The organism is Paenibacillus intestini, from assembly GCF_030803945.1.
In the GTDB taxonomy this organism is placed as follows: Bacteria; Bacillota; Bacilli; order Paenibacillales; family Paenibacillaceae; genus Paenibacillus; species Paenibacillus polysaccharolyticus.
In genome coordinates this window covers 1-115343 of the sequence record NZ_JAURUN010000002.1, presented here as the reverse complement: position 1 = coordinate 115343, position 115343 = coordinate 1, and the positions used below count along the sequence as shown (strand labels likewise).

Annotated in this window: 91 protein-coding genes and 1 pseudogene (1 of these 92 running past the window's edge); 72 read left to right on the top strand and 20 right to left on the bottom strand. The window is 45.1% G+C overall.

Annotation, left to right across the window (positions count from 1 at the left end):
- Positions 1–2114, top strand: the 3' portion of a protein-coding gene (locus J2T16_RS05580) for a bifunctional cytochrome P450/NADPH--P450 reductase (RefSeq protein ID WP_499017933.1). It extends 1060 nt beyond the left edge of the window; only the last 2114 of its 3174 coding nucleotides appear in the window; its start codon lies off the left edge, out of view; its stop codon occupies positions 2112–2114.
- Between the two features lie 171 nt (positions 2115–2285).
- Here J2T16_RS05580 and J2T16_RS05575 read toward each other — a convergent pair whose 3' ends face one another.
- Positions 2286–2711 (bottom strand): hypothetical protein, encoded by a 426-nt coding sequence (locus J2T16_RS05575; protein WP_221791238.1) that lies wholly within the window; start codon positions 2709–2711, stop codon positions 2286–2288.
- Positions 2712–2920: 209 nt separating this feature from the next.
- Positions 2921–4210, bottom strand: a complete 1290-nt coding sequence (locus J2T16_RS05570) for a Gfo/Idh/MocA family oxidoreductase (protein ID WP_090920758.1) — start codon at positions 4208–4210, stop codon at positions 2921–2923.
- Between the two features lie 125 nt (positions 4211–4335).
- Between J2T16_RS05570 and J2T16_RS05565 the strand changes: the two genes are divergently transcribed.
- The 19 genes and pseudogenes from J2T16_RS05565 to infC all read left to right on the top strand — a co-directional run bounded on the left by J2T16_RS05565 (position 4336) and on the right by infC (position 24848).
- Positions 4336–5232 carry an AraC family transcriptional regulator gene (locus J2T16_RS05565; RefSeq protein WP_221791236.1) on the top strand — a complete coding sequence of 299 codons (897 nt, stop codon included), beginning with the start codon at positions 4336–4338 and terminating at the stop codon, positions 5230–5232.
- 67 nt (positions 5233–5299) lie between these two features.
- Positions 5300–5758: a RidA family protein gene (locus J2T16_RS05560; RefSeq protein ID WP_221791233.1), complete on the top strand. Its 459-nt coding sequence runs from the start codon at positions 5300–5302 to the stop codon at positions 5756–5758.
- Positions 5759–6259: pseudogene (locus J2T16_RS05555) on the top strand (GNAT family N-acetyltransferase); the annotation flags it as partial. It lies immediately after the preceding gene.
- 33 nt (positions 6260–6292) lie between these two features.
- A complete protein-coding gene (locus J2T16_RS05550) occupies positions 6293–7126 on the top strand; it encodes a phosphotransferase family protein (protein ID WP_221791231.1) in 834 nt (277 codons plus the stop codon).
- A gap of 22 nt (positions 7127–7148) precedes the next feature.
- Complete coding sequence (locus J2T16_RS05545; protein ID WP_221791247.1) at positions 7149–9308, top strand: class I SAM-dependent methyltransferase; 2160 nt, start codon at positions 7149–7151, stop codon at positions 9306–9308.
- A complete protein-coding gene (locus J2T16_RS05540) occupies positions 9305–9883 on the top strand; it encodes a histidine phosphatase family protein (protein ID WP_221791229.1) in 579 nt (192 codons plus the stop codon). The genes J2T16_RS05545 and J2T16_RS05540 overlap by 4 nt, the downstream gene beginning before the upstream one ends.
- A gap of 5 nt (positions 9884–9888) precedes the next feature.
- A complete protein-coding gene (locus J2T16_RS05535) occupies positions 9889–10578 on the top strand; it encodes a 3'-5' exonuclease (protein WP_221791227.1) in 690 nt (229 codons plus the stop codon).
- Positions 10575–10934, top strand: coding sequence for an immunity protein PIM1 family protein (locus J2T16_RS05530; RefSeq protein WP_499017932.1), 360 nt, complete (start codon positions 10575–10577; stop codon positions 10932–10934). Before J2T16_RS05535 ends, J2T16_RS05530 begins: the two co-directional genes overlap by 4 nt.
- A gap of 30 nt (positions 10935–10964) precedes the next feature.
- Entirely contained in the window at positions 10965–11402 is a 438-nt protein-coding gene (locus J2T16_RS05525; RefSeq protein WP_221791223.1) for an Imm8 family immunity protein, read from the top strand.
- 222 nt (positions 11403–11624) lie between these two features.
- Positions 11625–12611: an ABC transporter substrate-binding protein gene (locus tag J2T16_RS05520; RefSeq protein WP_499017931.1), complete on the top strand. Its 987-nt coding sequence runs from the start codon at positions 11625–11627 to the stop codon at positions 12609–12611.
- 110 nt (positions 12612–12721) lie between these two features.
- Entirely contained in the window at positions 12722–14389 is a 1668-nt protein-coding gene (locus tag J2T16_RS05515; protein ID WP_499017930.1) for a helix-turn-helix domain-containing protein, read from the top strand.
- 293 nt (positions 14390–14682) lie between these two features.
- Complete coding sequence (locus J2T16_RS05510; protein ID WP_308721924.1) at positions 14683–15759, top strand: fibronectin type III domain-containing protein; 1077 nt, start codon at positions 14683–14685, stop codon at positions 15757–15759.
- A gap of 210 nt (positions 15760–15969) precedes the next feature.
- On the top strand, positions 15970–18129 hold the full coding sequence (locus J2T16_RS05505; RefSeq protein WP_499017929.1) for a putative PEP-binding protein: 2160 nt from the start codon (positions 15970–15972) through the stop codon (positions 18127–18129).
- Between the two features lie 336 nt (positions 18130–18465).
- The gene (locus J2T16_RS05500) at positions 18466–20409 is read left to right on the top strand and encodes an LTA synthase family protein (protein WP_154886202.1); all 1944 of its coding nucleotides are present in this window, start codon (positions 18466–18468) and stop codon (positions 20407–20409) included.
- A gap of 279 nt (positions 20410–20688) precedes the next feature.
- A complete protein-coding gene (locus tag J2T16_RS05495; protein ID WP_221791217.1) occupies positions 20689–21696 on the top strand; it encodes an LLM class flavin-dependent oxidoreductase in 1008 nt (335 codons plus the stop codon).
- A gap of 141 nt (positions 21697–21837) precedes the next feature.
- The gene (locus J2T16_RS05490) at positions 21838–22584 is read left to right on the top strand and encodes a metallophosphoesterase family protein (protein ID WP_221791215.1); all 747 of its coding nucleotides are present in this window, start codon (positions 21838–21840) and stop codon (positions 22582–22584) included.
- A 117-nt stretch (positions 22585–22701) separates the two neighbouring features.
- The gene (locus tag J2T16_RS05485) at positions 22702–23025 is read left to right on the top strand and encodes a (2Fe-2S) ferredoxin domain-containing protein (RefSeq protein WP_154886199.1); all 324 of its coding nucleotides are present in this window, start codon (positions 22702–22704) and stop codon (positions 23023–23025) included.
- Positions 23026–23234: 209 nt separating this feature from the next.
- Positions 23235–24167: a manganese-dependent inorganic pyrophosphatase gene (locus tag J2T16_RS05480; protein WP_154886198.1), complete on the top strand. Its 933-nt coding sequence runs from the start codon at positions 23235–23237 to the stop codon at positions 24165–24167.
- 189 nt (positions 24168–24356) lie between these two features.
- Complete coding sequence (gene infC, locus J2T16_RS05475) at positions 24357–24848, top strand: translation initiation factor IF-3 (RefSeq protein WP_154887349.1); 492 nt, start codon at positions 24357–24359, stop codon at positions 24846–24848.
- 116 nt (positions 24849–24964) lie between these two features.
- Here infC and tgl read toward each other — a convergent pair whose 3' ends face one another.
- Complete coding sequence (tgl, locus tag J2T16_RS05470) at positions 24965–25789, bottom strand: spore coat transglutaminase TGL (protein WP_090920700.1); 825 nt, start codon at positions 25787–25789, stop codon at positions 24965–24967.
- A 202-nt stretch (positions 25790–25991) separates the two neighbouring features.
- Between tgl and J2T16_RS05465 the strand changes: the two genes are divergently transcribed.
- Positions 25992–28751, top strand: a complete 2760-nt coding sequence (locus J2T16_RS05465) for a PAS domain-containing hybrid sensor histidine kinase/response regulator (RefSeq protein ID WP_336122530.1) — start codon at positions 25992–25994, stop codon at positions 28749–28751.
- Between the two features lie 108 nt (positions 28752–28859).
- Here the strand turns inward: J2T16_RS05465 and J2T16_RS05460 are convergent, their stop codons facing one another.
- Both J2T16_RS05460 and J2T16_RS05455 read right to left on the bottom strand, forming a co-directional pair.
- Complete coding sequence (locus J2T16_RS05460) at positions 28860–29072, bottom strand: cation:proton antiporter regulatory subunit (RefSeq protein ID WP_090920691.1); 213 nt, start codon at positions 29070–29072, stop codon at positions 28860–28862.
- Positions 29073–29192: 120 nt separating this feature from the next.
- A complete protein-coding gene (locus J2T16_RS05455) occupies positions 29193–29948 on the bottom strand; it encodes a hypothetical protein (protein ID WP_499017927.1) in 756 nt (251 codons plus the stop codon).
- Between the two features lie 593 nt (positions 29949–30541).
- Here J2T16_RS05455 and J2T16_RS05450 point away from each other — a divergent pair.
- The 5 genes from J2T16_RS05450 to J2T16_RS05430 all read left to right on the top strand — a co-directional run bounded on the left by J2T16_RS05450 (position 30542) and on the right by J2T16_RS05430 (position 37285).
- Positions 30542–32236, top strand: coding sequence for a M3 family oligoendopeptidase (locus tag J2T16_RS05450; protein ID WP_221791207.1), 1695 nt, complete (start codon positions 30542–30544; stop codon positions 32234–32236).
- Between the two features lie 205 nt (positions 32237–32441).
- Positions 32442–33593 carry an iron-containing alcohol dehydrogenase gene (locus J2T16_RS05445; RefSeq protein WP_336122532.1) on the top strand — a complete coding sequence of 384 codons (1152 nt, stop codon included), beginning with the start codon at positions 32442–32444 and terminating at the stop codon, positions 33591–33593.
- Positions 33594–33726: 133 nt separating this feature from the next.
- Positions 33727–35178 (top strand): glycoside hydrolase family 32 protein, encoded by a 1452-nt coding sequence (locus J2T16_RS05440; protein WP_336122533.1) that lies wholly within the window; start codon positions 33727–33729, stop codon positions 35176–35178.
- Positions 35179–35322: 144 nt separating this feature from the next.
- Positions 35323–36261, top strand: a complete 939-nt coding sequence (locus tag J2T16_RS05435; RefSeq protein WP_090920680.1) for a tyrosine-type recombinase/integrase — start codon at positions 35323–35325, stop codon at positions 36259–36261.
- 43 nt (positions 36262–36304) lie between these two features.
- Positions 36305–37285 (top strand): D-alanine--D-alanine ligase family protein, encoded by a 981-nt coding sequence (locus J2T16_RS05430; protein ID WP_336122535.1) that lies wholly within the window; start codon positions 36305–36307, stop codon positions 37283–37285.
- Here J2T16_RS05430 and J2T16_RS05425 read toward each other — a convergent pair.
- Positions 37263–39566 (bottom strand): tetratricopeptide repeat protein, encoded by a 2304-nt coding sequence (locus J2T16_RS05425; RefSeq protein ID WP_336122536.1) that lies wholly within the window; start codon positions 39564–39566, stop codon positions 37263–37265. The genes J2T16_RS05430 and J2T16_RS05425 overlap by 23 nt on opposite strands.
- Before the next feature lie 754 nt (positions 39567–40320).
- Here J2T16_RS05425 and J2T16_RS05420 point away from each other — a divergent pair.
- The 11 genes from J2T16_RS05420 (at position 40321) to J2T16_RS05370 (ending at position 55047) form a co-directional block, all read left to right on the top strand.
- On the top strand, positions 40321–41484 hold the full coding sequence (locus J2T16_RS05420; RefSeq protein WP_336122822.1) for a glucose-1-phosphate adenylyltransferase: 1164 nt from the start codon (positions 40321–40323) through the stop codon (positions 41482–41484).
- 34 nt (positions 41485–41518) lie between these two features.
- Positions 41519–42622 carry a glucose-1-phosphate adenylyltransferase subunit GlgD gene (glgD, locus tag J2T16_RS05415; protein ID WP_154958800.1) on the top strand — a complete coding sequence of 368 codons (1104 nt, stop codon included), beginning with the start codon at positions 41519–41521 and terminating at the stop codon, positions 42620–42622.
- Positions 42623–42985: 363 nt separating this feature from the next.
- Positions 42986–45418: a glycogen/starch/alpha-glucan phosphorylase gene (locus J2T16_RS05410; protein WP_154886191.1), complete on the top strand. Its 2433-nt coding sequence runs from the start codon at positions 42986–42988 to the stop codon at positions 45416–45418.
- Between the two features lie 283 nt (positions 45419–45701).
- Positions 45702–46571 (top strand): AraC family transcriptional regulator, encoded by an 870-nt coding sequence (locus J2T16_RS05405; RefSeq protein ID WP_499017926.1) that lies wholly within the window; start codon positions 45702–45704, stop codon positions 46569–46571.
- A gap of 182 nt (positions 46572–46753) precedes the next feature.
- On the top strand, positions 46754–48457 hold the full coding sequence (locus J2T16_RS05400; protein WP_499017925.1) for a glycoside hydrolase family 13 protein: 1704 nt from the start codon (positions 46754–46756) through the stop codon (positions 48455–48457).
- 192 nt (positions 48458–48649) lie between these two features.
- Positions 48650–49342, top strand: coding sequence for a metal-dependent hydrolase (locus J2T16_RS05395; protein ID WP_154886188.1), 693 nt, complete (start codon positions 48650–48652; stop codon positions 49340–49342).
- Positions 49343–49622: 280 nt separating this feature from the next.
- On the top strand, positions 49623–51338 hold the full coding sequence (treC, locus tag J2T16_RS05390) for an alpha,alpha-phosphotrehalase (RefSeq protein WP_123063769.1): 1716 nt from the start codon (positions 49623–49625) through the stop codon (positions 51336–51338).
- A 37-nt stretch (positions 51339–51375) separates the two neighbouring features.
- Positions 51376–53370 carry a PTS system trehalose-specific EIIBC component gene (treP, locus tag J2T16_RS05385; protein WP_123063768.1) on the top strand — a complete coding sequence of 665 codons (1995 nt, stop codon included), beginning with the start codon at positions 51376–51378 and terminating at the stop codon, positions 53368–53370.
- Between the two features lie 243 nt (positions 53371–53613).
- A complete protein-coding gene (locus J2T16_RS05380) occupies positions 53614–54468 on the top strand; it encodes a chemotaxis protein (protein WP_123063767.1) in 855 nt (284 codons plus the stop codon).
- A gap of 37 nt (positions 54469–54505) precedes the next feature.
- The gene (locus J2T16_RS05375) at positions 54506–54769 is read left to right on the top strand and encodes a YkgJ family cysteine cluster protein (protein WP_123063766.1); all 264 of its coding nucleotides are present in this window, start codon (positions 54506–54508) and stop codon (positions 54767–54769) included.
- 74 nt (positions 54770–54843) lie between these two features.
- Positions 54844–55047, top strand: a complete 204-nt coding sequence (locus J2T16_RS05370) for a hypothetical protein (RefSeq protein ID WP_123063765.1) — start codon at positions 54844–54846, stop codon at positions 55045–55047.
- A gap of 87 nt (positions 55048–55134) precedes the next feature.
- On the opposite strand, the gene J2T16_RS05365 is transcribed toward J2T16_RS05370, so the two are convergent.
- Together J2T16_RS05365 and J2T16_RS05360 are read right to left on the bottom strand one after the other, a co-directional pair.
- A complete protein-coding gene (locus J2T16_RS05365; RefSeq protein ID WP_499017924.1) occupies positions 55135–56469 on the bottom strand; it encodes an MFS transporter in 1335 nt (444 codons plus the stop codon).
- Between the two features lie 77 nt (positions 56470–56546).
- The gene (locus J2T16_RS05360) at positions 56547–57263 is read right to left on the bottom strand and encodes an O-methyltransferase (protein ID WP_123063763.1); all 717 of its coding nucleotides are present in this window, start codon (positions 57261–57263) and stop codon (positions 56547–56549) included.
- Positions 57264–57437: 174 nt separating this feature from the next.
- Between J2T16_RS05360 and J2T16_RS05355 the strand changes: the two genes are divergently transcribed.
- Positions 57438–58337 carry a LysR family transcriptional regulator gene (locus J2T16_RS05355; RefSeq protein ID WP_499017923.1) on the top strand — a complete coding sequence of 300 codons (900 nt, stop codon included), beginning with the start codon at positions 57438–57440 and terminating at the stop codon, positions 58335–58337.
- Positions 58338–58394: 57 nt separating this feature from the next.
- Here the strand turns inward: J2T16_RS05355 and J2T16_RS05350 are convergent, their stop codons facing one another.
- Positions 58395–59120 carry a YoaK family protein gene (locus J2T16_RS05350; RefSeq protein WP_499017921.1) on the bottom strand — a complete coding sequence of 242 codons (726 nt, stop codon included), beginning with the start codon at positions 59118–59120 and terminating at the stop codon, positions 58395–58397.
- Between the two features lie 232 nt (positions 59121–59352).
- Here J2T16_RS05350 and J2T16_RS05345 point away from each other — a divergent pair, with 232 nt between their 5' ends.
- Both J2T16_RS05345 and J2T16_RS05340 read left to right on the top strand, forming a co-directional pair.
- A complete protein-coding gene (locus J2T16_RS05345; protein ID WP_123063813.1) occupies positions 59353–60099 on the top strand; it encodes a GTP pyrophosphokinase in 747 nt (248 codons plus the stop codon).
- A 45-nt stretch (positions 60100–60144) separates the two neighbouring features.
- Positions 60145–61380: a multidrug effflux MFS transporter gene (locus tag J2T16_RS05340; protein WP_123063761.1), complete on the top strand. Its 1236-nt coding sequence runs from the start codon at positions 60145–60147 to the stop codon at positions 61378–61380.
- Positions 61381–61454: 74 nt separating this feature from the next.
- Here the strand turns inward: J2T16_RS05340 and J2T16_RS05335 are convergent, their stop codons facing one another.
- Positions 61455–62087, bottom strand: coding sequence for a hypothetical protein (locus J2T16_RS05335; protein ID WP_123063760.1), 633 nt, complete (start codon positions 62085–62087; stop codon positions 61455–61457).
- A gap of 254 nt (positions 62088–62341) precedes the next feature.
- On the opposite strand from J2T16_RS05335, the gene J2T16_RS05330 reads away from it, so the two are divergent.
- From J2T16_RS05330 to J2T16_RS05275, 12 genes are all read left to right on the top strand, one after another.
- Positions 62342–62962 carry a flavin reductase family protein gene (locus J2T16_RS05330; protein WP_123063759.1) on the top strand — a complete coding sequence of 207 codons (621 nt, stop codon included), beginning with the start codon at positions 62342–62344 and terminating at the stop codon, positions 62960–62962.
- A 180-nt stretch (positions 62963–63142) separates the two neighbouring features.
- Positions 63143–65296, top strand: a complete 2154-nt coding sequence (locus J2T16_RS05325; protein ID WP_499017920.1) for an MMPL family transporter — start codon at positions 63143–63145, stop codon at positions 65294–65296.
- A gap of 390 nt (positions 65297–65686) precedes the next feature.
- The gene (locus J2T16_RS05320) at positions 65687–65872 is read left to right on the top strand and encodes a hypothetical protein (RefSeq protein WP_123063757.1); all 186 of its coding nucleotides are present in this window, start codon (positions 65687–65689) and stop codon (positions 65870–65872) included.
- 58 nt (positions 65873–65930) lie between these two features.
- The gene (locus J2T16_RS05315; protein WP_123063756.1) at positions 65931–66116 is read left to right on the top strand and encodes a hypothetical protein; all 186 of its coding nucleotides are present in this window, start codon (positions 65931–65933) and stop codon (positions 66114–66116) included.
- A gap of 33 nt (positions 66117–66149) precedes the next feature.
- Positions 66150–67682 (top strand): radical SAM protein, encoded by a 1533-nt coding sequence (locus J2T16_RS05310; RefSeq protein WP_499017918.1) that lies wholly within the window; start codon positions 66150–66152, stop codon positions 67680–67682.
- Between the two features lie 108 nt (positions 67683–67790).
- Positions 67791–68969 (top strand): radical SAM protein, encoded by a 1179-nt coding sequence (locus tag J2T16_RS05305; RefSeq protein WP_499017917.1) that lies wholly within the window; start codon positions 67791–67793, stop codon positions 68967–68969.
- A complete protein-coding gene (locus J2T16_RS05300) occupies positions 68966–69127 on the top strand; it encodes a hypothetical protein (RefSeq protein ID WP_161556888.1) in 162 nt (53 codons plus the stop codon). The genes J2T16_RS05305 and J2T16_RS05300 overlap by 4 nt, the downstream gene beginning before the upstream one ends.
- Positions 69127–70827, top strand: coding sequence for an ABC transporter ATP-binding protein (locus J2T16_RS05295; RefSeq protein ID WP_499017915.1), 1701 nt, complete (start codon positions 69127–69129; stop codon positions 70825–70827). The genes J2T16_RS05300 and J2T16_RS05295 overlap by 1 nt, the downstream gene beginning before the upstream one ends.
- Before the next feature lie 25 nt (positions 70828–70852).
- Entirely contained in the window at positions 70853–71773 is a 921-nt protein-coding gene (locus tag J2T16_RS05290; protein WP_429351074.1) for an ABC transporter ATP-binding protein, read from the top strand.
- A gap of 107 nt (positions 71774–71880) precedes the next feature.
- Positions 71881–72564, top strand: a complete 684-nt coding sequence (locus J2T16_RS05285) for a hypothetical protein (protein ID WP_499017914.1) — start codon at positions 71881–71883, stop codon at positions 72562–72564.
- 188 nt (positions 72565–72752) lie between these two features.
- Positions 72753–73772, top strand: a complete 1020-nt coding sequence (locus J2T16_RS05280; RefSeq protein ID WP_429351075.1) for an alpha/beta hydrolase family protein — start codon at positions 72753–72755, stop codon at positions 73770–73772.
- 85 nt (positions 73773–73857) lie between these two features.
- A complete protein-coding gene (locus J2T16_RS05275) occupies positions 73858–75030 on the top strand; it encodes a rhamnogalacturonan acetylesterase (protein WP_499018188.1) in 1173 nt (390 codons plus the stop codon).
- A gap of 336 nt (positions 75031–75366) precedes the next feature.
- On the opposite strand, the gene mnhG is transcribed toward J2T16_RS05275, so the two are convergent.
- Genes mnhG through J2T16_RS05245 form a run of 6 tightly spaced genes read right to left on the bottom strand, consistent with a single transcriptional unit; the run spans position 75367 to position 81275 of the window.
- Entirely contained in the window at positions 75367–75759 is a 393-nt protein-coding gene (mnhG, locus tag J2T16_RS05270; RefSeq protein ID WP_145330250.1) for a monovalent cation/H(+) antiporter subunit G, read from the bottom strand.
- Positions 75743–76027 (bottom strand): Na(+)/H(+) antiporter subunit F1, encoded by a 285-nt coding sequence (locus J2T16_RS05265; RefSeq protein ID WP_090920611.1) that lies wholly within the window; start codon positions 76025–76027, stop codon positions 75743–75745. Before J2T16_RS05265 ends, mnhG begins: the two co-directional genes overlap by 17 nt.
- A complete protein-coding gene (locus tag J2T16_RS05260; RefSeq protein ID WP_090920607.1) occupies positions 76027–76503 on the bottom strand; it encodes a Na+/H+ antiporter subunit E in 477 nt (158 codons plus the stop codon). Before J2T16_RS05260 ends, J2T16_RS05265 begins: the two co-directional genes overlap by 1 nt.
- A gap of 6 nt (positions 76504–76509) precedes the next feature.
- Complete coding sequence (locus J2T16_RS05255) at positions 76510–77988, bottom strand: Na+/H+ antiporter subunit D (RefSeq protein WP_499017913.1); 1479 nt, start codon at positions 77986–77988, stop codon at positions 76510–76512.
- Complete coding sequence (locus tag J2T16_RS05250) at positions 77981–78319, bottom strand: Na(+)/H(+) antiporter subunit C (RefSeq protein WP_090920602.1); 339 nt, start codon at positions 78317–78319, stop codon at positions 77981–77983. The genes J2T16_RS05255 and J2T16_RS05250 overlap by 8 nt, the downstream gene beginning before the upstream one ends.
- A gap of 1 nt (position 78320) precedes the next feature.
- Entirely contained in the window at positions 78321–81275 is a 2955-nt protein-coding gene (locus tag J2T16_RS05245; protein ID WP_499017911.1) for a Na+/H+ antiporter subunit A, read from the bottom strand.
- Between the two features lie 306 nt (positions 81276–81581).
- Between J2T16_RS05245 and J2T16_RS05240 the strand changes: the two genes are divergently transcribed.
- Both J2T16_RS05240 and J2T16_RS05235 read left to right on the top strand, forming a co-directional pair.
- Positions 81582–83222 carry a diguanylate cyclase domain-containing protein gene (locus J2T16_RS05240; RefSeq protein ID WP_154958774.1) on the top strand — a complete coding sequence of 547 codons (1641 nt, stop codon included), beginning with the start codon at positions 81582–81584 and terminating at the stop codon, positions 83220–83222.
- Positions 83223–83312: 90 nt separating this feature from the next.
- Positions 83313–83837 (top strand): hypothetical protein, encoded by a 525-nt coding sequence (locus J2T16_RS05235; protein ID WP_154958773.1) that lies wholly within the window; start codon positions 83313–83315, stop codon positions 83835–83837.
- Positions 83838–83956: 119 nt separating this feature from the next.
- Here J2T16_RS05235 and J2T16_RS05230 read toward each other — a convergent pair whose 3' ends face one another.
- Positions 83957–84805 carry a GGDEF domain-containing protein gene (locus J2T16_RS05230; RefSeq protein ID WP_336122551.1) on the bottom strand — a complete coding sequence of 283 codons (849 nt, stop codon included), beginning with the start codon at positions 84803–84805 and terminating at the stop codon, positions 83957–83959.
- Between the two features lie 502 nt (positions 84806–85307).
- Between J2T16_RS05230 and J2T16_RS05225 the strand changes: the two genes are divergently transcribed.
- The 7 genes from J2T16_RS05225 (at position 85308) to J2T16_RS05195 (ending at position 97183) form a co-directional block, all read left to right on the top strand.
- Positions 85308–92021 (top strand): CLIPPER-2 domain-containing protein, encoded by a 6714-nt coding sequence (locus J2T16_RS05225; RefSeq protein ID WP_339838496.1) that lies wholly within the window; start codon positions 85308–85310, stop codon positions 92019–92021.
- On the top strand, positions 92018–93730 hold the full coding sequence (locus J2T16_RS05220) for a hypothetical protein (RefSeq protein ID WP_499017910.1): 1713 nt from the start codon (positions 92018–92020) through the stop codon (positions 93728–93730). The genes J2T16_RS05225 and J2T16_RS05220 overlap by 4 nt, the downstream gene beginning before the upstream one ends.
- A gap of 161 nt (positions 93731–93891) precedes the next feature.
- Positions 93892–94149: a YolD-like family protein gene (locus J2T16_RS05215; protein ID WP_090920584.1), complete on the top strand. Its 258-nt coding sequence runs from the start codon at positions 93892–93894 to the stop codon at positions 94147–94149.
- 104 nt (positions 94150–94253) lie between these two features.
- On the top strand, positions 94254–94373 hold the full coding sequence (locus J2T16_RS05210) for a hypothetical protein (protein ID WP_017688846.1): 120 nt from the start codon (positions 94254–94256) through the stop codon (positions 94371–94373).
- 166 nt (positions 94374–94539) lie between these two features.
- The gene (locus tag J2T16_RS05205) at positions 94540–95043 is read left to right on the top strand and encodes a ferritin (RefSeq protein ID WP_090920581.1); all 504 of its coding nucleotides are present in this window, start codon (positions 94540–94542) and stop codon (positions 95041–95043) included.
- 447 nt (positions 95044–95490) lie between these two features.
- The gene (locus tag J2T16_RS05200; protein ID WP_090920578.1) at positions 95491–96234 is read left to right on the top strand and encodes a polysaccharide deacetylase family protein; all 744 of its coding nucleotides are present in this window, start codon (positions 95491–95493) and stop codon (positions 96232–96234) included.
- Between the two features lie 64 nt (positions 96235–96298).
- On the top strand, positions 96299–97183 hold the full coding sequence (locus J2T16_RS05195) for a hypothetical protein (protein WP_221789725.1): 885 nt from the start codon (positions 96299–96301) through the stop codon (positions 97181–97183).
- 174 nt (positions 97184–97357) lie between these two features.
- On the opposite strand, the gene J2T16_RS05190 is transcribed toward J2T16_RS05195, so the two are convergent.
- The 3 genes from J2T16_RS05190 to desA all read right to left on the bottom strand — a co-directional run bounded on the left by J2T16_RS05190 (position 97358) and on the right by desA (position 100253).
- On the bottom strand, positions 97358–97957 hold the full coding sequence (locus J2T16_RS05190; protein WP_154984201.1) for a response regulator transcription factor: 600 nt from the start codon (positions 97955–97957) through the stop codon (positions 97358–97360).
- The gene (locus J2T16_RS05185) at positions 97954–99102 is read right to left on the bottom strand and encodes a sensor histidine kinase (protein ID WP_154887338.1); all 1149 of its coding nucleotides are present in this window, start codon (positions 99100–99102) and stop codon (positions 97954–97956) included. Before J2T16_RS05185 ends, J2T16_RS05190 begins: the two co-directional genes overlap by 4 nt.
- Positions 99103–99194: 92 nt before the next feature.
- On the bottom strand, positions 99195–100253 hold the full coding sequence (gene desA / locus J2T16_RS05180) for a Delta(5) desaturase DesA (RefSeq protein WP_499017908.1): 1059 nt from the start codon (positions 100251–100253) through the stop codon (positions 99195–99197).
- A 387-nt stretch (positions 100254–100640) separates the two neighbouring features.
- Between desA and J2T16_RS05175 the strand changes: the two genes are divergently transcribed.
- From J2T16_RS05175 to J2T16_RS05125, 11 genes are all read left to right on the top strand, one after another.
- A complete protein-coding gene (locus J2T16_RS05175) occupies positions 100641–101480 on the top strand; it encodes a YitT family protein (RefSeq protein ID WP_090920568.1) in 840 nt (279 codons plus the stop codon).
- A gap of 176 nt (positions 101481–101656) precedes the next feature.
- Positions 101657–102910 (top strand): ROK family transcriptional regulator, encoded by a 1254-nt coding sequence (locus J2T16_RS05170; RefSeq protein ID WP_221789723.1) that lies wholly within the window; start codon positions 101657–101659, stop codon positions 102908–102910.
- A gap of 57 nt (positions 102911–102967) precedes the next feature.
- Positions 102968–103984: an ROK family protein gene (locus tag J2T16_RS05165; RefSeq protein WP_221789722.1), complete on the top strand. Its 1017-nt coding sequence runs from the start codon at positions 102968–102970 to the stop codon at positions 103982–103984.
- Between the two features lie 76 nt (positions 103985–104060).
- Positions 104061–105269 carry an MFS transporter gene (locus J2T16_RS05160; protein WP_499017905.1) on the top strand — a complete coding sequence of 403 codons (1209 nt, stop codon included), beginning with the start codon at positions 104061–104063 and terminating at the stop codon, positions 105267–105269.
- A gap of 46 nt (positions 105270–105315) precedes the next feature.
- Positions 105316–107559 (top strand): helix-turn-helix domain-containing protein, encoded by a 2244-nt coding sequence (locus tag J2T16_RS05155; protein WP_499017904.1) that lies wholly within the window; start codon positions 105316–105318, stop codon positions 107557–107559.
- A 167-nt stretch (positions 107560–107726) separates the two neighbouring features.
- Positions 107727–108098, top strand: a complete 372-nt coding sequence (locus tag J2T16_RS05150) for a protein kinase family protein (RefSeq protein WP_154886162.1) — start codon at positions 107727–107729, stop codon at positions 108096–108098.
- A gap of 392 nt (positions 108099–108490) precedes the next feature.
- Positions 108491–110095, top strand: a complete 1605-nt coding sequence (locus J2T16_RS05145; protein ID WP_499017902.1) for an extracellular solute-binding protein — start codon at positions 108491–108493, stop codon at positions 110093–110095.
- Positions 110096–110212: 117 nt separating this feature from the next.
- The gene (locus J2T16_RS05140; RefSeq protein WP_499017901.1) at positions 110213–111115 is read left to right on the top strand and encodes an ABC transporter permease; all 903 of its coding nucleotides are present in this window, start codon (positions 110213–110215) and stop codon (positions 111113–111115) included.
- Between the two features lie 60 nt (positions 111116–111175).
- Complete coding sequence (locus tag J2T16_RS05135) at positions 111176–112048, top strand: carbohydrate ABC transporter permease (protein ID WP_090920547.1); 873 nt, start codon at positions 111176–111178, stop codon at positions 112046–112048.
- 20 nt (positions 112049–112068) lie between these two features.
- Positions 112069–113763, top strand: a complete 1695-nt coding sequence (locus tag J2T16_RS05130; protein WP_336122556.1) for a DUF8769 domain-containing protein — start codon at positions 112069–112071, stop codon at positions 113761–113763.
- A gap of 118 nt (positions 113764–113881) precedes the next feature.
- Positions 113882–114850: a sugar phosphate isomerase/epimerase family protein gene (locus J2T16_RS05125; RefSeq protein ID WP_336122557.1), complete on the top strand. Its 969-nt coding sequence runs from the start codon at positions 113882–113884 to the stop codon at positions 114848–114850.
- Positions 114851–115343 lie beyond the last annotated feature (493 nt).

The following is a 115343-nucleotide window of genomic DNA, read 5'->3' as shown; positions in this document are numbered from 1 at the left end:
GTGTCAGCGTGCTCATTCCCAAGTTGCACCGTGACCGTGAGGCATGGGGGGATGATGTAGAGGAGTTTCGCCCTGAACGTTTCGAAGACCCAAGCAAAGTACCGCATAACGCGTACAAACCGTTTGGCAACGGTCAACGCGCATGTATTGGTCAGCAGTTTGCGCTTCAGGAAGCGACGCTTGTGCTGGGCATGGTCCTGAAACATTTTGACTTCATCGATCATATGAATTATCGGTTAAAAGTCAAAGAGACATTGACACTCAAACCCGATCAATTCATCATTCGTGTACGTGCGCGCGGAGGTCAGCCTGTGATGGCTGTACCTGGTGTGGCTATACAAGAGCCTGCTAACACAGTGAAAAAGGATGAACAAGGTGCTGTAGAAGCACACGATACTCCCTTGCTTGTACTCTACGGTTCGAATCTCGGGACGGCTGAAGGGATCGCTCGCGAAATAGCGGATACCGCGAGACACCAAGGTTTCCGCAGTGAAGTGGCTGCGCTGGATGATCGCGTCGGTAGGCTGCCTAAAGAAGGAGCTGTCATCATTGTCAGCGCATCGTATAATGGTCAGCCGCCAAGCAATGCCAGAACGTTTGTAGAGTGGATTCAGCATGCAGATCAGAAGGAATTCGAGGGCGTAAAATATACGGTTCTTGGATGCGGTGATCACAACTGGGCTAGCACGTATCAGCGAATTCCACGTTTGATTGATGAACAACTCTCCTCACGGGGAGCCAAGCGTTTATCCTCTCTGGGAGAGTCAGATGCCAGCGGGGATTTCGAGAAGCAGGTCGAGGATTGGACGGAACAGTTATGGCCTGATCTTGCACGAACGCTGGAACTGAATCTGAATACGGGATCAAAAAGTGAACACAGCTCCCTGTCGGTACAATTTGTTAGTGGCAGAGCGGTTACTCCGCTGGTTGAAACCTATGAAGCTCATGTTGCAACCGTGCTGGAGAATCGGGAGCTTCATGATGAAGGGAGCGAGCGAAGCACAAGACATCTGGAGATTAAGCTGCCGGAGGGCATCACTTATAAGGAAGGTGACCATCTTGGCGTTCTGCCGCAAAATCCACCAGAGCTTGTGGAGCGTGTGCTGCGTCGTTACGGTTTCACCGGAACAGAGCATCTGGTACTGGATGCATCGGGGAGAAGCGCGGCGCATCTGCCATTGCAACGGCCAGTGAACTTGTACGATCTGCTCAGCCACAGTGTGGAATTGCAAGAGGCCGCAACACGTGCGCAATTAAGGGAACTCGCTGCATATACGGTCTGCCCTCCACACAAGAAGGAACTTGAAGCGCTCTTGGATGAGACATCATATATGAAGGAAGTTCGTGGCAAACGGATAACCATGCTGGACTATCTGGAGAAATATGAAGCATGTGAATTGCCATTTGAACGTTTTCTTGCATTATTGCCTTCGTTGAAGGCCAGATACTATTCCATATCCAGCTCACCACGGGTACAAGCAGCGCAAGCGAGCATAACGGTAAGTGTCGTAAAGGCATCTGCCTGGAGTGGAAAAGGGATATATAAAGGCATTGCTTCCAATTATCTGGCTGATCTGAAGACTGGTGACGAGGTTGTGATGTTTGTCCGTACACCGGAATCCGGCTTCCAATTGCCTGAAAGATCAGACGTGCCGATCGTTATGGTGGGTCCGGGAACAGGGGTAGCTCCATTCCGTGGTTTCTTGCAAGCGAGACATGTGATGAAGGAACGAGGCGAGCCAGTTGGTGAAGCGCATCTGTATTTTGGCTGCCGCAATCCGGAGCATGATTATTTGTACAAAAACGAGCTGGAAATGGCAGAGCAGGAGGGGCTTGTACAGCTTCATACAGCTTTCTCCAGGATTCAAGGGGAAGACAAATGTTATGTGCAACATCGGATGAAAGAGGATGCACATCTGTTAATTCCTTTGCTGGTAAACGGGGCGCATCTATACATCTGCGGAGATGGCAGTAAAATGGCTCCTGATGTGGAAACAACGCTAAAACATGCTTATGCAGACACTCAAGGTAAGACTGTAGAAGAGGCAGAAGCCTGGCTTAATCAGCTTCAAGAACAAGGTCGTTATGCCAAGGATGTCTGGACAGGTATTTGATTCGATGGAGCGAACGTGTTCTAAGATATGAATAAATACAGCAAGCATGCGTAGCAATGTACGCATCTAGCCTCGCGGTGAGAAGCGGAGACAACCGATTCTCACCGTTTTTTTCTCATGGGCTTGTTGTTTAGTCATCTAACTGGGGTAGCTCTTTCAGCTCGTTCTGATCTATCTACGACGAATACAACCACGTTTCCGCTTCAAGGTTCGCTTGCTAGGGCGATAGATGGACTCCACGCTGGAAAGCGGAAACAGAATACGTGAAGGAACTCTGCCTTTGCCTTGTACCTCAATATAATTGAGTCCAACGCCAACCAGTCTAATATTTCGGAATGCATTGCGGGAAGGAAATGTTGTACGAATGCCAACCCGTATCCCTCGCTGTGTACGTGGAATGTTGAACACACGAATGGAATTCAGGCTAAGCGGAATAAATAATTGATGATTGATTTTGACAAAATTACGAGGGAATACCCGACGGATGCGTCCAGGCTCCAGACCGGAACGCGGGGCGTTAAGCTCAGCAAGATGTCCCTGGAATTGGGCCAACCGTTGCTGGAGTGTTTTGCCTGTACGAAGATGCTGCCAGCTCATAATTTATCCTCCGTTCATCATTTATACCTAGTATATGAACGGAGCAAGGAGGAAGGTGAATACTTGACAGCCCATGTTGATGCCGAGGTGAAAGGTACATGAGACATACTATGGGATGTGAAATAGAATGTGCAATGAAATAAAAATCAGAAAAGGCATCAGATTAGAGATACAAGGTCTCTATCTGATGCCTATTTACATGCACTTTATTAGAATTGCACCAGAGTATCCACTTTAACTGGAAGGCCTGTTGCAATCGCACGATTGGCTGCAATGCCTGTCAAAATCGAGCGGGCGCCATCCACATGATTGGCTGCACGATGGAACGGATCTTCTGACGGTGCGCCGAACAGGTCATTGAGCAGTACAGGGTCGCCTCCGCCATGGCCGCCTTCCTTTTCCTCGACTTCAACGTCATAAGGTGAGCCGAACATCGGAAGTACACGCAGTGTTTTGCCAATCAAAGCGCCTTCCTTGCTTTTGTCACCCAGGGAATTGACGTAGGATTGTTCGATAATACTCATTTCGATACGGCCTTTGGTGCCGTTGATCGCAATGCGGTAACCTTCCCACGGCTGATAAGCAACAAGGGAATACGTCAAGATTGCCTTGTTCCGATATTGGACAAGAACACCCATTGTATCTTCAATGTTGATTCCTTCACCAAATACACTCTGATCACGCTGGTATCCATCTTCAGTCTCGGCATCCAGATACATCGATTTCAGGTGATCATCAGAATCCAGATGCAGTGCAAATGGATCATCCTGTGCGAGCGGATTACCTGTAGCACGGTTGTAGAATTGGGTAACCCCGCGATCCTCGGCATTTTCTCTGCCATAGAACATCAAATCTCCAAACGCAAAGACAGTATCTGGCTGTGAGCCAATCCAAAAGTTTACGAGATCGAAGTGATGCGTCGATTTGTGAACCAGCAGACCTCCACTATTGCGCTTATCCCGGTGCCAGCGTCGGAAATAGTCCGCACCGTGACGGGTATTCAGTAGCCATTCGAAATGCACAGAAGTCACTTTGCCGATGGTATCGTTCAGAATAAGCTCGCGTATTTTCGTGTGATGCGGTGCATAACGATAGTTGAATGTCACGCGTACATTCTGTCCGGTACGTTTTACTGCATCCAGAATGTCCTGACATTTCTCTTCATTTATAGTCATCGGTTTCTCCGTAACAACGTCACAGCCGAGTTCCATTGCTCGAATGATGTATTTATGGTGAGTTCGATCCACGCTGGTCACGATAACGTAGTCGGGCTTCTCGTTCTCAATCATCTGGTCAAATTGATCTGCCAGGTATGTAGGCACCTCAGCATAGTTATATTTTTCTCGCAATAGCTTGTTCGCATAGTTCATACGTACTTGATTGATATCACAAAAGCCGACAAGTTCGGAAGTAGCGCTAAAATCCCGGGTCAAAGCACCATAGAAAAATTCAGCACGACCACCGGTTCCGACTAATACATAACGTTTTTTGTTCCCCACATATATCGCCTCCTTGAATGTAGGTTTAGAGTATAACAAAGGAGCACTTCTTTCACCGCATTTTATGCGTAACCGCTTTCAAACGCCGCATATTTTGCTATAATTGTGAAAAAGGAGAGAGTGACATGACCGAAGCCATTCGTGCAGATTATCATGATGCAACGGATTTATTACATATGGAATACGATCGCCGGATCGGATATTACTCTATGCCTAATGATCATTTTCATGACCATTATGAGTTGTATTATTTACTTTCTGGAGAGCGCATTTATTTTATCAAAGATCGTTCGTATCTGGTCAAAGCAGGTGACTTGGTATTTGTAGACCGCAATACGGTGCACAAAACACTGGAAAGTGGAATGCCGGACCACGAACGAATTGTGCTGTATCTGCAACCTGAACTGTTTGCCGCTATGGCGGTCACGAGTGAGCTCACAGAAGGGTTAACGGAGCCCTTTCGCTGGGACATACCGATTGTGAGATTCCCCGCTCAGGTCGCCAAGGTGACAGAGGAGATTGTGGCAGAAATGGTCCGAGAAATGCGTAACCCCGACGAGGGAAGTGGAATGCTGCTACGTCACCGTGCGCTGGAGCTGTTGCTACACACGTACCGTCACCGTCATCTAGCACGTATACAGTCGGATGATCAGGCCCCTGTCCTTCACCCCAAGATTCAGGTCGTTGTCCGTTATCTAAATGAAAATTATCAGAACCCGGTTACGCTGCCGGAGGTAGCAGACAAGTTTAGGATTAGTCCTCATTATCTAAGTAGGTTGTTCAAACAAACGACGGGTTTTACATTTAGCGATTATCTGAATTTACTGCGAGTGAAGGAGGCCCAGCGGTTACTACGTGAGAGTGAAGAGTCGGTGACCGATATTGCTTTGCTGGCGGGATTCGGCAATTTTTCGCATTTTGGCAAGATGTTCAAACGCTCGGTTCAGATGTCGCCAAGGACGTACAGGCAGGAGTACAATGGACGGGATGGAATTAAAAAAACACAAACAACAATAAACTGATGAGTTAACTATAGTGAGGTAGGGAAAGAATTCAACGAATGCATGACTAAAATAGAGAAGGAGCCTGATGATGAACATAATCGAAGCCAGACTACAGGAACTAGGAATCACGCTACCGCAATCCAGTTCTCCTGCGGGGAAATATGCGAATGCTGTCATTGTAAATGGCATGATGTATGTATCAGGAAAAGGACCGGCTACGGATGAGCGCGGCAAGCTTGGCGTGGAATTTACGACAGAACAGGGATATGATTTTGCCCGGAATGCAGGACTTGAGGTGCTCGCGGTTGTTCGTGACGTGCTAGGTTCGCTTGATCGGGTTAAAAGGGTAGTTAAAGTGCAAGGATTCATCAACGCTTCTGCTTCCTACCAGGAGCATCATAAGGTGCTGAATGGGTTCTCGGATCTGATGATCGACGTTTTTGGAGAAGAACAGGGAATGCATGCCCGCTCTGTTCTCGGGGCCTTTTCTGTCAGAGATCAGCTACCGCTAATTATTGATTCGATCTTTCAGGTGGAGGAGTAGGGTGATGGCGCTGATGTTAATGAAGCGATTCGGGAAAGTGTGGAAGAGCTACGGCCGTGGTTACCTTTTGCAGAGAACATTCCTACATTAGAGGACTCAGAAGCTTCTGTACGTAAAGCCAGACTACAATTTTTGGAACGCAGTGACCTCATGTTACACTTACGCGATAAAGCTACAGATGAGTTTGTGGGCAGTAGCGGTCTACACCGGATGGACTGGAATGCACGCTCTTTCGAGATTGGTTACTGGGTGCGGACCTCCCGGTCGGGCGAAGGTTTGGTTACAGAGGCTGTGCGGGGGATCGAACAGTTTGCCATAGTACATCTGCAGGCCAATCGGCTTGAAATTCGTTGTGATGCCCGAAATGTTCGCAGTGCCAGTGTAGCTAAACGGCTCGGTTACACACAAGAAGGAATATTGCGCAGGATAAAACGAGATCGCACAGATGCATGGGTAGATATGATCATTTTTTCCAAAGTCAGAGGCATTGAGTTTGATTAGCAAAAAATCACACGTACTCAGGGGGATAAGCAGATGAAGCTGATTGGACAAGGAAGAACGGCGGAGATTTACCATTATGCAGATGATCTTATTTTAAAATTATACCGGACAGGGTTCTCAGGAGAAGCGGTACAGAATGAATATCGCATGAGTCAGTGGGTATATGAAAAGGGGTTGCCCGTTCCTCGAGCTGTGAAACAGATGCATCATGCTACACGTACGGGTATTGTATTTGAGCGGTTTGAGGGAACAACATTGTTATCGCTGATGATTCAGCAACCGGAATGGCTGGAGCATCTATCCTACATCATGGCGGCAACTCATTATAAAGTGCACATGATACAGGATGAGGGTAACACATTGCCTTCTCAGAAAAAGATTCTGGAGCACGCGATGCTGCGCGTATCGCTCTTCTCCGATCTTGAACACGAACGACTGATTCACTATTTGTCCGGATTGCCTGAACAGCGGGCGATATGCCATGGTGATTATCATCCTGATAATGTAATGCTAAGCAAGGACGGAGAACAACATTGTGTCATAGACTGGATGACTGGCATGGCAGGTGATCCTGCGGGTGATGTGGCCAGGACATGGGTAATATTAAAGAGCGGCAAGCTGCCGGACGATGCGGAACCTGCGATTCTAGAAGGATTCGAGCGAGCTCGGAATTTGATATTGGAGCAGTATATAGCGCATTACGTCGCTCTTTCCGGGATCACGCGTGAGCAGATCGATGCCTGGATGTTACCTGTCGCTGCGGCACGTTTGGACGAAAGCTTGCCTTTCTCGGAAGAGGAGTATCTCCTTCAGTTTGTGCGGGACAGACTGCGCTTACTGGATGAAACGGTTCATACAACATCATGAAAATAAAGAGGGTGGAGAATCCATGCTGCACGCGCTGGAAGTGATTCAACGTTATAAATCAGGAAAGACCCAACAACAACATTTGCAAAAAGAGCAACAAGAGCCGCAATGGTTACAATGGTTAGTCGCGGCGGAGAAGCCGCGAATTAATCTGGAGCGTATTCACTCCATTGCCGAACTTCAGAAGACGAATGCGGTATTGGATTACACCGAACGCACACTTCACATGCTGGATGGAATGCAACTTTCGTTCTGGATTCGGGAACTGCTGGAAGAGGTGCTGGCCTGGTCGGAAACCGCAAAAGGGGGTTCACTAGTACAGCGCAGAACGTGGCAACAGCAAGGAATTAACCTGTTTGTACATAATATTGGCTCGGCTCAGCTATATCATCGATATACTACAGAGCAAGAAAATGGACTGGAATCGGCAGCTTCGCCGAGACAGGAGATCATTCGTATTTTAATATCAACACATGGACTGATTGGGCAATACATACGGGGGGAAATTCCGTACGCTGAGAATACACCGTTGCGTGCTTTGATTTCTGAAGGCTGGGTTACTGGTGGTGAACTTCGTATTCTGTTAATGGCTCTGAACCAATGTATTATTGGAGCGGTTGATTCTGGTCTTTGGGAGCAGGTTCAGGATGAAGTAGAGCAAATTGTGGACTGGATTGTGTCAGGAACGGAACATACAGATTGGAGCGTGAAGGAGCGATTATCTCGCCTAAGAAGTAATTCAATCCGGCAAGGTGAGGCGATGGATGAAACGTATGCCAAGCTGAAACAACAGTTTCCTGTGGAGCAACAACTGTCTGCTCTTGCATCGCGTACATTGTGGTATGTGGAGTCAGCCATGCGGGATTTTTCGCTGAAAGAGATGGTCAAGGTGTTTTTACTTGCACTTCATAGCGAAGAGTGGGAGAAGGAAATAGAGGGGCATTCAAAGGACTCTTCATTGACCTCTATACGTCATATCAGCTTCGAACCGTTAATGAACACGATGTATTACGACTATAAGGGTGTCAAAAAGCTAAATATTTACAAGAAACGTATGATTGAAAAATATCTGGAGCAGTATTCATGGGAACAGATTACCGCTGGCGAGCAGTTGCCTTATCCGCATCTGGGGCATCGGATTGAACGGTATCCCGACCTGCCCGATACGTTATTTGTAACCTTTGAATTCTCGCCTGCGGCTGAAAAATTGATTGCTTTTTGCATTGAAGCAGAGAAATCTCCGTTGTACGAACAGGCGGTACTACTTTTATTTGATCTGTTTGGCCTGCGACGGGATGCGTATGATCGGTTCCACAACGAAGAGACGTACCTTTCGGATATGAATAGCTCGGGAGACTACAAAAAAGTGCTCCTTGACTATATGGTGGGCAAACGTGTACTTGATATCGGCCCGGGTGGCGGTGTGTTGCTGGATTTGATTGAGCAGGAGAAGCCCGAGGTTGAAGCGATCGGCATCGATATTTCGGCCAACGTAATCGAAGCGCTGGAACGCAAGAAGCAACGGGAGTCCCATCGTTGGCATGTGATGAAAGGGGATGCCCTGCAACTGGATCAGTATGTGGAACCGGGAACAGTGGATACGGTGATCTTTTCCTCTATCCTGCATGAGTTGTATTCATATATTGAGCGTGACGGACGCAGATTTAATACTGATACGGTGGCGGCTGCGTTGCAAAGTGCTTTTCAGGTGCTCTCGCCGGGCGGAAGAATCCTTATTCGGGATGGTATTATGAGTGAACCGGAGTCACAAAAACGACGAATTCGATTCATGGAGCCGGATGGGTTAAGCTGGCTGGAACGTTATGCAACTGACTTTAAAGGGCGCGGGATCAGTTACGAGCGTCTATCCGATAATGAGGTGATTATGCCAATTAATGATGCGATGGAGTTTTTGTACACGTATACCTGGGGGGAGGAAGCCTATGTACATGAAGTTCAGGAGCAGTTTGGTATATTCACACCGCAAGCCTATGAGAAATGCATACGCGACACGTTAGGGGAGCAAGTGGATATCATCATGCTACGTCATTTCCTGCAAGAAGGGTATACCGAAGCTTTGGCAGATCGGATTATTTTTATGGATGAGAAGGGTAAACCTGTCTCCTTGCCTGACAGCACCTGTCTGATTGTGATCGAGAAGAAGGGCAGAGTAGATGCATGAGCGTAGAAGCTTATACAAGCTTGTATTTTGTGCGACATGCAGAATCCAGGTTCATCGAAGGTCAAGAGCGCGAACGTGGACTGACTGAGCAAGGGGATTTGGACGCGGAAAAGGTCGCTCAGCTTTTGCATAAAGAGGACGTGGAGGTATTTTACTCCAGTCCTTATCTCAGGGCTGTACACACCATTCAGCGTCTGGCTGACTTGTGCGGAAAGTCTGTATTCATTGAGGAAGATTTACGTGAGCGTACGCTGTCTTGTTCCCACGTAAAACATGATGATTTTCATGAAGCCAAGCGGCAGCTGTATCGTGATGCCACCTTTGCTTTTCCAGGTGGAGAGTCTGGTATTCAGGCTCAGAAGAGGGCTATTAACACCATTGAAAAAATGTTAGGCGAGCACAGGGGGAAAAAGGTCGTAATCGGTACGCATGGTGATATCATGACCCTTATTTTTCAGCATTATAATCTGAGTTATGGTTTCGATTTCTGGAAGGGCACGACGATGCCGGATATCTACAGGATGGATTTGGATCAAACTGACAAGATGCTTCAGATTACACGAATGTGGGAGTGAAAGATGTGAAAATCACGTTTTTGCCGGGTACATATACGGTGGACGAGCTAAATGTGACACCGCTACAGGATAGAACATACTGCATATTTGATCTGGAAGGAACAGGTATTGATGTAGCTGTGGAGAGTGTCACTCAGTTTGGTGCAGTACGTTATAAAAGGAGCGAGGGAGCCAGTGCAACTAGTTTCTCTTCTCTGGTTCGTTCATCCAAACCAATTCCGGCAGCGGTGGAGAAACTCACTGGTATTACGAATCAAGCGATGTCACAGGCTCCACTTTTTAAAGAGGTTTACGAGCGATTCTGCAGCTTTATCGGAAATCAAGTGCTCGTGACTCATGCGGGATACGAATATGATCTGCCCATGCTGGAGCGTCATTGTCAAGAATTCGGGTTAACCATGTTTACTAACCATGTGCTGGATACCAAAGCGATGTTTACATATATTCATCCAGAGGTACCGGACGTTATTTCAACCGATTTTCTTATCGCATATTACGATCTGAACACAGAAGGCATTCACAGACATGATGCGCTGGCGGATTGTGGCATTATTGCTCGTATCTTCGAATGTGTACTTAAAGAATACGAGGAACGGGGATTAGATCATTTTATAGCAGATTCTAGTAAACACATAAAGCGGTTTGTTATACCTGAGATGTATTTGAAGAAAGAGTATAAGGGAGTGACGGAATGAGCAGAAGCGATGTAAGCAAATTATTGCAAGATTTGAAGGATGGACGCTTGCTGAACGAACGCAATTTTGAAGGACTGGATGTTGATGCATATCTGGACCAACGTGATGAAGACCCTTTTGCAGATGAGTGGATGCAGGCCTATGAACACTATGCCGGCGACTCGACCGTTGCCGAAGATGAAGTGTTGCGACAGATCAGGGAGACTGCGTTTAAACGAACACTGGCCTTAACAGGTGAACCGGAGTTAGCGGGATATGTCAGCGATGATTTTGGATTGATCGGTTGTTACTTGTTACAAGGTGGCGAGCAAAATGGGTTTGTGGAACGGTTGTATGAGGGTTACGTTAAGGCGTAGGGAGATTAGGGAAATATGAGGTGCACTAATATGATCCAACCCGTACTAAAAGATATTGTCATTACAGGAAATCCTAACATCCATGGCAAATTAGAGTTCACAGAAACAGAAGATATTGGAGATGACTTTTATTTGTCAGGTACCGCTTGTATTGGAACTGAAGATGACACAGGTGCGTATAATTTTGACTTTGGAATAATAACCCCAAAAGCGCTGGAAAGAGAACTTAAAGAGAGCTCAGATATTATAACGGGTGCGAAGTGTTTTATCGTTAGTCGGCTAGATTTTGAATTGATTACTAATAAAATAAATCAAATACTTCTACAGCACGAAGGAGACACGTGGGAGGATATTGCCGTAAATCTCGCGCCTTATTTCGATTGGGAATATACCGGTTCAGTACGCTTAAATAGTGAGGAAGAGCTTCTTGAGATGATTAGAAGACATCAGGAAGAGAGTCTTAATTAAAACACGTGTAGATAAACTGCCCCTGCATTCGTTTGCAGGGGTTATTTTTTATCAAGAATGCTTCGTTTGTATAAAAAAGAGTCTTCAAATGTGTATTGTGACGACACAGCTACATCATGTACAATTCACCTACAGAGTTATATGAGAATGATTATCATTATAGATTAAAGTATTCTGTTCTCATGATGACATCTACAGATTACACATAGGGGGAAATGCATGATGGCAAGACTGAGCAAAGGAATTCAAAGGTGGTTGATGTTTTTATTGCTCACTGCAATGATGATATCCGGTTGTAGCGCAAAGACGGAAACGTCAGCACAACAGGGAGATACCAAAAAGAGTACCAGTATGGAAACGGAAGCTTCACAAGCCGAGACACGTGTTGTAAAGGATGAATTTGGAGAAGTAACGATCCCTGTTCATCCGCAGCGGATTGCGGGTATCTATGTCGAGGACTATCTCAAGGCGCTGGATATTACACCGGTTGTACAGTGGTATCATCCCACTTGGGGAGTACAGGATTATTTGAAGTTAGATGCGCCAAAGTTTGACACAACAGGCAGCATCGAGGCACTTTTGCAATACAACCCGGATCTGATTATTGTGGACGGTGGAGTAGATGCAACACAATACGAACAATATAGCAAAGTAGCCCCAACCTACCGTCTGCCGGAGAGTGTTCTTCAGGACTCCAATCAGGTATTGACGACAATTGCCGATATTGTAGGGCAGCCAGAAAAAGGGGTAGCATTTGAAAAGCAATTCAAACAAAAAATTGCAGATGCAAAAGCAAAATTACAACAAACCATTGGAAATGAGACGGTTGCGGTTGTGAGGTTAAACGTAGCAGACAAAGGATTGGCGTTATTTGGGGTCAAAAATCGGTATACCGGATTTGTTTACTCTGATCTTGGACTCACTCCACATCCACTTGCACGAGATATGAAAGAGTACCAAGAGATTCTGTCCGAAGAGGCGATTCCGAGTCTGGATGCCGATCACATTATCGTGTTTCCCTCGAACGGAACCTGGGATTCCGCAGAAAATCAGGAGGCCATCCACATGTTGGACGGAAAACTGTGGCAGTCGCTTCCGGCAGTTAAAAATAAACATGTCTACATGATGGAAAGGTCTCAGTGGCAGTCCGGAGCAGTCATTGCAAATTCCATGAAGATTGATGATTTGTTGGAAAAGATGAAGCCATAACTTGTGAATTGAATAGAGAAAGTTCTTCAGCGTGGCTTGAAGAGCTTTCTTTTTTCGTTTACACTAAATCTAATTGATAACAATTCTCATATAAGGAAGATGGATGCACAATGTACGCTTCAATACAGCACATCATGACCAAGCCATGGCTCTGCTCCTTACAACGCATACAATACGTAAATTATACATTGGAAACAAGCTCAACATATTCAGTTCAGCAAACGGAAGCTCATTCTTTTATTATTGTGGTGCAAGGAAGGGGCGTACTAACGTATTCTGAGGGCCAAACAAAGCTGGAACCGGGTTCCATATGTTTGGTGCGTGCAGATGTTTCTTTCTCTGTAACAGCTGATGTTGGAGAAGAAGAGGCGTTGACGTTTTATAAAATGGATATGAATTCCATGTCCGAAGACAGCTGTTCCGACAAAATAATGCCGATCCAAAACAATCTGGAGAAGCAGACTGTTAACCATGAATTATGTTCGATTCCTGACAACACAATATCCGTCATTGAGTATACATATACCCCTTGGAGTGCATGTCTGGAGTGTATAGAGCAGTTATATCGTCAGGAGTATGTTTCAGATGTGCATGACGTATGGGATGTGCAAATTCAGTTCCAACAGTGGTTCCGAAATGTCATTCGTCAAAATGATCCAGAGTTTCAACTGAATCATGATCGGACCCGTCTCCAGCAATCCGTTCAGTACATTGAATCGCATTACAGCCAAATGCTCACAGTGGATGAGTTAGCTTCGCGAGCTGGTCTTTCCAGAACAAGTTATACACGGCATTTCAAGAGATTAACAGGTCAGCTTCCCCTTGATTATGTGAACCGGGTTCGACTCGAACGGTCGAAACAACTATTACAAATAACGGATGATCGTTTGCATGATATTGCGAGTCATGTGGGATATAACAATGAGTATTATTTCAGTCGGCGGTTTAAACAATATGCAGGAGTTTCGCCTGGTGTGTATCGCCGCCATCACCGTCAGGAGGTGAGCGTGTTTGCTCCTTATCTGGAGGATTTTCTGTTGGCGCTCGGAGTAAAGCCAATATTGCAGAGTTCGCATCGAGCTTGGGGCAAACAACATTATTTACAGCTGGATGATGTGCCCGAATTTGACGTCAGCCAGCGGGATGTCGAGTTTCAGGCGGAGCATATACCCGAGTTTATCATGCTGGACATGGGATATAAAAAGTGGAATTTGGATCGATTCGAGCAGGTGGCACCCGTTTATTATGTAAATCATGACGGTGAAGATTGGCGTGCCATCTTGAAATCGGCGGCAGACGTGCTTGGCAGAAACAATAGAGTCCAGGACGTTATTGAGTCATATGAAGATAAAGCCATGGAGGCCAAAAGACATCTGCAAGGACGTATGCGCAAAGAATCGGTTGCTTTTCTCCGTGTTTCGGCTTCGGGAATTACACTTTACGGTGATAAATCTGGTTATGTAGGCCCAGTCATCTATCGGGATCTCGGTCTCAACCCTCATGAATATGTGACACAGTGGACACAACATGAGCGGAGAGTCGACATTGGATTAGAGCAATTAAGTCAGCTTCGGGCTGATCATCTACTGATTACCTTTGATACTCGTGACTCTTTAAGTTTCGGAGAGGAACGGCAACTGCTGGATAGAACGGAATGGAGGCAACTTCCTGCCGTGAAGAGTGGTAATGTTTATGAGGTAGACTTTTTGACGTGGATGAACTACGGTGTGATCTCTCATGGGAAGAAAATCGACGATATCTTGCGGTTTATAGGGTAGTATACTAGAGAGAAACAATCTCGAATCAATGAATATAAAGGGTATATAAAATGAAAAAATAAAAGTGAATTTTACTTAGAAAGATGTTATTTAATAGCTGAAAGGTGATAAAGTAAAGAGAGTTTATTCTCTTTACTTTATTTAGTGTGAGGTAACATTAAACTAGCAAACTTCCAATAAAAAAATAAAATACAAAAATTTTGCTTAAATTTATAGATGTGCAAGTTTATGTTTAGACAGAGAAAATGGCTTGATTTAAAGTGAATCCTATACATAACTTTAGGAGGATTCATGTGAAGACAAAATTGTTAAAAAAGATAAGTTGCATGCTAGGAGCTTTTATTTTTGTAATTGGAATTGCACTTCATTCGAATGCATATGCTGCGGTAGATTACAGTGGTGGATTAATGGATCGAATGGTAATGACGCTTAGTGATACCGAAGAAAAAGGGCCAAAATCTACGAATGCTTTGACGGATAATAATGAATCTACGAGCGCAATTATAGAAAAGTGGAACACACCTTCAACCGCTTTAGACCACGCAGTTGCTATTTTTAATGGAACAGTTAAAGCAAATGCAATCCGTGTAAAAGCAGATTTTGACATTTACGTTGGATTGTTTGATTCCAGTGGAAAGGCAATTTTACCAACTTACTGGTTTACAGTAAAAGCGAATCAGGCTGATGGAAGATTGATTTATCTTCCCAAAACTTATACAGGGATAGCAAAAGTTAACTTGTTCAACTACTCTAATTCACGAACCGTAAATGTTTCAGAATTCCAAATGTATAACATTACTCCTCCAAGCCAACCTTTAAATCTCCTTGCAACTCCAGACGGATCATCAATTGGATTAACTTGGAATGAGGTAGAAAAGGCAACAAGTTACACAATTAAAAGGTCAGTGACAATGAATGGACCTTATACAACTGTTGCTACAGGTGTTAATCAAGCCAGCTATACTGATGCAGATATTACTCCAGGTACCACATATTATTATGTGGTAACAGCTGTTAATCCTGTTGGAGAAAGTGTAAGTTCAAACGAAGCTTCAGCATCTATTGAAAGCACTGGCGAAGTTGAACCTACTCCCGAAGAGCCACCATCAACGGAGCAGCCGGAACCAGAGCAACCTTCAAGTAACCGTGCAATTCTTGTGGTTACGATGACTACAGGTTTGGAAAAAGAATTTGATCTAAGTATGAAAGAAGTAAATGATTACATCAATTGGTATGAAACGAAGCAGTCTGGAAGCGGTCGAGCTTCATATGCCATTGATAAGCATAATAATAATAAAGGCCCATTTATAAGCCGAAAAGACTATATTCTGTTTGATCGAATTCTGACATTTGAAGTAAACGAGTACTAAATAAGCGCTCCTTCAGCTCATGCTGAGGGAGTTTTTGCTTTGTACGGAATCAAATTTAACAAAAAAACAGAATAACGTTCACAAAATGTTGAACCTGTAGTCTTTGAAGACGCTCCTGCAACATAACATTAGAGTGAAGGCAGCGCTGTTTTAAGGCCTAACGACGCTGCTAATTAATCACAGCCATGGACGGCAGATGGGAGAGTTGCAATGACTAAACGGGTAATGCTGTTGGGAGAAAGAGGTGCAGACGTGGAAGGACTGACGCATGGTGTGGGGGTAGCCCTCGCAGAACTGATGCAAGCAGGATGGTCTGTTCCAGCGGGAATGGTCGTTACGACGGATGGCTGTCGCGCATATTGTACCCGTCTTGGTCAACTTTCCGATGAAATCATGGAAGAGCTGGTTAGAGCCATCCGACATCTGGAGCAACAAACGGGTACATCTTTTGGAGGACCGAACCATCCGCTTCTGTTTGATGTGCGATCAGATGAGGCTGGTTCTTCTTCGGTATCAGAAGAATACGCTATATCTTACGTAGGTCTGAATGATGAAACCGCCGAACATCTCGCTCACCAGACAGGCAATCGTTTTTATGCGCTTCAATGTTATCTAGCCGTACTTCAGCGGTACGGGCAGATGATTTATGGTATTCCTTATAAGATGACACTAGCGCAGCCTTCAGATTCAGAGCCTTATTTTTCAGGAGAAGCGGAGCTTGAATCATTGATTGAAGAGAGGAAAGGTTTGATTCAGGCGATCAGCGGAAGCCCTTTTCCACAGGATGTATTTTTTCAACTTCAAGCAGCCGTTCGAGCGGTGTTCTCTTCTGCTAACAAGATGAATCATAGAGCTGGTCTCCTTGAGGATCAAACAAAGGAAGAAGCAATAAAAGGAACAGCAAACGGAGCAACAAGCAGGTCAGCTGTACTTATACAGGCCATGGTAGAGGGTAAAGATGTCGATTATATAGGTTCAGGGAAAGTCTACACCCGTAATCCGGCAACGGGGGAACAAGGCATGATAGGAGACTATCTGCCGTCAAGAAGCGAGTCTGGAATGGTGCATGCGCTCTCTTACTTAAAAAGAAATAATTCAAAGCGCTATACAGATCTAGAGATAATCTGTACGGAGCTAGAGAGACGCACAGGAATAGTACTAGAACTCTCCTACGTGGTGAAGTCGGGCTCGGTATGCATACAACATGTGCAACCTGCGAAATTAAGTTCATTGGCTACAATCAGAAACGCAGTTCATTTCGTGCATGAGGGGCTGGTTTCAAAAGAGGAAGCTCTCCTCCGAATGAGATCAGAAGATGTAACAGCGTGTATGCAACAGGAGCTGCCCGAACTGAAAGTTTTGCTGGAATGGGCTGATGACATAAAAGATTTATCCATTCTCGCCAAGGTGGAACATATATCAGAGGCTGGACATGCGCGAGCATGGGATGCAGAGGGAATCGGGTTATGTGTAACCGAGACCATGCTGTTGTCTCCGTCCAGAAAGCCTTATATGCAGAAGATGCTCTTGGCGGATACGGAAGCAGAGCGCAGGCGTGGGTTGGAACGATTGCTGCCGATGCAGCAGTCAGATATGGAATGTCTTTTTGAAGTGATGGACGGACGACCGGTGAACATTCAATTATTTGATTTTCCGCTGCAAGAGTTGTTCCAGGATGTAAATGTGCTGGAGCAAGATAGTAATGCTTCGGCACTGATTTTATCCCAGATTCATGAAATGCAACTGGAGGCTATTTTCAAGGCAGCGGTCAAGAGTATCCGTAAAGGGTTATGGGTTCGTCCCGAAATCATAATTCCGCATGTGGAGCATGTACAAGAAATTCAAAAAATGAGAGCTTTGGTGGATCATGTAGCGGATCAGGTGCTTGGTGAAGAGCGACGCCACTGTATTTATAAGGTAGGGGCTGCAGTTAATTCACAAAAATCTGCAAGGACAGTAGCACAAATCGCGCGTTATGCAGACTTTATCTCGTTTGATGCAGATACTCTGACACAATCTATATACGGCAACACTCGTGAGGAAACAACGGAGCGAGAGCTAGTGGACGAAGAGACTTTCCAGAGGGAATGTAGTTCTTCTCATACCTTTGATATAGAAGGGGTAGGCCGTTTAGTGGAGATGACAGCTACGCAAGGGCGAATTCGCAAACCACATCTGAAAACATCCATAACCGGTGAACATATACTAGATGCGGCGTCCATTTCGTTTATCCATGATATCAAGTTAGTGGCTGTATGTTGCAGACCCGAGCAGATTCCATGGGCTCGAATTGCAGCAGCGCAGGCAGTCATTCGAGCATCACGCAACCATCAAAGCATGAAGAACGAGGATATATCCACGATTGCCTGAGTCCATCCCCGTCCTTCAATAAAACACATCTGAACCAGTGTGGACGTCTTTATAAGTTGAACGATTCATTTACACAAGAACGGAGAAGACAGAAAAAAACTGTAAAAGCGAAGCGGTCGCATTTATCACAAGATTTTCCCCTTGAAAAGAGGGATCAGAAAAATCTGGGGATAATAGCGATTGAAAGGTTATTCTGTCTTTGGAGTGCCCGTGTAAATCATTTTAGTTCTACTTATATAGCATAACCTCAATGGAACAGTGACACGAAAACTGTTATACTGAAATATGCGTTTTGTAAAATGAACGTAAAATTTCAGATAAGGGTTGAAAACGACCATGTTTACATCGACGAATAAAAGCAAGCAGTCAACATCACGGACCTTATTTGCCGTCTTGTTTATTTTAATGCTGCTGAAGTTATCGCTTCTGCGTTATTTCTTCTTCAATGGGTTGTCGGGCGTGGGGCTGTTCACCGATGCTCTCGCTGCGCTTACCATTGTATGCGTGCTGGATTTAATTGTACCGCTGAGCTGGAAGCGCACGGTATACGGGGCGTTTAATGTTTTGTTCTCCCTGATTTTGTTTGCAGCCACGCTATATAATGCACACTTCAGTTCGGTTCCTACGTACACCGCGTTAAGTGAACTGGGGCAGGTTGCTCAGGTCAGAGGAAGTATCGGGCCGCTGGTTCGGCCGCAACACTTTATGTTTTTTGCCGATATTATTCTGGCTATACCGTTCTGGTTGATCAGACGCAGACGTAGCAGAGGGGCTTATCGTAGCAGTTACCAGGAGAGTAGCCTGACATTTGGCAAAAATCGTAGCCGTTACTGGGGCAAACTGGGTGTTGCACTTACAGCGGCGTTCTGCATCGTTTTGTCTGGCAGCTTTATCGTCAAGGGGGAAACGATTGATAACGAGCTGGTACGGGCTGAAAATCTCGGTTTTCTGAACTATCAGGTGTCCTCGGCAATTCTGACGAGCAAGGAAAATGAAGCCATTGCCAATGGCAATATTAACGAAACGATTGCCAAGATTAATGCATTGGTGAGCAAATATCCCTACCAGAACAAAACGGATAACGGTGCATTAGTGAAGGCCAAATATTTTGGTCAAGCAAAAGGCAGTAACTTGATTGTGCTTCAATTGGAATCCTTTCAAAATTTTCCGATTAACGCTTCGCTAAATGGTCAAGAATTAACGCCAGTCTTAAATAATCTTGCGAAAGAAAGCTATTATTTCTCTCATTTCTTCCAACAGATCGGTCAAGGAAATACATCGGATGCGGAGTTTATGTCGAATACGTCCATTTATCCTACAGGAGTTGTACCGATGTCAGCCGGGTATAGTGACCGTGACCTTCCAAGCCTGCCCAAACTGCTGGCGAAAGAAGGATATGAGTCCGAGACATACCACGTCAATGACGTAACTTTTTGGAACCGCAACAAGATGTACCCCGCCCTGGGTTTCACAAGATACTTCGATAAACCGAGCTTTACGAATGATAAATTCAACGATTTTGGGCCATCGGACGAAGAATTGTATCGGGTGGGTGTGGAAAAAATGACTGCGCATCAGGCTGCCAAACAGCCGTTCTATGCTCAGTTCATCACGGCGTCAAGCCATTCGCCGTTTACTGTTCCAGCCGATCGCGCACGTATTGAAATTCCGGCGACGATTACAAACAAACTGTTACATGATTACCTGCAAGCGATCAATTATACAGACTACGCAGTAGGTCAACTGATTGACGAATTGAAGGCCAACGGTTTATGGGATAATACAACGCTTGTGCTCTACGGGGATCACTTTGGACTACCGGAGGAACCAGAGATTACACAGCAGATTCAGGAAAACTTGAATATCCCATACGATGGAAAAGTAAGCCGATTCAATATTCCGCTGATGATTCATACGCCGAAACAAACGAAAGGGCAAGTGATTGAGCAGCCGGGTGGTCAACTGGATATTCTGCCTACCGTCATGAATCTGATGGGCGTATCGCTGAAGCAGGAGAAGTTCACAGCGTTTGGGCATGACTTGCTCAATATGGATCACAATGCATTCGGTATTCGTTATTACTTGCCGACAGGTTCATTTGTGAATAATGACATCATGTTTATTCCTGGTGCAGGTTTTGACGATGGAACGGCATACTCGCTCAAAACCTATGAGCCAGTCACGAATCTGGAACCGTACCGTTCCGATTACGAACATGTGCTCAGCTTGATGAAGCTGTCTGATGAGTACGTGAAGTTATTGCCTAAACGAGCACCTTAATTTAAATGAGTTGAATAGTGCAGTGTCATATTAGTAAGGTGAATAAACAGGCCAGACAAGTAAGGTAGATAAATAAAGTAGGCCGAGATAATGTCCTATAACGCAGCCAGCTAAAAACTGGCTGTGTTTTTTTATTTTCTTTTCGACATGTCAGGGGGAAAATGAAGAGTAAAGTAATGTAAAGTTTGAAACTGTAATTTTTAATGTTACAATGGACAAGTAAGCAAGAAGGAAAGCACCTTTATTCTATCACTTCACTGACGAGAGGAATGAATATATATGAAATTGAGTGTACTGGAGCATGGACACATTAGTGAGGGTCGCTATGTACATGATGCCTTGCAGGAAGCTGTAACGTTAGCGCAACATGCTGAACAACTAGGTTATTCCCGATTTTGGATGTCCGAGCATCACGGCGGAGGTGCGTTGTCCTTTTCAAGCCCGGAAATCATGATTGGCCATGTGGCTGCCCATACGGAGCGTATTCGAGTAGGATCAGGAGGCGTTATGCTGCCGCATTACAGCGCGTATAAAGTGGCGGAAAACTTCCGTTTGCTTGAAGCTTTGCACCCTGGACGTATCGACCTTGGCATTGGGCGTGCACCAGGAGGTATGCCTATTGCTAGTAGGGCATTGAATGAGGGCAAATCATCGAATGTACAGTTTTTCCCGCAACAGATTTCGGATCTTGGTGGTTACTTCCACGAGCAGTTGCCTGAAGATCATCGTTTTGCTTCCCTTGTAGCCGGACCTTCCGTTCCAACGGTACCCGAAGTATGGCTCTTGGGGTCCAGCTCGGAAGGAGCAAGGATTGCCGCGGCGCAAGGGACTGCCTATGCATTTGCCCAGTTCTTTGGAACACCAGGCGGAGAGGAAGCGATGAAACATTATCGTCGCCACTTCAAACCGTCCATTCTAGGCGACAAACCTCACTCCATGATTGCGGTCTCCGCTTTCTGTGCGGATACAGAAGAAGAAGCCGCTGAACTGGCTCGCAGCAATGAATTATTTTTCCTGCGACTTGGACGCGGACTGGAACAGAAGTCCTTCCCTTCTCTTGAAACAGTGAATAACTACCCATATACAGCGGTGGAGCTCGAACAGATTCGTCAGCGCCGCTCATTCTCCATCATTGGCACGCCGGATCAGGTGAAGGACAAAATTATTGCGATGGCTGAACGTCACGAAGCCGATGAAGTGATTATTGCGTCTGCCATCCATTCGTTCAAAGCACGTCTGCGTTCTTTCCGTCTGATTGCAGAAGCTTTCGGTCTGAATCAGAACTAAAGCAGGATTATACCTATAGGATCGGGAATATAAGTTTGGATAAGACGGGAACCTTGCTGACTTGGCTGCAGTTGTTGATGCAACAGGCAGACAAGGTTCCGGTTTGCATTTTGGGCTCAACCGGAAAGAGAGGAGATTCACTTGCGCAGATGTGTCATCAGTGACATTCACGGTTGTTATGATGAATTCAATGCACTGTTGGAACAGGTTCATTACGACCCGTCGCAGGATGAGTTGATTTTGCTGGGGGATTATGTAGATCGAGGCCCTAATAGCAAACAGATCATTGAGCAGATTATGAAGCTAAGACAAGAGAACCAAATCGTTATTCTCAAGGGAAATCATGATGCCATGATGGTGAAGGCTCTGACCCATGATGTCGAAGAGTACGATTTACACTGGATTCGCAATGGCGGATTACAGACGCTGGCGAGTTATCTACCCGTTTCGTATGATGGTGATCAGATGGACTGGCAGGCGTATGCTCAGGATAAACAATGGATGCGCTCTCATTATGAGCATCATCTGCATTTTCTGGACGAGCTTTCGTTGTCGTATGAAATTCCGGGATACATTTTCGTACACGCGGGCATTAACCCGGATGTAGCCGACTGGAGAAACCAGTCCGAACGGGATTTTCTCTGGATTCGCGAACCTTTTTACAGCAGACCTACAGCACTTAAGGAGATTGTTGTGTTTGGACATACCCCTGTGCAATATTTGCAGGATGAGCCTGGAATCTGGATGGACCCGCGCGGAGACAAGATCGGTATAGACGGTGGATGTGCTTATGGTGCACAATTGAATTTGCTGGAGATTAACGAAGCAGGTCGTTTGCAGACATTCTTTGTGAAAAAAGGATTGAATACGTTCGATCCTGAGCTGTAGAATATCGTTATCGTTGCACAAACCTGGATAGATGTGCTAATTTATAGAGTTGTAATGTTATACTGTGCAATCATAAAAAGATACATATCCTATTGATGTGAGAGGAATGAAGCGAGTTTGGCTATCTATAATCTGGATCAACTGCAACACCATATTTTACTCTGTAACGGCGGAACATGCATGCGTAATGAAGGGGAAGAAGTCACTCAGGCGGTGCGGGACGAAATTGCGAAACAACAGGCCGGAGGATTCATTCATACAACACGTACCAAATGTAATGGCCGCTGTGATGATGGATGTGTAACGATTGTGTATCCTCAAGGGGACTGGTACGGTAAAATGACCCCGGAATCAGGCCGGGAGCTCGTGCAAGCCCTGTGTAAAGGTGACAAGCTGGACGGACATCTGATTACAAATGTAGCGAATACACCTGCAAATTAGAACAGACGTGGATACCTTTTGATGATAATAAGCCAATAGCTTCTTCTTGATTCCCGGCGTTCTCCACTTGCGAAACTGGCCTTTGTGTAATCTCTCATTAATTCGCTGTAAAGGGATTGGAATTAAGACGTATAAGCGCTATAATCAGTAAGGTATGATTCAAATAAGGATAAGATTAACTTAAACTCGAATTGACGGAGGGCTATGATATGGAAAAAGTACTAATTTTCGGCCACAAAAACCCGGATACAGACACGATCTGCTCAGCAATCGCGTATGCAGACCTGAAAAGCAAATTGGGACAGGAAGTTGAAGCCGTGCGCCTGGGCGAAGTGAATGGCGAAACGCAGTTCGCACTGGATCAATTCAAAGTTGAAGCACCGCGTATGATCAAAACAGCGGCTAACGAAGTGAATAAAGTCATTCTGGTGGATCACAATGAGCGTCAGCAAAGTGTAAGCGATATTGAAGATGTAACCGTTGTTGAAGTCATTGACCATCACCGTATTGCCAATTTTGAGACAAGTCAGCCTTTGTATTTCCGTGCGGAGCCTGTAGGCTGTACTGCAACGATTTTGAACAAAATGTACAAAGAGAACGGCATCGAAATCAGCGCGCCGATCGCGGGTCTGATGTTGTCCGCGATTATCTCGGATTCCTTGTTGTTCAAATCTCCAACTTGCACAGAGCAAGACGTAGCTGCAGCACGTGAGCTGGCTGCTATTGCCGGTGTAGATGCAGATAGCTATGGTCTGGACATGCTGAAAGCTGGCGCAGACTTGAGTCAGAAAACAATTGCTGAGCTGATCTCTCTGGATGCGAAAGAATTCGCTATGGGTACAGCGAAAGTGGAAATCGCCCAAGTGAATGCGGTTGACGTTAACGATGTACTGGTAAAACAGCCAGAGCTTGAAGCGGCGATCGAAGCGATTATCTCCAGCAAAGGACTTGACCTGTTCTTGTTTGTTGTGACGGATATCTTGAACAATGACTCCGTTGGACTGGCTTATGGTGCATCTACTCAAGCGGTTGAAAAAGCATACAATGTAACGCTGACAGACCACAAAGCATTGCTCAAAGGTGTTGTATCTCGCAAATCGCAGATCGTACCTGTTCTGACAGAAGCATTTAACTCGTTGTAATTCGGGGGACACGCCACGATATTACGAGAAAAAGTCATCGTAATGACAGGATGTTAATCTTAACGCAACGTATGCAATGTAGGTAACGTTTATAACAGCACACGAAATATAGTCTAATATTTAAGCCTGCTCTGATCTTCAGTGATCAGGACAGGCTTTTCATGTCAAGGAGGAAGATGCATGGCTCAGATCATTAAAAATGAAAAGATCAAAGCTAACGAAGTGCAACTCACCGGTCTGAATGGAGAAGACCTGGGCGTCATGTCAACACGGGAAGCACTGGCACTGGCCAAACAGCATAAGGTAGACTTGGTGTGTTTGTCCCTGATGACCAGCCCACCTCCGTGTAAACTGATTGGTGCGGGCGCTGCCCGTGAAGAAGCACAGCAGGCGAAGAAAAAGGCAGGCAAATCTCCGGATAAACGCAAAGTAAAGGAAATTCGCCTGCATCTGCAAATGGAGGATCATGACCGGGATGTGAAGCAGTCACAAGCAGAGCGTATTCTGAAAAAAGGTGACTCCGTGAAATTGGTCATCCAAGTGCATGGAGCCAAAGAGGGAGAGTCAGGCAAAGCCTGGGCAGAAGAACTGTGCAAAGCGTTGAAAGAACACGGCACTAAAACGACAGGAGTTCAGGTTAGCGGCAAGCAAGTTGTGGTTCAGCTTGATCCACCGAACTGATAACATATTGCAAGGAGCCCAATATTAAGTCAGCGCCATGGCTGCTTGTGATTGGGCTTTTTGCAATGTATGGGTTATTCTATTAATGACGCGTAACTGATCTCATGATCAGACATTCAAGTACGCAAATAGCGGCTGCCGCCCACTCGAACATACATTTGTCCAGGTAATACGGGTGTGGTTATGTCCGGGTTGTTGCCGGTGGCATTTTTGGCATAGCGGGATAAATAAAGGAAGTCTGGATATATGACCATATCCATTAAATAGGCCGAGGTCATGCTGCCGGGAAAACGAAAATGATTTAAGGTTCGAATAATTTCCTGACCGTTTGCAATGCCAATACCATGTCCGTAGTACCAGTTTTCCCTCAACATAATGGTGTTTTCACCTTGCCATTCAGGGGTTTTGGGTGACACGTCTGGATTTTTGAAATAAAGCACATCTCCAGGTAGTGCGAGTTCCTTGCCATTCTTTTCTGTCAAACGCAGATCACTGTCGTAATGCCAGTCAAATAGCAACAGATTACGGAATAATGAATTAAAGGCATCCTCACGGATGCTTCCAAGTACGCCTCCATAGAGTACAATAACGGTAGCGGTTGCACACTCGAACGCATATAAGCGTCCGTTTCTCCATATATCTCGGATGCCTTCTGCAGGTGTTACATCTGGCCTTAGCTCGAATCCACCCCGTGCATTTCGATTCCAAAAGGCAGGGTTACACCTGGAGTCTTCGAATGAGGCAAAGCTGACACCGCTTCGGTTCAACCCTTCGGCTGCATCAACAAGGGATTCTCTTAAGCTCCATTCAAAATGGAGATGTTCCATGGATTGATACACATACCTAATGGGGCGGTTTTGTAGCTGCTGTAACCAGTACCATTCAAATGCAGACCATTCGGATGGCGACAGTTGAATCGGTTGATTCGCAACAATAATCATGGGGCAATAACCTCCGTTCTTTCATGACCTGGGTGTGCTGAAAAGCTGAAGATCTTAACGTGTCGATTGTTGCCATGTTTTTTTACTTTTGTTTCGTTTAACTATCGTGGTATTTGGGGTACTACTCTATAAGATATAGTTATGTTCAGGTCGATCTGTTCATACGAATAACATTTACATTCTCGGTAAGGGAGGATACGTAGTGTCGAACTCCATCACACAGAGCCGGTCTCTGTTCGAACAATTATACACACACGCGCCAATCGGCATTGCTGTCGCTTCTCATGTTAATGGACTATGGGTGCAGTTAAATCCAGCGTTTTGCGAGATGCTTGGATCAACGGAGGAAGAACTGTTGCATACTTCCGTTGTACATATGATTTATGAAGAGAACCTCAGGTACGAAGAGTTTCGCCGTAATTTCTGGGAAATGACCAACGGTGAACAGCCGATGTATGAAACAGAGGTGCGCCTGAAACGAAAAAACGGCACGTTGCTGTGGGCAACAATCAGAGCTTGCATTGTCCGGGACGAGGTAAGCGGAGAGCCATTATATTTACTAGTACAAGCTGCAGACATTACGAAGCAAAAAGAGGCGGAAGAAACGCTTCTTAATCAGCGTCAACAACTGGAAGAAAGTAGTCGTATTTCGCGCATCCTGGCTGAATCATCCATGGATCTGATTGCAATTCACGAAGCGGATGCCGAGCGCACGTTTAAATATGTATCACATGCCAGCAGAAAAATGCTCGGTTACGAGCCTGAAGAAATGATCGGACGCTCAGGAATGTTCTGTATTCATCAGGACGATATCCCGGCTGTAAAGGCTTATATCCGCCGTCAGATGATCGGGCTCACTCCGGAGCGGATTAGTTATCGTCTAGTACACAAAGATGGTTCCCTTGTATGGGCGGATACGCTGACTCATTATGTTTGTGACGAGTCGGGAAATTTGCAAGAGATGGTTGCAGTCACACGTGATATTACAGAAAGCAAACAGCAACAATTGAATTTGCAGGAGTACAAGTCGTTGTTTGATTGTAATCCGCTTGGTGTGGCATCTCTGGATCTGGACGGGAACTTGCTGAAAGCGAATGTTGGGCAGGAGCAATTAACAGGGCATAGCAAAGAAGAACTGTTAAGCCGACCTTTTGATCATCTGATTGATCCGGTCGACTTGGAGAAGACGCGTTATCATTTTGAAGAATCGGTCAAGGGTGTAGCGCAGCGTTATGAGATTGGTCTGATTCATAAGGATGGACAACGAATCGAGACAAGTGTAATCAACGTTCCTATTTTATTAGAAGATAAAGTGGTTGGTGTCTATGGCATTACGAGTGATGTTACAGCAGCCAAACGTTACGTCGAAGAGATTGAAAATTTAAGTTATGAAAGAGCACTGATCTTGAATGGAATGTCCGAAGGTGTGATTGGGCTGGATCTGGATGGAAACGTGAATTTTGCCAATCCTGCAGCGGCGGAGATGATGAATATCTGTCCGAGTGAGATGAACGGTAAACCTTTGGAAAAAATGATGATACAGATGCAGAGCGAGGGCATTCCATATCCGACGAACGGCACACCTATTTTGCGTGCTGTGCGTGAAGGTAGGGCCTTGCCTCGTACAGAATCCGTATTTTGGCGTCAGGACGGATCGAGTTTTCTTGCAGAGTTCCAACTGAAGCCGATTATGGATCAAGGGAAAACACGTGGTGCTGTGCTGGTCTTCCGTGATATGACTTCGGTAAAAGAAATCATTCGTGCCAAGGAAGCAGCAGAGCATGCGGATCGTGCAAAATCCGAGTTTCTTGCCATTATGAGCCACGAGCTTCGTACACCGCTAAACGGGATTATGGGAATGGCACATCTTTTGATGGAAACGGAGCTGAATGAGGAGCAACAGGGATTTGCCGAGATCATGATTGATAGCGGGGAGTCGTTACTCTATATTTTGAATGAAATACTGGATTTCAGTAAAATCGAAGCAGGCAAAATGGATCTGGAACAGGGGCCAGTAGATATTCGGGACATGTTAGGCAGTGTAATAGAGCTGTTCTCCATTAAAGCCTCTGAGAAGAATATTGAGCTGTACAGTGAAATATCGGATCACATTCCGGAACGTGTATGCGGAGATGAGACAAGAATTCGTCAAATTCTGATTAATTTGGTGGGTAATTCTGTTAAATTTACTGAAAAAGGAAGCATCACGATCGTTGCGGAGATGGATTCTTCGCAAGCATATGGTCCAGATCAGCTGATGCTTTCGTTTAAAGTTAAAGATACAGGCATTGGTATTGCATTTGATAAACAGCATCAATTATTTCAATCCTTCTCCCAGTTGGACCCAGCGATTAATCGGAAATTTGGAGGAACGGGGCTGGGACTTGCCATTAGCAAGAAATTAGTGGAGCTGATGGGCGGAGCCATTGGAGTTCAAAGTGAGATTGGGCAGGGAGCGGAATTCCAGTTTACTATTATGCTGGACAAGTGGACAGAGGAGGAAATGGTGTCAGAAGAAGGTGAGGTTGCTGTCACGGTAGAATTGCCAGAGCGTAACCGCCTTGCACGAGGCATTCGGATTTTGATTGCCGAGGATCAGGCTGTGAATAGCCATCTTCTGGAGGAAATGCTTCGCAAATTTGGCGGGGTGTGCGATGTTGTGGAGAATGGAGAACAAGCTATACATTTGCTTGCAACTACCCCTTATGATCTGATTTTCATGGATATCCAAATGCCTGTGATGGATGGGATTGAAGCGACTTGTGAGATTAGGAAAATGCATCCGGAAATCCCTGTGATCGCTGCGATAACAGCCTTTGCAGGGGAGCGAGATCGGGAAGCTTGTTTGCAATGCGGAATGCAAGACTTCATAAGCAAACCTTTCCACTCTGCAGAAATTATCCGAGTGCTGAACACATGGGTACCTTATATTCAATCCCACCAAAGGAATTGGAATGATTAACTCAAAAAACCTGTAACTCCAATGGAGTACAGGTTTTTGAAGTTTAAAGCTGCTTTCTTTTGTACGTTTAAGTGATTGACGTTACTACACTGTTTAAAAACTCCGTAATCAGGACCATCCTCCGATTAATCCTGAGAGTGTTACACATTCATCATCTTCCAATTCTGCAATCAGCGTAAGCTCTTCATTATCTTGCGGATTTACCGAAAATAACTCACGGCGTCCATCTTCGTGTTTGATGATAACTAACTGATTACCACCTTTTGTATGGAACTGGTACTTCACCCCGATACCAGGCAGGGCGCATTCCCGGATATTCATGAAACTTGTTCACCTCTTTAGTTTTTGCTTTAATCATCGTTAACCGTTCTCACAGTACGGATGTATTCTACTATCCATAACACCGTTTGGCAAGTCACAAATCTCATTGCCCGGAAGGGGTCATGAATTTTTTAGATCTGCAATCGAATTTCGCCGTCGTCTTGTCCGTCTGCGCCGTATGAAGAACCAGATGAGCAAGGCCAGGACCAACACAAGGCCTGCGATGGCCACAAACAGGATATTCCGAATATTCGGAATCTGTACTGTCAAATCCAGCTTATTCTTTTGCAAAGGAGAAACGTTCCAGATTAGCGTTTTACCACCATCTTCTACCAGGTCAGCATTGGAATCCTGGGCTTTAATCGGCAGAGAGAGTTTGAAGTCAAAATTCACATCTTTTAACAAAAGCCTTTTGAGAAAACCCGGAATGCTATTGATCCTATCTTTAATATCCCCATCGGGCATGGATTCCATAACGTCAGCTTCGGCAAGGATATGCAATTGGGATGTGAAAAAACCTGGTGTCTTGGAGTGTTCGATAAGAATTCCTGGTGGTAGCTTCGAGGAATCGAATCCGGTCAGGTTGCTTTTTTCATAATGAGTCGTTGCTTTCAACACGTTCTGGTCTGCCTGTTTGCTCACTTCTGTCTTAAAATTATTCCGTTCCAACGCTTCAGCTAGCAAGGGCATTAGATTGTCTTGTCCAATTTTGCCAAGGGCCGAGTCCGACACACTTAGATTCAGATCCAGATCGGCCGTTCCATCTGTATTCACAGTTACATGGGCTTCTCCATCTGCACAGGCGGACAACATGATAAGCATGAGGGCAAACATAATAGAAAGCGATAATTGACGTATAGAAATGCGAGTTGACATGTGAAGCCTGCCTTTCTGCGTAGGTCTAGTGTGGTAATGTCCATATCTATCCAATCCAGAAGTATAGTATACAACGGAACGACGGGAGATGCGAACAAGATGTATAAAACGGGGTAAATGGTGAGATTACTATGGCGCTGGATTAAAAAAGTGAACTAAAAGTGATGTTTATCGTTGATTAAAATTAAAGATTTCGTATTTTTGTCAATGTTCGGTTAATTCAAACGGCCATTCCGCGTGTACACTAAGATAGAGATGAATATACGGGCAAGGGAGGTACATTCATGACTTATATTATTATTCTAGCTGCGATTATGGTTGTGGGTATGATTGGAATGGGCTGGTTCTATAAGATTGTTGACGAAGACAAACATTAATTGTGGAACCATCCATAGGAACAATTGAAAAAAGACAAGCCTATAAGCTTGCTTCGCGGATGCGAGGCGGGCTTATTTGATATTTTTGTAAAAGCATTTGACCGATGGACAAATATTTTTCGTAAAGTTGGGATTTTTAGGCTTCACTTTTGTATAATAAGGGATAGCTTCTCGGGTTTTTCCCGAAATTTGCCAAACAGGAAAGGGTGTACATAAATGAAGTTTAGTGAATATACGTATACACGTCCCGATCTGGAACACATCAAGACCTCTTTCGGTGAACTGCTGAAGGGATTCGAAGCGGCATCTACAGTGGAAGAGCAGAGTGAATTCATGGACAAGATCAATGCTTTGCGTAACGATTTTGAAACGCAAGCACAGCTGGTCTATATCCGTCATTCTATTGATACCAATGATGAGTTTTATAAGGCAGAGAATGAATTCCTGGATGATAGTCAGCCTGTTGTCCAAGAATACATTACCGATTTTTACCGTGCGCTGGTGAACTCCAAGTTCCGTGCAGAACTAGAGAAAAAGTGGGGACCCCAGCTGTTTCAGCTCGCTGAGCAAGCTTTGAAAACATTCAGCCCGGAGATCATTGAGGATCTTCAAAAGGAAAATAAACTTTCTACAGAATACAATCAGCTGATTGCTTCTGCCAAAATTCTATTCGAAGGTGAAGAGCGCACGCTGCCTCAGCTTCATCCGTTTGAGCTGTCTACGGATCGCTCGATGCGTGAACGTGCTTCGGAAGCCCGGTATACATTTATGGCGGAGCACGAAGCTGAATTTGACCGCATTTACGATGAACTGGTGAAGGTACGTACACAGATTGCGAAAAAACTGGGGTATCCGAGCTATGTGGAGCTTGGTTATGACCGTATGAACCGTACAGATTATAATGCGGAGATGGTCGCTAATTTCCGCGCGCAAGTCCGCGACTACATCGTACCTGTTGCGACCAAGCTCAGAGAGCGTCAGCGTAGCCGGATTGATGTCGATACGCTTTATTTTTACGATCAGGGCTTCAGTTTCAAAACGGGCAACCCAACACCCAAAGGTGATCCAGACTGGATCGTAGAGAACGGGAAACGCATGTACGCAGAACTTTCACCAGAGACCGATGTGTTCTTCCAGATGATGACTGACAACGAATTGATGGATCTGGTAAGCAAAAAAGGCAAACAGGGCGGCGGATATTGCACGTTCCTGAACGATTACAAAGTGCCGTTCATTTTCTCCAACTTCAACGGTACGTCGGGTGACATTGATGTATTGACCCATGAAGCTGGACATGCTTTCCAGGTGTATGAGAGCCGTAACTTTGCTGTGCCGGAATATAACTGGCCTACATTTGAATCCGCAGAGATTCATTCGATGAGTATGGAGTTTTTCACTTGGCCGTGGATGGAATTGTTCTTCAAGGAAGATACAGACAAGTACAAGTTCGATCATTTGTCCTCAGCCCTGTTGTTTATTCCATATGGTGTATCTGTGGATGAATTCCAGCATTTTGTCTATGCGAACCCGGATGCGACACCAGCAGAACGCAAGCAGGCTTGGCGTAACATTGAGAAGACTTATCTGCCGCATATCAACTACAAGGATAACGCATATCTGGAGCAAGGCGGATTCTGGCATAAACAAGGTCATATTTTTTCTTCACCATTCTATTACATTGACTACACGCTGGCACAAATCTGTGCGTTCCAGTTCTGGAAACGCAGTAATGAAGATATGAAATCAGCATGGGCTGATTATCTGACATTGTGCAAAGCTGGTGGTAGCCTGTCCTTCACAGGTCTGGTGGAGCTTGCTGGTTTAAAATCACCATTTGAAGACGGCTGTGTATCATCCGTCATTGGTGAGATTGAAGCTTGGCTTGATGGTGTTAACGACAAGGCATTGTAATCGGAAAAGCAATCAAACGATATGGCGGCTTAGACCCTGAGGGTGTCTAAGTCGTCTTTTTTATGATCAAAGAAACTATAAAATCCGGTTAGCTGCATGGGACAATGTAACATTTATCAGTTGATTGTGATTTATTTCACTATAGCTGGAAACGGATTCAGTTACAATAAAGGTAGTAAATCAGGGTTACAGGAGGCTGGTTCAGATGGCAACGCATGCATATTATGTCCCACCCGTGAATTTGATGGGTAGAGGGTGTTTGCAGGATGCAGCTCCAATGATTGGACAGATGGGTATACGTAAGGCTCTGGTCGTTACGGATCAGGAACTGGTTTCGTCAGGTATTGCCGAACGTGTATTGTCTACGCTGCGGAAAGCAGGGTTAGACTATGTCGTATATGATGAGGTACAGCCCAATCCAACATGCGAGCAAGTGCATGAAGGGTTACAAGTATTCCAGAACCATGGCTGTGACGCCATTATATCGATAGGCGGAGGTTCACCGCAGGATGCTGCAAAAGCGATTGGAATCGTTGCTGCAAACGGTGGACACATCCGTCAATATGAAGGACTGCATCAATCCCGTACCAAATCGGTCCCCCTGGTAGCTGTGAATACAACAGCTGGTACATCAAGCGAGGTGACGATGAACTACGTCATTACAGATGAGGAGCGAAAAGTGAAAATGGTGATGGTAGACCGGAACTGTCTAGTTGATCTGTCGGTAAATGATCCTGAGCTTATGCTGAATAAACCTGCGAGTCTGACTGCTGCAACAGGCATGGACGCGTTAACCCATGCGGTTGAAGCGATGGTTACACCAGGCGGATTTACGGTTACAAGTGCAACGGCTGCTGCTGCGGTCAAATTGATCTTTGAATATTTGCCAAGAGCAGTGAAGGATGGGACTGATCTGGAAGCAAGGGAGTATATGACTTACGCCTGTTTCCTGGGAGGTATTGCTTTTAACAATGCGGGTCTCGGATATGTTCATGCCATGGCACATCAATTAGGCGGGGTATATGATCTACCGCATGGTGTGTGTAACGCGATGTTGCTTCCTTATGTTGAAGAGATGAATGCCAAACATGTGCCGGACAAATTCCGTCATATCGCCAAGGCGATCGGGATGGATGTAAAGGAGCGCACCGATGAGGAATGTGCAGCATACGTCATTACTGCGATTCGGAACCTGGCCAAAGAAGTGGGGATTCCTGAAAAGCTGTCCGAACTTGGGGTACAAAACCCGGATGTGGAGTTGCTTGCAAGTAATGCAATGAAAGATGCTTGTGCACCAGGTAATCCGTATCAACCGTCCAAGGATGAGGTTATGAACCTTTTCCGAAAGATAATCTAGAACAGATTGAAGAGAAGCTTTTATACTACTCATGTTTAGACTATAGAGAAATAAATAATGGTACAATGGAGTCGCTGAGATCAGCGGCTTTTTTTGACTTGACTTGATTTGACTTGATTTGACTTGATTTGACTTGAATAGATATGAATTGTGGGATACGCTTACATCTGTTGTTGAAAAAGTTAATAATGTTGGCGTTACATACTATGTTGGAGACTCCAATGTATTTAAATCGTTGATGGAGGCCGTGATGAAACAGGATCAATTACATGTAAAAGCACCTGGCAACTGGATGAATGACCCGAACGGGTTTATCTATTATCGAGGAGAGTACCACTTATTCTATCAATACTTCCCGTATGGCCTGCAGTGGGGCACCATGCATTGGGGTCATGCGACCAGCCCGGATTTGGTCACATGGACGCACCATCCTATAGCCCTATATCCAAGCAAAGGGTATGACCAAAATGGTTGTTTCTCTGGAACGGCACTCGAAATGCAAGGCCAAATGTTTTTATTTTATACCGCTGTCAAATACGATGTGCTCAATGAAGAGAACATTCATGTGATTGTGGATGATCAATTCGAGTCGAGTCAGGCTGTGATCATCTCGGAGGATGGCTATACGTTTGATAACCTGACCTCTAAGCAGCAGATCATACCTCCGATCGTCGATTCTGTTCTGGGGGATCGCACGCATACACGTGATCCAAAAGTGTGGAAGTCCCGGGATCGGTATTATATGATTTTGGGCACCAAGACGAGAGATCGACAGGGCAAGCATTTGTTTTATTCAAGTGAGGATCTGCTCCAGTGGACATATGTGAACAGCTATACCAAGTCAGGGCTGGGGTATATGTGGGAGTGCCCGGATATTTTCAGTTTGTTGGATCATTCGAGTGGAGCCCAGCAGACTGTACTGCTGATGTCCCCGGAAGGGATTCAAAGCGAACCGTTGTATACAAGTCACGCGATGTGCAGTCTGGTTTCCTTCAAAGAAGAGAGCTGCGATATCATCATTCCGGATCAATTGAATATGGTCGATTATGGTGGGGACTTGTATGCGCCTCAGACGAATCTGGATGCAGCAGGGCGCAGGGTTATGATAGCCTGGATGCGAATGCCGCTACCTGTGGAGAATCCGGGTGAGAAGCCGTGGATTGGCATGATGGCCTTGCCACGAGTCATCGAGGTCGAGGACGAACAGATATATTTCCGAGTGCATCCCGAGGTGGAGACACATTTTAAGACCCCTATCCCTGTCGAGCAGATTAATTATGCCAAGCCATTTCAAGTGAACGTTGTGTTGCAGGAACATCAGGTTCTGGATATTGGCGGTTATCGAATATGGCTGGAAGACGGAAGAGTGCATACCGATCGGGCAGAGGTGTTTAGGGGCTTGGATCAATATGATCTTCAGTTTCAGACTCCGGAGCTTCAGGGGAACTGTGAACTCAACATTTTTGTAGAACCTAACTTGATTGAAATTTTTGTGAATCAGGGGCAGTATGTATTAAGCAATGTGGTATATGATCTGCAAGCTTATGTAAGCTATACGGGTGAATTGGAGTGTAAAATAGGATAAGTGCAGTGTTAGAGCCGGAGAAATCCGGCTTCTTTGATGCATACGTATTCAATGTGTCTATAGACATCTTCACAAATAAAGTCTAATGCGTAATAATGTAGGTCGGACTATTGGCAGCATATGACATGCACTTCAGGAGGCATCATGAAACTCAGCACAACTGATCTAAACCATTATTTGCGACAGTATGAGATCTATTTGAGTGTAGAACGCAATCTGTCTCATAAATCCATCAGAGCATATTTATCTGATCTGAATAGACTTGTAATCTGGCTTGATTCACATGTATTACACGAAGTAACTAGAGATAATTTGCGTAAATACCTTGAACAATTAACGAGTGAACAGACGCTTAAAGACTCTACGATTAAGAGGAAATACATATGTTTTAAAGCATTCTTCAATTATCTCGTGCAGAACGGAAATCTTAAGGAATCACCCATCGACGGTTACGGGAAGAAATTCAAAACGGCAAGGCGCATTCCCAAGACACTTTCCGTCAATGAGATTGAGAAATTGTTAAATGCCCCTCAAGAGCATATGAAACAATTACACACCATTTTTCGAAAGAGGATAAACCTGCGAAATGCCGCAATTATTGAGTTGTTATACGTCATCGGGATTCGTATTGGTGAATTGGTTAGTATAGATATTGAGCATATTGATCTTGAAGAGAGAACCGTGCTCATCTTTGGGAAAGGGCGTAAGGAGCGACTCTTATATATTTCAAGTGAAGAGGTTATTCAAAAGATTAAGAGCTGGCTCCAAGTTCGTGAGAACTTCGAACCTCAAAGTGACGCTCTTTTTCTTAATAAATACGGCCATAGGCTCTCCATATATTCTATAGAGGACATTTTTTCGAAATTTAGAGATATGTCAAAAGTAAGTAAAAATTCAACTCCGCATTATCTTCGCCATAGTTTTGCTACTCATTTGCTAAATAATGGTGCAGATCTGCGATCGGTACAGGAGATTCTTGGACATACCAATGTAAGCACGACACAAATCTATACCGAAGTCTCTGTGGAACGAAAGAAGGATGTACTGTCGAGGTTTAATCCAAGAAATAACTTAAAAGTGTAGAGAAAAACCTCCAAATAACTATAAATTATTTGGAGGTTTTGTAGTGATTGATCATAACATAGTTCTTATCACAGATGAAAAAAAAGAATATAACTTTGCAGACTTGTCTAGAAAAGACCTTGAAGGAAATAATGCTTCTTCAACGGAAAGCATAATCGACGCTCTCAATAAAATATGCAAGAAAGTTATTCATTACACTGATCTAGAACTATTTACAACGAATATTCCTCAACATAAGGATGATATTATATTCCCCATGAGATTCGGTGAGAACTCTCCCAACTCTAAAAGCCTTTTACCAGCCATTTGTGAAGCTAACAACTTAAAATACGTGGGAGGAGATTCTTTCACACATTCATTATGCAATGATAAACATTTATCAAAATTATATGCGAAAGAATTTGGGATTTCTGTCCCTAAAGGTTTTCTAGTTCGTAAACTTAATGATAGTATTCTTAAATATCTCCCTACTTTGAATCTTCCTCTTGTAATAAAACCAAATTATGGAGGTGGGTCGACTGGCATTTCAAATAATAATTTGGTCTATTCATATAACGAGGCTGAAGATTTAATAAATAAACTTTTTGTTTTTCATAATATTCCAATTATAGTTGAAGAATATATTGAAGGATATGAAGTCGAATACTCAATTTTCGGAAACAAAAACAAGATTATTCTTTCAGGAGAAGCACAGTTAAAAATTGATGAAACAACATTTTTTAAACGAGAAATTTGGGGATATGAAACTAAGAAAATTGATGATTCTTCTGTTGATTTTCTAACTAGTAATTTGATACCAACTAGTGTGAAAGAAAAAATGATTACATTGTTCAAGTCTTTCGATAAAATTGAGTTTATGCGTGTTGATGGCCGCATTAGTAATGATGAGTTTTATCTTATTGAATTATCTCCAGATTGTTTTCTGGGTAAAGACTGTGCTTTTTATCATGTTTTTGCACAAAATAACTTATTGTTTGAGGAGATGTTTGAGTCACTAATCATTAATGCTGCAAATCTCTGCTAACTTCAATATTCCAATACCCTAAAAAATCAAGACGATAGGGTGTATTTGGAGTAACATATGGGTTCAAATTTTCCGCTCTCACAGATTGCAATTCACTTATTTCTTTGGAGTAAATTAGTTGGTTGGGGTTATTTATCTCTTGATAATAAAAGGACAAGTTTGAATATACGATGTGTAAAAACTCTTCATATTTGTAGTTTTCAAACTCTGATTGTTCGATCTCTCTGCATAGTTCGTGAGCAATTGTGTAATCCTTTTTTACTGTGTAGAAAACCAGAAGGTTACATTTAACAATGATTTTTTCATAAGGATTTGAGGTTAAGAGTAAAGCGTCCTTCAAGTTCTTTAGAACTGGTTCCGTAAAATTTCCCGAGAGCATGTCTATTACTGCATAATTATTTAATATCATATTTTCTTTTACTTTTCCTTCGCTCAATTCTACTGCCATTTCGAGATCTTCTTTGGCAGCATCTAGTTCTCCTAAATATGAATGGCACATTGCTATAGATATATATATTTGCGCTTGGAGATCTTTTCGATTAAAGGAATCAAATATTTCTAAACATTTATTATATAATTTTAAGCTTTCTGTGGATTCAACAAGTTCAGCATAGTTTCTCAAAAGAAATGCATATTCCATATATTTCTCGTAACTTTTTACTGAGAGCATTTTTTGAGCAAAAACTTTTGATTCATGTAAGCCTTTAGTCTCCATCATAGATGAAAGTAGCATTAATTCCATTGTTAAGCGACATTGGCTTCCCTGGACTTCATCTTGAATTAATTGCTGAACTTCATCTTGAGTCTCAGAATTGTTATTATTTAATACCTTTAGGCCTACATAGTAGGCTCTATGAAGAGGATTAGCTTTATTGTAAATTATATTTAGTGATTCTTCGGCAAACTGTCCTAATTCCATCTGATATGAAACTTCAAGTAAAGCGAGTGAGATTTCATCACTAATTCTAATATTTGGATTATTTTTGTCTAATAATTTATCACGTAAGTAGACTAATTTGGATAATATTCTTTGGGGATATTTTTGTTGTATTATCATTTCTTTAATTTCTTTCAAAATGCCAATGATAGATTCATCATGGAATTTAAGATACAGCATGAATAATTTCTCAGTTGCTACATTGTTGTCACGCATCTCATTTCTTGATTTGTTGTAATAGTTTGTCAAGAGACGATATGCAGCAGCTAATGTAGGATTATGGCTCTGTCTTTCCAATTCTAAAATAATTGAATCATGGGAAATTTCAATTTCATTTGATATTGTAGAAATTATGTATTTCTGCTCTAATTTTTTTAAAATTTCAGCAACTTTTTGTTGGGTGAAGAGTAAAAATTGATCTTGTTCATTTGTTAGAAGTTGCACAAGGAGAGTAGAATCAATTTTACCTTCATTGAGATAGACAGTATTAACGACGTATCTCTCGCTGGAATCTAATTTTTCAAGCGAATACTGTATAGGGCTATTTTCACTTGGTATATCTGATGTTAGAAGCTTCATTCTTTGTAAATTCCCATATCCGTTATCGTATATTTCCTTAACCTTTTCTAAGTCAGTAATTAAGGCTGTAGGAGGAATTAGCTTTTTCGCTTCGATGAAATCCATTTTTTTGATTTCATAACATTCATATGAAGTATTTTTGTCTAAATCCAATTGTTCCATGAAGCGAACTACAGATGTCGAAACATCTTTATAGTCTTCAATTTCACTAGTATATTCGAAGATTAATTTTAAATTAGATACTTTCTTTAAGATATCTGAAAGTATTTCAATAGACTGAGTGTCTATGTTTTGTATATTCTCAATGGATATAAAGAAAGTTTGTGTACTTAACACATGAATTAGATAATCTTTTTTTCTGGTAATACCAATATCCTCAGAAGACTCATAAAGCTTGTTCTCATTTTCGATCCCCACCTTATTTCTCAAAAAATTATAAAAGAATAGGGCTATTCCCTTAAGATTCTTAAGAGCATGGCCTTCTGGGGTAGGAATTGATTGGGCTTCATTTTTAGCTAATTCGGATATCTCTTTATAAAGCCTATTTATATAACATAGATTCTCAATTGTATCTGGTGAACTTCGACTTACTTTTACTCTAAAGGATAAATAATCTTTAAATTCTTCATTAAATAACTTTTGAACAAGACCGCTTTTTCCAACACCGCTTGGACTATAAAGTAAAATAATCTTGTTCCAACTTTTCTTATCTTCCATAATCTTAACTATATCTCTAGTTTCCTGCACTCTGTTGTAAAATGTCATATATCCCACTCCAATCTTTTTATAGAGAGTTATCTCCAAATAATTTATAGTTATTAGTATGTAATTTCTCGATTCATTGCTGAATGTCTTGATCTTACTTTCATACCACCTTTGATATTCGACACATTTCTATTATATTCCTCTAAAAATTTACAAAATAATTGCCCATTTCTGATTCATAAGACCTGTTTTGTTAGTTTCATAGGAGAAAAGGTTTAGTTTTTTCAGTTGGTTTCCATATTATTACCAAGAGGATTTTAATTCGTATTTATCGAATAGATTAAAATAACAGCGGCGTTACAGGAGCGCGTAAGGTTCAAACCAGCGATGCCCTGATTTTTTTTCAAATTTGCTGTTACCGCAAGATTCCCCGATCGAATTCCTGTTTAATGGGTAATAAGCTCATTTTTCATTACCCATCATTAGCACAGTCTACAATGCAAGCCAAGTCATTTTCTACACAATCAACATGCTCTGCAACACCAACACCATCTACATGCATTAAAACACACCATCGTCGCATTATTTGCATTTGAAAAGAAATTCGAACCAAACTGGATCATTAATTCGAGCCGCATCAACATTCCAGTGATCATCTAACGAAAGACGTCCGGTTACATATGAATGATGTCTTTATTCCGTTACACATCTGTACAGCATGCTCCTAATCAAGACAGCCGTGTTTTCACAACAGAATATCGATTATGGGCTCTGAAATGAATCAGAATGAATGCACGTGGAGGAGGCTGTAATGATGGCAAAAAAAGAGGTTGTAGCGATGCTGCTCGCCGGAGGGCAGGGGAAACGATTAAAGGGATTGACGAAATCACTGGCAAAACCCGCTGTTTATTTTGGGGGAACCTACCGCATTATTGATTTTCCACTGAGCAATTGCTCGAATTCAGGTATTGATACCGTGGGTGTGTTGACCCAATATGAACCACTTGTACTGCATTCCTACATCGGTATTGGCAGTGACTGGGACCTGGATCGTAAAAATGGCGGGGTTTATGTGCTTCCTCCCCATGAACGGGAAGATGGAAGTAACTGGTACCGTGGGACTGCTGACGCGATTTACCGTAACCTGAACTTTATTGAACAATTTGATCCCGAACATGTGCTGATTCTATCCGGTGATCATATCTATAAGATGGACTACGACAAGATGCTCCAGTATCACAAGGAAAAAGATGCCGATTGCACCATTTCCGTGATTGACGTGCCGCTGGAAGAAGCGAGCCGCTTTGGCATTTTGAATACGAATGAAGACTACAGCATTTATGAGTTCGAAGAAAAACCTTCACAGCCCCGAAGCACGCTTGCTTCCATGGGCATTTATCTCTTCAAATGGGATGTGCTGAAACGTTTCCTGATTCAGGACGAACAGCAGGCATCCACCTCCTACGATTTTGGTAAAGACATCATTCCATTGTTGCTTGAAAATGATAAATCTTTAGTTGCTTACCCGTTCCAAGGATACTGGAAAGACGTTGGAACCATCCGCAGTCTGTGGGAATCCAATATGGATCTTCTGGACGAGGAGACACCCCTGAATCTGAATGATCCGAACTGGCGTATTTTCACGCGCAACCCGAACCAGCCTGCTCAATATATATCGCCTGCAGCCAAGGTGCGCAATTGCATCATCAGTGAGGGCAGCATCGTGCACGGTGAGGTGAATCATTCCGTCCTGTTCTATGGAACTGAGGTGGGAGAGAACAGTGCAGTAATCGATTCCGTTGTTATGCCACGGGTCAAAATTGGCCGTAACGTGTCCATTCACAACGCCATTATCGCCGAAGGCTTAGTCATTCCGGATGGAACCCAGATTGCCCCCGCGCCTGAAGACGAGAGTGACATCTTACTGGTAGATCAGGAAGAATTGGAAAGACAATTGCGTCAAGGCATAGCAAATTGATTGACCAAAATGTTGGCAAAGGACGGTGCGCGGCATGAAATCACTAATTGGAGTTATTAACCTTGACCATGAACTGGAAGAATTGAAGGAATTGACGTACTTTCGCTGCGGAGCCGCGGTACCTTATGCCGGGCGTTATCGTCTGATTGATTTTGTCCTGTCTAATATGATGAATGCGGGTATTGAGAGCATTGGTGTCTTTGTTCGCCGCAAATACCGTTCGCTGATGGATCATCTGGGTGACGGTAAGCCTTGGGATTTGGACCGCAAACACGGTGGCATGTTTATTCTTCCTCCGGATTGGAACGATCCAACGGACACGTCGCAGGGAGATTTGCAACATTTTCACAACAATCTGGATTTCTTCCACAGAGGCGCCGGGCAATACGTTGTGCACGCAGGCAGCCGCCATGTGACCAAGGCCGATCTTCAGGATGTATACCAGTATCATATTCGTAAGGGAGCTGACGTCACGCTGGTTTGCAAAAAAGTAGACCAAGTGCTGCCTGAGCATGAATCCTGCGTCAAAGTCGATCATGATGAAGATGGCAATGTGGTGGACATTCACCAATGTGCTGACCATACGAATATATATACGGAGATTTTCATCATGGAAAAAGAACTTTTCCTTAAACAGGTGCAGCGCTGCATTGAACATGGGGAGACTCATTTCTTCCGTGACGCCATCCTGAAAAACCCGAGTGGATTGAAGATTGCAGCTTATGCCTACGAAGGATATCATGCCGTAATTAACTCGATTGACAGCTATTACCGTAATAGCATGGATCTGCTGAATACAGGACAATATGAACAGTTGTTCAAAGAAGATCCCGTGCAAACCAAAATCAAATACGAAGCCCCCGCCAAATATCTGGAATCGGCGGATGTCAAACATTCCTTGCTTGCCAATGGCTGCATCGTAGGCGGTGAAGTGCATGACAGCATCCTGTTCCGGGGTGTGCATGTGGCTAAGGGTGCGAAGATTAAGGGTTCGATCATTATGCAGAAATGTTATATTGGCGAGGGGACTGTGCTGGAGAATGTCATTCTGGATAAAGATGTGAAGCTGACCGGCGGGCAGACGTTAATCGGTGCCCCGTCGAACCCGTATATTTTAGCCAAAAGCACTATTATTTAAAGCCGAAATCTGTCCGATATCATCCATAACTATATATAAAAAAATAAAATCCTGCGGGTAAGTTTTCAGGTTCGTGTCTGTTTGAACGTATGAAGTGCTACCGTCAAAGTTGCTATGTTGGTGCAGACGCAGTGGAGGGAACGAAATCAATTCTGGAGAAGCGAAGCGTTCGCCTTTGTCTCTCCATTTCAACCTTGTAAAAGGTGATCAGGAAATGGAAGAGACAACAGCGATCGAAAGAATGATTCGTGACTGAAACGGGTGCTCGGCTCCAACGTCCAGCTTTAAAAGGTGTAACCGCATGCCTTCGAACTAGTCACGAACCGTCCTCACCCGCAGGATTTCACCGGGAGGAACCTACTTTTGTTTGACAACAAAGAAACGTTCAAATCGATCTTTCAACGGAATCTCGTCAGCAAACTGGGCAAACCAATTGAAGAAGCTACCAAGGAAGATGTGTACCATGTGCTCGGCAGTATGATTCGGGAATATGTGGGTCAGGACTGGGCAGCCTCGAATCAGGGATTCAAGCAGCGTCAGGATAAACAGGTGTATTACTTCTCGCTGGAGTTTCTGATTGGACGTCTGCTCGGTAACAATCTGCTAAACGTAAATGAGCTGGAACTGGTTCGTGACAGTCTGGCGGAACTTGGCTTTTCACTGGAATGTATTGAGGAACAGGAAGCAGATGCAGGGCTAGGCAATGGAGGACTCGGAAGGCTTGCTGCCTGTTTCCTGGACTCCTTGGCCTCACTTGGCTATGCGGGACATGGATGTGGTATCCGCTATAAATACGGTCTGTTCGAGCAAAAAATTATTAATGGTAATCAGGTAGAATTACCTGATAACTGGCTGGATAAGGGCAATGAATGGGAAGTTCGCCGTCCAGACAAAAAGGTGGAAGTTCAGTTCTGGGGCCGGGTTGAAGCCTATGAGCAGGATGGACATTACCGTTTCGTGACAAAGGATGCTGAATCGGTTGTTGCCGTACCGTATGATGTGCCCGTTATCGGTTATGGCCAGTCCCATGTGAACACATTACGGTTATGGAGTGCGGAGCCGAAACGGGAGACGTCATTGGACACCCCATCGAACTATTACGGATACCTGGATTACAGCCGTTCCGTGGAGTCGATCTCGGAATTCCTGTACCCGGATGATTCCCAATACGAAGGTAAGTTGCTACGTTTGAAACAGCAGTATTTTATGTGTTCCGCAGGAGTGCAGAGCGCGCTGCGTACATTTAGCAAGCTGGGACTGTCTTATGACCGCTTGCCGGACAAAGTGGCCTTCCATATCAATGACACCCATCCTACGCTGGTCATTCCCGAACTGATGCGAATTCTAATGGATGATAAAGGCTACGGCTGGGATGAAGCGTGGGATATTACTACCCGCACGGTATCTTATACCAATCACACGACACTAAGCGAAGCGCTGGAAAAATGGCCTGTATCCATGGTCAGCAAGCTACTGCCACGTATTTATATGATTATTGAAGAGATTAATAAACGGTTCTGCGGGTTGCTCTTAGATCGTTATCCGGGTGATGACGAACGAATTGAGCATATGGCGATTGTTGCGAATGATCAAGTTCGCATGGCACACCTTGCCATCGTAGGAAGTCATAGTGTCAATGGTGTGGCTGCACTGCATACGGAGATATTGAAAGAGCGGGAGATGGCGCCGTTTTATGCCCTGTACCCTGAACGTTTTAACAATAAAACCAATGGTATTACACACCGTCGCTGGTTAATGCATGCCAACCCGAAGCTGTCGAATCTTATTACAGAGACGATCGGCAATGAATGGATCACGGAACCAGGCAAACTGGAGCAACTGGCTGATTACGCCGATCAATCCGCGTTCCAGGAGCAATTTCGTGCAATCAAACGAGATAACAAAAACCGTCTGGCGTCCTACATCCTGGATCACACGGGTGTACCCGTTGACCCGGATTCCGTGTTTGACGTGCAGGTGAAAAGGCTGCATGGGTACAAAAGACAGCTCCTGAACATTCTGCATGTAATGCATCTGTATAATAAGTTGAAAAGCGATGCGTCGTTTGATATGGTGCCGCGTACGTTTATTTTTGGAGCAAAGGCCGCGCCAAGTTATTATTTTGCCAAGAAGATCATCAAACTGATCAATACGGTGTCAGATACCGTGAATCGCGATGCAGCGGTAAATGACCGGTTGAAGGTCTTTTTCTTGGAGAACTATTCTGTCTCGCTTGCCGAGAAAATTATCCCTGCGGCAGATGTCAGTGAACAGATCTCGACAGCGGGGAAAGAAGCCTCGGGTACAGGTAATATGAAATTTATGATGAATGGCGCACTGACGATTGGCACGATGGATGGGGCAAACGTGGAGATGGCAGAGCAGGTCGGTGAAGAGAATATGTTCATCTATGGCTTGCGTGCCGACGAAGTGCTGGAATATTATCGGAACGGTAACTACCGTCCGAACGAAATCGTGGATCAGGATGAACGTATTCGTGAAGTCGTGGAGCAATTGGTGCATCCGGGGGCATTCTGTTATCGGGATGGGGAGTTCTGGGATATTTATGACTCTTTGCTCGCACATGGGGATGAATATTTTGTATTACGGGATTTTGCAGCGTATGCTAACGCACATGTAGCGATTGATCAAGCGTATCGTGATGTTTCGGATTGGACTCGCAAGGCTGTGCTTAACACAGCACATTCAGGCATTTTCTCCAGTGACCGGACAATCAGTGAGTATGCAACCGATATATGGGGTATTCATCCTGTGTCCGGGCACTGGAATGGTTAGTGTAGAGAAGAAGCATGTTTAAAAAAATAGAACTGATAAATTAGCTTTTAAATTAGCTTTACAAACGGAAGTTCACTCTCTCTTGTTTGATGTCTGCGCCTGGCAGTGGGAAGTTCGCTGCAGGGCTGCGGACAGGAACAAGAGATTTTTGTTATGAATACCATAAGTTCGCATTCAGCATCAAAAAATGCTGGGGCATTTCAGTCATACTTAGGGAAGAAACAAACCAGCACGGAAGACAAAGTAGACTACATATCACGCAAATGAATAGGAGACGGGACATATGGATCACTATGCACGTATTCAGCTTGCCATCGAGCATCTAGAGAAGCATCTGCAGGAGCCTTTCAACATGAAGGATGTATCGGCGGCCGCCAGTTTTTCGGCATTTCATTTTCAACGTTTGTTTCAGGCAATTACAGGTTTTACTGTTCTGGAATACTTGCGCAGACGAAGACTAACGGAGGCTGCTTCGACTTTGAGAAACACGGCGCAGGGTGTACTTGAGATTGCCCTTAGCTATGGTTATCATTCGCAGGAAGCCTTTACCCGCGCTTTCGATACGCACTTTGGTATCACACCGGCGCGGTTTCGCAAGCTGGAGCAGAAGGCTTTAACAGAGGAATTCATGCAACACCGTATTGATTTTAATGAATATCGTTTACGGCTTGGCACCGCGTTCCATATGAATCCGCCACGCATGGTGACGCTGGAGCCGATCCGGATCATTGGATATGAATATAAGACCAACCTGAATTCAGAGCAACATTATACAGAGATTCCCGGATTCTATCATGAATTTGGGCGTGAGCAGAAGTTTATGAACATTCCAGAGCGAATTCGCCCTGATATGGCGTATGGTGTTGCGGCTCATTTTCAGGAGGATGGGGAATTTTCATTTATCGTTGGCGAAAAGAGCTCAGGAAGCGGTGATTCCTTAGAACCCGGATATACCTATCTGGAGATTCCAGGCGGGCTGTATGCCGAGTTTACAACCGAAGGCTCAGAGCAGGATGTGCGCAAAATGATCTACGGAAGCTGGCTGCCAGCTTCCAAGTATGAGCGCCGGGAGGGGCCGGACTTTGAAGTGACCGATGTGTGGAAATCAACACCTGAGCGGTTAGACATGAAGATCTACATCCCGATAAAATAGACCTTACTGCTTATATGGCGGGAAAACAAGGTCAAGAAAGACTCGAAGCTGATCGCGTGCTATGATTGCGGTTTCGGGTCTGTTGTCTTTTTGTATAAAACCTGAGTTCAGGTGTTTATAAGGGTTTCTTTTCGGATAAAACATATTAACGGGTGAATTGCTTCACAAGAGAAGAAAGCGAGGTGGGTGTTATCGTTTGGTGGAAGGAAAGTGTGGTATACCAGATCTATCCGAGTAGCTTCAAGGACAGTGACGGAGACGGATATGGCGATTTGCAGGGGATTTATGAAAAGCTTGATTATTTGCAAAAACTCGGCGTGGATGTCATCTGGCTGTGTCCTATCTATGATTCACCAGGTCATGATAACGGATATGATATCCGAGATTACTACGCGATTTTACGAAAATACGGCACGATGGAGGACTTTGACCGGCTACTTGCCGAAGCGCATAAGCGTGGGCTCAAGATCATGATGGATCTTGTGCTAAATCATACTTCGGATGAACATGCCTGGTTTGCGGAATCCCGTTCTTCCAAAACCAATGCAAGACGCGACTATTACATCTGGCGTTCCGGTAAAAACGGGCAGGTGCCGAACAACTGGGAGTCTTATTTCGGGGGTTCAGTATGGAAGCATGATCCGGAAACGAACGAATATTACATGCATCTATACTCTGAGCATCAACCCGATCTGAACTGGAATAATCCGGAGATGGCTGAAGAAATGTACGAAATGGTACATTGGTGGCTGGAAAAAGGGGTGGATGGCTTCCGCTTTGACGCAGTTGCCCATATTGCCAAAGCCGATGGCTTGCCAAATGCACATAACCCGAACAACCTGCCTGTGGTGCAGGCATATGAGCTGTTTTCCAATCTGGAGCAGGTACATTCCATCCTCCGCAAGTTGAATCAGATGATACTGAAGCCATACGGCCCGATGACGGTGGGTGAAACCTCTGGGCTTGGGCCTGAGCAGGCTCTAGCTTATGTAGGTACGGATCGGGATGAATTGAATATGGTGTTTCAGTTTGAGCACATGTTTGTGGATGCTGAATCCTCTGGTATAGGGAAATGGAATTACAAACCGTGGAAGCTGACAGAGCTAAAAGAAATCATGAGCCGCTGGCAGACGGTGCTGCACGGGCGGGGCTGGAACGCCAACTATATGGGCAATCATGATCAGCCGCGACCTGTGTCCCGTTTTGGAGATGACGGAAAATACCGTGTGCGTTCTGCACAGATGCTGGCAACCTGGATGTTAACGCTGGAAGGCACGCCGTACATCTATCAGGGAGAAGAGATTGGCATGACCAACGTAGCGTTCCCTGACATTGACCGATACCGGGACATCGAAACTAAAAATTATTACAATCACTATATCGGGCAAGGGAAATCCAAGCATGAGGTGATGGAGGCGATCTGGCTGAAAAGCCGCGATAATGCACGTACACCGATGCAATGGGATGAATCCGAGCATGCCGGTTTTACGGCAGGTAATCCTTGGATTGAAGTGAACAGCAATTATAAGGACATCAATGTGGCGGATGCGGAGACGGACCCACATTCCATTCTGCATTATTACCGAAAATTAATCACATTGCGCAAGCAAAATCATGTGTTAATCTATGGCTCGTATGAACTGCTTTTGCCGGGTGACCCGGAGATTTATGCGTACACACGTACACGTGATGATGAACAATGGTTGATTCTGATGAATTTCAGTGCAAATGAACCAGAGATGGCATGGCCGGAAGGCTGGAATGTAGAAGACTGCAAATTAATGATCGGCAACGTGAGCAGACGTTATTCTACGGATGAAGGAGCTATCTTGCTCCAGCCGTATGAAGCAAGGGTGTATTGCAAAAAGCGTACAAGCGGCGAGTAAGCAATGCGCAAGCGGCGTGTGGAAGTGATCATTCTGTATTGCTGGCTGACGAACGTAACAAGAATGGCAGTTTTGCGCTCGTGGAGCGTTCTGAATTATAATTAATAACATAAATTCTCATTATAAGTTGAATTTTTTTGTTCACACAGCAACGGAGAGGACAACTTATATTAAAGTCAGGAGGAATATGAATTGTTGAATATTACGTATCACGGACACTCCAGTGTACAACTGGGCACAGAAAATAAATCACTCATGATTGATCCGTTTTTGCGTGGCAATGAGTTAGCGGTAACTAAACCAGAGGACATCAAGACGGATGTTGTCCTGTTGACACATGCTCACATGGATCACATTCTGGATGCGGAACCGATTGCCAAAGCCAATAATGCCAAAGTGGTGGCGATTGTGGAATTGGCTACATATATGTCGTGGAAGGGGCTGGATACCCTTGGCATGAATATGGGCGGTACGGTGGATCTGGAATTTGCCAAAGCGAAAATGATTCAGGCATTCCATACGTCCGGTATTGTGCTGGAAGAGGAACAGCGCATTATGTATGCAGGTTTGCCTGCGGGATTTATCATTGATATCGGTGGTAAAACGGTTCTACATGCTGGCGACACAAGCCTGTTCGGCGATATGAAGATGATTGGGGATCGGCATCAAATCGATGTTGCATTCCTGCCTATTGGTGGACATTATACGATGGGGCCTGAAGATGCACTACAGGCAGCGGAATGGTTTAACGCCAAATTGACGATTCCCGTTCATTACGATACCTTCCCTGCGATTCGTCAGGATGCGGAGCATTTTGTAGAGCAACTGGCTTCCAAAGGATTAGAGGGTCGTGTGCTGGCCCCTGGTGAGTCCATTTCACTGTAACGATGTTCACATATTCAAACAAAAAGACGAAGCGGAGTTGATCCGTATCGTCTTTTTTTGCGTTCTCATTCTCGTGAATAAAGACTGCTATCAGTGGATTTACGAAACGTGAGTTCAAAATTAGTTGTTACAGAGTAACTATTTATGGGGAAGTTGTAGAAGAGGTACATCAACCAAATTTCCGTTTCAACTTGTATATACATGTTTACTTATGTAATATAGATGAAGAAGCTAACAGGTGGGTTAGATAAGAGCAATACGACATATTGGAGGCGTTAACATGAGTTCAAAACATAAGGAGCCGTCCACATGGTGGAAGAAGTCAACGGTATACCAGGTATATCCGAAGAGTTTCAATGATACAACGGGATCGGGAACGGGGGACATCCGGGGGTTAACCGAGAAGCTGGATTATTTGCAGCACTTGGGGATCGACATTGTTTGGCTGCAGCCCGTATACGTATCCCCGCAGCGGGATAATGGGTATGACGTAGCAGACTATTACCGCATCAACCCTGACTATGGAACGATGGAAGATTTCGATGGATTGCTTGCCGAGTTGAAAGCGCGTGACATGAAGCTGATGATTGACATTGTGGTGAATCACTCCTCAACCGATCATGAATGGTTCAAGCAGTCTCGTTCATCGAAGGATAATCCTTATCGGGATTATTACATATGGAGAGACCCCGCGCCGGACGGTGGTGTACCGAACAACTGGCAATCCAAATTTGGTGGGCCAGCGTGGCAGTATGATGAGCAGACCGGACAATATTTTCTAACGTTGTTTGATCAAACGCAGGCAGACCTGAACTGGGAGAATGAAGAAGTACGCAAGGCTGTACGCGACATGATCAAGTTCTGGGCGGAAAAGGGAGTCGATGGATTCCGGATGGACGTCATTAACCTCATCTCCAAAGACCAGCGTTTCCCGGACGACGATGGCAGCGTGTCGCCAGGCGATGGACGCAAGTATTACACGGATGGACCGCGCGTGCACGAGTATATTACGGAAATGTACGATGAGGTATTTGGACCCTATAACATGGTGACGGTGGGGGAGATGTCCTCAACCACGCTTGCGCACTGTATTCGTTATTCCAATCCGGCTTCAAGAGAGTTCTCGATGACCTTTAACTTCCATCACCTGAAGGTGGATTATCCGGATGGACAGAAATGGGAGCTCATGCCATACGATTTTGAATCCTTGAAGCAACTGTTCAGTGAGTGGCAGACCGGAATGCAAGCTGGTGGCGGCTGGAATGCGCTTTTCCTGAACAACCATGATCAACCTCGTGCGTTATCCCGTTTCGCAGATGATGGAGAATACCGTGTGGAGAGTGCCAAAATGCTGGCGACGACTCTGCATGGATTACAAGGTACGCCTTATGTCTATCAGGGCGAAGAGATTGGTATGCCCAATCCCGTTTGGAATGATATTAGCGAGTTTCGCGATATTGAGTCCACGAATATGTATCGTTTGTTGCAGGAAGAGCGGGGCAAAACGGCCGAAGAGGCTTTCCATATTGTGAAGGAGCGTTCCCGGGATAATTCCCGAACACCGATGCAGTGGGACGGTACGGCTAATGCTGGATTCACAACCGGAACACCTTGGCTCAAGGTGGATGAGAGATATCCGTCCATTCATGTGGAAGAACAGATGGCCAACCCGGATTCCATCTATCATCATTACCGGAAGTTGATCGCTCTGCGCAAAGAGGTGGATGTGCTGACTGACGGTTTGTACGAACGGTTGGATGATGCGCACCCGGAGGTATTTGCATACGCACGAACCAATGGGAACGAGACATTAGTTGTGGTGTCAAATTTCCGCAAACTGGATACAGCATTTCAAGTTCCTGAAGCGGTCTGGAACAACCATATTGCAGATAAATCACCTGAGCTGCTTATCAGTAATACCGAAGTTAAACCTGAGCTGAAGCAGCAAATCACGCTCAGTCCGTATGCCTCTTATATGTGGCTAATCAAGCAGTAACAGAATAAATTCCATTTTATAAATAGGAAGTGACACTATGGCAATCGATAAAAAACAGGTCGAAGAGATCGTCCGGGCCGTCGGCGGCAAAGACAATATTGAAGCGGCGACACACTGTGTGACACGGCTACGGTTTGCTCTATATGATGAGGACAAAGTGGATACAGAGCTTCTCGATCAGAATGATCTGGTGAAGGGGCAGTTCTCCTCTCAAGGTCAATTCCAGGTCGTCATCGGACCAGGTCTGGTGGATAAAGTTTATGAAGAGATGATTCAGATTACCGGAGGCGAACGGTCTTCCAAAGATGATGTGAAGGCAGCCGCGGGCAAAAAGCAGAATCCGTTGCAGCGTGCGATCAAAACGCTCTCGGACATTTTCATTCCGATCTTGCCAGCAATCATTACCGCGGGTCTGTTGCTCGGGATTAACAACATTTTGACAGGCCCCGGTATCTTCTTTGATGGAAAATCATTAGTGGATGTGTACCCGGCATGGAAAGACCTTGCCTCCATCATTAATACCATAGCAAGCACTGCGTTTACATTCCTGCCAGCTTTGATCGGTTGGTCAGCGGTGACCCGATTCGGCGGCAGTCCGCTACTCGGGATTGTGCTGGGTCTGATTCTGGTACATCCCGATCTGCTGAGTGCATATGGTTACGCTGATGCGGTGAACAAAGGCACGGTTCCGACTTGGAATCTGTTTGGCTGGGAGATTGAGAAGATCGGTTATCAGGGTCAGGTTCTACCTGTATTGGTATCGGCTTATCTGCTTGCCAAGATGGAAATTTTCCTGAATAAAAGAGTGCATGATTCTATTAAATTGCTGGTCGTAGCTCCTGTGACATTGCTGGTTACCGGTTTTCTGGCATTTACGATTATCGGACCGGTTACATTTGCAATTGCAAACGCCATCACATCCGGTTTGATTTACATCTATGATTCGTATGCTGCGTTAGGTGGTTTGATCTATGGTGGTCTGTATGCGTTACTTGTTATTACCGGTATGCACCATACGTTCCTTGCGGTAGACGTACAGCTGATTGGTAGCCAAGGTGGTACTTTCCTGTGGCCAATGCTGGCTTTGTCCAATATTGCGCAGGGTTCGGCAGCACTTGCGATGATGCTGGTATTACGTGAGAAGAAAATGAGGGGGCTTGCAGCAACCTCGTCCGTATCCGCTTTCCTCGGTGTGACCGAACCAGCCATTTTTGGTGTGAATATTCGTTACCGTTACCCGTTTATCTTCGGTATGGTCGGTTCCGCCATTGGTGGTGTACTGCTTACGATGAATAATGTTCAGGCCACATCCATCGGTGTAGGCGGTGTGCCTGGATTCCTGTCCATTTTCCCGGATAAATGGGGCGTGTTCTTTATCGGTATGGCCATCGTTCTGGTAGTTCCGTTCCTGTTGACCGTTGTGTTTGGACGGGCGAAGTTGAGAAAAGAAGATCAACTTACGGCGAAGGGAGGGTCGGCTTCGGGAATCACATCCACTGAGACAGCAGCAGGAACAGAGATGGCTGAACGTAATCGTAGTGCAGCGAAGCCTGGAAATGCATCTGCCAAAACAATCGAAGTCATGGCGCCATTGACGGGTACAGCGGTACCGCTGGAGCAAGTTCCTGACCCGGCTTTTGCTGAGAAACAAATGGGTGCAGGCATCGCAATCGAACCTTCGGGGAATCAAGTGGTTGCCCCGTTTGATGCAAAAGTGGCACATGTGATTAAGAGTAAACACGCGGTTATATTGGAACATGCGAGCGGACTTCAAGTGTTAATTCATGTCGGCATTAATACGGTATCACTTAAAGGTGAAGGTTTCTCTATGTACGTAGACACGGGTGATCGCGTGAGAGCCGGGGAGAAGCTGCTTGAATTTGACCGAACCGTCATCGAAAATGCGGGTTATCCACTCATTACGCCTGTCATTATCCCGGATGGTCAGGATATGGTTGAACGGGTTGAAACGGTGACAGGAGATGTCACTTCAAGTCAGAACGGCGTTCTCAAAATTTATCTGAAAGGATAAATTGATATTTGCTTGTAGTCAAAAGGAGCTGTGAAACCTACAGCTTCTTTTGGCATTTACAGGTGTGATTTTCCATAGGCATCATGATAAAATAGTTATGTGATCAAGTAATTACAAATTTTGATAATAAGTCGAAGTGGGCACGTTTGGCGTTTAAGTTGAATGTCAGTCATACGGAGAAAAAGCAGTTCATACAGTGGGTGTACAAGGAGCGTTCCTAGTCAAATGATAAGGAGGAGAGCCATGACTCGGGTAGCGGTGATGGTCATTCATGGACTGGGTATGCAAAAAGAAGACTACGCTGACAAGCTGATCGCTTGCTTGAGCAGAGAAATGGAACGTGTCATGGTGCTGCCAGGCGCCGCGAAACAGATGCTCGATATTGAACCCGTCTTCTGGGCCGACGTGTTCGAGGAGCGAGAAGAGGCTTTGTTTCAACAGTTGGTTCGTTCACCGGGATTAAACTACCAGGCATTACGCCGTTTTGTCATTCATTATCTCGCCGATGCGGTGGCATATCAGCCCGTAGAGAACCAAGGACATCATTATGATGCCGTGCATCGAACGCTACATCAGGCCATGCACGTTCTCGCACAGCGTAATGGGCCAGAAGCGCCGCTTTGTGTCGTCGCCCATAGTCTCGGAGCTGTCATTGCAAGCAACTTTTTCTATGATCTGCAGTATCCGTCATCTAATCGAATGCCGGAAATTGTGGATGTGAACTCGGCTTTGGAGCGTGGAGATACGCTGACCAATTTTTACTCCTTTGGCACAACACTGCCGCTATGGAGTTTGCGCTATGAACATTTCAGCCGGCCCATTCAGGTGCCTGCGCCGCAAGCCACGCATCACTTTCCACGACTGGAAGGGGAGTGGGTTAATTTTTATGAAAGCAACGATATTCTGGGCTATCCGCTACGTCCTATCGATCCGGCTTATGCGTCGGCTGTGAAGGAGGATATTAAGGTTCACGTCGGTGGACCAGCTACAAGTTGGAATCCACTGAGTCATGGAGGGTACTTTACCAGTGAGCATATGAACCGCAGAATCGCTCAAGGGTTAGCACGAACATGGACATGGGTAAATCGCTCAAAGTAACAGCGTGTTATAAGAGGCAAATGAAGGAGGAAATATCATGGAATGCAGGACGGGATGTGCCGCATGTTGTATTGCCATATCCATATCATCACCGATTCCCGGCATGCCTGAAGGCAAACCCGCGGGAGTGCGATGTATCCAACTGACGGACGATAATCGTTGCGGTATATTCGGTCAGGCGGGCCGCCCGGCGGTATGTAGTGGATTGCAGGCTGAGGAAGAAATGTGCGGCCGCACCAATCAGGAAGCATTTCATATTTTGACACAGTTGGAACGGCAGACAGCACCAGGCCTAAGGTGAAAGGACTTGTTTGATTATAGAAGGTTAATTATACTTAATATGGAATATTATTGATTATGAAAGGGGGATTAATAATGGATTGGATAAAACGTCTACTGAAAGTGGTTGGCCATATGATGAGCGATCTGTGGATGGGGTCTTATCGCCGCAACTCCGATCATTATGATGAACAAGCTCCAAGTCCAGAAAATAAACCGAGATATTACACTTTTGTTGTTCTAGCAACGTTAGTCACGGTGGGTATAGTCGTTCTTATGTATAATCCAAAATACTGGTAGGTCATCAAGGGGAAATAATCAGAAAAAAGAGAGTATCCTGTGAATGCTGCAGCATTCACAGGATACTCTTTTTTTAGTTGTATATGATTAGGATCTGTCTGCAAGAACAGCAACAGAAGGCTTGGGCTCTCTAAACATAAAGAAGTACATCAGGGAAGAAATGACGTAGAGACAACCCGTAATGCTGAACGTAATCGCGTATCCCCAATAGGTTCCATATGTAGTAACCAGATATGACTGTACTGGTCCCATCGTAGCCCAACCAATCATAAACGAAGTTTGCATCATAGAGTTAGCTATCCCGCGGCGTTTATCCGAGATCCGATCCACTAATATGGCAGAATGAATTGGATTAGCAGCATTCATGAGGGCTTGTCTGAACAAAAAGCTGACAGATGCAATGAAAAGCAGGTTCGTAAAACCTGTGAATAACAGGAAGGGCAGCGATAATACTTGAAAAATAACTACGGCTCGTACACTGCCAACTTTGGCAGCTAACGTTGGGCCAATCAGCATGGATACAATGGTCATAATCTGACCGAGTGCAATCAGGATGCTCATGCCGCTTAACGATACGGCGAAGCGATTCGTAAAATACAAATTCAGATAAGGCACAACGAGCCCTGATCCTAAGCCGATCAGCAACTGTGTCACAATAAACTGACCAATCAGCTTGCTATCTCTTTTTTTAATACGTGTGTCATCATCAATGGGCAATGGTGTAATCACAGCACGAGTAAGCTCTGCTTCAGCCCCCCGAACAGAGTGTTGGCGAGGCTGAAGCTGTTTCGGTTTTAGATCTGTCCGAGACTCCTGATTCTCGGTTACAAAAAGCAACGGAATAAATGCCGCTAGTGTCGCAGCTCCGCCCATAAATAGTACCGTCTGCAATCCGGTGACTTTGGCCATGCCGGCAGAATGAAGCACGTCTGCAAGCACGCCTCCGCCCAGACTGCCAAGAACCTGAGAAGCCAGCACCAAAGAGGAATAATAACTGAACATTTTGAGGCGCTGGCTTTTTTTGACGTTCTCTGCGAGATAAGGAATGGCAAGTACCTGGAAAACACCAGCAAACAGGCCGGAAAATACAGCAAACCAAATCAACCCGCTCGCGGCATAATCGAAGGATCGTCCGATTAGAAAAGCACCGCTGAATAGCGCCCCGATAATCAACAGTTTTTTGCGGCTGAACTTGTCACCGCCAAATCCAATAGGAATGAACATAATTGCTGTAGCAAGAGATTGGATACTGACAATTTGGCCATTCATGGTGTCATCGTAACCTAAGCCTTGAATGTACAGATTATAAAGAACCGAGAACATGCCGTTTCCGATCTGATACAGCAGACTTGCCAGAAAGAACAGTTGAATATTGCGAGACCACCCGCCAATTTCAACATGAATCTGTCGTAAAGCTCTCAAGTAACTCCCTCCAGTCTGCCTGTGCAGTGATACCAGTGTAACAGGAAAGGCAGATTTTCGGAAGAATTGACCACTGTTTATTTTGTTGCAGGGGTATCTGTGACACGAGCAATCACAAATCCATCATATCCTTTACTGCCTACGGTTTGTAGTGCCGTGGCTTCAAGATGGGGGTGATTTCCGATGCATTCGAGAAAGGTTCGAACCCCTTGAACTCTTGCGTCTTCACTGTCGGAGTGAATGACTTCCCCATCCCTGACAATATTATCTCCGATGATCAAGCTTCCTGGTCGTGTCAGACGTAAAGCCCATCTCAGGTAATCCGGATTACTCGGTTTATCAGCATCGATGAAAATCAGATCAAAGGGTTCAGGGTACTCTTCCTTTATATCGGGGAGGGAGGTTAGTGCGGGGCCTACTCGAAGATCTACTTTGTGCATTAGTCCAGCTCGGGTCAGATTGGCTTGTGCAATTTCCGCATGTTTAGGTTCTGACTCCAGCGAAACGATTCGTCCATGGTCTGGCAGAGCTCTGGCCATCCAGATGGTGCTGTATGCACCTAGAGTTCCAATCTCCAGTACGCGCGAGGCCCCCTGTATTTTCAGCAATAGCTGAAGGAACTTTCCTTGATTCGGTGTGACATCATGTGACGGTAGTCCTGCTGCAGCATTGGCTTCAAGTGCAGCTTCCAAGTCTTTGTCGTTTGGAATAAGAAGGCTGTTGATATAATGATCGACCTCATTCCAACGGGCCGGCTGGTTAACCTTGCTATCGTTCAAATCATACTTACTCATTACACATCTTCCTTTCTATGTTGCTGAATTAATATTTCTTATAATTCAACTATAGAGGTGGTTAACGTATAAATAAAATATATATTTTGTATGTTAATATATAAATAAGTTATATAATATGATGGTTAAAATTCTGGATCAATATTCCAGTAAGCAAGGAAGAGGCGAAAATGTATGAACTTGCATGGATTACGACTGTTTCACGCCATTGTGAGGTACGGCGGAGTTACCCGGGCTGCGGAAGAATTGAATATCAGTCAACCAGCGGTATCTTCTCAGGTAAAAAAGTTTGAGCGTGAACTAGGCATAGGGCTGTTCTGTTCCGAAGGGCGAAAGCTTGTACTCACAGATGCAGGAAAACAATTAATGGAATATGCCGAGCGTTTGTTCATGCTGGAACAGGAAGTGGAACAATTTGTAGAGGACATGAGGGAGGGGAAAAAAGGACTGATTCGCCTTACCGCGACTTATCTGCCGTCCAATTTTTTGCTGCCGCGTTGGATTGCCACGTTTAAGCAGACACATGAGGAGGTCGAGCTTGTCGTAAGCACAAGCAATACACAGATGGCTTTTGACCAGTTGCTTCGTTATGAAGCCGAGATTGCGATATACGGAGGAAGTGGAGTCAGTCATCCGGGTGTGCATTGGGATAAGTTATTCGAGGATGAAATGTGGTTTGTGGTGCATCCGGATCATCCGTATGCAGGTCAAAACATTACATTGCACGAAATGATGGCTGAGCCATTCATTATGCGTGAGAAAGGCAGTGCGACAAGAGAACGACTGGCTGCCTTGTGTACGACCAATAACCTGCCCTCTCCACGAATAACACTTCAGTTCAACGGATTGAACGAAACGATTAGTGCAGTAAAGGCAGGATATGGTGCCAATTTCATCTCATCCCTTGTTGTAAGAGAGGACGTTAATCAAGGCAAACTTGCCCGTGTATATGTACAAAACGTACAGTTACAGAATACGATTGCCATCTGTACACGGGCAGGAGAACAGTTGTCGCCAGCGGCAAAACAATTGGTTCAATGGATCAGGCAAGAAGCACTTGCCATGCATTCTTGAATAAATTGTTCAATATTGTGAACGTGTTTCAGCAGCACATAATCGCAAGATGTCCTCTCACTCAGGATTACGATGTAGCTCCAGCTCTTTCCCCCAAGACGCGAATCTTGCTTGAAATGTAACACCGGCGATGACCAGTACAGGAATCCAGACCGCTATTAGAGGCATATGATGGAAAAGCAATGCTGCGACGATGACCCCGCCGAGATAGATCACAACGGCACCTGCTCGCAGGTAGGCGTCAGTGGACAGTGCTTTGGGCAAGGAGCGGATATTGGCATGTTTTAACCGATGAAGGATGCTTACAGCATCTTCAATCACGGCTGCCAGATTATTGGTGAGCACCGTTGTAGAGATTCCCGCAATACCAATTCTTCGGGCAGCCGTTGTTTGCATCCCCATGGCGACCGCAAGCAGTACAATTAACAGATAAGATAATGGCTCGGAAAAGGGACTGATCATAAGGAGTGCAAACAGCAGAAGCAGTATGCTTTCAACGGAGAATACGGCAGTAACACGCGGGGACCAGCCATTTATGGTTTTGGTCTTTCCAAGCATATGTGCCGCGATTGCATTCCCCGCAATAAACCCGATGAGGGCAAGCAAAGAACGCAGTACGACAAATTCCTGAGCACGGGCAATCGCGATGCCTAGCAGTACAATATTTCCTGTCATATTGGCTGTGAGTACATGTCCAAGCCCTAGATATCCGATGACATCGACCATACCGGCGGACATGCAGAGCAGTAACATGGCGTATTTCTGGAGGTGATTGTGATTCATATTTTCCCGTCCTTTCAAGCAAACATAACTTCTCCAGTATACAGCTATTGTACCGCCTTCTTCAAAACGAAATCTGAACCAAAGCGGCACACGTACATTTCTAAAATTCGTTTATTCATGTCAGATGTTTTATAATGTTATAGAAGACATGTCATAAGACCAGCGTTCGTACGAACGTATATATGTTGGTTATCAAATCATAGAGGTGTCAAAAGAAAGGAAGAAACTGATGATGAATGCTCCGCATCCGATTGACCAGTTCAAGAAATTCAAATACGAAATTACACGATTTATGATGATTTATAAATTTGCGTTGGATCAGATGGAAACTAAGATTGAAGTGCTCAAAGAAGAGTTCCAGTCCCTTCATGACTATAGTCCGATTGAGCATACCAAGTCGAGATTGAAGTCTCCCGAGAGCATTATGAATAAAATGTTCCGTAAAAATCACGAGCTGACGTTTGAAAGCATCAAGGAGAATATTAAAGATATTGCCGGTGTGCGTATTACATGTTCGTTCATTTCTGATATTTATCGAATTAAGGATATGCTTTGCAACCAAAGTGACTTGCGTGTTCTCGAAGTGAAAGATTACATCCAAAATCCGAAACCGAACGGGTATCAGAGTTTGCATCTGCTTGTTGAAGTTCCGGTATATATGTCCAATGGTGAGGAACGTGCCTGTGTGGAAATTCAGATTCGTACGATCGCGATGGATTTCTGGGCGAGTCTGGAACATAAAATCTTTTATAAATACAACAAAGATGTTCCGGAACATTTGACAAGAGAATTGAAGAATGCGGCGGATTCTGCCAACGCATTGGATCACCAAATGGAACGCTTGCACCGTGAGATCCAGGAGATCAAAGACGCCGAGAACGAGCGGGATGAAGAGGAGCTACGCCGCATTATTATTAATAACCAGCAGTTTACCTTACCGAACAACTTGCTAAGATTGCTTGGAGGCGGAGAGGACTAAGAATGGGCACTAGAGCACAATCTGAAGGCAAAGGAAATGTTTTGGATGAAAAGTAAACCTGCGTCATTACACATCCCTGCTACGCCGCGAGTGAGAATGGCGCTAATTCTTGGGACGCTATCCGCCTTCGGACCGCTGTCTCTGGATATGTATCTGCCAGCCCTGCCAACGCTGGCGGATGAATTCGGCTCGTCCACTTCGTACGCTCAGCTAAGCCTGACAGCATGTATGATTGGGCTTGCGCTGGGCCAGCTGCTTGCGGGACCATTAAGCGATGTGAGAGGTCGCCGCATACCGCTGATTGCAGGACTTGTGCTATATACGATTACGTCGATATTATGCCTTGTCAGCCCAACGATGGGCTCGTTTGTTGTGTTACGTTTTATTCAAGGATTGGCCGGAGCGGCGGGGATCGTCATCGCGCGAGCGGTGGTGAGGGACGTATACGAGGGGCCAGAACTAACCCGGTTCTTTTCTTTGTTAATGCTTATTAATGGAGTGGCACCTATTGCAGCACCAATTATAGGTGGACAAATCCTTACGTATACTTCATGGCGAGGCGTTTTTATTTTGCTAAGTCTTATCGGTGCGCTCGCGCTTTTCGCGGTCATCTTTGGTTTGGGGGAGACGCTTCCGACACAAAAAAGATCGAGCGGGGGGCTTAAGCAGACGTTGCTGACGTTTGGCAGCATAGCGAGGAATCGCCGTTTTATGGGTTATGCTCTAACACAAGGTTTCGCAATGGCAGGCATGTTCGCTTACATATCGGGATCACCATTTGTTCTTCAGAAAATATACGGAGTATCCCCTCAAATGTTCAGTATATGTTTTGCCATTAACGGATTAGGCATTATTTTTGCCAGCCAGATTGCAGGTCGGCTTGCCGGTAAGGTATCGGAGACACGGCTGCTAATCGCCGGATTACTTATGGCGGCTGTCGGAGGAACTTCTTTACTTATTGCGATCCTTGCTGGAGGCGGGCTGATTTCAGTTCTAATCCCCCTATTTATGGTCGTGTCCAGTGTGGGGTTGATTAATACAGCATCGTTCGCGCTGGCTATGGCGGATCAGGCGAAAGCTGCTGGAAGTGCATCGGCGTTGATTGGTGTTATGACCTTTCTGTTCGGTGGACTCGTAGCTCCCCTTGTTGGTCTTGGAGGAGAACATACGGCTGTACCCATGGGAATTGTGATTGCATGTGCTGATCTGGGGGCATTGTTCTTGTATTTTGTCATGATCGGTAGAAGCAAACCGAAACAGACCATTTCTACAACTCCATAGTGCTTTGGTATAACCAGGAACGGCCCGCAGGGAAGCATAGTCTTCCAATGCGGGCCGTTTCAGTTTGTCTGCCACTAACAAAGGGCGAATAATATTTGGGTGTTGAGCAGAATTCCTGGTGTTTGATATGGATAGAAATAGCCGACAACGAAGCCGAACAGATTAATGGCAGGCCACATTAAATACACATCATTATACGTAAAAACGAGCGACCAGCGGTTATAACAGAAGTTAGGGAGTACACGCTGCTCTTGATCGCGTGGCGCGGCTGCACCTGTCTGTGCAAATTGAACGGCTTGTGTCAAGCTTTGCGGTTGCTGCTGGAGGAAGAGTGGCAGTAGACCAGGACTGCTTTTGATAAGGTTATACAAAAATAACATCTCCGCTGGCGGCTGACCAACCGGGCGAGGATAGGCACTTAGCAAGGAAGGAAGATTTCCCTGAGCTAGCTGTGCGGGTACACCTGGAGCTGGACCCGGACCAGGACCCGGCATGCCGCCAGGGAAATAGGGACCCGGAGGGGTACCTACACCGGGAACGAAAGGAGGATAGGAGCCTGGGCTTCCGGGAATGCCTGGCGGAGTTTGCCCTCCAGGGAGACTGCCTCCACCCGGGAAGAGTGGAGGGAATTGAATGGAACGATCTTCTCCGTAACTTGTATAACGACCATCATAATAACCTGCATAAGGGGAATAAACATGGTTCATGTTCCAGAACATCCTTCCTGTCATCTTATTCTGAAAACAGTCTATGACGGTATTCGCCTAGATGTGATTGTTTAACAAGTGTGTATTTCTAAACATGAGCAGTAAAGATGGGACATTCATGATTGCCGGCAAGTCTATACAAGTATTTTTTTGTTTTTATGGACAGTATGCATATATAATAACGATGAAGAAAGTAGAGGATTAAGAAGATGAGGATCAGCCTCATGCATGCGAGTAGGAGAGGGGACTTACATATGTATTCACTAAATCCGGAAGAACTTACGCCTAAAGATAATTATAAATTAATGAGCGGTTCGATCGTGCCCCGCCCGATTGCCTTTGTGACCACGCTCTCAGATCATGATGGAATCATTAATGCAGCGCCGTTTAGCTTTTTCAATGTCGTGAGCTCGGATCCGCCACTGTTATCCATCTCGGTTGGACGTAAAAATGGTGTAATGAAGGACACGGCACGCAATGTCCTCGCACATAATGAACTGGTTGTGCACATTTGTGACGAAAATATTATTGAAGACGTCAATGAAACGGCGGCTTTACTGGAACCGCATGAAAGTGAATTGGAAAGAACTCGTCTGACAACTGTACCCAGTTCCGTGGTCGCTGTACCCGGAATTCAGGAAGCCTTGATTCGGATGGAGTGCAAACTGTATCAGCATATTCCGATCTCGAATGATGCAGGCGTGCCTGTAAGTGACCTGCTTCTCGTGCGCATTGTGCATTATCATTTTAGCGAAAAGGTCTATCTTGCGGATAAAGGTTATATCTTGATGGATCAGTTAAAACCGGTCAGCCGTCTGGCAGGTAATGATTATGCCAAACTTGGTGATCGATTCACTGTCATTCGACCCGAATAAACAGCTGTGAAATGAACAGTGAGGACAGACAGCCCCATGTAGCATATACATGAGGCTATTTGTCTTTATTTCATTAGGAACATAATCATGTTTGATCATGAATAGACTTGTACTACATCAAGCATATCTCATGGTGTTAATCATAATTAAAATCCAATTTATATGCAGAGGAGCCTGGGTATGGGATATCGAAGTTTGGCTACTCTCATCAGTCGATATCCGCGGTTTATTATCATCTGCTGGGTAGTTATCATCGGGATGTCAGTCGCCTGGGCGTGGAAGCTGCCTGACATGGTTCAGGATCACGGGTTAAAGCTGGCTCGGGGACAAGCCCAGGCCGTAGAACTGATATTGGAGCAGGAATTTGGCTCCCCGCCTGATCCGGTCGTGTTACTTTTTAATAAACATCCGAATACTTCTGAGATCGCCTTCAGAACGTGGATTCAGGAACGGCTTGCCGCAGTCCGCACCTTGCCAGCGATATCGTCAGTAGTTTCCCCTTTTGATGTGAACACACAGGGAAGAATGCTGCGTGATGATCAGGCTTACGCTCTGGTACACATGGACATCCCGCCTCACCGGATGAAGCATCCACTAGCTCAATTACGCGAGGTTCTTGAAGTGGACAAGCAAGCTGATCTGCCTGGAACCGTGCAACTTACAGGGAAAACCGTTGTGCAAGAGGATGTAAATCGACTGAGCTTTCAGGATTTAGAACGAGCAGAGATCATAGGGATACCGATCGCATTAATCATTCTTTGCTTTGCATTCAGAGGACTGTATGCGGCATGTATTGCTGTCATGATGGGGATCAGTGCAGTGATTACGGCAATGGGCATAACGTCTTTGCTGGGTCATTATCTGGAGTTATCCAACTTTATTATTAACGTGATTCCAATGGTCGGAATGGCGCTCAGTATTGATTTTGCACTGATCATTTTAAGCAGATACAGGGAGGAACTACAGCAGCGTTACGCAAATAGAGGCAAGTCCAACGTCGAGCGTAACATCCACATGCAACGTGAACTTTTGCAACAGACATTACGCACAGCTGGCCGCGCCGTGCTGTTTTCAGCAGCATGTGTGTTTCTGGGTTTGCTGGGTCTGCTCTGGATCAGGCTGCCTATGTTTCTCAGTGTGTCGCTTGGAGCTACCATTGTTCTTGTGCTGGCGTTGTTGTTAAACGTAACCTTGTTACCTGCTATTCTTTGCCTAAGTGCAGACCGAGTATTTGCTCGCATAACACGCACATCCGGCGTTACAGGACAACAAACAAAGGATAGCACACTTGAACACAGCTTCTGGCACCGCTGGTCAGCGATCGTCATGAAACGTCCTGTATGGATGGGACTCGTAGGTACGACACTATTGCTGTGTTGCGTGTTTCCCGTTACAAGGATGGATTTGTCCGTACCCGATGCTTCTTCCTTACCTGCCAGAATGGAGTCCCGTCAAGCATCTGAGCAGATCGAGCAAAATTTCGGTCAGCAGCATATTTCTTGGCTTGATATTATCATCGGGAAAAAGGAGGAGCCGTTAACAGCCTCTCACTGGGAGACGGCCAAACACAAAGTAACCAAGCTTCAACAGGATGAAAGAGTGGTGAGTATCCACTCCCAAGGAGACGTTTCGAATTCTTTTATCCGATTAACGGTTGGTGTATACGGGGAAGCGGGTTCAGATGAGATGAAAGAATGGTTGCGGCAGACAAGGACAGATGATGTAACAGCTATGCCAGAGACCATTCCGATTCGTTATGGTGGTGAAGCAGTTTATGAGGATGAGATTATGCATGAAATTGCCCAGCAACTGCCCAAAGTACTGGTATTTGTCATGGTAAGCAATTATCTGGTGCTGCTAGTGGCATTCCGTTCTCTACTAATACCACTAAAAGCGATTCTGATGAACTTGCTTAGTCTGGCCGCTTCGTTTGGCATACTTGTATGGGTCTTTAACGAGGGTCATCTGGGAATGGAAGTATCATCAATCGCCATCATGATTCCGGTATTTATTGCTGGGCTGGTATTCGGCATATCGATGGACTACGGTGTTTTTATGTTGAGCCGGATACAGGAAGTGTACAGACAAACAGGGGACAGTGACACAGCGGTTCAACAAGGCTTGGCTTCAACAGGGCGTTTAATTACGTCTGCAGCAGGTATTTTGCTGGCGGTAACGGTTCCTTTTGCTTTTGCCGAGGTCGAAGGGGTAAGGCAATTGGGCATCGGCATCACGGCAGCCGTGCTTATTGATGTAACAATCATTCGGCTTGTGCTTGTCCCGTCCTTGATGAAATTGATGGGGAGATGGAACTGGTGGATGCCTGGTCAATAACAATAAAAGCTTAGAAGAAAATTTGAAGAAAATCGCTTGTAAGTATAAAACGGATATGAAAATTTCACGACAACACATAAAGGATATTCCGAAGCCTGAATCAGGGGAGGGAGTATCTTTTTTTTATTAAAATCAACGCCCACTTTTTAAAGTAAACTTTGTATTCAACTGAAGTATAGTCTCAATAATATCGTTCAGAAGAAAAAAATTGTCAAATTTAGAGTGAAAGTGACTTATATTATATAACTCTCATAGTAAATATTCTATTATTTGGTTGTATTAAATATTTTTTGATCAATATATATAATTTTATTCAAAAAAGGAGGCTGTGGTTGGTTTTTTGTAGGATACTTTAATTTTTCCAAAAACAATTTATGAGGAGGAAAAAACATGGATCAACAAATTGGTACAAACAGTTGGTTGTGCAGTGTTACTTGCTTCGGAGGTTGTTTGGTGGGTTGTGCAGCAGGATGTGCAGTGGATGGACCGGTGCCGATCTCGGATGTGATTGGTGCAACGGCAGTTAATGCAACAGCAACAACGGTTTCTACAGGAGCTACCAAGTCAGCATTATAGAGTAAATGTATATAAATTGAAATCTTAACCATTTAATTAAATCTAGGAGGAAGTAAATATGGATCAACAAATTGGTACAAATGGCTGGCTCTGCAACGTAACTTGCTTTGGTGGATGTCTAGTAGGCTGTGCTGCAGGATGTGCAGTAGATGGACCTGTGCCGATCTCCGATGTCATAGGTGCGACCGCTGTCAACGCAACAGCCACAACTATTACTTCAAGTAAGACAAGCTCTGCACTTTAAGTTCTGAGCTGTTGGTGGGGGCATTCCGAACACGTGGTGCGGGATGTCCTCTTTAGTACATTTTTAATCCAAGTTAAGGTGGGTTGCATAATGAATAATATAGGTGTATTTGAAACCAGGCAGGGAAACAAATACATTTTCGATGGTGCGACGAATATGGTTCTTTCCGCAAGCGAAGAGCTGGCTCATACGATTGAGAGTCACGACAAACTGGACAGAGAACTTATATATGAAAAAGCAGATTTACCGTTGAGGCAACTCATGAAGAAGTGGGATCTTTTCAAATTGCATGAGGTGGAACTGAGCCAAGATATGATTTTGGATGAGCTTAGGACCTATCCTTATCCGCAGATGATCCTTGGACTTACGGAGAATTGTAATTTGAGGTGTAAGTACTGTATTTTCTCCGGAAATTATGAAGAAATGAGAACACATACATTTAAACGTATGGAGAAAGAGACTGCGTTAAAAAGCGTACAAAAGTATATCGATTATATTGAGGAATGGAGAGCGTATGCTCCGGATAAACAGCCTGTTATTTCATTCTATGGCGGGGAACCGCTGCTCAGATTTGATCTCATTCAAGAAGTTGTCGCCTATGTAAAGCAAACGGGTTTCAAGACCATGTTTTCTATGACGACAAACGGAACATTACTTACAGATCGAATTATTGAATTTTTAGTCACGCATAACGTCATGATATCAGTCAGTTTAGACGGTTCGAAGGAAATGCATGATAAAAATAGAGTTTTTGCAAATGAGCAGGGAACGTTTGATGTTGTCTATGGGAATATTCGTAAGTTGCTCGCAGAAATAAAGAGACAGGGGAAGGAACAGATTCTCCCTATGATGATACTTAGCTGTTATGAAAATGAAACCGATATGGTTGCGATGAACGATTTTTTCGTACGTGAAAAACATCTCTTGAAATCGATGGGCGGAAGACTATCCAAAATTTTGGATACTGAATTAGGTGAGAGTGGAGCTGTTCATGAGAGTATGTCTGTGCTGCTCGATGAATACCTTCAGGAAATCAGTACACCAAATAACGAGGAGCGGGTTTCCGAGCTATTCTTCAAAGAGAGACTCTTTGGCTCCAGTCTTAAAGTGAGCCATAACCGTAACATTAACCCATATGGCAGAAACTACTCTTCAATCCTTGGTAACGCCTGTATCCCGGGGAGTCGAATGTTCGTAGACGTGGACGGTACCTTTCATATGTGTGAGAAGATAAGTTATCAATTCCCGATTGGAAACTGTGAAGAAGGTCTGGATATTAACGCGATCAGTCGAATCGTTGAAAAGTGGAGCGAAAAATTTACAGCACAATGTAAAGAATGCCCCTATCAATCGATTTGTGGACTATGTTACGCCAGCTGCGCTTCAGGAGATAATTTCGATATACAAGGTATCTGTACTACACGAAGAAAGGATATTGAGAGACAGTTGTCTATCTTATACAGCACTCTCGAGCAGAATCCAGATGCTATGCGTGATTTTTCAGCACATAAAGACAGTATCGACCGTAAGTATGATTCGTTTCGTTTTGTTATGGATAAATGCTGAGGTCGTTTCTAGCAAAGGGACATACAAATGGAGGTGTCTAATGTGTATTTTAAAACCGGGTCACATTGTTACATTGTACAGGGGGAGCGTCAAGCTTCATTATATGATTTGAGTGAAAATAATATGTTGAGGATATCACCAGCAGACGCATCAATGCTGCTTGAATTGAATAGGGGCGTACCTGTCGAAGAGGTAGACAACATAAATTACATCCTGCTCTCTCAGCTTATAGAGCAAGGCATGGGCAGCTACTATTCCCATAACGCCTATATCGAAAAGGTTCGTTTTGGCCTTCCGCCATCCATTCGAGATTTTGCCAAGAATAGAGTAAGAATATCTAATCTGTATCTCAACATTAACGATGAATGTAATCTGGAGTGCAGTTTTTGCAATACGGATAGTATGGTGCACCGAATGACCGGGTGTAAACGTTATGGCGGGTTTAGTCAAGATAATCTTATGGAGGAGAAGGATTATCGTATCGTATTGCAGCAGAGCCATAAGATGGGATGCAGATCATTGCATATCATTGGTGGAGAGCCTTTGTTGAAGTGGGAACTTCTCTCGGTAATCCTCGCTGAGGCGCGTCAACTCGGTTACAGTAACATCTTTATCTATACGAATTTAATGGACACAGGAGAGCTGAACTGGGAAGAGTTATCTGGTGTCAGCTTGGTTATCCATACGTCTTCCCATAATCAGGATTTAACCAATCGTATGATAGAAAATCATCCTGACTTCTCAAATTTCTACGAAAATATGAATAAATTGAAAAAAACAGGAATTTCCTTCTATTTTAATGTAGTATTGAATAAAATGAACTATATATTTCGAGAGGAGATTGTAGACTACTATAAACATTTCAATCCATTGGGTATGCAGCTCAGTTTTATTCATGAAATTGGTGATGACCCGGTGTATAACGAGCTCTTATTTAGCGACAAGGGCGCTCAAAGCTGTTTTACAGATCTCAGTTTTTTTCATAACGTCGACTTTCATCCTTGTTTGAATGGCAAGTTGTCCGTATTTCGAAACGGCGATGTATCGGTGTGTCCCATGATGAGAAATGAAACGATCGGGAATGTGTTGAAAGACTCTTTCAAACGGATTGCTGATCAACGAGACTACCAGGAGTATTGGACGTATACGCTGGATAGAGTAGATTCTTGCCGGAGCTGTAGCTCGCGGTATGCATGCTCGGATTGCCGGGCGATCGAGAGTAGTGCAGGTGGATCATTATCCTCCAAGGTGTATTGTAAACAAGCTTTAAAGGAGAGCTTGGTATGAACAATATAATTATGGTTTTAAGTATTGTGGCCATAGGTATACTGACGGTCTTTCTGAACAGGAAGGTCAAGAACAAAAGCAGGATGAGCATGATTCTGGCCATCGTTTTTGTCCTGTATATTGCAACATTTATGATTATTGGCATGTTCAAAAATTAATGATGAAAAAAATGTTTAGCAACCTTATGTACCTCAGGCCGTATCTTGAGGGCAGCAGGTTGCTTCTGGTACTCTCTTTTGGAGCTTTGGCAATGGTATCCCTAATTGCAATGCCAATTCCGCTTATTACAGGCAAAATTATCGATAATCTTTCTTCACCACAGGGAACTACGCATTTTCTCTATCAACAGGTCATCATTATTATCTGTCTTCATGTCATAAGATACGTTCTCTCTCTTATAGGTAAATACTATATTGTCAAGGCGGGAACTCGTGCTTCGAATGTGCTTCGAATGAAGATGATTGGACATACGGTAGATATGCCTATGGAGTTCATCGACAAACATGATAAAGGTTATCTGATGTCAAGGATTTCAGAGAGTGGAAGTATAGGGAGTCTTTTTTCTCCATCTGTAATTAACATTCTCATTGGGGTATTGGACGGTGTGATCTCGGTTATTTTGCTCGTGCGAATCCATTGGAAGCTATCGCTTATTGTTCTGGCCATTATTCCTCTATATGTTGTTGTTACTGTCTGGTACAGTCGACGGATGAGTGATAGCACAAGAAAAGTCAGTGAAAGCTCAGCTGAGATGGCGGGAGTTATGTTTGAGACCCTTAACGGAATTGAGGAAATTAAAGTTCAGGGGGCCAAGCAGCGCTACATATCACGGATTTATACCAAAACGGATCAGGTCATTACTGCGATTCTGAAACAGAACAGAAACATTAACGGATACATGGAAAGTTCTTCACTTCTCAGTTCCTTATCCGGAGCTATAGTATTACTGTTCTCCGGAATCATGATTTTGGGGAAAACGCTAACTTTAGGTGAATATGTATCTTTCACAGGTTACCTTGCAAAAGTACTGGGAAATGTCCAGGCTGTGGCTACCTTTGGAGTAACTATAAATCCTATAATGGTTAGTATTGATAGAGTAAGGGAGTATATGGATAATAAGGATGAGGAGTTTGGAAGACGGATGGTTCTCTCCGAACCTATTCATTCGGTTAACATCCATAATATCTCCTATGCGTATATTTCCGGAATTGAAAAGCGATCTGTGCTGGATCAGCTTAATGTCAACCTGTTTACAGGTGATATCGTTATTTTGAATGGAGCCAATGGCTCGGGCAAAACCACCTTTGTTAAATTGCTTCTAGGTCTTTACCCTGTGAATAAGGGAACGATCCTTTATAATGGCATGGATATATCATGTCTTAAGCTATCTGATCTGCGCAGAAGAGTTTCCTACATATCACAGAAGACCTATTTGTTTCAGGGTACGATTCTGGACAACATACTTCCGAATGCTCAGCCGGAACAACTAGTTCATCTGAGAGCATTGCTGGAGAAGTATCAGCTTCAACCATTTATCTCCGATTTTCCAAATGAATTGGATACGGAAATCGCCCACGGAGGAGCTAACCTTTCAGGTGGTCAGAGACAAATGATTGCTTTTTTAAGAACGGTGCTCGCAAATAAAGAAATGGTGATTTTAGATGAACCAACAGCGAACATGGATGCTGTCATGAAGAGCAGAGTTATTCAAATGATAGAGAATGAAGCGTTCTATAAGATTCTGGTTGTCATCTCCCATGATCCCGATTTGTTCTATTTAGGCAAACCTTTAAATCTTGGTGAATCATCCAGAGAAGATGGTGGGCAGCAGTTTTATATGAAAAATGAAGACCGTTAGTGATCATCCTTAGAGGGGGGAAATTATGGGATCTCAGATTATTGAAACACGTGGATTAAATCTGAACCTACAGGGAAGCCATGTACTCAAAAATATTGACATCACTACGCACTCCGGGCAAATCTGCGCTTTGATCGGGGAGAACGGAGCGGGCAAAACGTCAACGATTCGCTGCATTACAGGACTTTACCCTCCTACAACAGGGGGATGTACCATTTTTGGCGAGCCGGCGTATAACATGAGTCAGAAGAACAGGAACCGATTTGGTATCGTGTTTGACGAGGGAGGGCTGTATAGTGAAATGTCGGCCTGGGAGAACGTCCTTTTTTTTGCGAGCCTGCGCGGAATGGAAAAAGATAAAATTGCAGAACGCTACAACAGACTTGTACAACATTTCGAATTAAAGACTTCTTTAAAGGTCGGACGTTTTTCCAAAGGTATGAAACAAAAACTTATGATTATACGTGAATTAGTACACGAGCCTGAGTTGCTTATTCTAGACGAGCCCTTTAACGGCCTTGATCCAGACTCCAAAATTTTTTTAAGAGACAAACTCAGCGAAATCTGTTCCGATCGGGGCACTTCGATTCTCATCAGTTCTCATGATTTGTTTGATTTAGAGAAGATCGCAGATCAGGTTATTATGATACACCAAGGCCGAATTGTAGCAGATCAAGCACTTCAGACTATCACTGGAATCAGCGAACGTTACATTGTTACCTGTGACAACTCACAATTGGTGGTGAGTATTCTTCAGGATATTGAAGGAATTACGGTGGTGAATCATACTGAGCAGTCTGTGACATTCATGGTTGAATCGGAGGTTATTAAACAGCCGTTGCAAGTTTTAATGCAGCATGGCATAGAAATTCAGGAATTTTTTAAGGAAAAAAGCTCATTAGAGGACTTCTACAGAACAACCAAACAAGCAGCTGTACAAAACTAACGTTAAAGTAATCTTTTTGGGGAAGGGAGAGGCTGTACTTGCTGCCGTTATTAAGAAAAGATGTACAAACCCTCAATTGGAAAAGGTCTTTGACCATGCAAGTATTGATGTTTGGAATTTTTTTTGTGTTTACGATCAGTCAACTGGGGGAGTTGGAAGCAAGTCTGGGTTTGACGATCGATGGTCTTGTTCCACTGTTGCACAAGTTGAATGAGACCCGGGAACATCGTGTCATGTTTACCAATTCATTGATTGCTGTTGGTCTCCTGTCTTCTGCATTGGTATTTGCATTGTATGTCGGTATTCCTCACGTTCTCCAGTTTTTCACAAAAGAGAAAGCTGAAAAGAACTTGAGTTTCCTGCTTGCGGTGGTTTCAAAACCCGGTAAAATCATGCTGGCAGTATGGTTATTTGCTCTAATCCGTGTTGTAGCTATGGCTATCATTAATGGTGTTCTAATCTGGTTTATCTTTACTCTGCTTGGGTTTAGATCGGTGTGGACGACGAGTCTTTTCTCTTCGGGTCTGACCATTATTTTGTGTATAGCTGCTTTTTTGTATATGGCCAATGCTATTGTTTGGGCAACAAATGGAAGTGAAGCCGTGCTGAAAATTTTCAGAATATTCATTCTGGTGGGTATTGTCGCAGCATTTCCAGCGGTTAACTATCTTCGGATGGATTTCAGCTTTCTGGATTTTCGTTATGTTGCTTACAGTGGAATGATCTGTATCGTGGCAGCGTTCGTGTCACAGTTTCTGATGAGGTTATTTAAGGTTGAAAAAATCGTCTAGACGATGATTAATGTTATTTTTTGAGTTTAATAAAATGAATTCTCATCTGATCAAAAATGGGAATTCATTTTTTTATATGCATAAGAGATTCCTTATTTTTACTTTTAGTTCTATAATGGATAAGAATATGAGAAAACAAGTCAACCATTGGAATGTAACCCACGACAAGCAGGAGGGACACAAAGCTCATGCAGGATATTGATAACTACTTGTACCAACAAACCAGTCTTCGCGGGCACTCCGTTTACGATGCAGATCAGGATTTTACAGCATGGTCTAGGCAATTGCGAGACAGAGTTCAGGAGCGACTTGGCGGATTTCCGGCGGAAGCTGCCGAACTACAACCCGTTGTGCTGGAACGTACATCATGTGATGGTTACATCCGGGAACGGATTGAGATCACAACCTACACGGGGTTACGGATGCCAATTTATCTTTTAACCCCCGAAGATGTAAGCGCTACCGATGTGAAGAGGCCAGCTATTGTTGCTTGTCATGGACACGGCTACGGGAGCCGGGAGATCTGCGGAATGGAACCGGATGGTTCGCCGCGGGCAGGGGAGCCTGGATTACACAAAGATTTTGCTGTTGCGCTTGTGAAGCGTGGGTACGTTGTGGCTGCTCCAGAACTGCTTGGGTTTGGGGACAGAAGACTGGATGAGGATCGAGAGGCACCGCCGGGCGCAAGTTCCTGTACGAAAATCGCTGCACATCTGCTTATGGTAGGCCAGACACTTGCAGGACATCGGGTTTATGAATCAACGCGTGTGTTGGATTATTTATCCACCCGACCTGAAGTTGATTCAGAGCGGATCGGAAGCATGGGCATTTCCGGCGGGGGGCTGGTTACAGCCTTTACAGCCGCAATGGATGAACGATGCAAAGCGGTCGTGGTTAGTGGTTACGCAAGTACGTTTCATGGCAGCATTCTGGACCGCAATCATTGCCTTGACAACTACATTCCGGGTATTCTGCAGGAAGCAGAGCTACCGGATATCATCGGTCTGATTGCTCCGCGGCCTCTATTTCTGGAGATCGGAAGTGAAGATCTTGTATTTCCACTTCATTCGGCACGGGAGGCTCACGAACGTTTGAAAATGATTTACAAGCATGCTGGAGCAGAACAAGCACTGGATGCAGATTATTTTGACGGTGGACATGAGATTAGTGGTGCAAAAGCTTATGATTGGCTTGAACAGGTATTGTAATTGTCATTGTAAAATTTCATCATGATCTGCATTCGGATGGGTACAAACGGTATCATTTTAATTCGAGAGGAGCATGGATTATATGATGAAATGGTCAACTTCTTTACGAATGATGTTATGTACTGTACTTGCTACAAGTATGATCGCGGTTGGGTTAGGGACTGACAGAGTTGAGGTGGCCGAGGCTGCATCGGATCATTACAAATTCGATTTCGGTGCAGGAGCAGTAACGAACGGATATACTGGAGTGTCTGCCTCGACGGCTTATACAGCTGCAAGGGGTTATGGTTTCAACACTCCGGCTAATATGAAAAATGTTTCCGCATCCGGTAGTGGTGTTGCAAGTGATGCCGTTCAATTTCTGAAATTTGGTACGAAAAGTGATAATACGTTCAATGTTGACCTGCCGAATGGTCTGTATGAGGTCAAAGTGACTTTGGGTAACACCGCCAGAGCTAGTGTGGCAGCCGAAGGGGTCTATCAGATCATGAATATGACGGGCAACGGTGCAACCGATCAATTCCAGATTCCAGTGACAGACGGACAGTTGAATCTGCTGGTAACGGAAGGGAAGGCGGGTACTGCTTTTACGTTAAGTGCCCTTGAAATTCGGAAACTGTCCAACCAGCCTGTCACGAATCGCACGATCTATATTGGTGGAGATTCAACGGTGTGCAACTATTATCCGCTTGGTAGCAGCGTACAGGGGGGCTGGGGGCAGTTGTTTCCTACCTATGTAAACAATACAACTTTCCAGGTTCGTAACATGGCGACAAGCGGGCAGATTGCCAGAGGGTTCCGTGATGATGGTCAGATGGAAGCGATTCTGAAGTATATCAAACCGGGTGACTATTTTATTCTACAGCTCGGAATTAATGATACAAACGCCAAGAACAATACAACTGAGGCCCAGTTCAAAGAAATCATGCGTGATATGGTTCGTCAGGCGAAAAACAAAGGCGCAACCGTTATTCTCTCGACACCTCAAGGGCGGGCAACAGACTTTAATTCGGCCAATGTGCATCAAGCCGAGAACCGTTGGTATAACGCATCTACGCGTGCACTGGCACAGGAAGAGGGAGTAACACTCGTGGATCTGAACAAGCTCAGCTCCGCATACTTCACTTCGATTGGGCCGGCAGCTACGCTTGCTCTGTACATGAATGGCGATAGCTTGCATCCGAATCGGCAAGGGGCATCACAGCTTGCTCGAATCGTGGCTGCGGATCTGAAACGCCAAGGCCTAAATGGTTTCTGATTAAATAAGCAGCTAATAGATACACTAGATCTGTATTGTAGTATAAACACTAAATTAGATTGTATAAGAAATCCCCCGAGGAGAGCCGCTAACGAAGCGACCCATCCTCTGGGGGATTTTTATTATTTATTATTCGCCACTATATAAGTTGAATTATTTTTTTACACATTAACGGAGAGGACAGAAAAAACCTGAAGAAGCGAAGCGCTCGCCTTTATCACCGGATTTTCCCCTTTGGAAAAGGGAATAAAAAAAATCCGGAGATAACAGCGATCGGAAGGTTATTCTGTCATCGGAGTGTCCAGTGTAAACCTCTTAATTTAGCCTCTATATAAGCTACTCCATCATATCCTTTGCTTCGTGATTCATCTTTTTTCCTTTTAACAACGGTTCAAGTTCGTCTTGCACACTTTGCTCCCAGAGAGGTACATCGGTGCGGTAGGCCGCACGGCCGTTCAGGTGCCCCGCAACAGGCGCAGTGATGAAAACAAACAATATGCCGAGCAGTAGGCGAGCACTGATATAGTTGTCAAAATACCAAAAGAAGAAAAATGCACCGCTGAGTACACAAAACACGCCTAGTGTCATGCTTTTGGTGGCAGCGTGGGCTCTCAAATATACATCAGGCAGACGAAGAAGTCCGAAGGCACTGAGTGCACTAAGGAGGGCCCCAAGCAACACCAGTAACCCAATTCCCGTTTCAGCGGTGCCACTAACGATCTCCTTCATTTTTAAACACCGCCCCTCGTTCAATATAACGTGCAAATGCGACTGTGCTTAGAAAAGCCAGAATGCCGATCAGCAAAATGATGTCCAGATAAGCCTGTGTCTTCAGCATCATGGAGAGTACAGCTACGATGGCAATGACATTGATACCGATCGTATCAAGAGCCGTAATTCGGTCAGCCATGGACGGGCCGCGAAGAACACGATACAAACAGGCCAGAATCGCTAGAGATAGAATGAGCAGTGAGATAAACAGTAGTGAGGATAACATTAACGTGTCACCTCCATGATTGCTTTTTCAAACGTATTCTGAATATCGTTTCGCAGTTTCTCTTCATCTTTGATATCCAGTGCATGGATGAAAAGCTTACGCTGATTCCCCGAGATTTCAAGCGGCAGTGAACCTGGCGTCAATGAGATCAGCAGACACAGCAGTGTCACTTCCCAATCCGAAGATAACTGTGTGCGATAGGTGAAAATGCCTGGTCGAATGTCTAGTCGTGGTTTGATAATCTCTCGAATGACCTCAATGCTTGCTCGAACGAGTTCTTTGAACAGCAATCCGATCAATTTGAAGATAGCCCAGACTCGAACGATGTAGAAGCGTTGCGGGAAGAAACGTCGCATGCCTCCGATGAGGAGCAATCCAAGCATATATCCAATGAGAAAACCAACGCCATTCCAGGCATTATTCAAAAACATCCAGACAAAGGCAATGATGAGATTGAGTACAATTTGAAAGGCCATAGACATCTACTCCTTCAATACGGCATCAATATAAATGTTGGGATGTAGCAGAATATCACCTGCGCGAGACGTGAGCTGAAACATACCTTCAGCCCCCAGACCCATGACGATGATAAAAGCAAACAGAATTCCGGCAGGAATCAGCAGTCCGTTCACTGCATAGGGACGTCTTGCCATGCCTGCAGGAGGCTCACCCCAGAACGCCTGAATGAAAATGCGGAGTACCGAATACAGCATGAGTAGACTAGAGAGAACAGCAACACCAGTTAAACCGTATAATCCGGCTTCGAAGCCGCCCTCAAACAGCATCAATTTTCCCGGGAATCCACTGAACGGAGGCAGACCCGCAAGCGCAAGCGCACTGATGAAAAACATCCATCCCAGCACGGGATAACGTTGGATTAGTCCACCCATGTTATCAAGCCTGGAAGTTCCCGCAACAGCAATGAGAGCACCGCCGAGCAGGAAAAGCAGTGTTTTGATCAACATGTCATGCAGCATATAGAACAGTAATCCTTCCAGAGCACTACGGCTGGCAGCAGCCATACCAAACGCGACGAAACCTACGCCAGCGACGACATTATAGATCAAAATTTTGTTCACATCACGGTAGGAGATCGCTCCAATCACACCCAAAATCATTGTGGCACCAGCCATCCAGCCGATCAGAGCATTAAAGAAGTCTGGATCATGATAGAAGATCAACGTAAATGTCCGCACAATGGCATACAGGCCAACCTTGGTGAGCAAACCGGCGAATAACGCGGTAACGACGGCGGGCGGAGCTGCATAAGAGCCGGACAACCAGAAGAACAGGAACAAGCCCGCCTTAATGCTGAATACGATCAAGAAAAGAACTGCAATCAGTGTGACTACTCCGCTCTGTCCCACTTCAGCAATGCGTACCGACAAATCAGCCATATTCAGCGTACCGGTGATGGAATACAGAAAGCCGATCGAAGCGACAAATAAGGCAGAAGACACGATATTGATCAGTACATATTTAATCGTTTCACGCAGCTGTCTTTCCGTGCCTCCGAGTACAATGAGAGCGTAAGAAGAGATCAGCATCAATTCAAAGCTGACAAACAAATTGAACAGATCCCCGGTTAGAAACGATGCATTCACGCCCGCAATCAAAAAATGAAAGAACGGATAGAAGTGATGTTGCTCCCGCTCCTTGTTGATGCTTCGAAAAGCATAGAGCAGGCAAGCCAGCGCAATGATGGAAGCAGCAACAACCAGCAACGCTGCGACCATATCGGCAACAATTACGATTCCATAAGGTGCTTTCCAGCCACCCATATTGAGTGTCAATACGCCAGATTGGGCAACACGTGTGATGAGTATGGTTGAGACCGTTGCAGTGGCTAACAGACCAATCACGCTAAAGAAACGTTGTATATTGATTTTACGGAAGAACAACAGAGTGATCACGCCCGTGACCAGTGGAAGCAGGATAGGCAGAACCACAAGATTATTCATATGGACGCCCCCTTACTTCTTCCATGTCATCCGTTCTCAGCTTCAGATAAGAACGGTAAGAAAGGACAAAAAAGAAGGCTGTCAGACCAAAATTGATGACAATGGACGTTAAAATCAACGCTTGAGGGAGCGGATCAACGTATTTCTCCGCCATTTCTCCCAGTAGTGGAGGAGCCCCCGTCTTGAGACGTGACATCGTAATTAACAACAGGTGCACTCCATGTGTCAGAATCGACATGCCTAGTACGATACGGAGCAGGCTCCGTGACAAGATTAGAAAGACGGCAACCGCAAACAAAATGCCAACGGCCACACACATCAAAATTTCCATATCAACGATCCTCCCCGATCTGTAAAATGATAGTCATGGTGACGCCGAGCACAGCGAGGTATACGCCTAGGTCAAACAGCATGGCTGTAGCAAGCTCTGTCTCGCCCAGCAGGGGCAGTTCGAAATATCCGAATGTCTGACTGAGAAATGGGACACCGAACAGGAATGAACCTGCACCAGTAAGCAAAGCTATGGCTAAACCAATGGCTGTCAAACTTCGAAAATCGATGGGCAGCGCTTTGCGTATCGTATCCGTACTAAAGGCCAGAGCGATTAGTACGAGGGCTGCAGCTGTGACGAGTCCACCGATGAAACCACCGCCAGGATTATGATGCCCGGCAAAGAACAGATGCATGGAGAAGGTTAAAATGATAAACACAACCACTTTCGTTGTGGTTTGCAACAAAACATCATTACTTTGCAAAGGAACCGTGTCCCAGGACAATGTACTACGCTCGCGGTTTCCGTATTTTTTGGTGTTGTCCGCTTCATCGTCAAGCTCGGGTTCTTCGTCCTTTTTCTCCTCATTTTTACGGAATTTCAATCGGGCTCCAAGATCCTTCGCTTCGAGATTCAGGTTGATCATGGAGTAGATGGACAATGAGGCTACGCCAAGAACCATAATTTCAAGTAATGTATCATAACCGCGGAAATCCACCAGCAATACGTTTACGACATTTTTACCACCCGCGGAACTGTAAGCTTCCTGAAGAAAGAAAGCCGAGATGCTATCCAAGGATACTGTGCCGCTTGCAGCGAGTGCGACGAATGTCATCACAACGCCAACGGAAACAGCTACAATGGCATTCACCGTGAGATAGCGGGAGCTGGACTTGCCACGTTGTAACTCGGGCAGATGGTAGAAGCAGAGCAGGAACAATGCGACGGAGACCGTCTCTACAATCATCTGCGTCAGCGCAAGATCGGGTGCCCGGAACAAGACAAACAGCAGTGTAACCAGGTAGCCGACAGCTCCGGTCATAATGACAGCAGATAATCGGTTTTTCGCAAAAGGAATGGAAATGGCGGCTGCAATCAGCGTGACCAGCAACACGATTTCATAGAATGAGTAGGGTGCATTATCCTGCACATGCCAGGTAATATTTTCGCCAGACCGGAAGAAGGCGTAAACGAGTAGCGCAACGGTAAATGAGAAAATATAAACCAGATAATTGCGGACGGAGCCGTTCATATAAGCTTCTGTCCACTTCTGTGCATAGTGCTGTACATTGTCTAGAACAACATGATACATATTGTTAATCGTTAATCCCTGTGGATAATGCTCATAAATATTCCTCCATCGTGGCAGTAACTTGTATAACATGACCCCCAGCGCAATAACGCCGATAGTCATGAACAATTCGGGAGTCCAGCCATGCCATAAGGAGAAATGTACATCAAAGCGTTCATCCCCATTCAGAAGGGAAGGGAGAACGGCAGCCATTGCCGGTTCGATCAATGACCCGGACAGTAGATCCGGAAAGAGTCCAAAACCGATGACCAGCGCGCCTAGAACGATCGGTGGGATGAGCAAGCCGATAGGCGCTTCATGTAATTTCTCGACAGGTAACTCACTTCGGCTACGACCGAGGAATGTTTTGAACACAAAAATCAGGGCATAGATCAATGTGAAAACGCTGGCAAGCCACGCGATGACAGGTAGGAGAATACTCCAGGAGCCCATTCCAAAGATACGAAGATCTGTAATCTGTACCATCGCTTGAAAGAACAATTCCTTACTAAGGAATCCGTTAAAGGGCGGAATACCTGCCATAGCTAGTGAACCGATCAGCGCCAGGCTGAATGTGACAGGCATGAATGCTGCCAGTCCGCCAAGCTTGCGAATATCTCGTGTACCTGTTTCATGATCTACAATGCCGGCGACCATAAACAAAGCAGCTTTAAAGGTACCGTGGTTGAATAAATGAAGCAGTGCAGCAGTGATGGCTACGGTGTACATGGCAGAGGATTCACCATATCCGAAATAGAGAGCAGCAGATCCGATCCCGAAGAGGGACATAATCAGACCAAGTTGTGAAATGGTGGAATACGCAAGAATGGCCTTAAGATCGTTTTTCTTCACGGCTAAAAATGATCCGTAACCCAGTGTGAGCAGTCCGACGCCAGTTACAAGCCAGAACCAGAGTCCCTGTCCACCGAAGATGGGTGTGAAGCGGGCAACAACATACAGCCCGGCTTTGACCATGGTGGCGGAGTGCAGATATGCACTGACTGGAGTGGGAGCTTCCATGGCATCAGGCAGCCAGATGTGAAACGGGAATTGTGCCGATTTGGTGAACGCTCCAATTAGAATAAGAACTAGAGCCGGCAAGAACAGATTGCTGTCCTGAATATGCCCCCACTCGGTAATGGTAGCACGGATACTGAATGTACCTGTCATCAGGTACATCAACATGAATCCGGCAAGCATGGCGAATCCGCCAAAAACCGTAATCAGGAACGATTTTTGTGCACCGGATGTGGAAGCTTTACGCTTGTAGTGAAAGGCGATTAACAGAAATGACGTAATGCTGGTGAGTTCCCAAAACCCATAAAGCACGATCATATTATCTGATAATACGACGCCAAGCATAGCGCCCATAAACATTAACAAGTAGAGATAGAAACGGTTTAACGCTTCTGTTTTGCTCATATAAAAGATGGAATAAAAGACGACAAGCACGCCTATCCCGCTGATCAGCAACGTTAACAGTAGACTCAGTCCGTCCAAATATAGATTAAATCCGATGTCCAGGGACGGAATCCAGGGAATCTGTCCGGATACCGGGTGACGCTGGGACACGGCAGTAATCTGGCTTGCAAAATAAACAAATAACGATGCCGGTACGACGAGTACCAGCCATCCCAGATGAATTTTACTGAAAAGTCTGTGCATCAATGCGAGTAGGATGCCAGCTGCAAAAGGCAAAATAACAGCAATGTGAAGCAGGCTCAAATAATTACACCCCCAATGTTTTTCTCGTTATTCTCTCTCTGACATACAGGCGCAATCCTCTAAGGATATGCTTGCTCTCTTTATTCATAACCCAAGTTTGTATATACAGAATCGTGACTATTCTTTGAATGGAAGAAACTCGGTTGTGATTTCGGGTAAATTTTGTATGGGTGCATATATTAAAAATGCAAACTAAAATACCGATATAATTCAAAATAAGTGAGAGCTATTTCTTATCATTTTGCAGCGCAGAGCTGTGGATGATTGAGATTGTAAGAGCGGTTCACCGTATGTGCAGGAGGAATTATGTCATTTAAACTTAGAACGGTGCTCACCGTCATTTTCGCTGTGTTATCTCTGTTTGTTATCTTAACCATTGGATATGTTTTCAGCCAAAAATCATTTGATGCGGTGGAAACCGAAATTGGGCACTCTCTGGAAAGCACGGCTCTACAGACCGTGGACAAGCTGGATCGTTTCATGTACTCTCGTTCTGGTGAAATGAATCTTTTGGGCAACATGGCATCTATGAATGATGAATTTAATCACAAGGATATTCAAATGCTGTTGGATCAGCTGCAAAATAGTTTCCCCTCTTTTTCATGGGTTGGATTCATGGATCCAAAAGGAAAAGTGCTAGCCGCTACAGACGGAATACTTTTAGGCGAAGATTTATCGGAGCGGCCTGTGTACCAGGAAGGAATCAAGGGTAAATTTATTGGAGACGTACATAATGCGGTGCTGCTCGCCAAACTATTGCCTAATCCATCGGGAGAGCCATTGCAATTTGTGGATATCAGCTTCCCGCTTAAGGATAGTGATGGACAGATTCGTGGTGTATTAGCAGCACATCTCAGTTGGGCGTGGGCCAAAGAAGTCGAGGCTTCCGTACTCGTTCCCTTACAACGTGAGGAGAAGGATATTGAATTCTTTATCGTTAGCAAAAAAGAGCACACTGTGCTTCTCGGCCCCAAAGAGTGGGTAGGTAAACCACTTGCACTAGAAGAGATTGAAAATCATCGGAACAGTAAAAGCAGCTGGTCCACTGAAAAGTGGCCGGATGGCAAGGAATATGTTACCGGTTTAGCCTATAGCCAGGGATATAAAGATTATCCGGGACTGGGTTGGACCATTATCATCCGTCAGGGTAAATCGGCAGCTTTTTCCTCCGTTGTTGATCTGATGTGGTTTAACATCGGTGCGGGCATCGTTGTGATGCTTTTGTTTGCGCCGATTGGTTGGCTTCTCTCCAGACTCATCTCGGCTCCACTCGTTCGACTAACCCGTGTTGCAGATCGTCTTGGTGCAGGAGAGAATATTGACATCCCCGAGACCAAAGGGCTGAAGGAAATTGAGGCATTGTCACGGTCACTACGAAACATGGTTTCTTCGATCATGAACAAAGACTCAGAACTGGTTGTGATGCAGAATCTTGCAAACTATGATCAGCTGACCGGATTGAAGAACCGCACAGCCCTAGAGACGTATCTTGAGGAAACTCTGGAGACGGAGAGCGAGGACCATACATTGACGTTTCTCTATCTGGATCTGGACGGTTTCAAAAGTGTGAACGATTCGCTGGGACATCAGACGGGGGATGTTTTACTGCAAAAAGTTGCTCAGCGACTTACAGCCCTAAGTCATGAGGATGGTATAACGGTTCGGCTTGGCGGTGACGAATTCCTGATTGTACTTCGCTCAGCCTCGGATGATCCGCGGCAGGAAGCGATGGAGTATGCGCAAGATATTATTCAAACTCTGAACAAACCATTCATTATTGAGTATGAGCGAGTTCATATTGGATGCAGTATTGGAGGAGCGGAGTATCCGACAAATAGCAACAATCCGAGTGAGATTATTCGAATGGCAGACGAGGCACTTTACAGATCCAAACGTGCCGGCAAGAACAGAGTCACATTTTATTCGGAGTTGGAAAACGAGGGTTAGCATATAATAGTACTATGAAGTGGGGAGTCACTTGAGCATTAAGGCAGGTGTGCATGGACAGTGAGGTAATTGAGAAGGGAGGTGGGGCGCTTGTCTGGAAAATATGCAAACGTACCCTTTGGCTATGAGCCTGTTCAGCCTAGTCGCAAGGGCACGTTGATCTTCTACGACTCGTTTGAGAGCGTAACGAACGAACAGCTTGAGCGTGCAGCAACGATTATGAATGCAAGAGCTTTCAAGCAGCTAGTGCTTTACCCATTACATGAAAGCACGGTAAAAAGAATGAGCCGAGACGCGGTACAATCCTTTTACAAGAGAGAGGATCGTCTTCACGAATGGCGGCGTGATCACGCATCTGCACCAATCCGGGTAGAAGGACTAGAGGGGAAGCGCAAAAAGTATACCCCGATTGATACAGCCTTAAGGCATATTCAAGCGGAATACCCGTCACCTCTTTTTCTGTATATGACTTTAGAAATGGCTAATCAATGGGCATCCTTTGACTCCTTTACCGATTGGATCAAGGAACTTCGCCTCATTATTGACGGTCAGTCTGACGAGGTCCATCCAAGGCTGGAGCAATATCGCCATCGCTGGGAGTGGGCAACAGAATAAAGAAAGAAGCACAGTTCAAAAAAAGGCAGATTCGTATGAAAACAAAAAAAGTTGTGTGGTGATCCGTTTGACCGGGTGTGTACCACACAACTTTTTTCAATTTACTTTCTCATTAATCATCATGCTGGAACGAGTGAGGTTACGGTTTTATTTTTACCAGTACGTTTGGCAGCATATAGGCAAGCATCCACATCTTCAAACAACTTATCTTTACTCAAATCAAGGTTGTATCCTTTGAGGCCGATACTTACGGTGATGGAAGCACCCCCAAGTTCCAGATGGCCCATTAATGAAATTTTTTGCCGGATAAGCTCAACCAGATCATACGCTTGTTCAAAGGATTGTTCGAACATTAACAAAGCGAATTCTTCCCCGCCATACCGTGCAGCAATGTCACTAGCTGTGATGCTCTCCTGAATGATCAAGGACACCTTTTCCAAAATGATGTCGCCCACACGATGACCATACGTATCATTGATCACTTTAAAATCATCAATATCGATCAGCGCCAAATGCAGACTCATCCCGAGATTGGCGTACTCAAATGCCTTTTCATAATAATCTTTGAACGAGCTCTGATTATAAAGATTCGTTAACCCGTCTGTCTTAGACTGTTTGGCAATGATGGCATTTCTGACGATAAGTTCTTCCTTGGCGTTCATGCTTGTCTGCAAATCGTCCAGTACTTCGATGCCGGTAGTCACAATGATTTGTGCCACATAGGTGGCCAGGATCAGAAATATCGGAATGGAAACCATGTCAAAGGAGCTAAGATATGCACGATACACCGGGTCAAGTAGTAGGAGACCATATCCTGCCATTTGCAATGAAAAAATGAACCAAACGCGTTTGCTGTCATAAAACAACACAGAGGCAAAGATCGGTAAAAGACATATGGCTGGCATAATTCGAATGTCGTAATTGACATAAATAATGGTCCAGGCAATTACTGTACTGGTTATGGACATTGTAGTGAACGAACAGGAAGGAAATTTTCGATCCATATAACTGGTGAGCAAAATACAAAAAACAGCTAAAACTGTGGGCCAGAATAAAACGTTTACGATGAAATCCAGGGGGGCGCGATCATATTTCAAAAAAAGATAACAACCAATCTGAACTAAAAAATGTACAATAACAACGATCCAATAAGCATGAAGCATTTTACGTAACCATTTGGAATGCTTGATCTCATACTCTCTTGGAATATGGCTGCTATGTTCTGCTGAACTGTTCATAAATCACCGCTGACTGCATCAAAATGATACGACAGATTGCTCTCGTATAAGTAGATTATAAGATAGAATCGGCAAAACGCAAGGGATAAAATTTTAAACATGATAATAAACCTTACATAATAATCCAATGAATATCCAAACTTTCGGAAGTGGACATACAAATTCCCTGACTTTGCATCATAGACTGATAACAGGCTCTGTTGCAGAAATCCCATTTTCCGCTGAAGGGGAGGTGAAATCCATTCCTCTTGTCGTTCGTTCAACTGTCAACGCTACAGGTGCAATTACGTTCACGGGCAATACACTTGGACTAAGCCGTTCTGACACGGCAGGAGTGCCAGGGACGCAAGACAGTATCGGAGGATTTACAACGATTAATACGGCTTCCACTTATGGAACGTACCCGGCAGGTACAACCAGTCTGTACCAAAGCAACAGTTCAGCAGCGATTCTGGTTCTGCCTGCGGGAAGTACTGTTCTTTATGCGGAGTTGATCTGGGGCGGAAGTTATATTAACGGAACGGTTAACCTCAGCTCAGCCATCAATAACCCGGTTACGTTTACCACCCCTGCGGGCACATCCAGTGTTACGCCTGATCCGGCCACATACAATCAGTTTGACCTTGGCAATAACGCAGCGGGGTATGTCCGATCGGCTAACGTGACCACCCTTGTACAAAATGGGGGAGCAGGTACATATGTCACCGGGGGAGTCGTAGGAACGATTGTGATCACCAATGATGCTACAGCGAATCATGCAGGCTGGACGCTGGGCGTTATTTATCAAAATGGAAATCTCCCTTTTCGTAACATGTCTTTACGTGCGGGAGGAGTACTGGTTCAATCTACTTCGGCGCCGGTTGTTACGACGCTTACAGGCTTTGCAACCCCCATTTCAGGAGCTTTGGGGGGCAGAGCGCTGTTCAGTGCGCAGGAGGGGGATGCGAACCGCACAGGAGATCAGGCGTTATTTGGAGCGACATCCGCAACTTCAGTTGCATTGTCCGGGCCCAACAATCTAGCGGCCAATTTTTTTGCGTCACAGATTAATGGAGATACGGGTGCCCTGAATACGACAGGTACCTTTGGAACTCGCAACCAGATCAATGGAGCACCCGGAACCAATATTGTCGGGGGACGTCAGGGCTGGGATATTACCAATGTGGATGTGTCAGCAAGGCTGATCAACAATCAGTCTTCAGCCGTCTTGACACTTACCACATCTGGCGATGCGTACATCGTGAATGGTAACGCCATTCAGGTCGATATTAACGCACCACGGATTACGGTCGCGAAGTCATTTACAGCAACGGGCGCAGTTGCCGGAGATACCGTCACGTATACAGCCACCATTACGAATGGTGGCTCGGCTAGTGCAGCCAGTGTGGTTCTGTCGGATACGTTGCCTGCCGGTTTAACTTTTGTACCTGGAAGCATTACGGTAGGGGGTGTCTCAAGGCCAACACTGGATGTGACATCAGGTATACCTTTAGGCTCTTTGGCGCTCAATAGCAGTGTTGTCGTTACTTACCGAGCTCAGATTACAAACGATACAAGCACTTTACAACTCGTCAATTCCGCAAATGCCGCATTTACTTTTCAGAGTGTTGCTGGTGGTCCGGTGATTAGTGGGGTTATTCCTTCCAATAATTCAACGCTTCCTGTATATTCACCGAATCTCTCTATCGTAAAATCAGCAAATACCACGAATGCAACGGTAGGGGATCAGGTAACCTATACGCTTCAGGTGACGAATGGAGGAAATGTAGGAGCAAGTGTGACGATTGCTGACAATATTCCAGCTGGCAGTTCCTATGTAGCTGGTAGTTTCCGTGTCAATGGAACGGTGGTGGCAGGAGCCAATCCTGCTGCGGGTGTCAATTTGGGTACACTGGCTGCAGGGAGCGTGACAACCATTACGTTTCAAGTGCTGGTGACCAACCTGCCAACACCGCCCACATTGGTTGATCAGGCGACTGCTTCGTATTCGTTTAACTCACCAGACGGAAGAACCATCACGGGTTCAGCGGCATCAAACACACTAACCATCCCGGTAACCTTGCCGAATGTGACGGTTCTCAAAACAGCAACGGTTACGGATGTTGCTGTCGGAGAGACCTTCACGTATTCAGTGGTCACGACCAACGGGGGCATACAGCCGATCACGAATGCAATATTGTCAGATAGTCTTCCAACAGGGCTGAACTTTGTCCCTGGAAGTGTCACGGTTCGGGGTACAAGTGTGCCGTCAGCTAACCCCGCCAGCGGAATCGCTCTGGGAACATTAAATGCAGCGACCTCCGCAACGGTGACTTTTCAAGTAAGTGTGCAGTCCGTACCAACAGGAGGATCACTTCTTAACCGGGCCTCTGTGTCTTACAGTTCAGGAGCATTTACAGGCATTTCAAATTCCAACTCAATAACCACACCCGTGTATCAGCCTGTGATTAACATTGTGAAATCGGCAAGTCAGACCAATGCAACACAGGGAGATCAGCTTGCTTATACACTCGTTGTCAGCAATACAGGGAATATTGCGGCTCAAGTCAATGTGACAGATACGATCCCGGCTGGCCTTACATTTGTGCCGGATTCAGTAACGGTTAACGGCACAGCTAGACCAGGAACAAGTCCACTGACGGGGATTGCACTGGGAAGTATTTTGCCTGGAGGAAGCGCAACTGTAATATTCCGAGCAACATTAACTACTATTCCTTCTCCACCTGTATTAGAAAATCAGGGGTTCTCCACTTACACCTATCAGCTTCCAAGTGGCCGAAATTTATCTGGCAGCTCCAGTTCCAATATCGTCCGTATTCCTGCTTCAGCACCTAATATTAGCTTGTCGAAAACAGTAAACACAACAGATGGCACAGTTGGAGATGCTCTCACATATAGGGTTGTCATCACAAACGCTGGTGGGGGTGCTGTACAAAATCTGGTGCTCTCCGACATACCTTCAGCCGGCTCCGAATTCATAGCGGGAACGGTTACAGTGAACGGGGTGGTGCAAAGTAATGCTAGTCCTGTCGCAGGTATCGCCTTGGGGACTTTGAGTAATACCGCTAGTATCACAGTGACGTATCAGACTAGAATTACTGCTATTCCCTCATCAGGTGTCGTGAGTAACAGGGCAAGTGCCGCCTTTACTTCAGGCAGCTTTAATGGTGTGTCTTCATCAGTAACCGTGAACACCCCCGTCTATCAACCGGTCATTCAAGTGCTGAAGTCAGCAAGTACGTCAAGTCTGACGGTGGGAGACACATTCAACTACAATGTTCAAATTACCAATACCGGCAATATTCCTGCAGTCGTTACCCTGACCGATCCTGTTCCTGCTGGGGCCATATTTGTGACAAACAGTGTTTTGATTAATGGAAACCCGGCTCCAGGTGTGAGTCCGAATACAGGAATCAGTCTGGGAACACTGGCTGCCGGAGCGTCCGTGACGCTGTCTTTTCTGTCAACCGTCACAAGTCTGCCTGATCCAAGACAGTTAATTAACCAGGCAGTTGCCTCATACAACTATACACTGCCGAGCGGAAGAGTTATTGCAGGCTTTGTTCCATCCAACACGGTTACGATCCCGGTGTCCTTGCCGAACGTCAGCATTGTTAAAACGGATAATGCTGATTATGCGGTGTCTGGAGATGTGATCCGTTATACTTCTGTGATTCGAAATAATGGAACCACCGCTGTGAATAACGTCATTTTTATCGATCCGCTGCCTTCGAACACCCCATTTATATCCGGAAGTGTCCTGGTGAACGGCGTTGCTTCACCGCTCTCCAATCCGACCGCCGGCATCCCAATCGGTACTTTGGCCCCGGGAGCTGAAGTTACCGTAACTTTTGAGGTGAGGATAACTATGCCGATCCCTTCCCAGATTAACAATCAGTCGACGGTCAGCTTTACTTCCGGCTCTTTCTCGGGTTCATCATCTTCCAATACAACACAGACCCCTGTCATACAGCCGCAAATTGCACTAGTCAAAACGGCAAACACCATCAATGCAACCGTGGGAGATACTGTTGTTTATACGATAACGGTGAGCAATACCGGAAATCTGCAAGCCAATGTTACCGTAACGGATACGATCCCGGCAGCGACAACCCTTGTGCCTAATAGTGTTGTTGTCTCGGGTGTACCACAGCCTGGAGTTACGCCAGGTGCTGGCATTCCGGTAGGCATTGTAGCGGCAGGGGCAACAGCCATTGTAACGTTTGCGGTTGTTGTGGATTCTTTGCCATCTCCGCAACAACTTAGCAATTTTGCTTCATCGACGTTTACATTTACGCCGCCTGACGGGCGAACGTTGACAGGAACAGCAACGTCCAACACACTTACCTTTCCTGTTTCATCGCCTAACGTAAGTGTAGTTAAAAGCACGGTATCTACAGCTGCAACCGTAGGTGACACTATTGTTTATTCCGTATTGGTGACTAATAGCGGTATTGCGCCTGTGAACAGTGTGCAGTTCTCAGACCCGATTCCGTCAGGGGCTTCATTTGTTCCAGGCACTGTAACGATAAATGGTGTGGCACAACCCGCAGCAAGTCCGTCAGGAGGAATACCGCTAGGTACCCTTGCACCAGGCGGAACGGCAACCGTTACATTTAGCGTCATTGTTAACGGAATTCCTACGAATAATCAGTTGAGTAATCGGTCAACGGTTACGTTCACTTCCGGAACATTCTCGGGTACAACGTTCTCGAATACCGTCTTAACTCCGGTATTCCAGCCCGTATTAGTCGCTCAGAAAACAGCCAGTACTCAGAATGCCACCGTAGGTGATACAGTCAGTTATACGATTAGTGTGAATAATCAGGGGAATTATGGAGCGCAGATTAACCTGACCGATAATTTGCCAGCAGGCACAGTGCTTGTGCCGAACAGTGTTATCGTCAATGGTCAGCCACTGCCAGCTGCCAGTCCGACAACGGGTATTCCTGCCGGGACGGTTGCAGCCGGAGCGACAACGACGATTACTTTTTCGGTTGTCATAGACACACTTCCAAGCCCGCAACAACTTGTGAATCAGGCTTCGGTTGCTTTATCGTTCACCTTGCCAGATGGGAGAACTATCAACAGATCCGTGCTCTCTAATGTACTGACAATCCCGGTGTCGGCTCCTGACGTAAATGTTGTTAAATCTACCACGTCCACAGCCGCTTCTGTGGGTGATATCGTAACCTACAGCATTGCAGTGACCAACAATGGAATCGCCAATGTCAGCAATGTCATATTTACCGATGCTTTGCCTGCAAGTACAGTACTCGCGCCTAGCGGTGTCTTTGTGGATGGAGTGCTTCGTCCTAATGCAAATCCTTCCACAGGCATTACTTTGGGTTCCATTGCACCTGGAGCTACCGTAACCGTTGTATTTAGTGTAAGTGTGACGAGTCTGCCTTCACCAGCAGTATTGAACAATCAATCAACGGTAAGTTTTACCTCAGGAGCATTCTCTGCGACTACGTTCTCCAACACGGTATCAACCCCGGTATACCAGCCTATTTTGGCTGCAGTCAAAACAGGGGATCAAGCTATTGCCACGGTGGGGGATACGGTAATCTATAGCATTGCTGTCACAAATACCGGAAACTATGGTGCTTCTGTGACACTGACGGATACCATTCCTGCCGGTACAGAGTTTGTGCCGAACAGTGTCGTAATTAATGGGGCATCGGCGCCTGGCGCTGACCCTGCTTCTGGAATTTCACTTGGTGTGGTATCCACCACGACCATCGTTACTTTTTCAATCGTCATCACAACGCTACCCGTAAGCCAGTCCATTACAAATCAGGCGTCAGCAACCTTTACGTACACGTTACCGGATGGCAGAACACTTGGGGGAAGCATTACTTCGAACGCCCTGATTATTCAGGTCTCTGCACCGAATGTCACTGTAGTGAAAACAACAACTTCTACAGATGCCGTCGTAGGCGACACCATTGTTTATGAGATGGTTGTGACCAACAGTGGTATAGACCCAGTCAATAATATCGTCCTGACAGACCCGATTGATCCGGCGACCACTTTTGTTGCGGGAAGTGTACTGGTTAACGGCATACCTCGGGCTTTGGCAAACCCGGCACTTGGTATTGCACTCGGTACGCTGGCTCCTGGAGAGTCGGTTGCGGTATCCTACGCGGTCCGTGTTAACTCACTTCCGACACCGCCGCAAGTCAGCAGCCAGTCTTCCGTAAGTTTTACATCAGGTGTGTTCTCCGGAGCAGCTTATTCCAATACGATTGTTACTCCAATCTATCAGCCTATTATTGCCGTTTCCAAAACAGCAAGCACATCAAACGCTACGGTTGGTGACGACATCGTGTATTCATTTACAATTAACAACAGCGGTAACCTTGTCGCCAATCTTACATTAACAGATAACATTCCAACCGGTGCGGTGCTTCTCCCGAACAGCGTTCTGATCGATGGTGTTCCGCAGCCGGGGGCTAATCCCGAAACGGGTATCGTCGTAGGCAACATCCCCCCTGGTGGCTCTGTAAATGTTACGGTCACCCTAGGCGTAACAGTCGATTCGTTGCCTCAAAATCAGCAACTCCGCAACCAAGCAGTCGCAAACTATACGTTTAGTCCGCCAGACGGTCGCGTCCTATCGGGAACGGTATCATCCAATGTACTTATCATTCCTGTATCAGCTCCAAATGTAGTTGTTGCCAAGAGCACTAGTGCGATTGATGCTGTCGTTGGTGATGTAATCACGTATACGGTAGTTGTGACCAATAGTGGCATCGAAACGGTGAACAACGTGGTCATGGTCGACCCGGTACCTGTCGGTACTGTATTTGTACCGGGGAGCGTTGTCGTGAACGGTGTGGCGAGACCGACAGGTAATCCGAATACGGGTATAACTTTAGGTTCCATTGCTGCTGGAGCTTCTACTACAGTTACATTCAATGTAGAGGTTGTGGTGATATGAGCGAAATTCCAGGTACGTTGTCCCACTGGTTAAAGAATCAGTCCCTGGTTCGATTCAGCTCGGGTACGACTGAACTGGAACAGGTGGCTTATTCCAACACCGTTGTGACACCATGGATCGGCCCCAGGCTTAAGGTAAGCAAACAATGCAATGTAACGACAGCAGCCTTGGGCCAATCTCTGACTTATCAGATTGAGATTGTAAACACGGGAAACCGCACAGCAATTGTCCGTGTGGTAGACCCGCTCTCTCAGGAAACTTCGCTTCTGCCGAACAGCGTGCTGAGGAATGGCATCCCGTTGCCAGGAGTCTCTCCCGCGCAGGGATTACCTCCGGCAGAAATAGCGCCTGGTGCAGTGCTGACCTATCATTTTCAAGTCGTTATTGTGCGAGTGCCTGAGAATCTCACGCTATTGAACCAGGCGGAAGTGAAATATGAGTTTGTCACAACAGACAGCAGAACGGTTAACGGGACGGAAAAGTCCAACGTTGTTGAAGTTCGTATCGAAACATCGCGGCTCGAAGTAAGTTTGCAAGTGGACCGAAGCAACACGTTTGCTGGAGATATCTTGATGTATACGGTGCTGGTGAGCAATCCGGGGTTTGCCGCGGTGACAGATGCCGTATTAACAGTGAGGTTACCCCAAGGTGCCATCTTTATCCCGGCAAGTGTGACGATTAACGATATGTTCGCACCACAAGTCACACCGGATGCCGGAATTGATCTTGGTGATATTGGGCCAGGAAGTGTGGTTCGAGTGCAGTATCGAGTACAGGTAACTGTAACCCAGGTGACAGGTTCGCAAGCGCCGGATCAATTATCAAGTGAAGCTGTCCTAAAATACATTACTAAGGGGAAACAAGAAGTTGTATATTCCAATGTGGTCACACTGATTATTGTTGAACCTCAAATTTCTGTTGTCAAAACGGTCTCACCTGTAATAACGACACCAGGAGATACGGCGCAATATCATATCACCGTGTCCAACCAAAGCAATTATGCGGTGGATGCCAAACTACAGGATGTTTTGCCTGCGGCGCTAGTCTTTGTTGAAGGTAGTCTCAGCTGGAACGGAGTCAAACGTCCAGGTTCGAACCCCAATACAGGGATAAACCTGGGCACATTAACGGCCCGCTCCGAGCTACATATTCAATTTGAGGCTCAGGTGGAAAACAAAGTGGCTGGGGCAGTGATTTCCACGCAACACAGTTATGTGAATCGCGCCGTATTACTATACACATTCCGCTTGCCGGATTCTCGTACAGTTCAACGCAGACTTATCTCAAATGAAGCTGTTCTGGAGGTCAGATTGCCTGTTATTCAGGTTCATGTGGAGGTAATTCCCCCTATTGTTGAGCAGGGAGGCACGGTCACTTTCAACGTAAGTGTCAGTAATACGGGTTCGTTGCCTGCACGCGTGCAGTTGGGCAATATTCTGCCTCAGGGAGCTAAATGGGTGGGGCAGGAGAGTGGTCCGATGCAGTTAAATGTCCCCGAATATTCGACTCCAAGGTATCTTCACATTGGTGAGCTCGGCGCAGGATCGGTAAAAGAATTTGCTTATCTTGTTCAACTTGCTCCTGAGCAAACGGGTATTCTGCAAGGGACCTTGACGGCCCTCTACACGTATGAGTGGAATGCACAACGACGCTCAGGAGAGACTAGATCGAACGAATATACCATACTGGTTGAAGCTCAGGATGAGTAAGAGATGATGGGAAGTGAATACAAGTTGAATATATACGAAGGAACTTACCGAAAAAAAGGTGTCATGACATTACACAAACGTAAATGAATGGTATACTAATTGAATATGCACTCGGCAAGCAACCGTGGAATCGGGACGTCGTAGTAGAGGAGGTAGCTGTTTTGGCCAAAGCAAAAGTCGCAAAAAGACCCACTCGGGATGAGTTCGAACTGGAGGAATTAGGGAATCAACTTGTGGAGGCTTTTCATGAGCGCTCAGAAGTGTTATTGACCGTCTGGGGTAAGGAGGAGCAGGTGCAGGGCATTATTGTAAAAATGGATTCGCGTACACGCCTTGTACATGTTGAGCATACGGAAGAAGAATTCACGGCGAAGGTGCCTTTTATGGATATCATGCAGGTACAGTCGCCACGGTACTGATTCAAAATGAATTCAAACGAATTTTAACAATGGGGCATTCGCCCTGTCAAAGTTTTGTTCTCTGCATAAGATAACCCATACCTGTTGCAGAGGAGGTACAATCAATGAGCGAAGTTTTAGGTGGAGAAACAAGAGGTTACGGCTATGGTGGTTTCACTTCTGTAGGCGCGATTCTCGTTCTGTTCATCCTGTTGGTAATCATCTCCAAAGCGTTCTTGGTATAATCATTTTTATAAAAATGATAAAAGAAAGCTCTGCCGTCACGGCAGAGCTTTTTTATTATTATGTTCCGTGAATTCGTCCTTTGACGAATAATGTAGAAAATCGGATGCAAGCTACTTTCGTGTTGTGTTAAAATGAAAACATTCCCACAGAAAGAGGTGTTTTTTCATGAGTCAAGAACTGACTGCGTCTTTAAACGAGCAGATGAACTTCGAGTTTTACTCTGCTCATGTATACATGGCGATGGCTGCGTATTGTTCCAGCAAAAGCCTGGATGGATTCGCTAATTTTTTCCTTGTACAAGCGGAAGAAGAACGTTTCCATGGCATGAAAATTTATAAATTTCTGAATGACCGCGGACATCGTGCTACACTGGCTGCGATGCCTGAACCGAAAAACGAATACAACTCCATGCTGGATGTGTTTGAACACGGTTATGCACACGAGCAGCAAAACACGAAGAAATTTTATGCGCTGGCGGATATCGCGCTGAATGAGCGTGAACACGCAACCATGTATTTCTTGAAATGGTTCATCGATGAACAGGTTGAAGAGGAAGCTTTGTTTGATAACATCATTCAGAAGCTGCGCCGCATTGAGAATGACAGCAACGCCTTCTACATGCTGGATGCAGAGTTCAGCAAACGTTCATTTACGGCTCCTGCGGAGTAAGCAGAGCTAAACGTCAAAGCGTATATTCGTAACATTACATACCGTATAGCCTATTACTGTATCCCTAGAAGGAGTACCAAGTCATTTTATAAAATGGTCAGTGCTCCACTCAGGTTGTGGTGTATACGGAAGAAAGCTTGCATTCGTGCAAGCTTTTTTGCTGTGTTCAATCCTCCTAAATTCATTATAAGTCTATCAGAATATAAAAATAGGGTAATAAATAATATGTCAACATTGATCTATGGATACAGATGCTAGGTTGGAGATCAAATCTATCAAAATCGTTTTAATTTTTAAGTTTATCTGACAAAAGTGTAACTCATCCGTAGCCTTTGAAGCGAGAAGAGTGAAAGGTGTCTCTGATACTATTAAAATTAATCGCCAAGGGATACGAGTTAAGAGGATACACACACCCGGGTAAAAACACACACAAGGGAGACTATTATTATGCTACAACTTCGTAAATCATTCGTTGCTACACTTGCTATTTTACTTCTGTTTCCGTTGTTATTGTTGCCACAGTCTGCATCGGCCACAGCGTCATCCGCCGATAAATCAAACTCTAAGGCCAGTACGAAAATTTTATATCTGACTTTTGATGATGGCCCTACAGCACATACCGATCAACTTCTCGATATTTTGGATCAATATAAAGTTAAAGCTACCTTTTTCATGCTCGGGCCTCATATGGAGCAATATCAGAAAGCAACGAAGCGTATTGTCAAAGAAGGACATGGACTTGGATTGCATGGTGTAACCCATGTGCCAAGCAAATTTTATAAAAATGCTTACAGCGGATTGAAAGAAATGCAACAAGCCAATGAAAGCTTGAATAAGGTTGCAGGTGTTAAAACGAGTCTTGTACGCACGCCCTATGGCAGTAAACCTTATTTGAAACCTGCTTATCGTAACGTGCTTCTAGCGCAGGGAGGATTTCATCTGTGGGATTGGAATGTTGACTCACTCGACTGGAAATACAAAAAGGATCATCAGAAAGTTTACAACAACGTCATGCAGCAAGTTCACAACGTCCACAAAAATGGTACCACGCCTGTAGTACTTATGCATGATCAGGAGGCTACGTTGAAAGTACTGCCTCAAGTATTGAAAACATTGAAGGCGGAAGGATATCAATTCGAAATTTTAACCAAAAATGTGCAACCGGTGAATTTCTGGAATGACAAGCGCTGAGAACAGGTTACTTGAAACGAAAAACTAGAAACTGGGCCGGTGCAATCATTAGGAGGTATACATCATGAAAAAACAATCGATATGGATGACCATTCCGGTGACGACAGCCGTTGTGCTCGCGCTGGCTGGATGCGGAGGGCCAGACTCCAATCAGCCATCAACAAGTGGGCAACCATCTACAACAACCGGTAGTGAGCAAACGCAGTCTGGCAGCGGGAACTCCGCTTCTTCCGATGATTCTTCTGCTTCAACGGGCAAAGACAGCACAGCCAATTCGAGCACGAATGAAAGTACAACTCATTCAGAGTTATCCGATGTTGACGAAGTGGTAAAGGCTGTTCGTAATGAGTTGAAGAATCAGGATGTGTCACTTCCGACAACCTTCCCATTAGCTAAGGGTCAGTATTTGGGCGCAGCCATTACAACAAATACGATAGATGCTTCACATGTAAACTTCTATACAGGAGACAAACCAACGACTTTAAATGATCCCTCATTTACGAAGTCAAACAGTAAAACGCCTTGGTTAGCCAGTTATGAAGTGAAAACCTATGAGAATCCCGATCAAACGGACTTATTCCCTGAAACGGATGTGCAAAACATACCGAAGGATATGAGTGTGGATCTGGGACACGGTATCAAAGGTATGGTCGAAGGTGCCGCAGGGAGTCAGTATCTGACATGGCAAGAGGGCCGGTGGACATTACAGATTCGATCTGTGTCTGAGGATCAGATGAACAACCCAGGGATTGCGAAGAAAATGGTTGAGTATCTGGAGTCACATACGCTTCCTGCCCCCAAAGACAAAGGATTTGTGGACGTGCAATATGCTAGTGGCGGAAAAAGCGTGCGTGTTGCAATTTCATGGCAAGACGGCAAACGAATTCATCAGTTGAAAACAGACCAAGTTCCACTGGATGCGCTTGGCATGGTTGTGTCGGTAAAATGATGGCTTATTGCATGGACGTATCTTAATGATGATCGCGAACAGTCAAACCAAAGGCAAATAACCAAAAAAAGCTTGGCACAAGAGGAACCTTCTTGAGCCGAGCCTTTTTGGTTATTGCGTTTCTGATGCAAGGTAATGGGGACCGTTTATCGTTTGCGTCCATTACCGGCTCCTTCACTTAAACCACCCTTTTTCTTTGGAACGGGTGATCGCTTCAATGCGGTTACTTGCATTCAATTTGTTAAGAATAATCGAGATGTAATTCCGAACAGTGCCCGTTGTAATGAACAAGTGTCCGGCAATTTCCTTCGTGTTTTTTCCGTCAGCCATGAGGCCAAGCACAGCGTGTTCACGTTCGGTTAATGGATTTTCCTCTACATAAGCTTCATCGACCAGATCAGGAGCGAAGATGCGTCTGCCATTCATCACTTGACGAATCGCTTCGGCGAGCTCTTCTATAGGGCTGTCCTTAAGCAAATAACCGCGAACACCGCCTTTAAGCGCACGTTCGAAATATCCGGTTCTGGCAAACGTGGTAAGAATAATGACTTTGCAGTTCATGCCTTTGAGTTCCTCGGCAGCTTCTAACCCACTCTTAACAGGCATTTCGATATCCATTAAACAGATATCAGGCGCATGTTGTTGTACGAGCGCAAGAGCTTCCTGGCCATTGCTAGCTTGTCCAACAACCTCCATGTCTTCCTCCAGATTAAGTAGCGAAGATAATGCGCCTAGCATCATGCGCTGATCTTCAGCAATGACGATTCTGATCATTCTTCTGCCTCCTTTATCGGTTTGCGTACCAGCTTGGGCACATGGATGATCAGCGATGTACCTTCGATTCCTGTACCTGACCGAATGTCCATGCAGCCGTTCACAAATTCCAGTCGTTCTTTCATGCCGAGAATGCCCGTTCCGCGTCGATCTTGCTTGCGCGTGCGCTCCATGCCTATCCCATTATCGTCTACGGTTAAGACATTGTGGGAAGGGGTTTCTTCAATTCCAATAATACACCTCGTAGCCTGACTGTGTTTGACTACATTGGTCACCGCTTCCTTTAAACACATTCCGAGTACATTTTCATTTAATTGAGAGGTGTCCTGTAGCTTGGGGTTGCCTTGTAAAATAAATTCAATGGAAGCGGCTTTCAGAATCTGCTCCGCCCGGAACATCTCATCCACAAGTTGCGTTCCGCGCATCGTTGTAACCATCTCGCGAACTTCCTTCAAAGCTGTGCTTGCTGTCTGTCTAAGTTCATTCAGTTCAATGATGGCTTGATCCGGATTTTTGCGAAGCAAGCGCTTGGCCAGATCGGTTTTGAGACCGATCAGCGAGAGCTTTTGCCCCAGTGTATCGTGTAAGTCTCGTGCAATCCGTTGACGCTCTTCCATTTTCACCAGATCGTCCAGCCGTTTGTTCGCACTTTCAAGCTGGCCTTCTAGTTGCTCTCGCTTGTTTTTATTGTACGTGCTAATCGGTAGGAGAATAGAGGCCATCAGGCTGATAAAGACAAATGGAAACTGGCTGAGCAGCATTGAGTTTTGATTGATAAAACCATAATTGACCGTAAGGAAGCTTGCACCGAGATTTACCGAGTAAAGGGTGAAAAATCCAGCTTTATTTTTAATATTGCCAATAAAAAAAGCGAGAAATAATGAGAAATAGGCATAATCATATGCAATCGTCATCGTAACGGATATGGCAATCAGTAGTCCGATCCACATGTAGACCTGCCAGCCCTTGGTAATGAAGGCCAGTAGATAACACACGAAAAATACAAGAATAATGATAATGCCGGTCACCAGTGTCCACAATTGCGAATATTGAGAGATGTAGTAGAAGGGCAGAATGAAAAAAACAAGCCATACATATGGATTCAACCCTGTATTTTTATAAAATAGTTGCGACCATTTCTGAATATCATTCTCCTCCTTGAAAAAGGTGTTACTGGACTTTAGCCTGACTGTAGCATGACTGCTGTCCGAATACAAGAAAACGAATCTGACAGAGCCTAAGGCTTCTCTGTCAGACCCGCTTGATTAGTTACCCGAATAGGATTCGGAATATACTTTTTGCGTGATGCTTGTTTCAGCTCTCTGAAACTGATGAATTGTTTGTGTTCTTCATCCCACAGACGGAAGCGGAGTGCAACCAGACTGGAACGTAGTGTAATCGTTGTGGCCTTCTGCAAAGGCGGTGTTGAGTTATGTGCTTCTTCCAGATAGTAGTTCGGCACACGTGGGCTCAAGTGATGCACATGGTGGAATCCAATATTTCCGCTGATCCATTGTAGCAACTTCGGCAGCTTGTAATAGGAGCTTCCCTCTACTGCTGCTTTGACATAACTCCATTCGTCTTCGTGTTCGAAATATGTTTCTTCAAACTGGTGCTGTACGTAGAACAGCCAGATGCCAAAGAAACCGGAGAAGAAAAATACGGGTGCTTGCACCATGACAAAAGCTTGCCATCCAATCAGCCAGCACATAAAGCTATATAGAGCAATGATTAGAATTGTTGTTAAATGGGTATTAATTCTTTCCTTGCGTCTTGCCGCTTTGCGGTTAAAACGATAGACAAACAGAAACACATAGATCGGTCCAATGCCAAACATGATCACTGGGTTACGATACACACGATAGAAGAGACGCATCCAAGGTGTTGCAGACTTATATTCATCGACGGTCATAACCCAGATGTCACCTACACCGCGTTTATCCAGATTGCCGCTTGTTGCATGGTGGATCGAGTGCTCTGCTTTCCATTGCTGGTAGGGAGTCAAGGTTAATACGCCCGTGATGGTGCCGAGAATATCGTTAGCCCGTTTGCTTTTGAAGAATGAGCCGTGACAGCAGTCATGAAAAATAATAAACGTTCGAAGCACGAATCCCGATGCCACTAGTGCAATAGGGAACGTAAGCCAGTACGAGATCGATAAGCTGTAATATGCAGCTGCCCATAATAGAAAGAGCGGGACTAATGTATTGATTAATTGACGAATGCTAAGTTTGAGATCGTTTTTTTCAAAAGGTGTAACTTCTTTTTTTAGCGCCATTTCTTTGCTTCTATTCATACATGTTCCTCCTTATGCGTACAAACCATAGCGGTCTGTACCCTGCCGATTCCCGATAATGCTCTTTTGGGAAGCGTTTTTATCATTGTAAAAGAATGCGAGCATGACGGTAAGTCACAAACGTCAGCCTGCTGTAATGACAAATATCAAGTATCGACCATGACATTTGTCATGGTCAGTTTCCGTTTTACATGATACAGAGCGTGAAAAGATGGCGTTTTCACATTTCCTTTGCACAAATGACGCAACAATTTGTATTATGTATACAAATTTTGCGAAGAGCATGGTAGAATCTATCCTGGAGTGTATATGACAGATTATTAGGTAGAGAGTTATTTTAGATGTATTAGATGATATTATTTTTGGATGGATTGGATGGAGCGCCGAATGAAAAGAAGAATCACGGATATTTTATTTATTATGGCTGGTGCGTTTCTGTTTGCGCTGGCGGTAAACTTGTTTGTCATCCCCAATGATCTTGCAGAGGGGGGCGTAACAGGGATCACGATCATTTTGTACTATCTCTTTCACTGGTCTCCCGGACTGATGAACTTGATTCTCAACGGTATATTATTACTCGTAGGTTATAAGTTTTTGGATCGAACCACGACAGTATATACGATTATTGCGGTTATCTTTAACTCGCTGTTCCTGCACCTGACAGAAAGCTGGAGCATTGCATCAGATGAGCTGTGGGTTAATACCATTTTTGCAGGTGTATTTGCAGGTCTCGGGATCGGTTTAATTGTCAAAGTAGGAGGAACAACGGCAGGCACTGTCATTCTGGCACGGCTTGCGAACAAATACCTGGATTGGAATATCAGCTACGGATTGCTTTTCTTTGATCTGATCGTGGCATTCTCTTCTTACTTTATCATTGGGCCACAGGGTTTGATGTGTACGATTGTATTGCTATTTGTGGGAACGAAAACGATGGAATTTATTATTGAAGGATTGAATCCGAAAAAAGCAGTTATGATTATCTCATCGAAGCAGGATCAGATCGCGAAGCAGGTCATTGAGAAGATGGATCGTGGGGTTACGGTTCTGTCCGGCCACGGTTATTATACGAAGAATCCGAAAGAGATTTTGTATATTGTGATCAGCAAGCAAGAAGTTCCAATGCTGAAGAAAATTGTACGTGCAGAGGATGAGATTGCGTTTATCACCATTCATGACGTGCGCGACGTATTCGGGGAAGGTTTTATCGAGCTTTCGAAGTCATAGTATATGATATTGTACAGGTTCAAGCGTGGATAAGGACGAAGTGGGGAAACCATTCCCATTTGGTCCTTTTTGCGTTGTGGATTTACGGAAAATGTGCTGTACACACTTCAACGAGGATGATATATTGAATTTAATTCGTTAAGAAACTTAACTAACTATGAAACGAAGGTGATAAAATGGCTGGCACACCGCAATATATCCGTAATCTGAATGAAAACTTGATTATGGATGCCTTGATTACACAAGGCTCCATGTCGAGAGCGGATATCAGCCGTCAAACAGGACTTAGTAAACCGACAGTATCATCAGCGGTAGAGCACCTGATTGAGCGTAATCTGGTGAAGGAGACAGGTCGGGCAGACAATGCCCAAGGGCGCAAGGCCACTTTAATTCAATTTAATGAAACAGCTTATTATGTCTGTGGTATTGATATCGGGGCTACACGAATTCGAATTGCCCTGTCTGACCTGAATGGGCAAATCATTGCATATGATACCTATCCGCCAATTGATCCAGGTCAGTACGTGCAGTTCAACTCAGTAAACGTGCAGTCCTCTGGAGAGGCCGAAGTCGAGGGGGGGTATGAGACATCTGTTGCCTCTGAGGTGCCGGTACTTCGCTTGTTACACAGCTATGTGGATCAGCTGCTTCAGAAGAATCGCCTTCAGTGGAGTGATCTTCGCTGCATTGGGTTTGGAATTCCAGGTGTTGTCTTGCCTGTCTCAGGCAAGATTAGCCGGATTGTTGACCCGCTTGCAGGCATGGAGCAGGACTTCTCCCGTGATGCCTTAGCTCGTGCTTTTCCATGTGATATTATGCTGGACAATGATGTGAATCTCGCTGCGCTCGGGGAATATAGAAAGGGAGCTGCGATGAATTCGCCTTTGTTCATATTTTTCTCCATTGGGGCGGGAACGGGTGCAGGGATTATGGTTCAGGGTCATTTATTACATGGCTTGGGGGGACTAACTGGTGAAGTAGCTGAGATGCGGATGCAGGATGGCCGCCGTCTGGAAGATGTGTTGTCGGCTGATGGGCTGATAAGACTGGCGAAGCGACATTACTTAAAAGGCCTTTTAAGTTCAGACATGCAACCTGAGGATATCTTTGCGGCGACTCGTAGCGGAGAGGGATGGGCTATAAGCATGATGAAGGAGTACAGTCAGATGATCGCTTCGGCGTTGCGTCAGATTAGCACGTTGCTTGCCCCTGAATTAATCGTGCTTGGAGGCGGCATTGGCGGGAATGGTGATGTATTGTTACCTCTGCTAAGGAAAGCTGTTGCCGAACAATTTCCGGTGCAACCACAGCTGATATGTTCGGATCTTGGAGAGCGAGCGGTCGTTACAGGGGCTGTGCAAGTAGCTTTGCAACATACATTGATGAAGCTTAGCAAGGGACGACTGAAGAGTAGAAATCGAAGAAAATAAGTTTTGAACCGTTGTACTACCAATAATAAAGAACAGATCTGCCAAGGAGGAAGTGTAATGACAGAAGCACAGCTTGAAGGGTTCGAAGCGAAAGGCTCATGGGTCGCCGGTATTGACATCGGAGGAACCAAAATACTGATGTTGTTATCCAATCAGAAAAGCGGTGGAGAAGTGCATGAGCGCAGATTGCCAACACAATCCGCGGAGCAACCGGAACTATTTTTCCAGTGGTTATTCGCGGAATTAAAAACATTCTGTGCAGACATTGGATGTCATTGGGATCGGCTTGCGGGTGTGGGGCTAGGTTTTCCAGGTGTTATTTTGCAAGATGAAGCTGTGCTTCGGAACGCTCCTGCATTTCAATGGCCCGAAGAAGATATTCGCCCGATTATCGCCAAGTACTACAGCGGAAAGATCGTTCTGGATAACGATGTGAACATGGCGGCCATGGGAGAAGTGGATCAGGGGGCAGCCAAAGGACATCGTCATAGTGTAATGGTAACCGTAGGTACAGGCATTGGCGCTGCGCTCGTGCTCAATGGAGAATTGCACAGTGGGCAGCACGGTGCGGCCGGTGAGATAGGACATTTTATCACAGGTGATGAGGGACTGAGTTCCGAATATGTAGCAGATGGTGATGCCTTCGGTGTATTTGAACAAGTGACGTCGGGGACCGGCATTACGGAGCGGGCAAGGCATTATTTTAATTCGGGTAAGGGAAGTGAACTATCCCTGATCTGGAGTCTGGCCGGAGGCGAAGTGGAACAGATTGAAGCAAGACATGTGTTCAAGGCGGCGGAGTCAGGCGATGTAGCTGCACTTGAAATTCTGGAACTGCCTATGCGTTATATGGCAAGAGGACTCGCGAATATTACGGCGCTGCTGAACCCGTCGATTATCGTACTCGGCGGCGGAGTAGCTGCATCCAATCCAGCCTATTATCTGAATGAAGTTCAGGCCAGACTCAAACGTTATGTTGTGCTCCCGGTCCAAGTGGTTATTGCCGAGCTTGGCAATAAAGCAGGGGCAATCGGGGCGCTAGCTTCCATTAGACGTCACCTTGAACGTATGTAGCGGCTAGTCATAGGAGTAAACCATACACAGAGACTACAGAAATCAAAGGATGGAGATCCGGATGAGCGATAGACATATGACGGCTACTACAAAAAAAACAAAAGCCGAATTCAATGAAGCAAAAGCTGTATTAATTAAATTGCAGGGTTTATATCTGTTTATGGGACTTGCTGGAGGCATATTTAACCCTTACATCAATCCGATATTGGTTGCTCAGGGTTTTTCGAGTAAGGATACCGGATTCATCATGGCATTCGGAACATTAATATCCATCATTCTCCAGCCAATCTGGGGGATTTTGGTAGATAAATTCAAAAAAACACGCCTTGTATTGGTGGTCAGTCTGCTTGTTCCAGCAGCGTTAGCGTATTTTTATAATATTCAGGTGTACATTATATTAATTTTGATTTATACTTTGTGCACTATATTTCAAGTGACACAGATACCTGTAGCTGACTCCTACGCGGTAACGGCAGCAAGAGCGGCGAATACCTCTTACGGTATGATTCGGCTGTTCGGAAGCCTGGGGACAGGGGTTGGCGGATTCGCTGCAGGGATGTATCTCTCCCAGTTTTCCATTCATATGTTATGGTTGCCCTTTCTGTTTTTCAACATCTTGAGCGCAATACTGGCGGGCACACTCCCCAAGCAGACGAGCATATCCTCGTCCTCGGTAACTTTCTCCGTAGGTTTGGCAAGATTACTTCGAAATCGCACGTTCCTTCTCTTTCTCACAGGTTGTTTTCTGGTGAATCAGACCCTTACAGCATTTAACTCCTTTTTTGTTATTTCATTTCAGATGGCTGGTGGCTCGGTTGCCTTGACGGGTGCAGCTCTTTTGATCGCTTCCATCACCAATGTACCCTCTATGCTGGTAGCCGCTTATGTGTTGCGCAGGTGGGGACATGAACGAACCATGTTGCTGGCAGCGGGAGCCTACATGTTACGCTGGGGAATTCAATGGTTATGGCCAAGTCCCGAAGTGATGATTGGTGTTCAGGTGTTGCACGGATTGTCATTTGGATTTTTCTATATCGCGGCAGTGGAATATGTGGCGTCTGTTACTGGACGTGAGATGCAGGCGACAGGTCAAAGCTTGTTTAACATGGTGTTTGCAGGACTCGGAGGCATTGTGGGAAATATGCTTAACGGCTATTTGTTGGATACTGGCGGTCCGTCAATGATGTATCTGGCTTGTACCATCAGTGCGGCAATGGGGGCAATTATTCTGTATATCGTCAGCAGACAGGCCAAAGAGCAGAGAAGGGCATACCCGTTAGAGTAGAAATGGAGTTAGAAACTTAAAGTAGAAACGGAAGGAACTGAGGCCTATGAAGGTAAATCTGAAGCGGACATGGCACACCAGGTTGATTTATTCATATTTCCCCCTATTTCTGCTCACGATTTCCATTCTGATCTTTCTCTCCTTCCTGGTTGTTAACGAATTGTCACGAAAAGAAACCAAAAAAGCGGATATGATCTCCACACATTACATTGTCAGCACATTGGAGCGTTCGTTAGGCGATATCGAGATGAGACTGCTGGATGAAATTGTAACGAACACAATGTACAGTCGTTTTTTGGAAGCCGAAAAAGGACAATTGTCCAGTCAGTTTATTTATGATGCAGCCAGTGATCTGAACCGTATGGTGGATCAACAGGGCATGGTGCAGTCGATTTACCTCTACCGAATGTCGGATTCGAGCATTATTACACCTAGAGGAATGGTAAGTTTTGAGGAATTTGAGGATAAATCGTATATCGAACAGGCGTTGAAAAATAAATTGAATCTGGGTTGGAATCAGCCCAGATCCTATAAAGAACGTTCATTTGATGTCCCTTCACAGGTCATCAGCATGAATAAATGGCTACCACTGCCTTGGGGTGGTGAAGGTCTGCTTGTTATTACCATACGGATGTATGCCTTGGAGAGGCAAATTGACAATATGACGGATGCGAATCTTTCTTTTCTACAGGTGAAGAATAACTATGGGGATCTCGTATATTCGGCTCATCAGATTGACTCGGCAGAGGGGAATGTCCTTAATCAGGTCAAGGCTGAGAAGCTTGGACTTACCTTTGAGAGTGGCATTCAGACAGGTCAGTTATATTCATGGGTATCGCTGGTGTCCTATGTGTGGATTGGAATTGGTATTCTCACCATTGCTGGTGCGGTCGCAGGTCTGATCTATATTACACGTAGAAACGTAAAACCCATGCAGCTGATGATGAATCGCATTCAGGCGTTACAGCCCCGTGTGCATGAAGAGAATGCCGCACCTTCTGTCAAAAACGAGCTTGCACTGATCGACCGGGCGCTGGAACATCTCATTGCTCAAACCGTAGATTACGAGAAACAGCATCATGAGAATCTGCTGATTCATCGCAGGCAGTTGCTTGTGGATTTGATGGAGGGTGAACGTATAGATTCTTTCCGTCAGCGTCTTCGTCACTTGCAACCGCTTGAGGAAAGGTTTCTTGAACCGCAGTGCGCCGCTGTATTGGTAGCGGAGATGAATGGGGCAGACCTGCCCGCTCCTTCCAATACGCTGAAAATGGCACTGATGAATGTGTTCAAGGAACTGGTGCAGAAAGAGAGCAATTTTGGTGCGTGGGCAGAATGGTTTGGCAATCGGCGTTTAATCGTTGTGGTAGCCTGCAATGAAAAAGAAAGACTGAGTCGTGAACTTCTGATGGATTTGGCTAAACAGTTGCATATGTGGATTGCTGAGCATTTCCGGATTCGGTTTACGTTCGGAATCGGGCAGACGGTTAATGGCTGGGAAGAAATCACTCGATCCTATAGCAGTGCAGACACAGCTCTGCAGCACCGGCTCACCCTTGGTCAGAATGCGATTGTACTCAGTGAACAACTGCCAGGCCACATGGAACTGCATTCGTATAAATATTTGCAAATGCTCGCAGATATCGTTCGGGAGTTCAGGCTTACGGGGGATGGCTGGCGAGCGCAGCTTGACCAGATGTTTATTGCGTTCAATGAAGACCAAATGAACGATAAAGATATTCGTATGCTCTTGCAATCGTTGATTCAGATGTTAGCGCGTGAGTTCGGGGAGTTATCTGAACGTTTGCAACACCAATTTGATGAGCTGTTTTTGGCGCGGCTTCGCTCGCAAATTCAGGAGGACGATACGCTCGAAGGCATTCGGGGGATTTTGCTGGATTGGCTCAAAGAGGTCTATCGCAATTATGTTGCCGTTAATGAAACGAAAAGTCACCGTGCGATGATAAACGAGCTGCGCGTATACATTGAGGAGCATTTCGATGATCCGGATCTGTCGCTGAAACATCTGAGTGAACGTTTTCAAATCTCGGGTAAATATGCGAGTTATTTGTTCAAAGAAGAGTTCGGTATGAAGTTTGTTGATTTTCTTGTGAAATTGAGAGTAGAAAAGGCATGCCGAATGCTAACATCAACGGATACAGCTATTCAGGATATCGCCCAGCAAGTGGGGTATGCTAATGCGATCTCGTTTGGAAGAGTTTTCAAACGTGTGATTGGCGTGACCCCTGGGGATTATCGCAAGCAATATGGCAAACAAGAAGAACAATGAAGCGAAGCATTATTTTTGAAAACTCCTCTACTTGAGCAACGTACATTTTTTGTTGCGTCGTAGGGGAGTTTTTTTGAGGCTACTCGAAAAATGACGTAAGAACACAGTTAGAAAATAAACAATATGTTCTAAACTATATATACATATATCAAAAGGAGGGGGACAAAATGCATCAGTATGGACAGCAAGTTTGGGGCTCCGTGGAACTGGGTAGCGAGGTTAACATTACAACGGATAACAGTACCTTCGGTTTTAGCGTAGACGGTTTGCAATATTCTTTGGACATTCCAGCGGGAAGCTACATGACCAGTAGGAACAGACATGAGTCAGAGCTTGTTCAGATCATGACTGAGACAGCTGAGCATCTGAGCTTGCCTGTACAGTTCAAGCTGGGCGGGATTCATGATGATCAGAAGCTGAACGTATTAATTCTGGAACATCTCGACAAGAGTAAAGAGTATGTGCTGGATGAATTCGGAGGAAGCGCAGTAGATACGATTTTTGGAGAAGTGCGTTTTAATCTTGCTCCAAGAAACTAGTCGAGTAGCATCATCATAGATTGTTTAGAAATGACCGCTGATAAGGCGGTCTTTTTTATTTGCGCGCAGATCAGGAAAATGGATTAGTATTTGTCGTTGATTGTCGAATTAGAGGGAATTACCACCTGAAAAAGAGTGAGAATAACTTATATTTGTGTTAGTTTATATAACATAATTAGTGTGAAAATAGTTTATTGTCAGGAAAATTGTTTATAAAGATAGGTTATTTGACATTAAAACAGCTTTATCCTGTTTTGAAAATTGTTTATTGTCGATTTTCAGAAAACAATGTAATAATTAATGACATTCACATGTGCAACGAGTTGTACAACAATAACGGAGTGGCGATCATGTGAATCATTACAGAATGAGTGCGAAAGGGGAAAGGTCAAATGAAATTATTTCAAAGACGCAAGGCAGGAAAGGCAAGTTCGATTCTCGCAGCGGTAACAGCATTCACTCTATTATTATCCGCGTGTTCGTCAGGCAGTGAATCATCATCTTCATCATCCGGGGAAGCGGGTGCGGGGAACAGAACCACGTTGAAAGTAGAAATTTTTGACCGGGGAAATACACCGGCTGGTTACACCATCTCCGATAGTTATCTGACACGCTTCATTCAAAAGGAATTTGGTGACCCGAACAACATTGATGTTCAATTTGTTCCCGTTCCCCGCTCAGAAGAAGTGCAGAAGCTTAACGTGCTCATGGCAAGTGGTTCTGAAGTGCCCGATATTGTATTCACTTATGATTCCGGTACATTTAATCGTTATGCCTCACAAGGCGGTTTGACAGAGTTGACTGATCTGCTGAACAAAGAGGGAAGCAATCTGAAAACATTTTTGGGTGATGACACGCTGGCATACGGTCAGTATGATGGACAACAATTCGCAGTTCCGGGTAAACGTCTGGTGTTAGGAAAGTACGCTTCTTATGTTCGCCAGGACTGGCTGGATGCACTTGGACTGCCAACGCCTCAAACGGCTGAAGAACTGCACACAGCCTTGAAAGCAATCAAGGAGAAAGATCCGGGCAAGGTGGGCTCGGCACTCATTCCCATGGGGATGTCAATCGCTTCGGCGCAATATGAGCCATTGATCTGGTCTTTCATTCAACCTCTTACGGAAGAACAGAGATATACACTGACTCAACAGCTAGGCTCTAATGATTATCCAACGTTGCTCCCTGGCTTCAAAGATGCACTGAAATATATGAACACGTTGTATAACGAGGGATTAATAAGTGCAGACTTCGGGCTGGATAAAGACAAGAAGAAACTATGGGAAGATGTATCCAACGGGAAAGTAGGTTTCTACAGTGAAGATGCCGGAGAAATTTACATCTCAGGTACGTATAAAAACCTGCAAACGAATAAACCTGATGCGGTGATGACACCGATTGATGCATTCAAAAATTCGGAAGGCAAATTTGCCAAGCCGGCATATGCACCCAATGCGATGTATGTCATGATTCCTAAAACAAGTCAGAATGCAGAAGCGGCTATGAAATATCTGGATTGGATGGCTTCTGGCAACAATTTGTTTGATCTACAATACGGCGTGAAAGACGAGAACTATGAACTGGTGGACGGAGTACCGCAGATTAAAGAAGATGCTTCTCCTGAAATTGCTGGTCGGATCTACAACTCTGGTGATATTGCCATCATTGTAAACGGAAAATATGTCGGAGATGAAAAGAAAAACGAAGAGGCTTATGTCGTTCAGGTAGATCCCAAATATCGGGATGACATGCGTAAATCGGTAGCCATCTCCAATACGGATACGATTCAACCCGTGCGTTTCTCCAAACCAATTGAAGCGGAATCTCGTTATGGTAACGGCTTAAAAGACAAATTCTCTGAGTTTATTGTGAAAACAACCATCTCCAAACCGGCTGATTTTGAAGCTGTGTATAACAGTATGATGAGTGATTATATGGCAAGTGGAGGCCAAGCTGTTCTTGATGAGCGTACGGAGGCTTACAAAGCGATGAAGTAATTATTCATCATATAGCGCAGGTTAGACAGGTCTGGCCGTATTGAACAGGACTTTTTCATGGGGGCGATGTAAGGATCGCCTTCCATGAGACATCCTTCACGACTTGGGGGGAACATTATGAAGACAGGCACTTATTTCCGCAGAAACTGGCAAATGTACGCATTACTTGTGTTGCCCATGTTATACTTCATCATTTTCAAATACGGTCCAATGTATGGGGTACAGATCGCATTCAAGGATTTTAACTTCTTCCAAGGGATCGGTGGCAGTGAGTGGATTGGATTCGATGGGTTTAAGGAAGTGTTTCAAAATCAAGGGTTCTATACCGCCTTGCGCAATACTATTGTGCTTAACTTGCTCGACTTGCTTGTCTCCTTTCCAGCACCACTGATTCTGGCTATTCTGCTTTTTGAATTACGAGTCGCCTGGTTCAAAAAGATGGCACAGACGCTGCTTTACATTCCGCACTTTATTTCCTGGGTTATCATAGGTGGTATCGTATTGCAGGTGTTTGGCACACAATCTGGATTCATTAACAACATGTTAATGAGCATGGGGCTTGATCCGCTTCCATTTCTATCGGATAAAAACTATTGGATCTTTACGTATCTAGCCGTGGGCGTGTGGCAGAGCGCAGGCTGGGGAACAATTTTGTATCTGGCATCCCTTACAGGCATTAACCGTGAACTCTATGAAGCAGCCGAGGTAGACGGAGCCAGCCGTTTGCGCAGAATTTGGCATATCTCCCTGCCAGGCATCAAAACGACGATTGTTACCTTGCTAATCATTAACGTTGGTAACATGATTTCTATCTGTTTTGACAGGCCGTTCATCATCGGAAATGTGGCAGTACGCGAATATTCGGATGTGCTTAGTACGTTTGTGTACCGTCTGGGTCTGCAATCCGGCCAGGTAACTCTGGCGACCGCAGTGGGACTGTTCCAGGCTGTCGTTGGACTGATTTTCATCCTCGGTGCAAACTACGCATCTAAAAAATTGACAGATGAGAGCATTATGTAACGGAATGAATGCTTCTGCGGCAACACGGTATCCATCTATGATCTGTAAGGAGTGAGTGAGATGTCGGAAAACACGGCGAATCGAATATTCAACACAGTAAATGTAATTCTGATTGTCATTGCGATGGTACTGTGCCTTGCACCATTTATCCATATCATTGCGATCTCGCTTAGCTCGAACCGGGCGATCGGTTCGGGAGAGGTTTCCTTTTTCCCCAAAGAGCTGTCCTGGGAAGCCTATGGCAAGGTGTTCGGTGATGGCTCCATGATTCGTTCCCTGATCTACACGATCTGGCTGACGGTTCTGAGTACGGTGCTTAGTATGCTTATGACGATTATGGCAGCATATCCCCTTGCCAAAAGCAGTCTGAGAGGCCGCAAATGGTTCATGCTGGTCATTGTTGTGACGATGTTTTTTAGCGGGGGAATAATCCCGGAGTATATTTTGATCAAAAATTTGCATTTGCTTGACAGCACTTGGGGATTAATTCTTCCTGGCCTGATCAGTCCGTTTTATATGATTATTCTGATCACCTTTTTTCGCGGCATTCCGGAAAGTCTGGAGGAAGCTGCTGATATTGATGGCAGTACCCAGATTGGAACGTTAATGCGCATTATACTGCCACTATCTCTGCCGGTAATGGCAACGCTCAGCCTGTTTTACGCTGTAGGACGCTGGAATGGATTCCAGGATGCGTTAATGTATATTACCAAACCGGAGTTGTATCCGTTACAATTGAAGTTATATCAGATGATTCAGCAAAACCAAATCACCGAACTGATGCAAAATGAAGGTATTGGCGCGGTTCATGTATTACCGGAAAGCTTGAAAGCAGCTAGCGTAATATTTTCGACGTTGCCAATCCTGCTCGTCTATCCATGGTTGCAACGATTTTTCATCAGCGGTGTAATGGTAGGTGCTGTAAAAGGTTAACGTCCCAGGAGGTCATAGGCATGACACAACCGATGGTTAAGAAGATGTCCAAGGAACAGCAACATCTAGTACACCAGTCCATGATTATGATGGATCGTTTTTATGACGATGAATTCGCGTTGCTTCGCAGCTTTGAAGACGATGCATCAGAGCATGGTACACGAGGCAGTGCACATTATGCGCTGGGCTTGCTGATTCGTCAGGAGCCCGGCGATGTCGAGCGGGCTGTTCGTGTGTTTCACAAAGTGCTCGATTATCAATATGATGCGCCAGAAGAAATCTATCACGGCACCTTTGCTACCCAGACAAATGAAGAGCACCCGCCTGCGGGTCATTATGCATGGAAATCATTTGCGCCAGGCACAGCCTATTTCCTGGAACGCACCTTTGAGAAGGTGTCTGCGCAGTTTATTCATAATCTGCAGCAAGAGAATGATTTGATGAAAGAAGGCGCAGACGCCAAACAATTGAAAGAACTGTTCTATACGTCCGTGAACGCTGTTTTACCCCCGGTCTGGATCAGTTATGATCCAAACTGGCGGGAATTTATCGCATGTGCGTGTGCTATAGCAACAGCCGAGTTTGCGGCACTTCTGCCGGATACGCTTATTCAGCGGATGGATGAAGCGATGGAACGTGCCGTTCAGGGCTCTGTTGATCGCAGACGGTCAGATGTGATTCCGATGAACACCAACATTGAACTGATGCATATTTTTATTACCCATTATTATGGACATCGGTTCCAGCGAACGGATTGGATTCAGCATGCGGATGCACAGGCCGAAAGTCTGTTACAGGAGTTTGAGCAGTTCGGAGGCACGTTTGCCGAGTTCAATACCACGACCTATTACGGGGTGGATCTCGCCGTACTTGGCATGTTCCGAAAGTATGCTGTAACTGAGCGCATGACTGAAATTGCTCACTCGATTGAGCATGGATTATGGAACAATATCGCGCTGTATTACAATGCCAATCTGGAGAATCTCTCCGGGCCATTTGCACGGGCATATGATATGGAGATGCGGGAGCATAGCTCGATCGGTGTCTTTCTCTATCTATTGCTGGGAGAAGGCTACGAGTATTTGACAGGCATGAACTGCGAATCGGGGCATGATCCGATGATAGCGTTGTTGGGTGTTGATGTCCCTGAAGAGGCTGTACCGTATTTCAAAGCCCATCAAGGAGACCGACTCGTGCAAAAACAGTTCATGGAGCTTTGCGAACGGAGCGATCCAAAAGCGAATCGAAATTTATGTACCGCTTCGGCCTGGATTGGTGAGACACGAATGATGGGAGCGATGTCTGGCAGTCGCAATACCAACGGCCAGATGCATCCGGCAACGATTCATTGGCAGACCGAGACAGGAGAGCGGTATTACTTGCGTCTTGTTCGGCGCGAAACAGGTGGAGACTGGAACAGCCATCTGCGGGGCATCACTTTTGAAGCGGAGGTCACGCCGGAAACATTGCATATTGAAGTGCAGCTGGATACGGCGGAAGAGATCGAGGTTTATTTTGAAATCAAAGGACCTCACCTGCATCCACAGCATTTACAACCGACACGCTGGACGCTTCCGGGGCTAACCTGTTCTGTAAAAGCAGAAGCACCAGCGCCGGCAGTATTAATGTATACCGACTATGCTGAAATAATCTATCGTTATGTTCCGGGCGTGACGGAGAACCGTATGAAGTTTGAACTCGAGATCAGCGAATAGATCGATGAGGCAAGACGGTATCATAAGGTTAGGCAGGAGACTAAGAGTGGACTTCTATAGAAGGCTATTAGAAGGACTGGGATAGGGCTAATGTGCGGAAGGAGGCAGGGCAGAGTAAATGTATACAGACAAAAAAGAATACTCATTCTCGACATGTTGGAATATCAAGCACCATACGACGGGTGAAGGTATGATCGACGAGATTCTGTCGCTTGGATTCAGGCAGGTGGAGTTGAATTATAATGTGACGGATGAGCTATTAAAGACGATTGAACCGATGATTGAACGTGGGCAAGTGGGTGTATCGAGTGTGCATAACACGTTTCCGCATGTAGCTGATCCGGATTACGGTACAGATTCCGTGTTACTTGGATTTGACGATGAGCCGCGGCGTAAAAGAGCGATTGAACTGTTAATTCGTTCTGCCGAATATGCTCATCGCTACGGTGCGAAGGCTGTAGTTGTGCACCCGGGGGAAGTGCCGTTTGAGTATAACATTGATGAAGCTCTGAAAAAGATCTATCACGAGCAAGGCAAGGATTCACCAGCTTATCAAGCGTTGTGGCATGAGATGCTGGAGAAGAGACAGGCTAGTAGTGAGCACTACTTGAGACGCATACAGGAAAGTCTGGAAGAGGTATGTAATCTGTCAGAGCAGCGTGGATATGGTGTGAATTTCGGAATTGAAACCCGTTCACGCTGTTATCAGATACCTACGTTGCAGGAAGCAGGAACGATCATTGGTCAGATGAAGGGTGCACCGCTTGGATTATGGTATGATATCGGCCACGGCATGATGATGGATCGCATGGGATTGTATGACAATGTGCGCGAAGCGAATGTGCTGATCGATCATGTCGTAGGTGTTCACATCCATGAAACGGTAGGATTGTCCGACCACTGGTGTCCGTATATTCATAGTCAGGACATGAGCTATTTTGATTCATTTCTAGATATCATCGATCGATCTCCTGTGAAAGTGTATGAACTGAAAGCGGCCTGCACGCCCGAGGAGATTGACGAAAGTCATAAACTCATTACCGCTCGTATTGCTGAACGTCGGGAGGATAAGCAGCTGGCGAAATAAGTTGGATGCACTAGCGGAATTGAGGAAGTGCAAAGTACAACAAGCGTGAGTAAATAGAGCAAACACAGAAATTGCAGAAAACAGAGAAAGCACAGAAAACACAAAATGCACAGAAACACAGAAACACAGAAACACAGAAACACAGAAACACAGAAACACGAGGAGAGCATACACTCTCTCGTGTTTTTTGTTTAATGCATTGAAGCTGAGTGCGTCAAGCAAGTCAAGGGGAGGAACGGAATGGAGAGAGCGATTGAACGGAGCGGTGATCGGAACACGTTAACGTATCAGATAAGAATAGCAAAAATGAGTTCTAATCCTGACCCTTAAAGTTCTAACGATCAGCAGGAAGCTTATTTCCTCCATCTAGACTGTTATAAAATTCTAACGATCACCAGCGGTTCAACCCCTTAATATTGGACACTAGCTAGCTTTTTCTCAGATTGACGCATCATAACGCAATGGATTTGGGTTCTATGGTTCCTTCGTTGAC

Excerpts from the sequence above, each read along its gene's own strand:
- J2T16_RS05575 (WP_221791238.1), bottom strand. The coding sequence starts at position 2,711 with ATGAGCTGGCAGCATCTTCGTACAGGCAAAACACTCCAGCAACGGTTG.
- J2T16_RS05565 (WP_221791236.1), top strand. The coding sequence starts at position 4,336 with ATGACCGAAGCCATTCGTGCAGATTATCATGATGCAACGGATTTATTA.
- J2T16_RS05560 (WP_221791233.1), top strand. The coding sequence starts at position 5,300 with ATGATGAACATAATCGAAGCCAGACTACAGGAACTAGGAATCACGCTA.
- J2T16_RS05550 (WP_221791231.1), top strand. The coding sequence starts at position 6,293 with ATGAAGCTGATTGGACAAGGAAGAACGGCGGAGATTTACCATTATGCA.
- J2T16_RS05545 (WP_221791247.1), top strand. The coding sequence starts at position 7,149 with ATGCTGCACGCGCTGGAAGTGATTCAACGTTATAAATCAGGAAAGACC.
- J2T16_RS05540 (WP_221791229.1), top strand. The coding sequence starts at position 9,305 with ATGAGCGTAGAAGCTTATACAAGCTTGTATTTTGTGCGACATGCAGAA.
- J2T16_RS05530 (WP_499017932.1), top strand. The coding sequence starts at position 10,575 with ATGAGCAGAAGCGATGTAAGCAAATTATTGCAAGATTTGAAGGATGGA.
- J2T16_RS05525 (WP_221791223.1), top strand. The coding sequence starts at position 10,965 with ATGATCCAACCCGTACTAAAAGATATTGTCATTACAGGAAATCCTAAC.
- J2T16_RS05520 (WP_499017931.1), top strand. The coding sequence starts at position 11,625 with ATGGCAAGACTGAGCAAAGGAATTCAAAGGTGGTTGATGTTTTTATTG.
- J2T16_RS05515 (WP_499017930.1), top strand. The coding sequence starts at position 12,722 with ATGTACGCTTCAATACAGCACATCATGACCAAGCCATGGCTCTGCTCC.
- J2T16_RS05505 (WP_499017929.1), top strand. The coding sequence starts at position 15,970 with ATGACTAAACGGGTAATGCTGTTGGGAGAAAGAGGTGCAGACGTGGAA.
- J2T16_RS05500 (WP_154886202.1), top strand. The coding sequence starts at position 18,466 with ATGTTTACATCGACGAATAAAAGCAAGCAGTCAACATCACGGACCTTA.
- J2T16_RS05495 (WP_221791217.1), top strand. The coding sequence starts at position 20,689 with ATGAAATTGAGTGTACTGGAGCATGGACACATTAGTGAGGGTCGCTAT.
- J2T16_RS05480 (WP_154886198.1), top strand. The coding sequence starts at position 23,235 with ATGGAAAAAGTACTAATTTTCGGCCACAAAAACCCGGATACAGACACG.
- tgl (WP_090920700.1), bottom strand. The coding sequence starts at position 25,789 with ATGATTATTGTTGCGAATCAACCGATTCAACTGTCGCCATCCGAATGG.
- J2T16_RS05460 (WP_090920691.1), bottom strand. The coding sequence starts at position 29,072 with ATGAATATCCGGGAATGCGCCCTGCCTGGTATCGGGGTGAAGTACCAG.
- J2T16_RS05455 (WP_499017927.1), bottom strand. The coding sequence starts at position 29,948 with ATGTCAACTCGCATTTCTATACGTCAATTATCGCTTTCTATTATGTTT.
- J2T16_RS05450 (WP_221791207.1), top strand. The coding sequence starts at position 30,542 with ATGAAGTTTAGTGAATATACGTATACACGTCCCGATCTGGAACACATC.
- J2T16_RS05445 (WP_336122532.1), top strand. The coding sequence starts at position 32,442 with ATGGCAACGCATGCATATTATGTCCCACCCGTGAATTTGATGGGTAGA.
- J2T16_RS05435 (WP_090920680.1), top strand. The coding sequence starts at position 35,323 with ATGAAACTCAGCACAACTGATCTAAACCATTATTTGCGACAGTATGAG.
- J2T16_RS05425 (WP_336122536.1), bottom strand. The coding sequence starts at position 39,566 with ATGACATTTTACAACAGAGTGCAGGAAACTAGAGATATAGTTAAGATT.
- J2T16_RS05420 (WP_336122822.1), top strand. The coding sequence starts at position 40,321 with ATGGCAAAAAAAGAGGTTGTAGCGATGCTGCTCGCCGGAGGGCAGGGG.
- glgD (WP_154958800.1), top strand. The coding sequence starts at position 41,519 with ATGAAATCACTAATTGGAGTTATTAACCTTGACCATGAACTGGAAGAA.
- J2T16_RS05405 (WP_499017926.1), top strand. The coding sequence starts at position 45,702 with ATGGATCACTATGCACGTATTCAGCTTGCCATCGAGCATCTAGAGAAG.
- treC (WP_123063769.1), top strand. The coding sequence starts at position 49,623 with ATGAGTTCAAAACATAAGGAGCCGTCCACATGGTGGAAGAAGTCAACG.
- treP (WP_123063768.1), top strand. The coding sequence starts at position 51,376 with ATGGCAATCGATAAAAAACAGGTCGAAGAGATCGTCCGGGCCGTCGGC.
- J2T16_RS05380 (WP_123063767.1), top strand. The coding sequence starts at position 53,614 with ATGACTCGGGTAGCGGTGATGGTCATTCATGGACTGGGTATGCAAAAA.
- J2T16_RS05375 (WP_123063766.1), top strand. The coding sequence starts at position 54,506 with ATGGAATGCAGGACGGGATGTGCCGCATGTTGTATTGCCATATCCATA.
- J2T16_RS05370 (WP_123063765.1), top strand. The coding sequence starts at position 54,844 with ATGGATTGGATAAAACGTCTACTGAAAGTGGTTGGCCATATGATGAGC.
- J2T16_RS05360 (WP_123063763.1), bottom strand. The coding sequence starts at position 57,263 with ATGAGTAAGTATGATTTGAACGATAGCAAGGTTAACCAGCCGGCCCGT.
- J2T16_RS05355 (WP_499017923.1), top strand. The coding sequence starts at position 57,438 with ATGAACTTGCATGGATTACGACTGTTTCACGCCATTGTGAGGTACGGC.
- J2T16_RS05350 (WP_499017921.1), bottom strand. The coding sequence starts at position 59,120 with ATGAATCACAATCACCTCCAGAAATACGCCATGTTACTGCTCTGCATG.
- J2T16_RS05345 (WP_123063813.1), top strand. The coding sequence starts at position 59,353 with ATGAATGCTCCGCATCCGATTGACCAGTTCAAGAAATTCAAATACGAA.
- J2T16_RS05340 (WP_123063761.1), top strand. The coding sequence starts at position 60,145 with ATGAAAAGTAAACCTGCGTCATTACACATCCCTGCTACGCCGCGAGTG.
- J2T16_RS05335 (WP_123063760.1), bottom strand. The coding sequence starts at position 62,087 with ATGAACCATGTTTATTCCCCTTATGCAGGTTATTATGATGGTCGTTAT.
- J2T16_RS05330 (WP_123063759.1), top strand. The coding sequence starts at position 62,342 with ATGTATTCACTAAATCCGGAAGAACTTACGCCTAAAGATAATTATAAA.
- J2T16_RS05325 (WP_499017920.1), top strand. The coding sequence starts at position 63,143 with ATGGGATATCGAAGTTTGGCTACTCTCATCAGTCGATATCCGCGGTTT.
- J2T16_RS05320 (WP_123063757.1), top strand. The coding sequence starts at position 65,687 with ATGGATCAACAAATTGGTACAAACAGTTGGTTGTGCAGTGTTACTTGC.
- J2T16_RS05315 (WP_123063756.1), top strand. The coding sequence starts at position 65,931 with ATGGATCAACAAATTGGTACAAATGGCTGGCTCTGCAACGTAACTTGC.
- J2T16_RS05300 (WP_161556888.1), top strand. The coding sequence starts at position 68,966 with ATGAACAATATAATTATGGTTTTAAGTATTGTGGCCATAGGTATACTG.
- J2T16_RS05295 (WP_499017915.1), top strand. The coding sequence starts at position 69,127 with ATGATGAAAAAAATGTTTAGCAACCTTATGTACCTCAGGCCGTATCTT.
- J2T16_RS05290 (WP_429351074.1), top strand. The coding sequence starts at position 70,853 with ATGGGATCTCAGATTATTGAAACACGTGGATTAAATCTGAACCTACAG.
- J2T16_RS05285 (WP_499017914.1), top strand. The coding sequence starts at position 71,881 with ATGTTTGGAATTTTTTTTGTGTTTACGATCAGTCAACTGGGGGAGTTG.
- J2T16_RS05280 (WP_429351075.1), top strand. The coding sequence starts at position 72,753 with ATGCAGGATATTGATAACTACTTGTACCAACAAACCAGTCTTCGCGGG.
- J2T16_RS05275 (WP_499018188.1), top strand. The coding sequence starts at position 73,858 with ATGAAATGGTCAACTTCTTTACGAATGATGTTATGTACTGTACTTGCT.
- mnhG (WP_145330250.1), bottom strand. The coding sequence starts at position 75,759 with ATGAAGGAGATCGTTAGTGGCACCGCTGAAACGGGAATTGGGTTACTG.
- J2T16_RS05265 (WP_090920611.1), bottom strand. The coding sequence starts at position 76,027 with ATGTTATCCTCACTACTGTTTATCTCACTGCTCATTCTATCTCTAGCG.
- J2T16_RS05260 (WP_090920607.1), bottom strand. The coding sequence starts at position 76,503 with ATGGCCTTTCAAATTGTACTCAATCTCATCATTGCCTTTGTCTGGATG.
- J2T16_RS05255 (WP_499017913.1), bottom strand. The coding sequence starts at position 77,988 with ATGAATAATCTTGTGGTTCTGCCTATCCTGCTTCCACTGGTCACGGGC.
- J2T16_RS05250 (WP_090920602.1), bottom strand. The coding sequence starts at position 78,319 with ATGGAAATTTTGATGTGTGTGGCCGTTGGCATTTTGTTTGCGGTTGCC.
- J2T16_RS05240 (WP_154958774.1), top strand. The coding sequence starts at position 81,582 with ATGTCATTTAAACTTAGAACGGTGCTCACCGTCATTTTCGCTGTGTTA.
- J2T16_RS05230 (WP_336122551.1), bottom strand. The coding sequence starts at position 84,805 with ATGTCCATAACCAGTACAGTAATTGCCTGGACCATTATTTATGTCAAT.
- J2T16_RS05220 (WP_499017910.1), top strand. The coding sequence starts at position 92,018 with ATGAGCGAAATTCCAGGTACGTTGTCCCACTGGTTAAAGAATCAGTCC.
- J2T16_RS05210 (WP_017688846.1), top strand. The coding sequence starts at position 94,254 with ATGAGCGAAGTTTTAGGTGGAGAAACAAGAGGTTACGGCTATGGTGGT.
- J2T16_RS05205 (WP_090920581.1), top strand. The coding sequence starts at position 94,540 with ATGAGTCAAGAACTGACTGCGTCTTTAAACGAGCAGATGAACTTCGAG.
- J2T16_RS05200 (WP_090920578.1), top strand. The coding sequence starts at position 95,491 with ATGCTACAACTTCGTAAATCATTCGTTGCTACACTTGCTATTTTACTT.
- J2T16_RS05195 (WP_221789725.1), top strand. The coding sequence starts at position 96,299 with ATGAAAAAACAATCGATATGGATGACCATTCCGGTGACGACAGCCGTT.
- J2T16_RS05190 (WP_154984201.1), bottom strand. The coding sequence starts at position 97,957 with ATGATCAGAATCGTCATTGCTGAAGATCAGCGCATGATGCTAGGCGCA.
- desA (WP_499017908.1), bottom strand. The coding sequence starts at position 100,253 with ATGAATAGAAGCAAAGAAATGGCGCTAAAAAAAGAAGTTACACCTTTT.
- J2T16_RS05175 (WP_090920568.1), top strand. The coding sequence starts at position 100,641 with ATGAAAAGAAGAATCACGGATATTTTATTTATTATGGCTGGTGCGTTT.
- J2T16_RS05170 (WP_221789723.1), top strand. The coding sequence starts at position 101,657 with ATGGCTGGCACACCGCAATATATCCGTAATCTGAATGAAAACTTGATT.
- J2T16_RS05165 (WP_221789722.1), top strand. The coding sequence starts at position 102,968 with ATGACAGAAGCACAGCTTGAAGGGTTCGAAGCGAAAGGCTCATGGGTC.
- J2T16_RS05160 (WP_499017905.1), top strand. The coding sequence starts at position 104,061 with ATGACGGCTACTACAAAAAAAACAAAAGCCGAATTCAATGAAGCAAAA.
- J2T16_RS05155 (WP_499017904.1), top strand. The coding sequence starts at position 105,316 with ATGAAGGTAAATCTGAAGCGGACATGGCACACCAGGTTGATTTATTCA.
- J2T16_RS05150 (WP_154886162.1), top strand. The coding sequence starts at position 107,727 with ATGCATCAGTATGGACAGCAAGTTTGGGGCTCCGTGGAACTGGGTAGC.
- J2T16_RS05145 (WP_499017902.1), top strand. The coding sequence starts at position 108,491 with ATGAAATTATTTCAAAGACGCAAGGCAGGAAAGGCAAGTTCGATTCTC.
- J2T16_RS05140 (WP_499017901.1), top strand. The coding sequence starts at position 110,213 with ATGAAGACAGGCACTTATTTCCGCAGAAACTGGCAAATGTACGCATTA.
- J2T16_RS05135 (WP_090920547.1), top strand. The coding sequence starts at position 111,176 with ATGTCGGAAAACACGGCGAATCGAATATTCAACACAGTAAATGTAATT.
- J2T16_RS05130 (WP_336122556.1), top strand. The coding sequence starts at position 112,069 with ATGACACAACCGATGGTTAAGAAGATGTCCAAGGAACAGCAACATCTA.
- J2T16_RS05125 (WP_336122557.1), top strand. The coding sequence starts at position 113,882 with ATGTATACAGACAAAAAAGAATACTCATTCTCGACATGTTGGAATATC.